Annotated in this window: 94 protein-coding genes and 1 other RNA gene (1 of these 95 running past the window's edge); 47 read left to right on the forward strand and 48 right to left on the reverse strand. The window is 58.8% G+C overall.

Going from position 1 to position 115,343, the window contains the following annotated elements; translation table 11 throughout:
• The 4 genes from ABIQ96_RS12505 to ABIQ96_RS12520 form a co-directional block, all read right to left on the reverse strand.
• A partial coding sequence (locus ABIQ96_RS12505; RefSeq protein ID WP_348214933.1) for an FAD-dependent oxidoreductase occupies positions 1–621 on the reverse strand: 621 nt, incomplete at its 3' end.
• Entirely contained in the window at positions 618–1,529 is a 912-nt protein-coding gene (locus ABIQ96_RS12510) for an ADP-ribosylglycohydrolase family protein (protein WP_348214934.1), read from the reverse strand. The genes ABIQ96_RS12510 and ABIQ96_RS12505, both read right to left, overlap by 4 nt.
• A 243-nt stretch (positions 1,530–1,772) precedes the next feature.
• Positions 1,773–3,164: a glycosyl hydrolase family 28 protein gene (locus ABIQ96_RS12515; RefSeq protein WP_348214935.1), complete on the reverse strand. Its 1,392-nt coding sequence runs from the start codon at positions 3,162–3,164 to the stop codon at positions 1,773–1,775.
• 68 nt (positions 3,165–3,232) lie between these two features.
• Positions 3,233–4,186, reverse strand: coding sequence for a rhamnogalacturonan acetylesterase (locus tag ABIQ96_RS12520; protein WP_348214936.1), 954 nt, complete (start codon positions 4,184–4,186; stop codon positions 3,233–3,235).
• Between the two features lie 77 nt (positions 4,187–4,263).
• Between ABIQ96_RS12520 and ABIQ96_RS12525 the strand changes: the two genes are divergently transcribed.
• The 4 genes from ABIQ96_RS12525 to ABIQ96_RS12540 all read left to right on the forward strand — a co-directional run bounded on the left by ABIQ96_RS12525 (position 4,264) and on the right by ABIQ96_RS12540 (position 10,274).
• Complete coding sequence (locus ABIQ96_RS12525; RefSeq protein WP_348214937.1) at positions 4,264–4,797, forward strand: hypothetical protein; 534 nt, start codon at positions 4,264–4,266, stop codon at positions 4,795–4,797.
• A 778-nt stretch (positions 4,798–5,575) separates the two neighbouring features.
• Positions 5,576–8,227, forward strand: coding sequence for a M1 family metallopeptidase (locus tag ABIQ96_RS12530; RefSeq protein ID WP_348214938.1), 2,652 nt, complete (start codon positions 5,576–5,578; stop codon positions 8,225–8,227).
• 578 nt (positions 8,228–8,805) lie between these two features.
• Complete coding sequence (locus ABIQ96_RS12535; protein ID WP_348214939.1) at positions 8,806–9,435, forward strand: hypothetical protein; 630 nt, start codon at positions 8,806–8,808, stop codon at positions 9,433–9,435.
• Between the two features lie 23 nt (positions 9,436–9,458).
• Positions 9,459–10,274 carry a hypothetical protein gene (locus ABIQ96_RS12540; RefSeq protein WP_348214940.1) on the forward strand — a complete coding sequence of 272 codons (816 nt, stop codon included), beginning with the start codon at positions 9,459–9,461 and terminating at the stop codon, positions 10,272–10,274.
• Between the two features lie 378 nt (positions 10,275–10,652).
• Here the strand turns inward: ABIQ96_RS12540 and ABIQ96_RS12545 are convergent, their stop codons facing one another.
• The 6 genes from ABIQ96_RS12545 to ABIQ96_RS12570 form a co-directional block, all read right to left on the reverse strand.
• On the reverse strand, positions 10,653–10,985 hold the full coding sequence (locus ABIQ96_RS12545; RefSeq protein WP_348214941.1) for a type II toxin-antitoxin system RelE/ParE family toxin: 333 nt from the start codon (positions 10,983–10,985) through the stop codon (positions 10,653–10,655).
• A gap of 7 nt (positions 10,986–10,992) precedes the next feature.
• Entirely contained in the window at positions 10,993–11,274 is a 282-nt protein-coding gene (locus tag ABIQ96_RS12550; RefSeq protein WP_348214942.1) for a type II toxin-antitoxin system Phd/YefM family antitoxin, read from the reverse strand.
• Positions 11,275–11,435: 161 nt separating this feature from the next.
• Positions 11,436–13,526: an elongation factor G gene (gene fusA, locus ABIQ96_RS12555; RefSeq protein WP_348214943.1), complete on the reverse strand. Its 2,091-nt coding sequence runs from the start codon at positions 13,524–13,526 to the stop codon at positions 11,436–11,438.
• 165 nt (positions 13,527–13,691) lie between these two features.
• A complete protein-coding gene (locus ABIQ96_RS12560; protein WP_348214944.1) occupies positions 13,692–14,507 on the reverse strand; it encodes a hypothetical protein in 816 nt (271 codons plus the stop codon).
• A complete protein-coding gene (locus ABIQ96_RS12565; RefSeq protein WP_348214945.1) occupies positions 14,507–16,483 on the reverse strand; it encodes a sigma-70 family RNA polymerase sigma factor in 1,977 nt (658 codons plus the stop codon). Before ABIQ96_RS12565 ends, ABIQ96_RS12560 begins: the two co-directional genes overlap by 1 nt.
• An 85-nt stretch (positions 16,484–16,568) precedes the next feature.
• On the reverse strand, positions 16,569–18,182 hold the full coding sequence (locus ABIQ96_RS12570) for a SpoIIE family protein phosphatase (RefSeq protein WP_348214946.1): 1,614 nt from the start codon (positions 18,180–18,182) through the stop codon (positions 16,569–16,571).
• A 193-nt stretch (positions 18,183–18,375) separates the two neighbouring features.
• Between ABIQ96_RS12570 and pabB the strand changes: the two genes are divergently transcribed.
• The 10 genes from pabB to ABIQ96_RS12620 all read left to right on the forward strand — a co-directional run bounded on the left by pabB (position 18,376) and on the right by ABIQ96_RS12620 (position 27,893).
• Complete coding sequence (gene pabB / locus ABIQ96_RS12575; protein ID WP_348214947.1) at positions 18,376–19,698, forward strand: aminodeoxychorismate synthase component I; 1,323 nt, start codon at positions 18,376–18,378, stop codon at positions 19,696–19,698.
• Positions 19,695–20,948 carry a voltage-gated chloride channel family protein gene (locus ABIQ96_RS12580; RefSeq protein WP_348214948.1) on the forward strand — a complete coding sequence of 418 codons (1,254 nt, stop codon included), beginning with the start codon at positions 19,695–19,697 and terminating at the stop codon, positions 20,946–20,948. The genes pabB and ABIQ96_RS12580 overlap by 4 nt, the downstream gene beginning before the upstream one ends.
• A gap of 64 nt (positions 20,949–21,012) precedes the next feature.
• On the forward strand, positions 21,013–22,092 hold the full coding sequence (locus tag ABIQ96_RS12585) for a M42 family metallopeptidase (protein ID WP_348214949.1): 1,080 nt from the start codon (positions 21,013–21,015) through the stop codon (positions 22,090–22,092).
• Positions 22,093–22,140: 48 nt separating this feature from the next.
• The gene (locus ABIQ96_RS12590) at positions 22,141–22,989 is read left to right on the forward strand and encodes a hypothetical protein (RefSeq protein WP_348214950.1); all 849 of its coding nucleotides are present in this window, start codon (positions 22,141–22,143) and stop codon (positions 22,987–22,989) included.
• A gap of 109 nt (positions 22,990–23,098) precedes the next feature.
• On the forward strand, positions 23,099–24,142 hold the full coding sequence (gene recA, locus ABIQ96_RS12595) for a recombinase RecA (protein ID WP_348214951.1): 1,044 nt from the start codon (positions 23,099–23,101) through the stop codon (positions 24,140–24,142).
• Between the two features lie 366 nt (positions 24,143–24,508).
• Positions 24,509–26,017 (forward strand): cellulose synthase family protein, encoded by a 1,509-nt coding sequence (locus ABIQ96_RS12600; protein ID WP_348214952.1) that lies wholly within the window; start codon positions 24,509–24,511, stop codon positions 26,015–26,017.
• Positions 26,018–26,024: 7 nt separating this feature from the next.
• Positions 26,025–26,660 (forward strand): L,D-transpeptidase, encoded by a 636-nt coding sequence (locus tag ABIQ96_RS12605; RefSeq protein ID WP_348214953.1) that lies wholly within the window; start codon positions 26,025–26,027, stop codon positions 26,658–26,660.
• A 92-nt stretch (positions 26,661–26,752) separates the two neighbouring features.
• A complete protein-coding gene (rpsT, locus tag ABIQ96_RS12610; RefSeq protein WP_348214954.1) occupies positions 26,753–27,016 on the forward strand; it encodes a 30S ribosomal protein S20 in 264 nt (87 codons plus the stop codon).
• Between the two features lie 83 nt (positions 27,017–27,099).
• A complete protein-coding gene (locus ABIQ96_RS12615) occupies positions 27,100–27,330 on the forward strand; it encodes a hypothetical protein (protein WP_348214955.1) in 231 nt (76 codons plus the stop codon).
• Between the two features lie 5 nt (positions 27,331–27,335).
• Positions 27,336–27,893, forward strand: coding sequence for a DUF1802 family protein (locus ABIQ96_RS12620; protein ID WP_348214956.1), 558 nt, complete (start codon positions 27,336–27,338; stop codon positions 27,891–27,893).
• A 30-nt stretch (positions 27,894–27,923) separates the two neighbouring features.
• Here ABIQ96_RS12620 and ABIQ96_RS12625 read toward each other — a convergent pair whose 3' ends face one another.
• The 5 genes from ABIQ96_RS12625 to dnaE all read right to left on the reverse strand — a co-directional run bounded on the left by ABIQ96_RS12625 (position 27,924) and on the right by dnaE (position 36,862).
• Complete coding sequence (locus ABIQ96_RS12625; RefSeq protein ID WP_348214957.1) at positions 27,924–28,655, reverse strand: hypothetical protein; 732 nt, start codon at positions 28,653–28,655, stop codon at positions 27,924–27,926.
• A gap of 36 nt (positions 28,656–28,691) precedes the next feature.
• A complete protein-coding gene (locus ABIQ96_RS12630) occupies positions 28,692–29,483 on the reverse strand; it encodes a hypothetical protein (RefSeq protein WP_348214958.1) in 792 nt (263 codons plus the stop codon).
• A gap of 154 nt (positions 29,484–29,637) precedes the next feature.
• Positions 29,638–30,144 (reverse strand): glutathione peroxidase, encoded by a 507-nt coding sequence (locus ABIQ96_RS12635; protein WP_348215228.1) that lies wholly within the window; start codon positions 30,142–30,144, stop codon positions 29,638–29,640.
• A gap of 116 nt (positions 30,145–30,260) precedes the next feature.
• Entirely contained in the window at positions 30,261–33,341 is a 3,081-nt protein-coding gene (locus ABIQ96_RS12640) for a PVC-type heme-binding CxxCH protein (RefSeq protein WP_348214959.1), read from the reverse strand.
• A gap of 44 nt (positions 33,342–33,385) precedes the next feature.
• Positions 33,386–36,862 carry a DNA polymerase III subunit alpha gene (gene dnaE / locus ABIQ96_RS12645; RefSeq protein ID WP_348214960.1) on the reverse strand — a complete coding sequence of 1,159 codons (3,477 nt, stop codon included), beginning with the start codon at positions 36,860–36,862 and terminating at the stop codon, positions 33,386–33,388.
• 150 nt (positions 36,863–37,012) lie between these two features.
• Here dnaE and ABIQ96_RS12650 point away from each other — a divergent pair, with 150 nt between their 5' ends.
• The 14 genes from ABIQ96_RS12650 (at position 37,013) to ABIQ96_RS12715 (ending at position 65,368) form a co-directional block, all read left to right on the forward strand.
• Positions 37,013–37,624 (forward strand): DUF1080 domain-containing protein, encoded by a 612-nt coding sequence (locus ABIQ96_RS12650; RefSeq protein WP_348214961.1) that lies wholly within the window; start codon positions 37,013–37,015, stop codon positions 37,622–37,624.
• A gap of 101 nt (positions 37,625–37,725) precedes the next feature.
• The gene (gene rlmN, locus ABIQ96_RS12655; RefSeq protein WP_348214962.1) at positions 37,726–38,778 is read left to right on the forward strand and encodes a 23S rRNA (adenine(2503)-C(2))-methyltransferase RlmN; all 1,053 of its coding nucleotides are present in this window, start codon (positions 37,726–37,728) and stop codon (positions 38,776–38,778) included.
• Between the two features lie 85 nt (positions 38,779–38,863).
• Entirely contained in the window at positions 38,864–41,953 is a 3,090-nt protein-coding gene (locus ABIQ96_RS12660; RefSeq protein WP_348214963.1) for a hypothetical protein, read from the forward strand.
• Positions 41,954–42,081: 128 nt separating this feature from the next.
• Positions 42,082–43,686 carry a POTRA domain-containing protein gene (locus tag ABIQ96_RS12665; protein WP_348214964.1) on the forward strand — a complete coding sequence of 535 codons (1,605 nt, stop codon included), beginning with the start codon at positions 42,082–42,084 and terminating at the stop codon, positions 43,684–43,686.
• Between the two features lie 19 nt (positions 43,687–43,705).
• Positions 43,706–45,550: a DUF2341 domain-containing protein gene (locus ABIQ96_RS12670; RefSeq protein WP_348214965.1), complete on the forward strand. Its 1,845-nt coding sequence runs from the start codon at positions 43,706–43,708 to the stop codon at positions 45,548–45,550.
• 43 nt (positions 45,551–45,593) lie between these two features.
• Entirely contained in the window at positions 45,594–45,998 is a 405-nt protein-coding gene (locus ABIQ96_RS12675) for a biopolymer transporter ExbD (protein WP_348214966.1), read from the forward strand.
• A 51-nt stretch (positions 45,999–46,049) separates the two neighbouring features.
• Positions 46,050–46,760 (forward strand): hypothetical protein, encoded by a 711-nt coding sequence (locus tag ABIQ96_RS12680; protein WP_348214967.1) that lies wholly within the window; start codon positions 46,050–46,052, stop codon positions 46,758–46,760.
• A gap of 10 nt (positions 46,761–46,770) precedes the next feature.
• Positions 46,771–48,672 carry a putative porin gene (locus ABIQ96_RS12685; RefSeq protein WP_348214968.1) on the forward strand — a complete coding sequence of 634 codons (1,902 nt, stop codon included), beginning with the start codon at positions 46,771–46,773 and terminating at the stop codon, positions 48,670–48,672.
• Position 48,673: 1 nt separating this feature from the next.
• Positions 48,674–49,360, forward strand: coding sequence for a phage major capsid protein (locus ABIQ96_RS12690; protein ID WP_348214969.1), 687 nt, complete (start codon positions 48,674–48,676; stop codon positions 49,358–49,360).
• 107 nt (positions 49,361–49,467) lie between these two features.
• Positions 49,468–60,798 carry a filamentous haemagglutinin family protein gene (locus ABIQ96_RS12695; protein WP_348214970.1) on the forward strand — a complete coding sequence of 3,777 codons (11,331 nt, stop codon included), beginning with the start codon at positions 49,468–49,470 and terminating at the stop codon, positions 60,796–60,798.
• Positions 60,799–60,988: 190 nt separating this feature from the next.
• Entirely contained in the window at positions 60,989–61,825 is an 837-nt protein-coding gene (locus ABIQ96_RS12700) for a hypothetical protein (RefSeq protein ID WP_348214971.1), read from the forward strand.
• Between the two features lie 55 nt (positions 61,826–61,880).
• A complete protein-coding gene (locus ABIQ96_RS12705; protein WP_348214972.1) occupies positions 61,881–63,095 on the forward strand; it encodes a hypothetical protein in 1,215 nt (404 codons plus the stop codon).
• A gap of 279 nt (positions 63,096–63,374) precedes the next feature.
• Positions 63,375–64,028 carry a hypothetical protein gene (locus tag ABIQ96_RS12710; RefSeq protein WP_348214973.1) on the forward strand — a complete coding sequence of 218 codons (654 nt, stop codon included), beginning with the start codon at positions 63,375–63,377 and terminating at the stop codon, positions 64,026–64,028.
• Between the two features lie 113 nt (positions 64,029–64,141).
• Entirely contained in the window at positions 64,142–65,368 is a 1,227-nt protein-coding gene (locus tag ABIQ96_RS12715) for a hypothetical protein (RefSeq protein WP_348214974.1), read from the forward strand.
• An 81-nt stretch (positions 65,369–65,449) separates the two neighbouring features.
• Here the strand turns inward: ABIQ96_RS12715 and ABIQ96_RS12720 are convergent, their stop codons facing one another.
• The 13 genes from ABIQ96_RS12720 to ABIQ96_RS12780 form a co-directional block, all read right to left on the reverse strand.
• A complete protein-coding gene (locus tag ABIQ96_RS12720; RefSeq protein WP_348214975.1) occupies positions 65,450–66,121 on the reverse strand; it encodes a hypothetical protein in 672 nt (223 codons plus the stop codon).
• 66 nt (positions 66,122–66,187) lie between these two features.
• A complete protein-coding gene (locus tag ABIQ96_RS12725) occupies positions 66,188–66,622 on the reverse strand; it encodes an arsenate reductase ArsC (protein WP_348214976.1) in 435 nt (144 codons plus the stop codon).
• A gap of 192 nt (positions 66,623–66,814) precedes the next feature.
• Positions 66,815–67,489 carry an aquaporin gene (locus tag ABIQ96_RS12730; RefSeq protein ID WP_348214977.1) on the reverse strand — a complete coding sequence of 225 codons (675 nt, stop codon included), beginning with the start codon at positions 67,487–67,489 and terminating at the stop codon, positions 66,815–66,817.
• A 129-nt stretch (positions 67,490–67,618) separates the two neighbouring features.
• Complete coding sequence (locus ABIQ96_RS12735; RefSeq protein WP_348214978.1) at positions 67,619–68,095, reverse strand: DUF6428 family protein; 477 nt, start codon at positions 68,093–68,095, stop codon at positions 67,619–67,621.
• Complete coding sequence (locus tag ABIQ96_RS12740) at positions 68,092–68,472, reverse strand: metalloregulator ArsR/SmtB family transcription factor (protein WP_348214979.1); 381 nt, start codon at positions 68,470–68,472, stop codon at positions 68,092–68,094. Before ABIQ96_RS12740 ends, ABIQ96_RS12735 begins: the two co-directional genes overlap by 4 nt.
• 73 nt (positions 68,473–68,545) lie before the next feature.
• Positions 68,546–69,724 carry an acyltransferase gene (locus ABIQ96_RS12745; protein WP_348214980.1) on the reverse strand — a complete coding sequence of 393 codons (1,179 nt, stop codon included), beginning with the start codon at positions 69,722–69,724 and terminating at the stop codon, positions 68,546–68,548.
• A gap of 176 nt (positions 69,725–69,900) precedes the next feature.
• On the reverse strand, positions 69,901–70,659 hold the full coding sequence (locus ABIQ96_RS12750) for a tetratricopeptide repeat protein (RefSeq protein WP_348214981.1): 759 nt from the start codon (positions 70,657–70,659) through the stop codon (positions 69,901–69,903).
• Position 70,660: 1 nt separating this feature from the next.
• Positions 70,661–72,532, reverse strand: a complete 1,872-nt coding sequence (locus tag ABIQ96_RS12755; RefSeq protein ID WP_348214982.1) for a BatD family protein — start codon at positions 72,530–72,532, stop codon at positions 70,661–70,663.
• Positions 72,526–74,565, reverse strand: a complete 2,040-nt coding sequence (locus ABIQ96_RS12760; protein ID WP_348214983.1) for a VWA domain-containing protein — start codon at positions 74,563–74,565, stop codon at positions 72,526–72,528. Before ABIQ96_RS12760 ends, ABIQ96_RS12755 begins: the two co-directional genes overlap by 7 nt.
• Before the next feature lie 20 nt (positions 74,566–74,585).
• Complete coding sequence (locus tag ABIQ96_RS12765; protein WP_348214984.1) at positions 74,586–75,593, reverse strand: VWA domain-containing protein; 1,008 nt, start codon at positions 75,591–75,593, stop codon at positions 74,586–74,588.
• Entirely contained in the window at positions 75,590–76,162 is a 573-nt protein-coding gene (locus ABIQ96_RS12770) for a DUF4381 family protein (RefSeq protein WP_348214985.1), read from the reverse strand. Before ABIQ96_RS12770 ends, ABIQ96_RS12765 begins: the two co-directional genes overlap by 4 nt.
• A 60-nt stretch (positions 76,163–76,222) precedes the next feature.
• Positions 76,223–77,170 carry a DUF58 domain-containing protein gene (locus ABIQ96_RS12775; protein ID WP_348214986.1) on the reverse strand — a complete coding sequence of 316 codons (948 nt, stop codon included), beginning with the start codon at positions 77,168–77,170 and terminating at the stop codon, positions 76,223–76,225.
• 69 nt (positions 77,171–77,239) lie between these two features.
• Positions 77,240–78,259, reverse strand: coding sequence for a MoxR family ATPase (locus ABIQ96_RS12780; RefSeq protein WP_348214987.1), 1,020 nt, complete (start codon positions 78,257–78,259; stop codon positions 77,240–77,242).
• Between the two features lie 356 nt (positions 78,260–78,615).
• Here ABIQ96_RS12780 and ABIQ96_RS12785 point away from each other — a divergent pair, with 356 nt between their 5' ends.
• From ABIQ96_RS12785 to ABIQ96_RS12795, 3 genes are read left to right on the forward strand one after another with little or no spacing between them, the layout of a single operon-like run.
• A complete protein-coding gene (locus tag ABIQ96_RS12785) occupies positions 78,616–79,917 on the forward strand; it encodes a glycosyltransferase (RefSeq protein WP_348214988.1) in 1,302 nt (433 codons plus the stop codon).
• Between the two features lie 23 nt (positions 79,918–79,940).
• Positions 79,941–81,137: a glycoside hydrolase family 57 protein gene (locus tag ABIQ96_RS12790; RefSeq protein ID WP_348214989.1), complete on the forward strand. Its 1,197-nt coding sequence runs from the start codon at positions 79,941–79,943 to the stop codon at positions 81,135–81,137.
• A 53-nt stretch (positions 81,138–81,190) separates the two neighbouring features.
• Positions 81,191–82,072: a hypothetical protein gene (locus ABIQ96_RS12795; protein ID WP_348214990.1), complete on the forward strand. Its 882-nt coding sequence runs from the start codon at positions 81,191–81,193 to the stop codon at positions 82,070–82,072.
• Between the two features lie 48 nt (positions 82,073–82,120).
• Here ABIQ96_RS12795 and lepA read toward each other — a convergent pair whose 3' ends face one another.
• The 5 genes from lepA to ABIQ96_RS12820 all read right to left on the reverse strand — a co-directional run bounded on the left by lepA (position 82,121) and on the right by ABIQ96_RS12820 (position 86,145).
• Positions 82,121–83,920: a translation elongation factor 4 gene (lepA, locus tag ABIQ96_RS12800; RefSeq protein WP_348214991.1), complete on the reverse strand. Its 1,800-nt coding sequence runs from the start codon at positions 83,918–83,920 to the stop codon at positions 82,121–82,123.
• Positions 83,921–83,992: 72 nt separating this feature from the next.
• Positions 83,993–84,232: a hypothetical protein gene (locus ABIQ96_RS12805; protein ID WP_348214992.1), complete on the reverse strand. Its 240-nt coding sequence runs from the start codon at positions 84,230–84,232 to the stop codon at positions 83,993–83,995.
• On the reverse strand, positions 84,213–85,004 hold the full coding sequence (locus ABIQ96_RS12810; protein WP_348214993.1) for a hypothetical protein: 792 nt from the start codon (positions 85,002–85,004) through the stop codon (positions 84,213–84,215). The genes ABIQ96_RS12805 and ABIQ96_RS12810 overlap by 20 nt, the downstream gene beginning before the upstream one ends.
• Complete coding sequence (locus ABIQ96_RS12815) at positions 85,001–85,450, reverse strand: biopolymer transporter ExbD (protein ID WP_348214994.1); 450 nt, start codon at positions 85,448–85,450, stop codon at positions 85,001–85,003. The genes ABIQ96_RS12810 and ABIQ96_RS12815 overlap by 4 nt, the downstream gene beginning before the upstream one ends.
• Entirely contained in the window at positions 85,447–86,145 is a 699-nt protein-coding gene (locus tag ABIQ96_RS12820; protein ID WP_348214995.1) for a MotA/TolQ/ExbB proton channel family protein, read from the reverse strand. Before ABIQ96_RS12820 ends, ABIQ96_RS12815 begins: the two co-directional genes overlap by 4 nt.
• 168 nt (positions 86,146–86,313) lie before the next feature.
• Here ABIQ96_RS12820 and pyrE point away from each other — a divergent pair, with 168 nt between their 5' ends.
• The 4 genes from pyrE (at position 86,314) to ABIQ96_RS12840 (ending at position 89,797) form a co-directional block, all read left to right on the forward strand.
• Positions 86,314–86,883 carry an orotate phosphoribosyltransferase gene (pyrE, locus tag ABIQ96_RS12825; protein WP_348214996.1) on the forward strand — a complete coding sequence of 190 codons (570 nt, stop codon included), beginning with the start codon at positions 86,314–86,316 and terminating at the stop codon, positions 86,881–86,883.
• Between the two features lie 59 nt (positions 86,884–86,942).
• On the forward strand, positions 86,943–87,920 hold the full coding sequence (locus ABIQ96_RS12830) for a hypothetical protein (RefSeq protein ID WP_348214997.1): 978 nt from the start codon (positions 86,943–86,945) through the stop codon (positions 87,918–87,920).
• A gap of 102 nt (positions 87,921–88,022) precedes the next feature.
• Positions 88,023–88,685 carry a hypothetical protein gene (locus tag ABIQ96_RS12835; RefSeq protein WP_348214998.1) on the forward strand — a complete coding sequence of 221 codons (663 nt, stop codon included), beginning with the start codon at positions 88,023–88,025 and terminating at the stop codon, positions 88,683–88,685.
• Positions 88,682–89,797 carry an SGNH/GDSL hydrolase family protein gene (locus ABIQ96_RS12840; protein ID WP_348214999.1) on the forward strand — a complete coding sequence of 372 codons (1,116 nt, stop codon included), beginning with the start codon at positions 88,682–88,684 and terminating at the stop codon, positions 89,795–89,797. Before ABIQ96_RS12835 ends, ABIQ96_RS12840 begins: the two co-directional genes overlap by 4 nt.
• On the opposite strand, the gene ABIQ96_RS12845 is transcribed toward ABIQ96_RS12840, so the two are convergent.
• Both ABIQ96_RS12845 and ABIQ96_RS12850 read right to left on the reverse strand, forming a co-directional pair.
• Positions 89,743–90,987, reverse strand: coding sequence for an acyltransferase (locus tag ABIQ96_RS12845; RefSeq protein WP_348215000.1), 1,245 nt, complete (start codon positions 90,985–90,987; stop codon positions 89,743–89,745). The genes ABIQ96_RS12840 and ABIQ96_RS12845 overlap by 55 nt on opposite strands.
• The gene (locus ABIQ96_RS12850; RefSeq protein ID WP_348215001.1) at positions 90,984–91,694 is read right to left on the reverse strand and encodes an SGNH/GDSL hydrolase family protein; all 711 of its coding nucleotides are present in this window, start codon (positions 91,692–91,694) and stop codon (positions 90,984–90,986) included. The genes ABIQ96_RS12845 and ABIQ96_RS12850 overlap by 4 nt, the downstream gene beginning before the upstream one ends.
• A gap of 131 nt (positions 91,695–91,825) precedes the next feature.
• Here ABIQ96_RS12850 and ffs point away from each other — a divergent pair.
• Positions 91,826–91,921, forward strand: an RNA gene (gene ffs, locus ABIQ96_RS12855) — signal recognition particle sRNA small type.
• 10 nt (positions 91,922–91,931) lie between these two features.
• On the opposite strand, the gene ABIQ96_RS12860 is transcribed toward ffs, so the two are convergent.
• Complete coding sequence (locus tag ABIQ96_RS12860) at positions 91,932–93,335, reverse strand: phosphatidylserine/phosphatidylglycerophosphate/cardiolipin synthase family protein (RefSeq protein ID WP_348215002.1); 1,404 nt, start codon at positions 93,333–93,335, stop codon at positions 91,932–91,934.
• 154 nt (positions 93,336–93,489) lie between these two features.
• Here ABIQ96_RS12860 and ABIQ96_RS12865 point away from each other — a divergent pair, with 154 nt between their 5' ends.
• Positions 93,490–95,253: an ABC transporter ATP-binding protein/permease gene (locus ABIQ96_RS12865; protein WP_348215003.1), complete on the forward strand. Its 1,764-nt coding sequence runs from the start codon at positions 93,490–93,492 to the stop codon at positions 95,251–95,253.
• Between the two features lie 3 nt (positions 95,254–95,256).
• On the opposite strand, the gene ABIQ96_RS12870 is transcribed toward ABIQ96_RS12865, so the two are convergent.
• Complete coding sequence (locus ABIQ96_RS12870) at positions 95,257–97,164, reverse strand: alpha-amylase family glycosyl hydrolase (protein WP_348215004.1); 1,908 nt, start codon at positions 97,162–97,164, stop codon at positions 95,257–95,259.
• A 188-nt stretch (positions 97,165–97,352) separates the two neighbouring features.
• Between ABIQ96_RS12870 and ABIQ96_RS12875 the strand changes: the two genes are divergently transcribed.
• On the forward strand, positions 97,353–98,069 hold the full coding sequence (locus ABIQ96_RS12875; protein ID WP_348215005.1) for a type II secretion system protein: 717 nt from the start codon (positions 97,353–97,355) through the stop codon (positions 98,067–98,069).
• 25 nt (positions 98,070–98,094) lie between these two features.
• Here the strand turns inward: ABIQ96_RS12875 and ABIQ96_RS12880 are convergent, their stop codons facing one another.
• Complete coding sequence (locus ABIQ96_RS12880) at positions 98,095–99,579, reverse strand: rhamnulokinase family protein (protein ID WP_348215006.1); 1,485 nt, start codon at positions 99,577–99,579, stop codon at positions 98,095–98,097.
• Between the two features lie 116 nt (positions 99,580–99,695).
• Between ABIQ96_RS12880 and ABIQ96_RS12885 the strand changes: the two genes are divergently transcribed.
• Together ABIQ96_RS12885 and ABIQ96_RS12890 are read left to right on the forward strand one after the other, a co-directional pair.
• Positions 99,696–100,976 (forward strand): MFS transporter, encoded by a 1,281-nt coding sequence (locus ABIQ96_RS12885; protein WP_348215007.1) that lies wholly within the window; start codon positions 99,696–99,698, stop codon positions 100,974–100,976.
• Between the two features lie 2 nt (positions 100,977–100,978).
• Positions 100,979–102,055, forward strand: a complete 1,077-nt coding sequence (locus ABIQ96_RS12890) for a Gfo/Idh/MocA family oxidoreductase (protein WP_348215008.1) — start codon at positions 100,979–100,981, stop codon at positions 102,053–102,055.
• A gap of 125 nt (positions 102,056–102,180) precedes the next feature.
• On the opposite strand, the gene ABIQ96_RS12895 is transcribed toward ABIQ96_RS12890, so the two are convergent.
• Positions 102,181–102,303 (reverse strand): hypothetical protein, encoded by a 123-nt coding sequence (locus tag ABIQ96_RS12895; protein WP_348215009.1) that lies wholly within the window; start codon positions 102,301–102,303, stop codon positions 102,181–102,183.
• A 95-nt stretch (positions 102,304–102,398) separates the two neighbouring features.
• On the opposite strand from ABIQ96_RS12895, the gene ABIQ96_RS12900 reads away from it, so the two are divergent.
• Positions 102,399–103,253, forward strand: coding sequence for a hypothetical protein (locus tag ABIQ96_RS12900; protein ID WP_348215010.1), 855 nt, complete (start codon positions 102,399–102,401; stop codon positions 103,251–103,253).
• A gap of 91 nt (positions 103,254–103,344) precedes the next feature.
• Here ABIQ96_RS12900 and ispF read toward each other — a convergent pair whose 3' ends face one another.
• The 5 genes from ispF to ABIQ96_RS12925 form a co-directional block, all read right to left on the reverse strand.
• Positions 103,345–103,815: a 2-C-methyl-D-erythritol 2,4-cyclodiphosphate synthase gene (gene ispF, locus ABIQ96_RS12905; protein WP_348215011.1), complete on the reverse strand. Its 471-nt coding sequence runs from the start codon at positions 103,813–103,815 to the stop codon at positions 103,345–103,347.
• Positions 103,816–103,923: 108 nt separating this feature from the next.
• The gene (locus ABIQ96_RS12910) at positions 103,924–104,673 is read right to left on the reverse strand and encodes an inositol monophosphatase family protein (protein WP_348215012.1); all 750 of its coding nucleotides are present in this window, start codon (positions 104,671–104,673) and stop codon (positions 103,924–103,926) included.
• A 105-nt stretch (positions 104,674–104,778) separates the two neighbouring features.
• Entirely contained in the window at positions 104,779–105,522 is a 744-nt protein-coding gene (coaBC, locus tag ABIQ96_RS12915; protein WP_348215229.1) for a bifunctional phosphopantothenoylcysteine decarboxylase/phosphopantothenate--cysteine ligase CoaBC, read from the reverse strand.
• A 4-nt stretch (positions 105,523–105,526) separates the two neighbouring features.
• Positions 105,527–107,083 (reverse strand): tetratricopeptide repeat protein, encoded by a 1,557-nt coding sequence (locus ABIQ96_RS12920; protein ID WP_348215013.1) that lies wholly within the window; start codon positions 107,081–107,083, stop codon positions 105,527–105,529.
• Between the two features lie 50 nt (positions 107,084–107,133).
• On the reverse strand, positions 107,134–108,285 hold the full coding sequence (locus ABIQ96_RS12925; RefSeq protein ID WP_348215014.1) for a 3-dehydroquinate synthase: 1,152 nt from the start codon (positions 108,283–108,285) through the stop codon (positions 107,134–107,136).
• A gap of 66 nt (positions 108,286–108,351) precedes the next feature.
• On the opposite strand from ABIQ96_RS12925, the gene ABIQ96_RS12930 reads away from it, so the two are divergent.
• Together ABIQ96_RS12930 and ABIQ96_RS12935 are read left to right on the forward strand one after the other, a co-directional pair.
• Positions 108,352–108,876, forward strand: a complete 525-nt coding sequence (locus ABIQ96_RS12930; protein ID WP_348215015.1) for an NUDIX hydrolase — start codon at positions 108,352–108,354, stop codon at positions 108,874–108,876.
• Between the two features lie 60 nt (positions 108,877–108,936).
• Positions 108,937–109,947 carry a metallophosphoesterase gene (locus tag ABIQ96_RS12935; protein WP_348215016.1) on the forward strand — a complete coding sequence of 337 codons (1,011 nt, stop codon included), beginning with the start codon at positions 108,937–108,939 and terminating at the stop codon, positions 109,945–109,947.
• A gap of 145 nt (positions 109,948–110,092) precedes the next feature.
• Here the strand turns inward: ABIQ96_RS12935 and ABIQ96_RS12940 are convergent, their stop codons facing one another.
• Positions 110,093–111,097: a metallophosphoesterase gene (locus tag ABIQ96_RS12940; protein WP_348215017.1), complete on the reverse strand. Its 1,005-nt coding sequence runs from the start codon at positions 111,095–111,097 to the stop codon at positions 110,093–110,095.
• A 246-nt stretch (positions 111,098–111,343) separates the two neighbouring features.
• Between ABIQ96_RS12940 and ABIQ96_RS12945 the strand changes: the two genes are divergently transcribed.
• Complete coding sequence (locus ABIQ96_RS12945) at positions 111,344–112,141, forward strand: tRNA threonylcarbamoyladenosine dehydratase (RefSeq protein ID WP_348215018.1); 798 nt, start codon at positions 111,344–111,346, stop codon at positions 112,139–112,141.
• Positions 112,142–112,194: 53 nt separating this feature from the next.
• Here the strand turns inward: ABIQ96_RS12945 and ykgO are convergent, their stop codons facing one another.
• Positions 112,195–112,356: a type B 50S ribosomal protein L36 gene (ykgO, locus tag ABIQ96_RS12950; RefSeq protein ID WP_348215019.1), complete on the reverse strand. Its 162-nt coding sequence runs from the start codon at positions 112,354–112,356 to the stop codon at positions 112,195–112,197.
• Positions 112,357–112,551: 195 nt separating this feature from the next.
• Here ykgO and ABIQ96_RS12955 point away from each other — a divergent pair, with 195 nt between their 5' ends.
• The 3 genes from ABIQ96_RS12955 to pgsA all read left to right on the forward strand — a co-directional run bounded on the left by ABIQ96_RS12955 (position 112,552) and on the right by pgsA (position 113,983).
• Positions 112,552–113,046 (forward strand): hypothetical protein, encoded by a 495-nt coding sequence (locus tag ABIQ96_RS12955; protein WP_348215020.1) that lies wholly within the window; start codon positions 112,552–112,554, stop codon positions 113,044–113,046.
• 63 nt (positions 113,047–113,109) lie between these two features.
• The gene (locus ABIQ96_RS12960) at positions 113,110–113,271 is read left to right on the forward strand and encodes a hypothetical protein (RefSeq protein ID WP_348215021.1); all 162 of its coding nucleotides are present in this window, start codon (positions 113,110–113,112) and stop codon (positions 113,269–113,271) included.
• Positions 113,272–113,404: 133 nt separating this feature from the next.
• Positions 113,405–113,983: a CDP-diacylglycerol--glycerol-3-phosphate 3-phosphatidyltransferase gene (gene pgsA / locus ABIQ96_RS12965; protein ID WP_348215022.1), complete on the forward strand. Its 579-nt coding sequence runs from the start codon at positions 113,405–113,407 to the stop codon at positions 113,981–113,983.
• A gap of 97 nt (positions 113,984–114,080) precedes the next feature.
• Here the strand turns inward: pgsA and ABIQ96_RS12970 are convergent, their stop codons facing one another.
• Both ABIQ96_RS12970 and ilvN read right to left on the reverse strand, forming a co-directional pair.
• The gene (locus ABIQ96_RS12970; protein ID WP_348215023.1) at positions 114,081–114,890 is read right to left on the reverse strand and encodes a PEP-CTERM sorting domain-containing protein; all 810 of its coding nucleotides are present in this window, start codon (positions 114,888–114,890) and stop codon (positions 114,081–114,083) included.
• 366 nt (positions 114,891–115,256) lie between these two features.
• Positions 115,257–115,343 carry the final stretch of an acetolactate synthase small subunit gene (gene ilvN / locus ABIQ96_RS12975; protein ID WP_348215024.1) on the reverse strand. The gene runs 456 nt beyond the window's last position, so the window shows 87 of its 543 coding nt (coding positions 457–543); its start codon lies beyond the right edge, outside the window; the stop codon is at positions 115,257–115,259.

Below are 115,343 nucleotides of genomic sequence, written 5' to 3' on the forward strand. Positions count from 1 at the left end.
CTGTTTGTCCTCCTTTTTTAGCAGACGATCGCCCCGCACGAATAACGAGGTTTCGACGCCCACCGCAGCGAAAAAGGCTGCCATCTCGCATCCGATGACTCCGCCACCGATGACGATCAGGCTTTTCGGCGGAGTGCTTTCGAGGGGGAAAAGATCATCACTCGTCCACACGGGTAGATGGGCGAACGGGGGAGGAGACGGCCGCGAACCGGTGGCGACGACAATTCTTTCCGCCGTCAGCGTGCGGCCTGACACTTCAATCTGTTTCTGCCCGGTGAAACGGCCCTCGCCGCGTATTAAAGTGACGCCCGCAGCGTTGACGCGGTCTTCGTAGCGCCCGTCCACCCCGCCGACGTATTGGTTCACGCTGTCGAAAATCTTCTGCAAATCCACACCTTGGAAATCCGCGTGGATGAAATGGCGCCCGGCATTGCGCGCATGTCTTGCCGCATCCGCGAAGCCGATGAGCAACTTAGAGGGAACACAACCGCGGTTCGGGCAGGTTCCTCCTAACTGATCTCTTTCGATAAGGACTGTCTTCCAACCCGCCTTGCTGGCAGCGATGGCAAGATTCGCGGCGCGACCACCGCCGAGCACGATGAGATCGTAGGTTTCAGTCATGGGATTTTATCGATCAAGCCATTGATTTCATCACGGGCGTTCAGGTCGCTCAACCACGAGGCGGGCAGGGCTGAAACGGGAAATGCCGCACCGTAAACCATTCCCAGCACCATGCCTCGTGCGGCGGAGTCGCCGCCTGCGTTGATATTTTCGATGAGTGCCGTGGCGGGCGTTTCCGGATGCCTTAGAAGGAGGTGGCAGACGCCGGTGAAGGCGTCTGGAATGTGGCAGGTCAGGCCGTGTCCTTCCAGTGCTTCCCCATCGCTGGCGGATGAAGCGCTGGAGCGTCGCGCGGCCGCGAACCATTCCGTTGGGATCGCTTCCCAATGCAGCAGCGCTGCGGTTTCCTCCAGAGCATCGGAAATTCCGGCACCGCGTTGCACGGCGAGTATGACACGGGTGAAAAATTCCGCAGCTTCGACGACGGGCGGATCGTTGTGGGTAAAAGCGGTTAGGCTGCGGGCTGCGGAGAAAAGCGCTTCGTCGTCCTCCCAATCCAGCAGGAAAAGCGGTGCGGTGCGGACCGTGCCGCCCAGTTCGGAAGATGAGGATGCTGCCGACTCGGGTGGCATGCCCGAGTGCAAATGAGCCAGCGTGGCCTTCGTCGCGCCGTCTCGATAGGAAATCGTCTGTGGATTCTCCCAAAACTCACGCCATTTCGCGGCGTAGTGTTCCAGATCGAAGCGACCGAACTCCGCGATCGAGTGCAGGAGCAGCATGGTTTGGTCGCCATAATGAGTCTGATCGCCAGCGTTTTTTCCGGTATGATAGGCGGTGGCTGGCGCCATGTAACTCATGATGTGCCCGAATCTCTTCTTGAGTTCCTTCTGATGATAGATCCAGTGCGGGCCCAAGGCGAGGGCATCCGCAATGAGGGAAGTGAAAACGATGTCTGATGTTGGAATCACGACTGGAGTCATAGAATGCGGGACCGTTTTCTTCAAGAGGTTCCGTAAGGCCTTGAGGGGTAAATTTAGATTCCCGCCAAGCTAAGGAGCCATGACACTCCTGTCGTGGGCCAATGAGACGAGAAAGTGGGGAGCGAAAGCGCATCCCTTTCGCCGATCATTGGCTTGGCCGACAAGAGTGTCGACCCTCCAGGGCTGGCGCTCGTCCGTCCAGTAGAGTCCCCGCCGCCCATCTTTCCCCGCTCATTTCACCGGCGGATTGGATGTTTCCGTGGCGAAGTTGGCAGGCGTCACATCTTCGACATCCACAAACACTGTGGCCGGGCGGGCATCGGGTTTGAGCAAGGTGGTCCGGATGTTATTGAAATTCACGCCCCGGACGTGCCGTGCGTAGATGCCGTAAGCGGGCAGGGTTTTTCCGAACATGCTGAACTCCGGATAGGCATTTTCCTTTTCGGGTAACTTCACCTTCGCTGCCTCTTCGGTTCCGCCTCCGGGCAGTTCAAGCTGGATGTTCTCCAACGTCAGCGCTTCCACGGGGAAGCCGGGAACTCCGTTGATAAGGATGCCGATCATTTCAATATTCTTGGCGGTGATGTTTTTCACCACCACATCGCGCAATTTGCCGGGGGTCGGTTTCGGTGAGTCGCCCTCGCGGAAGGCCTTGAGACGTGAGCCGAGGCGGATGCTGATAGGAGCGGCCACACCGTCCATCGTCACATCACTGATAGATACATTGCGCAAGTCTCCGCCATCCACGGCATTGAGGGCAATACCGGACAGTTTTGTATCGGTGATCCGGCAGTTGGAGATCGAAATATTTTCAAATCCTCCGATCGCTTCGGTGCCGAGTTTGATCGCGTTGCACCAGGTCGAAAGCTTGCAGCCGGTGGCGATGATGTCGCGGCTTGGCTTTCCCGAGCTGGTGGCCTTGATGCAAAGCGCGTCGTCACCACTGATGATGTCGCAATCGCGGATCCTCACGTTTTCACTGGAATCGAGGTCAATTCCGTCGTTGTTGGACATCCCGAGGTTCCGGCTGCGGATGGTCACGCCTTCGATCACCGCACCTTTGGTTTGATAGAAATTGAGCGTCCACGCGCCCGGATTGGTGAGGTGAACTTCTTTGACGCTGACGTTGGTGCAGCGCACCCAGCGGAGCAGGAACGGCCGTACGGCGTAGGGCTTTTGCTTTGCTTTCAGCGCGGGGCTTTGTCCGTCCACGGTGCCCTTGCCCTCGATGCCCACGTTTTCCGCATCCATGGCGACGATCAGCGCGTGGCCCATCGGGCTTCCGGCGCCATCGATGAATGGATCGAGATTGCGGTAATCGGCCGCCTCCGTGCTGCCAAGCAGAGTGGCGTCCTTCTCAAGCCGCAGGGTGACGTTGCTCTTGATCTGGATGGTTCCAGTTAGGTAACGGCCTGCCGGAAAGGAAATCGTCCCGCCGCCGCCTGCGCTGCAATCGTCGATCGCCTTTTGAATGGTGGTCGTGTTCGACGTGGTGCCGTTGCCGACGATGCCTGCTTTTGTCGCATCAATCACTCCAGCCCCACTGGCCATCACCGGCAGGGCTGCGAAAAAAAGGCAGAACGAGGGTAGAAGTTTGCAAACGGTTGTTTTCCGGTGAGGCATAGGTTGATGCTTACCGCGCGGAGCAGGGGAGTCTTTCTATCGTAATCGAAGTAAAGTCTCATTAGCCCTTATTTTCCGACCTTACTGATGCCGCCAGCCGGAGAAATCATGGCGGCGCGGGGTGAGAGGAACTTTGCCAATGGATCGGCAGGTAAGGCTTTCAATCCGGAAATGACGCACCCGGCGTTCACGACAGCTCCGTCCCAACCGGTGTGCAGGTTTTCCTTGGGCGATGGGACGTAAAGCGTTTCCACTGCTGCCGTGCCGAGTTTCTCATAACGCGTGGCGATGATGTCGTAGAGCGGGATAAAAGGGGGGTTAGTTTCCTTCGCGACCTGCTCGGCCCATGCGGCGTGTTTGCCGTTGTCCCGTTTGAATTTGCCGTCGGTGCTCCAACCTTTGCGCGGCGTGAGGGAGCAAATGATCGGTGTGGCATTCTGCGCGCGGGTCTCAGAGACGAATTGTTTCAAATACCAGCCGAAGGTATGGACGGTTTCATCGTTGTTCATCGCGGTCTCGTCACCGAGTCCGCCCAGCCCACCTTTGCCCTTTGCGCCGCCATTGTCGTTCGCCCCGAATTGCAGGATCACGAAGTCACCTTTCTTGATCCGTGGCTGCAGGTCTTTCCAAAAGAAGCCGTTGTAAAATGTGCGACTGCTCGTGCCGCCGAACGCCCGGTTGACGACGTTGATTTTCTTCAAATCGAAATAGGCCGTAATCGGCGCGCCCCAACCCCATTGGCCGGTCGGGCCGTTATCGCCTGTGGTGCCGTTGCGCACCGTGGAATCTCCGATCAGCCACAGCGTCGGCAGACTGGGGTTCGCGGGCATCGGCGGTGTGTATCGGCCGTTCCCGGGCGCGCCGGCCGGGGCTGGACCTGTGCCAATTTGCGTGGCACGGGGAACATCGCTGATCTTGAGGGACGCGGCGATCGGCTCACCGTTGACCCGGGCGGGGAAAAACAGATTGGCGGCACACACGGCAAGCACGGAGGCTGCGACAAATGATCTGGGGCTGTTCATGACATTTTTCATAAAGGAAACAGGTTGGGTTGAAACATCACAGCGCAGAGCGAAAGGGTCTTTAACGCAATAGGGGTATGCCTGAACTCGCAGAGGCAGATACTTGGGCTCGGATTCTAAACTGGGTAGGAGCAGCGCGGATTGTCGAAGGCGGGTGGGGGAGCGTCTTCGGTTTTTCTGCGATCGGCGGATACTGGCGAAATAAATTTCGCGGTCCGTTTGCGAGAAGTGTGACTCGCTGCCGGACACGAACCCTGGCGTCCATTTATTTGGATTCAACGAACCGGCGTGGGTTCGGCAAAGGGATCCGCTCCTCGTGGGGCAAAGGGATCGCTGTTACTGGATTCGATTTCTCCAACAGGTGGCGTCGTTTCTGGATCTTGCGATGTCGTCAGTTCGATGATGCCGTTCTCCCGGACTTGGTATCTGAGTTTGGTGGAATCGCAGAGATATTTCAGGGCGGCACCCAGCGGGATATTCCGGATTCTCATTTCACCCTTGAACCGCCATTGATTTGCCGGATCCGCACTTCTGACAATCAATCGGAGTCGGTCATGCTCCACCCCGGTTTTTTGGATGAGCTGGTTGATTCGGGCGATCCGTTCTGGTAGAGGCTGGTCGGGAGGGAGATCAAGTATCGGGATGATTGTTGTTCGGGTGAGTTCGATGGTTTCCTCAAGGGTCGGCTTCGGGTGATTGGTCCGGATCCGCGATTTCGTGCGGATAGTTTCACCGAGCCCGGGAGGCACAGAGGTAGATTCGTCTGCCATGGCCGGTCCATGGAGAGCTTCGTGATTCTTTGAATTTCCGGGTGATGCTGTCCGCCACGGTCGAAGAGACAGGATGAGCACGATCCCAAGAAAGGCCGCGGCGATGACGTATCGCTTGGAAATTGTCGTGGGGGCTGACATTGAAAGGCGTTATAACGCAAAAATTTCGTCATGAATACTCGTCGCGAGGGCTGACGGATGCAGACTCTTCGGGCTCATCTTATGGTGGAAACCTGATACGGAAACCGTGGTGAGTCGAGGATTCGGGCGAAATGAATTTCGCGGTCCGGTTGAGCACCAAAAACCCCGCCGCCCATTTTCGGCACGGCGGGTTGGGAAGAGACGGAACGAAGGTTCGCCCTCCGGCCTATCTGCCTGCGCAGAGATGAAAAACAATCGAAAGCATCGAGCCCTCCGTGAAGGGGCCTTGAACCGGGCCATCGGCTTGTCGGAAATAGGGCAAGGGAAGGTGGACGTGCGGAACAGGTGATGTGCGGCGGCCGGTGCGGAGTCCTTTCATGCCTACTGACCTCATTGACGAAAGCGCGGATCCCGCGTTTTATCGTGGCGCAAGGCCGTCCTTGGCCGCGCCGTCTGAACCGTTTCGGAATCTAAACGAATGTCCCTGTCCAAGATGCTTCCCTTACTGCTGGCTGCAGCGCTGCTGGCAATTGCTCCTCCCGCGCTGGCGCAAGCCGTGCCTGCTGGCCCCGCCTCCGGGATCACCACGCAGCTACCGCGCGGCGCGGTGCCCAGCCATTATGCGATTGCGGTTACGCCCGATGCTGCAAATCTGAAATTCACGGGGAAGGTGACGATCGACGTGACGGTCAGTGCGGCGATGCCCACGCTGGTCCTGAACGCGGCGGATCTAACGTTCGGCAATGTCACGCTGACGCCGGCCGCGGGCGGCGAGGTTACGAAGGGCACGGCAAGGGTGGACGCGGCGGCACAGACGGTGGCGCTCGATTTCGGCAAACCGCTGGCACCTGGCAGCTATACGTTGACCATCGGCTATGCCGGTATCATCAACACTCAGGCGAACGGCCTGTTCGCACTTGATTATACCGACAATGCAGGGGCGGCGAAGCGCGCGTTGTTCACCCAGTTCGAGGCGCCCGACGCCCGACGTTTCGTCCCCAGCTTCGACGAGCCGAGCTACAAGGCGACCTTCGACCTGTCCGCCATCATCCCGACGGGTGAGCTGGCGGTCGGCAACATGCCGGTCAAGGCGACCCAGGATCTGGGCGCTGGCAAGACGCAGGTGACATTCGGCACCTGCCCCAAAATGTCGTCCTACCTGTTGTTCTTCGGTCTGGGTGAACTTGACCGCGCCACCAAGATGGCCGGCAATACCGAAGTCGGCGTCATCACCGGTAAGGGCAATACCGGCAAAGCGCAACTGGCGCTCGACGCGTCGGTGGCGATCCTGCCTTGGTATAATGATTATTTCGGAGTGCCCTTCCCGCTGCCAAAGCTGGATAATGTGGCCGGCCCGGGCCAGAGCCAGTTTTTCAGTGCGATGGAGAATTGGGGCGCGATTTTCACCTTCGAGCGCGCGCTGCTGGTCGATCCGCGCTTCACCTCGGAGAGCACGCGGCGGAAGATCTATTCCATCGTGGCGCATGAAATGGCGCACCAGTGGTTCGGCGATCTCGTCACCATGGCCTGGTGGGACGATCTGTGGTTGAACGAAGGCTTTGCCAGTTGGATGGCGACCAAGGTCACCGACAAGTTGCAGCCCGACTGGGAAATGCTGCTGACCCGCGTCGACGGGCGCGAACGGGCGATGAGCCTCGATTCGCTGGGCACCACCCATCCGGTGGTGCAGAAGATCCATACCGTGGACGAGGTGAACCAGGCGTTCGACGCCATCACCTATCAGAAGGGCGAAGCCGTCATCACGATGCTGGAGGGCTATGCCGGGGAGGATGCGTGGCGTAACGGTATCCGCAGCTATATGGGGGCGCATGCCTATGGCAACACCTTGACCGACGACCTGTGGAAGGCGGTCGAGGGCGCTGGCACCAAGGGATCGGTCTCGATCGCACACGACTTCACGTCCAAGCCCGGCATTCCGCTGGTCAAGGTGGACAGCGCCGTATGCCAAGGCGGCAATACCGTGCTGAGCCTGTCGCAGGGCGAGTATAGCCGCGACCGGAAGGGCAAGGCGCCGCTGTCGTGGAGCGTGCCCGTCATCGCCCGGACCATCGGCGGCACGCCGCAGCGACTGATCTTGGCTGGCAACGCAACCGTGACCTTGCCGGGTTGCGGCCCCTATATCGTCAATGCCGGGCAGACAGGCTATTATCGCTCGCTCTATCCCCAGGCCGATGTGCAGGCGCTGGCAAAGGATTTCGGCAAGCTTGCCAGCATCGATCAGGCCGGACTGCTGGCGGATAATTTCCAGCTTGGGCTGGCAGGATACCAGCCGATGGGGCTGGCCCTCGACCTGATCGATGCGGTGCCCGCCAATGGCAGCCCGGCGGTGCTGGCCAAGGTGCCCGCTTGTCTCAAGGACATCTATGACCTGCTGGATGGCGACAAGGCGGCCCAGGCACCGGTCGTGACCTATGCCTCGGGCAAGTTGACCCCGGTCCTGACGGCGATCGGCTATGACGCCAAGGCAGGCGAAGGGCCACAGGTGCCGGTGCTGCGGTCGAGTCTGATTTTGACCCTGGGCAACATCGGCGACAAGGCCGTGGTGGCGGAAGCCAATAGCCGTTTCGCCGCGCGGGCGGCCAATCCGGCGGCGCTCGACGGGCCGCTGCGCGATGACTGGCTGGCGATCATCGCTGAAAATGCCGATGCCGCGACTTGGGAAAAGCTGCGATCCATGGCGAACGGAGCGAAAAGCGACCTCGAAAAGAGCACCCTGTTCGCGCTGCTGGGCAAGGTGAGGGACGAAGGCCTGGCGACCAAGGCGCTTGATCTCGCCATGACCGACGAGCCGGGCAAGACCACCGGCCCGGCCATCATTGCCCAGGTCGGCATCCCGCATCCGATGCTGGCGGTCGACTATGTGCTGGCCCATCGCCAGCAATATGAGGCGCTGATCGGCGTGTCGGCACGAAGCCGGGCGCTGGCGCGGCTTGGCAACCTTTCGGCCGACCCGGCGATGGTGATCAAGCTGGATGCCTATGCGACCCAATATCTGACGCCCGAATCGCGCAAGGTCGTGGATCGCTCGATCGCCGAGATCGAGACGCGGATCGAGACGCAGAACCGGCTGAAGGCACCGCTGGTGGCCTGGTTCGCGGCGAAGAAGTAAGCCGGGAAAGAACGGGAGGCGGCAAAGCCGTTGAGTTCCGAAATCAAAAGATACATGCCCGGCTCCCTCAGGGCGAAGCGAGGCGGTAGCTGCTAGAATTTGGGAAAATACATCGAGGTTGCCTTCGTCAATGGGGACACCGACTAGCAAGCATTTGGGAGGTGGGAGAGATCGTATGGGGTGATTGCCGTCCCTGGGTAATCCACTCCCGCCGCCTCGTATCGCAAGGGCTGGCTATGGAATTGCATTAGACCCTTCGGCGGAATGGGACGCAATACTGGTTAGTCGAGACTGACCACTTCGACGGACCCCTTTGATTGCATCATTGACTCTCGGCGGAATCCTTTAAAACCTTTTGCCCAATGCCTGCCTTTGGATTCTCTACTTTCCGAAATCCAGGGGTGATCATTTTTGCCCTGGTTTCAGGCATCGTGTGCGGACGCCTCCTGCATGCCTCGATACCGGATCGGACGCCCGTCGAGAACCAACACGAAAATGCCCGTGTAAATTCCGCTTCCGGGCAGTGGGTTTCATCCGCTTCCAAGGGAAGGCAACGTCCGCCAGAACGGAATGCCATCTTGCCCCCGGACCCGGCGGATTACTTTATCGTGCCGCCCGCCGCATTGCGCCGCATCCGGGTGGAGCTCATGGATGGGATCTCGCTGAATCCCAAGGAATGCGAGCTTCTCGGTCTGGAGGAAAAACAGATTCAGGAGCTGAAACTCGTGATCGATTCCGCCGTCCTCCGTTGGCAGGAGAGGGAAAAGGCCACGATGAAAATCCTCCCGTCAAGCGGGCCGCATACCCTGCTCCATATCCCTCACGCGGATCCCATCATCGCTGAAAAAGAGTGGCAGGATCTCAAGACCAGCATCCTGCGGATCGCAGGGCCGGAACTTGAGCCCCTGCTCCGCTATCGGCTCACGGATGGCTACAGCCCGTCCTACAAGTCGAACGCAGGAACCGGCCTGTTGAATGTTCTCACCGCCGGTTACGGCACCTTGGATCGACTTGTGAAGATCAGTTCATCAGCCAATGGGACCACGGTTTACGAAACCATCGATTTCCAGCCCACCCGCCTGAAAGGCGCCGCCGTGGATGAAGCATTCTTCAATCAACTGAAGGACTCGGGCTCGCACGAGGGCTCTCAATCGATCAACTCCCATAAGATCCCGGATTCTCTCCTCCATCTCCTTCCCTTGAAATGATGCCCAAGGCTCGAAAACATCCGGTGCGTATCGCCTCGTTCGCTGCCTTCGCCATCGGCCTTGGTTTCGGCCACCTCACGCTCACGCCCTCACTTGCGAGCGCCACCTCTGGCAAGGTGGTCCCGAAATTTCCAGTCAATCCAAGCAACCAAGCTGCCAGTGACACAGCGGGCAGCCCACTTCGGTCCACCCGCCCGCGTGAGAAAAAGATTCCTCTCCGCATCGACGCGGAAGGAAATTATCTGCTGCCCCCCGCCATGGCGGACCGGCTCGACTGCGTCGTGTTGATCGGGACGAAAGTGAATCCCGTCGACCTTCGGATTCTCGGCCTGGACGATACCCAGATCGGTCAGGTCCAAGAGCTCGTCGATGAAGTGTTCCGGCGCTTCTTCGAGAGGAAGAGGGCCGCCATGCGTGAATTCACGATCAATGACGACGAAATGGTTTGGGAAATCCCGGGGGATCGTTCCGGCGCGATCGCCGATGAACAGCGGATCATCGATGCGGTCCATGCGATCTGCGGAGCAAAGGCCGGACTCTTGTCGGACCGCTTGGTTCAACAAATCAAAAGTGGTACCGCCCAACTCGGCATCGAGAGTTACTTCCTCCGGGCCTATCATCCGGGAGGTAAGGGAAGCATGCTGGCTTTTGAAAACATCGTCATTTCACCGGGACTCAACAAGGGATCGCAGCCCGCACCCGGAAGCAGTTTCATGGATTACCAGAAGCAATGGATATTTGGTTCATCGGGTCGCTACGGCGGTGCTGAACCTCCCGATACCCTTATGCCCCTGATCGGGGATAAGGATTGGCAGAAGCTGCTGACGCCGAAGCTCTGAACTTAAGTTTTCACGAGGAAGGAGGAACCATATGGTCTCCCCTTCTTCATCAATCGATCCCGACTAACAAGCATTGAAATTGTCATGCATCGGACGCAAGGCCCGCCTTATGCACAGACTGCTTGCGGCACATGTTAGGTATCGCATGGAATGACGATTGCCATGCAGACACAAAAAAACCGCCGCCCGTTTGCAAGGTGGCGGGTTTGATTTGAAACGATGGATGCTTATTTTCCGGCGCGCAGCGCTCCTTCGCGGGCCTTGGCCTTGGCGATGACGTCGTCGGAGACGTTTTTCGGGCAAGGGGCGTAGTGGCTGAACTCCATGGAGAACTGGCCACGGCGATGGCGTAAGTCATCGCAATTCACATTCCACTCGTCACAGGGCTGATCCAGATTCTTTTCCCGGATCCATGAGATCCTGTGAAGGCCGCCTGATCGCCAGAACCCGCACCTCGTCGTCTTTGATCTGGTAGAGGATCCGGAATGCGGAACGATTCTTCCCGCAGAGCAGGCAGCGGATCTCGACAGGAAACGCGGCGGATTCTCTCGCGAGGGCGTGGCAATCCGGTGCAATTTCCAGCGACCTGATTGCCTCGATGATCCGGATGCGCCATGCTTCCGCGCCTTGGAGGGAACGTTCCGTGATCCAACGAAAATGGCTGCGGAAATTCTCGTCCGCAGGATCGGTGATGATGACGCGGTAGCGCATTTCCCGATCAAAGGGTTTCCCACTCGCGGATGGCTTCTAAGGCTGGCTTCGAACGCCCCGCCTCTGCCGCTTCCAAGCCAATCCTGACGGCTTCGATGCCATCGAGGTATTCGGCGGCATCGATCAGGCGTTCGTATTCCTCTGCAGGCATGACCGCGAGGCTCGGACGACCGTGCTGGGTGAGGATTTCCGCACGGTTCGTTTGGCGGATCCGGGCAGTATGTGCGCTGGCATTCCGGACGAAGTCGGAAATGGGGAAAATTTCGTTCATTCTCAGATCGAGTGGCATGGAGGAATTGGCTCGAGATCATGTAAGCATGAAAAAACCGGATTTAAAGATGAATTCTCGGGCGGGCGGAATTCGTCCATCATGATGGATGGGTTGGTGGGACACAAAAAACCCGCCGCCCATTTTCAGGACGGCGGGTTTTCGATTGAAACGATTCAGGCTTACTTGCGAAGCGCTTCCTCGCGGGCCTTGGCCTTGGCGATGACGTCGTCGGAGACGTTTTTCGGACAAGGGGCGTAGTGGCTGAACTCCATCGAGAACTGGCCACGGCCGGAGGTCATGGTGCGAAGGTCGCCGATGTAGCCGAACATGGCGGACAGCGGAGCCTCTGCCTTGACGCGGATACCGCCCGGAGTTGGCTCCTGGCCTTGGATCATGCCACGGCGGCGGTTGAGATCGCCGATGACGTCACCGACTTTTTCTTCGGGGGCGAAGACGTCGAGTTTCATCATGGGTTCGAGGATCTGCGGGGCAGCCTTCGGCATGGTCTGACGATACGCGGCTTTCGCGGCGATTTCGAAGGCGATGTTGCTGGAGTCCACCGCGTGGAAACCACCTTCGTTGAGCGTGACCTTGAAGTCCAAGCAAGGGTAACCGGCAAGTGGTCCTTTATCGACGCAGGTCTTGAAACCTTTTTCGACGGCGGGGATGAACTCTTTCGGGATGCTGCCGCCGGTGACCTTCGATTCGAAGATGAAGCCGGAGCCTTGTTCGCCTGGCTCGATGGTGTAGTCGATTTTAGCGAACTGGCCGGAACCACCGGACTGCTTCTTGTGGGTGTAGCTGTCGTTGACCATCTTGGTGATGGTTTCGCGATAGGCGACCTGTGGCGGACCGACGGAGACCTCGACCTTGTGGGTGCGCTTGAGGATGTCGATCTTGATGTCGAGGTGGAGTTCGCCCATGCCCTTGAGGATCATTTCGTTCGTTTCATCGTCGGTTTCGACGCGGAACGATGGGTCTTCCTGGATCATCTTGCCGATGGCGTTGGCGAGCTTTTCAGCGTTGGCCTTGTCCTTTGGAGCGACGGCGATGGAGATGACGGGATCCGGGAAAACCATCGGCTCGAGAGTGGCCGGGTTCTTCTCGTCGCAAAGGGTGTGACCGGTCTGGACGTTTTTGAGACCGACGATGGCAACGATGTCACCGGCTTGGGCGGAGTCGATTTCCTTACGGTCGTCGGCGTGCATCTCGACCATGCGGCTGATGCGCTCGGTCTTGCCGGTGAACGAGTTGAGGACGGTGTCGCCTTTCTTGATCGTACCGGAATAGATACGGGTGAAAGTCAGCGCACCGAACTTGTCGTCCATGATCTTGAACGCCAGGCCACGGAATGGAGCCTTGGGATCGATGACCGCGAACTTGCCGGTTGGAGTGCCTTCTTCGTCCACTTCGGGGAGTGGCTTGACGTCGGTCGGGGAAGGCAGGTAATCGACGACGGCGTCGAGCACGAGCTGGAGGCCCTTGTTTTTGAACGAGGAACCGCAGTAGGTCGGGAAGAAAGCGAGGTCGATGGTGCCCTTGCGGATGCACTTCTTGATTTGTTCGATCGTTGGCTCGGTGCCTTCGAGGTAGGCCTCCATGATCGCGTCGTCCTGTTCGACGGCGGTCTCGATGAGCTGGGCGCGGTATTCCTTCGCCTTGTCCACGAGGTCGGCGGGGATTTCCTCGATCTTGAAATTTTCCGGCTGTCCGGATTCGTCCCAAATGTGGGCCTTCATGGTGAGCAGGTCCACGACACCGACGAAATCGGACTCGGTGCCGATTGGCAGGACCATGACGAGCGGGGTCGCTCCGAGGATCTTCTTCACCTGGGCGACGACGCGGTAGAAATCCGCGCCGATCCGGTCGAGCTTGTTGACGTAAATGACACGGGCGACTTCGGAGTCGTTGGCGTAACGCCAGTTCGTTTCCGACTGAGGCTCAACGCCGCCGGAACCGCAGAACACGCCGACACCGCCGTCGAGAACCTTCAGCGAACGGTAAACTTCGATGGTGAAATCAACGTGGCCGGGAGTGTCGATGATGTTGAATTGGTAATCCTTCCAGAAGCAGGTGGTGGCGGCCGATTGAATCGTGATCCCGCGCTCGGCTTCCTGTTCCATGAAGTCCATTGTCGATGCGCCATCGTGAACTTCTCCGATCTTGTGGATCTTGCCGGTGAGCTTGAGAATACGTTCGGTGGTGGTCGTTTTGCCCGCATCAACGTGGGCGAAAATGCCGATGTTGCGGTATTTGCTGAGGTCCTTCATAACGGATGGTTGCTTCTGATTGCCGGGCGACGGTTTCGCGCCGGGGGCAGATTCCTAGTCGAGGATCTCGGTTTGGCAATCCTAGAGTCGAAATGCCGGTTTTTTTCGTCCGATTTGAACTTGGGAAAAGGCCGCGCCTCTTTGGCATCCGCCGGATCGACCGGGTCAGTGCTTCGGTTCAACCAGTTTTTTCAACGCACTATTCAGAGCGTCCTTCTGCCGGCCAGCGAGTAGATTTGCGATGTATTCCCGCATGGAGTTTTCGTCCTTCTGTTTCCACGACTTCACGATTTCCCCGGCGTAGCTATTGTCTGTGAAAACCATGTCTCCGCGGTCCTGCATGTTTCGCAGATAAATAAGGTCGTCGAAATTGCGGGCCGCGGCGGCTGGATCGATCTTCGCCCAGTAGCCGCTGAATCGCAGCGAGAAGTCCTGCTGGGATCCTCCACGCTTCATCATTTTCAACTGGTTCATAACAGCAACGGCATCCGAGTCGCCCCAGGTCTGGAGCAACGCGTCGACGAAAGTGTAGGTGTTCTCCATTCCGTTAACCCGGAGTTCCTGCGCCACAAGGTGGCTGAACGTTCCCTCCGGATCCTCCTTCGCCAGCCTTTGCGCGACCTCCCTGAGCTCAGCCGACGATTGCACGTCTCCATTCATCAGCGCCTGGGTGAGTTGGCCGGTCGTCATCATCTGGATCCGGTTTTTCAAAAACGCGCGGGTCCGCATCGGGCTTTTCCGCTCGGCGAAGAGAACGTCGAGCGCCTTGTTGATGGGGACGCTCTCGTCCATCTCGGCGCTTTCGGTGGAAATCAGCCGGCTGATGCTCACTCCCACCGGCTCCGGCATCCGGGCGGTTTTGCGGCTGCCTGTTGTTTCCGATCCGGTCGAACCGCCTTGAGAGGGAATTGCCGTGCGAACCAGCACTGTTCCTATCAGCCCGCCGAGCAACAGTGCCACCGCGTAAACCGGGATTTTCATCACTTCGCGGCCTCCGTTTTCAGTTCCGCCCGCATCACGTCCGTCTTCGGGCCGGGAGTTTGGCCGGACAGCCAGCTTTCCGCCGACTTCGGATCCATTTCACTCCAACGCCGGATGAAGACTTTAAGTGTCTCTTTCCCCTCAGGCGTGGCGGCAAAGCTGTCAGGCAATTGCTCCGCCGCCTCGGTCACTGCGGCCGGATTGCTCCAACCGGAGCCTTTCACGGCACCTTCGTAAATCAGGATCCGCTGCCCGTCGTCCTTCGCGATCCGGAGCAGATCCGGCAGGTTTTTCGCATAGTTGACCATCGTGGCGAAGGCGAAGGTCCGGATGTTCTCGCTGGTCCAGTCGTCGGGGAAACCACCGGAAATATCGCGGACGGGCTTGGCCTCGCCGGGGATCAGGGAAATGCCGCCCGTCGTGGCCGCCCACCAGTAGATCGCGTCGTTGCGCGCTTCCTGCCGTGCTTTTTCGTCTTCGATGTGGTTGGCGATCGCCAGCCCGTCGAAGCCGCGGATTTTCGCCACGTCCACGGCGATCGATTTCAACAGCTTCCGCTTCGCCTCCTCGTCCGGATAGGAAGCTACCCAGTCACCGGCGGCCAGCGCATCGGTGCGGGACCAGAGTTTCGCCACCAGCTCGAACAACGGCCGGTCCGCCTCGGGCCAATCCCTGGCGACGCGGTCCACCAGCAGCGCGGCTTCCTGGGGTTTCCGCTCGCACTGATAGGTGACAAATTCAGTGAGGAAGCCCCGGTCATCGTTAGATTTGTCCGCCAGCATTACCGCCAGCGCGCCTTCGGGGTCCTGGTTCAGCCAGGTCACCATCACCGCCCGCCTCGCCTGATAGGAAAAATCCTCCGCCTCTTTCGCCCGGGCCAGCGCCGCCGCCGGATCGCGCTCCGCCCAACTGCCAAACAGCGCCGCGACCACCTGCTCGAACCGCCGGTGATCCTTGGTCGCTATCAATACCTGTAACACCTCTTCCAGATAACCCTGAGGGACCACAAACATCAGGCTCCGCAACCGGCTTTCCGCCAGTGCGTCCGGTTTTTCCGCGCCGTCGTATTCGGCCACCGCCTGCTTCACCAGTTCCAGCGTGAATCCCCGGTCACGCTTTTCCCGTAGTGCCGATTCCGTTTCCGATTCCGTGTCCGCCACGGGTCCTGCCCGGCTCGTCGCCGGACGGATTGGATTTTCCCGCGTGACGATTCCCCACCCGTAGGCGAGCAGAACGCCGCTTGTCAGACTGATCGCGATTCCTGTTTTCATGGTGAGTAAAATGGCGGTTTTTCCCAAGGTGCCCGCCGCTTGCTTCGCGCCCTCGTCGAGCGCCCGCCGGGTGATGGTTTCCAAAAACGACGCGGTGACTCCCGCGTCCGCCCGCGCGCTGATGAAAAAGGTGCCCAGCGCCACCGCCGAGACCGTCACGCCGCGGCTTCTCAATTTATCCGCCAGCTTCTCCAGCGCCCGCACGCTGCGCTTTTGCCAAGCTTCGGCCGTCCCGCCCAACCGCTGCTCGATCGACTTGAACGTGTGGCCCTCCAGATAGTGCAGTGTGAGCACTTCCCGATCCTTCTCGCCCATCGCGTTGAGGGACCGGTCCAGTTCCGGCGCTATCTTCGCGGAATAATCCGGCTCTTCCTGCGACCGTTCGTTCATCTGATAGGCCATGGTTTCGCGCACCCTCCGGTTGGTGGATTTCCGCCGGGACTTCTTTGCTTCCAGAATGACGACCCGGTGCAGCCAGGCGCTCAGGCAGCGGACCTCGCCGAGCTCTCCCGCCCGCCTTGCTAGGACGATCAGCGCCTGCTGCAGGATGTCCTGCGCTTCCCCGCGGTCGCCGCAGATCCGATAGGCCGTCGCAAACGCCATTGCCTGATGCCGCCGCGTCAGCTCGGCAAACGCCGGTTCATCGCCCTGACGGACGAAATCGTCCAGCAGCGACTGATCGGTTTTTTCTGAAGCGTTCGGCATTCATGAAACTAGTGCCATCCCCTGCGGGAAAACGGACAAAAAAGTGCTGAGTCGTGATCCGGACATTCCAGAAAATGGACGCCGGTCAGGTCGCGCGCGTGATACCGATTCCCAACAGGCAGACGTCGTCGTCGAAGCGCTGGCCTTCGGAAAAGGCGAGCACGCTGGAGAGAATGCCGTCGAGCAGGGATTCCAGCGGGTCTTGGGATTTCAGGCCGATGATTTCCATCAGACGGTTCTCGAAAAACGGCTCGCCGCTCTGATTCTCGGCTTCCAGAACGCCGTCGGTGAAAAGCACGATCCGGTCGATCTCGGCGAGCGGCAGCTTGTGGGTCGGGTAACAGGCGCCCTTGATCAAGCCAAGTCCGGGGCCTTTTTCGGAGCGCTCGCAGGCGATCTGGCGCACGCCGTCCTTGCCAGCGAGGATCGGTCCGGGATGGCCGGCGCAGGCGTATTCAAAAGTGCCGGCGGCGAGATCGATCACGCCGAAGAAAGCGGTGGCGAACATGGTAGCATGGGCGCGTTCGAGAATCGCGACGAGTCCGTCGTTGAGGCCTTGGAGAAACATCCCGGGTTCGGCGGATTGCGCGCGCTGTTTTTCCAACAGCCCGCGAAGCATCGCCACGATGAGTGCGGAGCGGACGCCGTGGCCCATGACGTCGCAGATCAACATTCCATAGGCATCATCACCGATTTTCATCACTTCGAAAAAATCACCGGCCAGCCCTGAAATCGGAATGTATCGCGCGCCAAAGGTGAGGTGGTTCCGGTTGCCGTCCGTCGCTGCGGGGATCACCTCGTTGGCAAGCGCGTGCTGGATCTCACGAGCCAGCAGTAACTCCTCCTCGTAGGCTTCGTTTTTCATCCGCAGCTGCCGGGCGAGATCGGAGGCCTCCCGCTCGGCGAGAACGAGCCGGGTGACATCGCTGGACACGCCGAAAGTGCCCTTGATCGCGCTGTTCCGGTCGCGCCACGGAAATTTTGAGGTGATGACCCAGGTTTCGGAGGCGCGCTGCCACGTTTCATGTTCCAGCAGGTCGATGACCGGATTGCCGGTTTGGATGATGCGCTGCTCGTCGTCGTAGGCGTTTTTCCAGTGTTCGTATTGGAAAAAATCCCGATCGTGTTTGCCGGTGAGTTCGCTGGAGTCAGCGCAGCCCATGCCTTCGGCGGTGCCTTGGTTGGCCGTCACGAACTTCGATTCCAGATCCTTGAAATAGACCTTCAGCGGCACGTGGTCGATCAACTGCTTGAGCAGATACCGCTCCTCCTCCACCGCCGCCTCGGCCGCCTTGCGACGGCTGATGTCGATCATCGAGCCAGCGATCCGCACCGCCTTGCCATCCCGATTCCGCAGCACCGTGCCACGGATTCTCAACCAGCATAAAAGGTCGCCGCCGGTGCGGATGCGGGCATCCACCGCGAGGGTTTCGGGACCACCGTCCAGCAATGCCAGCGAGACCGCGCGCTCGAACGCCTCCCGGTCTTCCGGCCAGATGTGTTCGTAAGGCGGGAGAAATAAATTCGGAGCACGCTCTTTCCCGCATTCCAAAAATTCGCGGACCCGGCGGGAGTAATAGATCGTCGCCCGGTCCGTCTGCCAGTCCCAGATTCCTTCGTTAGATGCCCGGAGCGCGAGTTCGAGCCGCTCCAATTTCAACTTGTTCCGAACCTCGGTTGTTTCCGGATCTTCACTCATGCCACTAGCAGGATGGCGGGTTGTCGCCCGGATCGCAACCGTCTTCCATCACGAAAACGGATGTGGCTCAGGCGGATGAAGCGCAGCGTCGGATAAATGACTCTGCCTCCCGAGGCGGCTTTTTCCCCAAGATCAAAGACATTGAAAATCCAGCAAGTCGTGTTGAAGCCCCGGCGATTCCGCTTTGAGTATCATGGCTCACGCGTGTTTCCGGCTTGCCACGGGAGAGCGCCGGACATTGTTTCGTCGCGCGATGGCGGAATCCCTGATGCGACCCGTGGCGAGCCCGGTCCGGCTCGATGGCCTGTCTCCCGTCGAAGTCGCCGGGCGCTTGCGGCATCTCGACGGGCTGGTGTTTTTTGATACCGCGGGAAATTTCCCGTCCGGTTGCTCGCGGCCGATTTCGGTGATCGCCGCAAGCCCGCGGCAAGTCCTGCGCGGCAGCATTTACCGCAGCGGGGATCTGGAAATCCTCCGCACCGCACTCCGGCAAGGGCCGAAACCCGCGGGCGACCTCGGTTTCCCCGTCGGCGGACTCTGCGGCTGGGTCGATTACGAGGGCGACTTTGTTTTCGGCGGCTACCCGGAAATGCTCGTCTATAGCCACAGCGACCACACTTGGTGGGAAACCGGCCGGCTTTCCCACCAGCTCCGGGAAACCCGCGGCTCCGCCGAAATTTCCCCGTTCACCCCGCTCGGCTCGCGGGAAAAGTTCACCACCGGCGTCGCCCGCATCAAGGAGTGGATCTCCGCCGGGCACATCTATCAGGCGAATCTTTCCCAAGCCTTCGCCGCCCAGGTTACCGGCGAGCTGTTTTCCCTCTACGAGACCCTTCGCGAAGCCTCGCCCGCGCCGATGGCCGCCTACCTGAATCTCGGCGGCCGCGAAATCCTCAGTTCCTCGCCCGAGACCTTCCTGAAAATCTCCGGCCGCGGCATTGAGACCCGGCCGATCAAAGGTACCCGCCCGCGCTTTTCCGATCCCGACGAGGACCGCCGCTCCGCCTACGAACTCCAAACGTCCGCCAAGGAAATCGCCGAACTCGTCATGATCACCGACCTGCTCCGCAACGACCTCGGCCAAGTCTGCGAATTCGGCAGCGTCGAAGTCGCCGAAATGCTGCGGCTTGAGTCGCTCGCCCAGGTTCACCACCTCGTTTCCACCGTCATCGGCACCCTCCGGCCGGACATCGATGCCATCACCGCCATTGCCGCCTGCTTCCCCGGCGGCAGTATCACCGGCGCGCCGAAGAAGCGCGCCATGGAAATCATCCGCGAACTCGAGCAAACCCCGCGCGGCATCTATTGCGGGGCCATCGGCTGGCTTGGTTACAACGGCGAAAGCTCGCTCAACATCGCCATCCGCACCCTCGTCCGCAGCGGAAACAACCTCTTCTATCAAGTCGGTGCCGGCATCGTCGCCGACTCCGATCCGGAAAAAGAATACGAGGAAACCCTCCACAAGGCCGCGGGGATCCGCCTCGCCATCGAGCGCTGGCAAGCCACCGGACCATGAAGTCTCTAACTGCCAAAACGATCGCCACGCTCCGGTGGTTTTCCATCCTCACGCCGCTGGCGATCGCGGTCGGCTCGGCCTCCGCGTTTTTCCTGTGGGCGCTTGATGCTGTCACACGCGTCCGTTTTGACAAACCCTGGCTACTCTATCTGCTGCCCGCCGCCGGTCTCTGCGTCGGCCTTCTCTATCAACTCTACGGCAAATCCACCGTCGGCGGGAACAACCTGCTCATCGACGAAATTCACCAGCCCGCCGCCGGAGTGCCGCGGCGGATGGCCCCGCTGATTCTGATAGGAACACTCGTCACCCACCTCTTCGGCGGTTCGGCCGGACGCGAGGGCACCGCCGTGCAAATGGGTGGCAGCATCGCCGCCACGCTCGCCCGTTTTCTCAAACTGGATGCCGCGCACGTCCGCATTCTTCTCATGGCGGGCGTCGCCGCCGGGTTCGGCTCGATCTTTGGCACGCCCATCGCCGGAGCCGTTTTTGCGCTGGAGGTTCTTGTCGTCGGACGGATCCAGTATGACGCGCTGATCCCCTGTTTTTTCACCTCCTTGGTGGCTGACTGGGCCTGCCGCGCTTGGCCCATCAACCACACGCTCTATCATGTCGATGTCGCCGCCGGTGCATCCGCCATCAAACTGCTGCTGATGGCCAAAGTCGCACTCGCCGCCGTCGCTTTCGGACTGGCCGGAACGATTTTCTCCATACTTTCCCACCGGCTCGGCGATGCTTTCAAAACCCACATCCCCCGCCCCGAACTGCGGCCCGTGGTCGGTGGACTCATGGTCATCGGCTTGTTTTTTCTAGCAGGAACTCCCGACTACCTCGGCCTCGGCCTCGGCGTGCTCGGCGACCCGCCCGGCGCCATCACTCTTCCCGCGATGTTCACCTCCATGGAAATCCCGGCCGGAGCGTGGGCATGGAAACTCCTTTTCACTGTGATCACCTTGTCCGCAGGATTCAAAGGAGGCGAAGTGACACCGCTGTTCTTCATTGGTGCCGCTTTGGGAAACACCCTCGCACACGCCTTGGGCGCACCGGTCGATCTGTTCGCCGCGCTCGGTTTCGTCGCCATCTTCGCCGGAGCCACCAACACCCCGCTCGCCTCGACGCTGATGGGAATGGAACTCTTCGGCGCGGGCAACGGAGTCTATCTGGCGACCGCCTGCATCATCGCCTATCGCTGCAGCGGATCCAAAGGCATCTACTCCGCACAGCGCAGCGGAGTGACGAAATTTCCCGCATAAAATCACCGCCTGCCGCGAAAGATGATGCTTGGAACAGGCGGTCGTGTTTCGCACGATTCCGCGCATGCGCACCAAGGCGGTTTCATTGTTGCAGGAATTGACGGAAGCCCATTCGGTTTCCGGTCATGAGGATGAGGTGAGGGCGATTTTCGTCGATGAACTGGAAGACTGCGGGGAACTCTCCGCGGACCGCAACGGCTCGGTCTTTTGTGAAACCGGAGACGAGGGGCCACGCGTGATGGTGGCCGGACACATGGACGAGGTCGGCTTCATGGTGCAGAACATCACTGCGGACGGCTACATCCAGTTCCTCGCCATCGGCGGATGGTGGGAGCACAACCTGCTTTCACAACGGGTGGAAATCCTCACCCGCGCCGGCGCGAAAATCCTCGGCGTGGTGTCGTCGCGGCCGCCGCATTTTCTATCAGCCGAGCAGCGGAGACAGGTGATGACGATCGAGCAAATGTTCATCGACGTGGGCGCGGAGTCGCGTCGGGACGTGATGGAGAATTTCGGAATTTCGTTAGGTGACCCGATCGCACCGGTGTCGCAGTTCACGGCGCTCACGCGGGAGGACCATTTCATGGCCAAGGCGTTCGACAACCGCGTGGGGATGGCGGCAACCATCCAGGCGGGGCAGATTCTATCACAATCAGCGCACCCTAACACTCTCATCCTTTGCGGCACGGTCCAGGAGGAGGTCGGCCTGCGCGGTGCGAAGACCGCGGCGAATTTCGCGAAGCCGGACGTGGCGATCGTCCTGGAAGGCCCGCCGGCGGATGACTCGCCGGGCTTTTCACGAACGGACTGCCAGGGGAGGCTGGGCGGCGGAGTGCAGATCCGTTTTTACGATCCGTCGGCGATCACGAATCCACGACTGGCGCGGCTCGTCGTCGAAACAGCGCAGGAGGAAGGCATCGCCCATCAGCTGACGGTTCGCCGCAGCGGAGGCACCGATGCCGGGTCGTTTCATCTGGCGAACGACGGCATCCCGAGCATCGTGTTAGGAGTGCCGGCGCGCTACATTCATTCGCACAACGCGATCATCGATCTGAACGACTACCTGCAAATGGTGGCGCTGACGATAGCCTTAGTTAGAAAACTGGATGAAGAAACGGTGGAGAGTCTGGTGAAGTATCTTTGATCTAACTTTACGCTGGCGGCGAAGGATGGATTGCGCTTGGCTGGAACCATGGGCAGCAGGATCACAAGGACATCGTTGGTGGTTGCGGGATTGATGGGAGTTTCGGGAATCGCTCCGGTTTCCGCGCAGCTTCCGACTCTCAGCGAAAAGGAATGGCTGGGGTATTTTGTCGGAGTTGGAACGAAAACCTTCAGATTCGGCATTACTTCCGAGGGTGACACTTCCATCAGAATTCTCGGAAGAACTGGCGAACCTGTCGCCAAAAGACTAACAATCGTCGTGACTTTCCAAGTGGAGGAAATCCTGCCGGATGGAAAAACCGTGGTTCACCTGATTGACCCGAAAACACTTGAAACCACCCAACCGGCAACTTCCAAACCCGTAAAAACCGTCTTTCGCGGCAAGGTGAAAGGGGACGCGGGATTCGAGGTCACGGTGGACGAAACACGGGGAGGAATTTCACTCGGCGGACGCCTGCTGACCCCGGGAACCTTGACGCAGAATCCGCTGCGTTTCTCCATCGCGGTGAAAATTCCAAGCGCCTATGAAGGCCTCAAACGGGGTGCCGACAAAAAGGAAATCAAGGCCTTCGAGGAGAAAACCAAGAGTGACCGCGTGCAGGTGACCTGGGCGGACAAAAAACGCCCGAGACTTTCCACCACGGAAAGCGTGGATGCCAGTTCCAAGGAAATCAACGGCACGGGGATCGTGGGGGCGGACGTGGAATTCAGCTCCTATCAGGAGAAGAAATTGGGATTTGCCGCCTCCACCAATTCACTGATGACGCTTTCCAACAAACAAGCCGGCCCGCTGCAGGATGGATTCGTCATCACGTGGGTGGCGGATTCCGCCAAGGATCCGGAAGGGATGGCCCGCCTCAATATCGAGATCCGGTGAACCCGGGCCTTCGAATTGCGAAAAAGGCACTTTTTTGTTCGAGCGAACATCTTTTTTCTTGCGATTCCCGAACGACCACGTCACAGCTTTGGCAACACGACACACTGCCATGGCCGCCAAACAAACATCCGAAGAATCCGCAAACGAAAAGCTGAATGAAGCCCGCAAACGCAATCTGGATCTCGCGATCTCGCACATCCAGAAAGAGTTCGGTGAATCCGCCATCATGCGGCTCGGTGATGACCGATGTGTCGATGTCGATGTCATTCCGACGGGAAATCTGCTGATCGACCGCGCTCTGGGCGTCGGTGGCTTCCCCTGCGGCCGGATCGTCGAGGTGTTCGGCCCGGAGTCGTCCGGAAAGACCACTCTCACCCTCACGGTCATCGCCCAAGCCCAGAAACGCGGTGGCTTGGCGGCATTCATCGACGTGGAACACGCGCTCGATCCTCAATATGCCCGCAAGCTGGGCGTGAATATGGACGATCTGCTCGTTTCCCAGCCATCTTCGGGTGAGGAAGCCCTGCAAATTTGCGAAGCGCTGGTCCGCTCGAATGCGATTGCGGTCATCGTCCTCGACTCCGTGGCGGCGCTGGTCACCAAGCAGGAACTCGACGGTGAAATCGGCGATTCCACGGTCGGCGCGCAAGCCCGGCTCATGAGTGCCGCGATGCGCAAACTCACCGCCCTGATTTCCAAGGCCCAGACGTGCTGTATTTTCACCAACCAGATTCGCGAAAAAATCGGCGTGATGTTCGGAAACCCGGAAACCACCCCCGGCGGCCGTGCCCTCAAGTTCTTCTCCTCGGTGCGGGTCGACATCCGCCGCATCGGCGCGATCAAGTCCACCGACGGCACCGTCACCGGCAACCGCACCAAGGTGAAAATTGTCAAAAACAAGGTCGCCGCACCGTTCACCGAGGCCGAATTCGACATCATGTATAATGAAGGCATTTCCTCTACCGGGTCGCTGCTCGATCTCGCTTTGGAAATGGAAATCGTCCAAAAGCGCGGTTCTTGGTTCAGCTACAATGGAACCCAGCTCGCCCAAGGCCGCGATGCGGCGAAGGAACTGCTCAAAGGCGATCCAGTGATCTACGCGGATATCGAGTCCAAGGTCAAAGAAGGCCTCGAAGCCAAAAAGAAGAAATAAGACGAAGCCTTTGGAGTCTCTCGACTCCATCCTGGCTAGCTGGCGGACCTTGTTCTGCCGTGGAAGAAAATCTCCCCCGCTCATGACCCCCCGGCCGTGTCACTGATTAATTTCGGTGGCACGGCTTTCGGTTTTTTAGCCCGCCCAAAACCCATTTCCAGAGCCGATGAATACAGTCAGAAACGACGATTTACTTAAGAAACATTAACCTCCCCTGCCGACTTGAGGCTTGACGGCGGAGGGGTTTACTGCTTGCCTGCGGCGTCTGGCGCTTGAGTATAAGCCAATTGCCTGACGCCGAATCGACAGATCTCTCGATTTCCCAGGGTATGTGATGCCCGCTTCAATTCCGATTTTTTTATCCCCATGGACTGGACCTCGCCTATTTGGTATGCCGCGTATATAGCTGTTCTTCTCGGGCTTGCGGGCTATGGCTCCCACCGGTTGACCATCGTCTACCTCTACCTGAAGCACTCCCGCAATCATCCGAAACCGAAGGAGTTGTTCCAAGATCTGCCGTTGGTGACCATCCAGTTGCCGGTGTTCAATGAGATGCACGTGGTGGACCGGCTGCTGGCCTCGGTTTCCGCCATGGACTATCCGCAGGACAAGATGCAGATCCAGCTTCTGGACGACTCGACGGATGAAACGGTCGAAATCTGCCGCGCCGGAATCGAGGCGCTAAAAGCCCGCGGATTCGATGCCGAGCACATCCACCGCATGGACCGCACCGGCTATAAGGCTGGAGCCTTGGAAAATGGCACCCGCTTCGCCAAAGGCGAATATCTCCTCATTCTCGATGCGGATTTCGTTCCCAACCCGGATCTTCTTCAGAAAACCATCCACTATTTCACGGATGACAAGATCGGCATGATCCAGACGCGTTGGGGCCACCTCAACCGGACTTACAACGTGCTGACCCGCATCCAAGCGATGTTCTTAGACGGTCACCTCGAACTTGAGCAAACCGCCCGCAACCGCTCCGGCCGGTTCTTCACTTTCAATGGCACCGGCGGAATCTGGCGGAAATCCTGCATCGCCGACGCCGGCGGTTGGGAGCACGACACGCTCACCGAGGACATGGACCTCAGCTACCGCGCCCAGCTCAAGGGCTGGCGCTTCATTTTCCTCAACGACGTGGAAACTCCCGCCGAGCTTCCGGTCGATATGGACGGCTTCAAGAGCCAGCAACACCGCTGGACCAAGGGTTCCATCCAAGTTTGCAAAAAAGTTCTTCCGGCCATCTGGCGTGCCGATGTGCCGCTGTTCATCAAGATGGAGGCCACCGCCCATCTTACCTCGAACTTCGCCTATCTGCTCCTGATCATCCTGTGTTTCCTGATCTATCCGAACCAGCACACACCCAAGCTTTTCGGCCAGTTCACCTACTACATCATCAACATCCCGATCTTCTTCTTCTCTTCGGTTTCGGTGATCGTCTTCTACATGGTTTCCCAAAAAGCCTTGCGCCCCGGTTCATGGTGGAAGGAAATTCCTTACCTGCCATTGCTCCTCGCACTCGGCATTGGAATGTCCATCAGCAACGCGAAGGCCGTAATCGAAGCCCTTTGCAATCATCAGTCCGCATTCGTCCGCACTCCCAAATACGGGATCGGCCAAGCAAAGCGCCAAGACTGGAAAAAGAGCAGCTACAAGGCGATGAAGACTCTCACGCCATTTGTGGAGCTACTCTTCGGTTTCTTCTTCCTGTTCATCGTGGTGGAGGCCGCTCTGAAAGCAAATTGGTCTTCCGCGATTCTTCTGCTTCCTTTTCCTGTCGGATTCTTTTATACATCCTTATCTTCTTTGGCCCGCATGCTGCCATCCGGCACCGTGAGCCGGCCTTCGGAAGCAGTGAACCGCAAAGCTCCTTGATTCATTCATGACCGGATTCTCCAAACCGTCTCTGTTTTTGATTTCATTTTTCAGCCTGCTGGTCGCAGCAGGTCTCACCAGTTGCGGCTCGAATTCATTCAGCTTCGGCGGGGACACCCACAACAAGATGATCGTCAGCGTGCAGGATCAGAAAATGCTCCTTGTCCGCGACGGCACTCCGGTCAAATCCTATAAAATCTCCACTTCCAAGTTTGGAGTGGGTGACGGCCCCGGCAGCAACCGCACGCCGCTCGGCCGCCTGCAGGTCGCTAAAAAAATCGGTGATAACGCACCGATCGGCTGCGTTTTCAAAGCCCGCCGCCCTACGGGTGAGGTGATCGTTCCCAACGCTCCCGGCCGGGATCCCGTAGTGACGCGTATCATGTGGCTTTCCGGCACCGAATCCCGCAATCAGAACGCCTTCCGCCGGACCATCTACATTCACGGCACCCCCGAGGAACGCCGGTTGGGCACACCCGCCTCTTACGGTTGCATCCGCATGGGCAGCAAAGATGTGGCGGATCTCTACAACCGCATCGGCACCGGAGCCGACGTCTTCATTATCCGCGGTTCCATCCAGACCAAAAAGGAGGAGGAGTCGACTGCCTCGACCGGAAAATCCAACATCCGTTCGCGCGGTTGAGATTTCTGTTGAAACCCGAGCTTGACACCTGAGCTCAGATTCCTATTTTCCCCCGCCCGCCTCCAAGCGACCGAATTTTTTACTATACGACCATGGCCAACCACAAATCTTCCATCAAGCGCGCCCGTCAAACCGTCGTTCGCACCGAACGCAACCGCGCTGAAAAGAGCCGCATGAAGACGCTTCGCAAGAAGGCTCTTACCGCGATCGCTTCCGGCGACAAAGCCGCCGCCGCTGCCGCGACCTCCGTCCTCTCCTCCGTAGTGGACAAAGCCGCCAAGCGCAACTTGATTCACCCGAACAAAGCTGCTAACTTGAAGAGCAAGACCGCGAAGGCACTCGCTGCCATCGCTTGATTGCCCGGACAGCCCCGTTTCATCAATCTTCAAACGAAACAAGCGGACCGGTTCACCGGTGCCGCTTTTTTCATCTCGCTACCATGGCCGAATCACCACCACCTAACCGCGCCGCAGCAGCCGCGAAAATCGCTGCGAATCCCTCAGGTTACAAGGTCTGTGAGGGTTGTGATTCCATCGTCGGCAGCGGCGCGGCCCTTTGCCCCAACTGTCACAGCTACCGCTTCGATTCCTCTCCGGAACGCGTGATCCTGCAGGCCAGAATCCTCGGCTCGCGGGAACAAACATCGGTCACCGCCGATGACCTCGGTTGATTGAAATGAGTTCCGCGATCTCTTTCAAGGAATGGCAGGTGGTTTGCGATGCGTTGGCCTCGGGCCGACAGTCGATTCTTCTTCGCAAAGGCGGCATCCATGAGGGACGTCAGGGATTCTCCTTCGCCCACGAATCGTTCTTTCTCTTCCCCACCCGCTTCCATGCCCTGGCGGATCAAGTCCGCGAGGGCGACGTGAAGGTCATGCCGGAATGGCAGCCAGGCGACATGATTAGAATCACCCACCATGCCGAAGCCGCATGGGCGGTCACTCTGACGGATTGGGAAAAAGTCTCCGAGCTGGAGCCATTCCATATTTACTCGGAACAGACCGTTAGGGATCGCTTCGATTGGGAGGGAAAAGGCATGGCCTCCGGCAGTATCCATCTCGCTCTCGTTAGAATCCGCGAACTCGCCGCACCTTGGGAATTTCCCTATGAGACGAAATACGGCGGCTGTCGTAGTTGGGTGAACCTTCCCGAACCACCGGCAGGATGGCGCGAAAATGTCCACCCCGTGTTAGACGACGGGACCTTCATGGCTCTGGAAGAGCGGGTAAGGTAAAAGTGAGCGCTTGTGGTTCCCTAATCCGGCTCAAGGATCGGAAAGCACGTCGCATTTTACGAAGACCATGACTTTGCGTGTCATGTCGCAGACGCCCTTGGCATCCTTCGGGGAGAGAACGGCAGCCATCAGGTAACGGCCTTTGGCACAGGAGACCACCGTGTCGAAGCGCAGGGCATAAAAATCCGGCATATCCCGGCTCAAGTTACTCCCTGCCGTGTCTTTGACGTCCAGCCAGCGGGTGTTGCCGGTATGCCAGGTCAAGTCCGGCTGAAGATGCAGATACACCAGCTTCCCGTCGTCGGAGAGAGTGGATTCAATCTCCAGAGTGCTTCCGCAATTACGGGTGTCATATGCGAGCGGAACGAGTGAGAGAGGTCCGGGATTCGGCGTGTAAGCACCACACACCGGCCGCGCGTCATACTCCGTCGGATAAATCACCTCCCCGTTGGATTGGAGGGAGGTCTTCTGCCCACTTTTCCCGGCAATCATCTGGGTCTCGATGACCGTGGCCTCGTTCCTTGCTACCATTTCCTGAACCTGTTTCCGGAGTGCCGTGGCATCGGAGGTCTTGTTCTCGGCGAGGAAGAGGAGATGGGTCAGGATCTCGTGGGACATCTCCACATACTCGACCTGCACTTGGATTACATGGAATTTGGAACTTTGAAAAACCGCTTTGCCGTTGGGCTCGGCGGGTTCCATGGCGCCGCCGCACAACGGCAAGAGGACAAGAAGCGCAGGAATGAGGTGGCGGATTTTCATGAGAGGGAAAGCACCCCGTAATTGGCCCTTGCCGGTTCACTGGTCGGCCAGCACATCACACTTCACGAAGACCATCACCTTGCGCGACATGTCCGGGACGCCTTTCTCATCCTTCGGCGAAAGCACTGCAGCCATCAGGTAGCGACCGTTCACGCACGAAAGCACTGTATTGAATCGCAAGGTGTAAAAGTTCGGCATTTGTACCTTGGAGTCGTTTCCGAGGGAGTCCTTGAGGTCCAGCCAACTGGTATTGCCCGTATGCCAGACCAGCTCGGGCACCAGACGCAGGTTCACGGATTTTTCGTCTGGAGAGAGCGTGGCTTCGGTCTCCAGCGTGCTGCCGCAGTTCCGGGTGTCGAATGCGGTGGGCGTGAGCGTGCTTGGCCCGCTTGGCAAGTTCGTCGCACCCGACGTGACCGGAGCGGAAGATGGCCCGGGAGAACCGAAATTACCGGGCAGTTCAGGCGGTTCGTATTCGGTAGGATAGATGACTTCGGCGACAGACTCGGAAGTGGCTTTCTGCCCGTTCCTTGCCGAAACCAACTGTGTTTCGATGACCTTGGCGTCTTTTCCGGCGACCATCTCCTGGACTTGCTTTCGCAGGGCAGTGGCGTCGGAACTTTTGGGCTCCACGAGGAAGAGCAGCTTGGTTAGAGCCTCGTGCGACATCTCCACAAATTCCACTTGGACCTGGAGAATTCGCGGGTCAACGGCTTCGGCACCGGAATTCGGAGGCGTCTCGGCATGGGAATCCGATGTAGTTTCCATTCCTGAACCGGGTAGGGAAATGGCGAGGAGAATCGTAGATATAATGTGACGGGTTTTCATCGGATGGGGAGGACGAGGTTGGTATTTTTCGATCCCGGTACTGCGGGCAAAGTGCCACCTTGAACGCCAAAACACCGCATCCTATTCAGTCGGATGCGGTGTTTTGCAAAAGTATCAGGACCTGATCCCGGTGGCGAACGGGGTGAGATCGCCCTTATTTCGTCGCAATGGCCTTTTCCACCGCGCTTGTTAGCTCAGGGCTGTCGGGCTTGGTCGTTGGTTCGAAACGTGCGATCGCCTTGCCGTCCTTACCGATGAGAAATTTCCCGAAGTTCCAGCGCACGTCGCCGGGGAACACACCGTCCTTGCCGGTGAGCGCTTCATAGAGCTTGTGCTGCTTCTCGCCCTTCACGCTGATCTTGTCCATGATGGGGAAGGTGACGTCGTACTCCGCTTTGCAAAATTTCTGGATCTCCTCGATCGTTCCGGGCTCCTGGCCACCGAAGTCATTACAGGGAAAACCAAGCACCACGAAACCCTCGTCCTTGTGCTTTTTGTAGAGAGCCTCAAGCGCTTCATATTGCGGAGTAAGTCCGCATTTCGACGCGAGGTTCACGACGAGCACCACCTTGCCCTTGTAATCGTTTAGCGAGGTTTTCTTTCCCCCCGCATCCTCGAAAGGGATTCCAGTAAGATCTGCGGCAAAGGCGCTGGCGGCCATGACAAACGCGGGGACAACGATTCTGAGGAGCATGCGCGCATTTTAGCACGGAAATCGGAAACGGCAAAAAATTCGGTTGGAATCGGATCCGTTGGCAGTGGATGACAATCGCCCCATCATTTTTCAGCGGTGCCGAGGAGGTAGCCCAACAGGTCTTGAAAATCTCTTTCGGGGATCGTTGATTCAAAAGAGGCAGGCATCAGGGAAAGCGTCGAAGTCGTTCGTGATTCGATTTTCGACTTGGAAAGACTGATAGGCTTTCCGGTGGCGTCGTTGAGCAGTAGCAGATCGCCTTCCTCGCGGGCGTTCAGACCGGCATAGGTTTGACCGTCTGTGGAACGAATCACGGTTTGGCGGAAAATCGGATCCACATTGCGGTTCGGATCCAGAATGTCTTCGGCGAGACGGTGAATGCCGCGGCCACCGACACCATCAAGGGCAGGTCCCAGATTTGCCCCGACATTCCGCAGGCGGTGACAAGCGGTGCATTGTTGGGAGAAAATTTGAGCACCGCGGGCGGCATCTGGTTGTGCGTTTTGATAGGCGCCCACCCTGTCGGCGATGAGTTGGTCGAGGCGTACGTTTTCGGCGGGGAGGTCTTGGGTGAGGGCGGCGGCCCGCTCCCGCAGAACTGGGGAGCGTCTTTCCAGCGCCGATGCTACGAGCGTGTTTCGAAGCAGGGAGGGCGCTGCTTTGCCGTGCTCGATGGTGGAAAGCAGCTTGTCGCAAGTGCCGTCATCGCCCGCAAGCGAGGTCGAGATAGTGATCGCAAGCTCGACGGGTGCGGTTGGAAGAGCATCGAGAAACGGGTCGGATGATTTGGAAATTCCACGTTGGCTCAGCAGTTCGGCCGCACGCTTTTGCAAGTGGATGTTAGTGGAGTCATTCATCGCGCGGACAAGGCTATCCGCGCCGCGCTCCAGATTCGCCAGCGCTTCGAGAGCCGCTATGCGAATCTTGTCCGTTCGCTCGCGGTCTTCGGCGACTTTTGCAAGTGGATCGAGTTTTGCTTCGAGCGTGGTTTCCCGAAGACTTTCGATTGCCCGTGCTAACAGCGCTTCGTCACGACTTGCTAGCGCATCAAGCATCGTGCGCTGGGTCCAAGAGGTGATGGCATCGGGCAACGGGATGCCACGCTGGCGGAAACCTTGGGCGAGATTGTCGGCGATCAAGAGCCGCTGCTGAAGGGGAGCGTCGGCATTGTTTTCAATGAGAGGAGTGATGGTTTCCAGTTTCTCCTGCGGCAAATACACCACAGCGTGACGGATGAACTCGCCACTGCGCGAGCTCCGGAGTTTCGTCCGTCCAAGATGCCGAATCAAAAATTCCGCCGCTTCCGGTGTCTTCGCGCCCAGGGAAACCTCGGCGATGCGTTCGTCGTTCTGCGGATTCCCCGCCACCGCCAATTCGGCTGATTGATGGCCGGTTTTAAAAAGCAGGCTGTCGCGCAACGCGATCCGGATCGCATGCACCAGCTCCAGATCATCAGCCGGAGTCGATGCCCACATTTTCAAGAGCGTGCGGATGTTTTCCTCGTCACCACCGGCAAGCAGGCGGATCGCGGAGCGGCGGACGGAGGCATCGGGATCATTTGTTAGATCCAGCAATGCAGGCCGATCCCCTTTTTCCATGAGTTCTAAGAGCTGTGGAAGATGTGCGCGCACCATCGGCGAGGAATCTTTCCCGGCAGCCGACATGAGACGATTGTCGAGTTTGTTGACTCGTCCCAATGCCCACAGCGCGCTTACATGTTGGAAGTCTGGGACGCTTTCGTCTCTCGCGACTTTCAGCAAGGAACCATCCGCGCTTGTTCCGATCCGGTCCGCCAGCTCGTTGGTCGCCAGCGTCCGGACAATCAGATTCGGATCGGCGAGTTTGCCCACCAAGGTATCAGCGGTCAGGCTGGATAGATCAGGCATCTCGCTATCGCCTTTCCAGACGATCCGCCAGATCCGGCCATGTAAGTGGTCGCGGCGCGGATCGAAAAGCGGAACTTCATAGTGACCGATGATCGGGTTGTAGAAATCGGCGATATAGAGCGCTCCGTCCGGGCCTAGCTTGACCTGAACCGGTCGGAACCACGGATCGTCGCATGTTAGGAAGTCCGGCTGACGAATTGCTTTCGGTGTGGAGCCGTGCCATTCGAGTTTGTCGCGATTGATCCGACGAGTCACCGGATTGCCATTGAAGAGATTTCCCCGGTATTCTTCAGGAAACTGATCCGCGGCGTAATAGGCGATCCCGGCGATGGCGGTCGATCCATGATCATCGTCCGTAATCCGTGGTGCGAAGCCTAGTCCGTCGTGTTGCTTGCCGATGCCTTCATAGCAGGCACCGGGAAGAAGCATGTAAACCGGCTTCGAATGTGAATCCGCGGTATAGAAATTTCCAAGCGGATCGACTGTTAGTCCGAAAGGGTTGGTCTGGCCGTGCGTGTAAATTTCAAACGCGGAACCATCCGGCCGAAATCGATAGGTATTGCCGCTGTCCATGACGGTGACCTTGCCGTTCTTGTCGCGAATCTCCGAATGATTGCGGAAGCCGTGCGTGCCGTAGATCCAACCATCGACCCAATAAAGGAAGTTCGATACGCCGCCGTGGGTGTCGAGGAAAGTGGAAGTTCCGTAGAGAACTTCCCGGCGATCCGCGCGGCCATCGCCATCGGTGTCTTCCAGTTGATAGATATTCGGAATCGAATAAACGATCATGGTGTCGCCCTTAGCTCCTGGTTTGCGTGGCAGCGGCTGGACACCGCCGGGAATGTTGAGCCCGTCGGCGAAAGTTTCTATTTTTCGAGCGTGGCCGGTTTCGTCGAAATCACTCAGGACGCGGATCGTGTCGAGGGCTTTCTGCGATGGCGCAGGGGCTTTTCCTTGCGAACCGAACGTATTTGCAATGTCTTCGTAGGATTTTACAAAATCCGGAATCGCCTTACCTTGAGCGTCGGTGCCTGCGGGCCACGGATACATCTCGGATCCGCTGACCCACAAGCGGCCTGCTGAATCGAAGTTAAGGTTGATCGGTTTTTGAATTTCCGGCTCTGCGGCGACGAGCTGGATCTCGAAACCAGGCGGGAGGTGGAACATGTTGCGCTCTTCTTCGGGAGTGGAAGGTTTCGCATCTGGGGAATCTCCGCGCGGGTCGGCCCCGAATGCGGTGACGGAAAACGCGAGAGATAGGGGCAGTAAAAATTTCATACGAGTGACCTCGCACTCCTATACCACCACGATTGAAGTATCTATCACTCTTCCAGCCAGCGGCCCAGCGCCTCTTCCAGATCTTCCGTGCGTTTGACATTGAAGGATTCACCTGCGGCGACCGTGATTCGGCGGCCGGCGCTGTTCTGGAAATGGAGAAGCACCGGGGTCGGGCCCGGATGATCGGCGAGGGCGAGCTTGATGTCGATGAGGTCGCGCTCGCTGTGGCGTGTGGTCCAGAGCATGAGTTCGAGCGGGCCTTTGGTATTGGCGGCGACGCGCTTTTGTTTGAGTTCTCCGACTTCGTTGCCGGTGATGCGCTTGCCTCCGGTGCGGTCGTCTATCTGAACGGCACCCTTGAGTTTTATAATTTTTCCGGGCTCTAGCAGTCCAGCGTCACGTGCGGGAACGAAGGTTTCTCCCCACAGCATGATTTCCGCGCTGCCTGTGAAATCCTCCAGTACCAGAACGCCGAATGGCTTGCCGGTTTTCGTAATCTTCGCATCGAGCGAGCGGACCATCCCGGCGAATGGAAAGCGTTCGCGGGGATTAGATAGATCAAGATCGTCGATGAGGCCGAGTTTGCGATATTTGTTGGAATCGATGACGCTGCGGAATTTGTCGAGCGGATGACCGGTGACGTAGAATCCTAACAATTCCTTCTCATGAGCGAGGCGCTCGTCCTTGGTCCACTCGGGGATGCTGGCTTCCGCGCGCTGGGATTTTGTTTTCGCTGCCGGGGCGGAGAAATCCATGGAGTCAAACATGGAAACCTGGCCGGACGCACGGTCGCGCTGGGCCGAAGATGCGGAAGCGACGACCTGTTCGAGCCGGGCACACATTCCAGCGCGGGTTTCTTCCGTCCAGTCGAGCGCTCCGGCCTTGGAGAGGTTCTCGAGGATGCGCTTGTTGACGACTTTGGAATCGAGTCGTGAGGCGAAATCGTCGAGCGAGGCGAATTTGCCATTCCGTTCGCGGTCTTCGATGGCGATGGCCATCGCGCCCTCGCCGCAGTTCTTGATGGCGGCGAGGCCGTAGCGCACGCCTTTCGATCCGTTAGGGGTGGTTTCCGGAGAAAAGCGGAGTTGCGATTCGTTGAGGTTCGGCGGCAGGATTTCCAATCCCATCCGGTGGCACTCGGAAACGAAGACGCCGATCTTGTCGGTGTTGTGAATTTCGTTAGACAACAGGGCGGCCATGAACTCGACCGGATGGTTCGCCTTGAGATAAGCGGTCCAGTAGGAAATATGGCCGTAGCACGCGGAGTGAGATTTGTTGAATCCGTAACCGGCGAACATGGCGATCTTGTCGAAAATCTGGTCGGCGAGCTTCTTGCCGATGTTGTTGGTCTTCTCGGCGCCTTCGACGAATTTCGCCCGCTGCTTTTCCATTTCCACCGGGTCCTTCTTGCCCATCGCGCGGCGGAGAAGGTCGGCACCGCCAAGCGAGTAACCGGCGAGCACCTTGGCGGCGTTCTGGACCTGCTCCTGATAGATCATGACGCCGAAGGTGTCTCCGGCGACCTGTTCGAGCAGCGGATGCTCATACATCGCTCGGGTGCGGCCTTTTTTAACGTCCAGCATCTGGTCGATGAACTGCATCGCACCCGGTCGATAGACGGCGAGAAGGTCGATAATGTCGTCGATCTTCTCGATGGCATACTTGCGACAGGTCTCGACCATTCCGCCGGATTCAAGCTGGAACACGCCCATCGTCTCGCCGCGGTTGAGGAGTTCAAAGGTTTTCCAGTCCTCCAGAGAAACCGTCTCGATATCGAAATCCGGGATGTGCCTGCGGATGTGCCGCACGGCTTCATGGATGACGGTAAGGTTTTTCAGTCCGAGGAAGTCCATTTTCAGAAGACCGACATCGGTAATGGCCTTCATGTCGTACTGGGTGACGACCTCCCCTTCGTTTCCACGTGTTAGAGGGACGTGTTCGTCGAGCGGTCTGTCACCGATCACGACGCCGGCGGCGTGCACGCCGACGTTCCGGGAAAGGCCTTCGAGCTTGGTGGCGTAACTCCAGAGCTGCTGATAGGTGGTGCTGCTTTCGATGAGTTCCTTCAGCTCGGGCTTCGAATCATACTCGTCCTTGAGTTTGATGTCCGGCTTGGCCTCGATCATTTTCGCGATGCGGTCGCCCTCGCCGTAGGAAATCCCCATGACGCGGCAGACGTCGCGCAGCACGCTCTTCGCGCCGAGTTTGCCGTAGGTGATGATGTGGGAAACGCTGCGCTCGCCATATTTTTTACGAACGTAGGCGATGACCTCGACACGGCGGCTCTGACAAAAATCGATATCGACGTCGGGCGGACTGACACGCTCCGGGTTGAGGAAACGTTCGAACAACAACCCGAAGCGCATCGGGCAGATATTCGTGATGCCCATGGCGTAGGAAACCAGCGAGCCCGCCGCCGATCCCCGGCCGGGGCCGACCGGGATGTCATTGTCGCGCGCCCATTGGATGAAGTCGGCAGTGATAAGGAAGTAAGATGCGAAACCTAACTGGTTGATCGTATCCACCTCGTATTTCAGACGGTCGGCGATTTCGGCCGTATTCGCGCGCTCTTCGCCGTAACGCCGGATGACGCCCTCGCGGCAAACCTTCATCAGGTATTCCTCACGCGGGCTGCCGTCGGGCGTACCAAACTGCGGGTATTTTTCCGAACTCGTCGAATCGAGCTTGAGCGTGACATTGCAACGCTCGGCGATTTCCAGTGTCGTGTCGCAAGCGCCGGGAACATCGGCGAAAATCTCGCGCATCTGCTCGGCGGTCTTGAAGTAAACCTCCGGCGTGTAGTGCATCCGGTTCTCATCGATCAGCAAATGCCCCGTGCCGATGCAGATCATCACGTCGTGCGCCTCATGATCGTATTTATTGAGGAAATGCACGTCGTTCGCGGCGACCACCTTGAGACCGAATTCATCCGCGAACTTGATCAGCGAAGGCGTGACCAACCGCTGCGGTTCGAGACCGTGGTTGTGGAGTTCGACGTAGGTATTTTCCTTGCCGTAAATGTCCACAAGCTCGGCCAGTGTCTCGCGCGCCTTCTCCTCGTCACCGGCGCGGAGCCATTCGTTCACCGGGCCGGAAATACATCCGGTTAGGCAGATGACGCCTTTGGAAAACTCGCGCAACGCGTCGCGGTCCACACGAGGCTTGCCGTAGTAAAGACCTTCCAGATTTCCCTTGGAAACAAGCTTGCTGAGATTGTTCCAGCCCTCGTTGTTTTCCGCGAGCAGCGTCATGTGCGTGGCCCGCTTGCGGCCGACGAGATCCTTCTTGTCCTCGGCTTTTCCCGGAGCGAGATAGATTTCACAACCGAAGATCGGTTTCACCCCGGCCTTTTTGCACTCTTGGTAAAATTTGATCGCGCCGTAGAGGTTGCCGTGGTCGGTCATCGCCACCGCGGGCATGCCGAGTTCCTTGGCTTTTTTAGCGAGATCCTTGATACGGATCATGCCGTCGAGCAGGGAAAATTCGGTATGCAGGTGGAGGTGGACGAAGGAATCTGACATCGGGCGGCCCGAGCCTAGTCATCCGCCGCCGGACGGCAAGCGGCGGGAGTTGAAAATCGGTGAGCACGATCGCATCCACTGGAATTGCGGGCCGATTTCCATCTGTTTGTCTTGAAAGCCTGCGGTGTGGCATGGCGTAGTTTGCCGACGATGAAAAAACTCATTTCGATGTTTGCCGTGATCGCCGCCCTGGTGATCCCCATGTCCGCCGCCGAGTCCGAAAAGGGCTTCGTCTCGTTGTTCGACGGGAAAACCCTCGATGGCTGGAAAGTGAATAATACCCCCGAGGCATTCGCGATCGAAGACGGAGCTATCAAGGCGAATGGCGACTGCACCCACCTTTTCTACGACGGGAAAGTGAATGGCGCGAAGTTCAAGGATTTCGAACTCCGCCTCGACGTCATGGCCCACAAAACCTCGAACGGCGGCGTCTTCATCCACACCGCATTTCAGCCGACAGGCTGGCCGAGCGGCTATGAAATCCAGGTAAACAACACCCAAGGCGACCCGCAAAAATCCGGCGGCCTCTACAACACCGTGAAAAACCTCGTGCCTTTCGAGGACGACACTTGGATGAAATACGTCATCATCGTCAAAGATGGCGTGGTCAAGGTGACGGTGAACGACAAGGAGCTGGTCAACTACAAGACCGAGCCCGGCACCACCAAACTCGTCCCGGACGGCGGTACGATCGCCTTCCAAGCCCACGACAAGGGCAGCACGACCCTTTATAAAAACATCCGGATCAAGGTCCTGAAATAAGCGGTTCGCGCTGAAAATACGGCGCGTCTTCTGAAGATCACGCTTGAATGCCCCACCTTGCGAGGTTGCATTCGGGCGTGATATCCTCGCCCCCACGATCCTTGCACGACCTCGGTTTTTCCGAGCTGGTGGCGACGTTGGCTGCCGACGGGGTAATCCTCCACCACGCCAAGGTCTTGTGGCGGGTCCTGCACCGCGATGGCGAACTCGATCTCGCCGCGCGAAATTTCCTCCCCCCTCTCAAGCGCTGGGTCGTCAATTCCGTCGGCGAAGGCAAAAAGTTTTTCCTCGATGCCCCGGAAGTGGTCGATGAAATCCGCAGCACGGACGGCCTAACGAGAAAATTCCTCCTGCGACTTCGCGACGGGCAGACCATTGAAACGGTCCTCATGGGTTACGACGGCCGGCATACGGTTTGCGTCAGCACCCAGGCCGGTTGCGCGATGGGTTGCGTGTTCTGCGCCACCGGGCAGATGGGATTCGTCCGCCACCTTCGGCCGGGAGAAATCGTTGCCCAGGTCCTGCACGTCCGCCGGGTTTTGAAATCCATCGATCCCACGAAGCGCATCCGCAACATGGTCCTTATGGGCATGGGCGAACCGCTGCACAACTACGACTCCGTCATGCAGGCGCTCGGCTCGATTTCCAACGTCGGCGGTGCCAGCATAGGGCCGACGAAAATTTCCATCAGCACCGTCGGCGTGGTGCCCGCCATCCTGCGGCTTGCTGAGGAGCAGCGCCCCTACCGCTTGGCTGTTAGCCTGCACGGTTCGACGGAAGAGGAACGTTCGGCCCTGGTCCCAGCGAGCAAGAAGTGGTCGCTGGCGATGTTGATCGACGCCTGCCGGAAATACGGCGAAGTCACCGGCAAACGAATCTTCTTCGAGTGGACGCTCATTGCCGGGAAAAACGACTCACCGGAAACCGCCCATCGTCTGGCGAAACTGCTGGAGGGAATCGACGCGCATATCAATTTGATCCCATTGAACCCGACAAACGGCTTCTCGGGAACGGAAAGCCATACCGGTCACGAGTTTCAGAAAATCCTGATCGCCGCCGGATTCCCCTGCACCTTCCGCCAGCGCCGCGGAATCGACGTGGCGGCAGGCTGCGGAATGTTGAAGGCCGAAAAGCGGGTGAAATCCGCTAGATAGCAGGTTCGTCGGACCTATCGCGATTTTTCTTCTAAGAATTCCTCCGGGCGGGTTTCTTATGAGTGTGAAAGCGCTTTTTACCCTCATGCTCGCCACTTCGGCGACCGACGCGGACACCCTCCAACGCACGGACCTCGCCAAGCTGCGCGATCCTGCCCTCCGCGACGCCGAGGTCTCCCGCCTCGCGGAATGCGGCAAGGGCAGCAAGGTCCTGACCGGCTATCGATTGTTGACCGCAAATCAGAAGGACGGAAGTCCGCCGCTCCTGGTGTTGTGCGCTTCTCATGATTACCGGTTTCCAAGAGATCTAACACCATTCGGCGAATACAAGCTGGAGAACCCGGAGGAACTCTTCGGCAACATCGCAAGACCGATTCCCTTCTCGCTGGAGCCGAACTTGGATCTCGTCCGTGACAGCCAGCTCCTGATTTTCGATTCCGAGGGTCAGGAGGTCCGGCCTTTCAAAGGAAACAACCTAACCAGCAAAGGTTACTACTTCGATTTCGATCATGACGGGATTCTTGATCGCGCTGACTCCACGAATTTCGCCCTCGATCAATCTTCGAAAGACACCGCCGAAGTCTTCAAACTCCAGAGCATCGAGCCCAATCCACGTACCCTGCTGGAAGTCATCTTCAACTGGCACCCAAGTTCCGCAGCAGACTCCAACGATTGGACGTTCACTTGCTTTGATGAAAATCAGGACGGCATCCCGGAGATCGGCTTCGGGCCTGATTCCGCGACCAGCGAACCGGAGCAACGCAAATTCATCTTTCGTTGGAACCCGACCACCCGCAGCTTCTCCGCCGGCGAAATCCCCGCCCACTCCCACGTCCGCGTCATGACGGCGGGTGACACCCTCGCCTCCATCGGCACGTCAGGCGGACTCGGCTATCCGCTGCTCAAGGATTCCTCCGCTCCAGAAAAAGACGACGAACCCATTCCACCGTCGCCACAAGGCCCATACGTTTTCCATTCGTTCAAGGATAAGCCCGCCGCCGAACTCGCCGCGTTTTTCCAAGGAAAGCCCCGCCACGATTCATGGTCCGGCCCCGAAGACTCATTCCCTAACCGCCTTCCGGAGAAGTTCTGGGATCTCACCCCCAAGCAGGCGGCCATCGCTCTTGCCGAGGCCAACCGGACGCCCACCCACCGCGCCAAGTGGAAGCTGGCGCTGGATGATCGGGGCGGCATCGCTCCTCCCAAATCCGGTTGGCTGACTCTCGATTGGGGCTCATCGAGCTGTTATAGTTACAGTTCCCATCTTTTCGCGCTGCGTTTCGGCGTGCCGGATCCGGGCCTGACGGTCTTTGAATACAACTCCATCGGCGTGGTCGGCCGCAATCCATGGGCGGACCAACCAGCTCACAACGTGCGCGTTATCCAGCTATCGGAACAGGAATCGCGTTTTCTAGCAGATACTGTTTTCTGGCTGGATCGCATCCGCACCTTCTCGCCTGAAAAAACCGATCCCTTTCAATTTGGCAGAGGCACCACAGCGGATGGGAGGGCTACGGCATGCCTTTTTCCAGACGGAGCAGCCCCAAGTAAACTCGCGAAAGAAACTGTCTGGGCGACTTTCACCATTTCCGGCAGTTGGGATGATGCCTATTCAAAAACTACCTTTGTGAATCTAGCCGAATTTCTCATCGCGGACAATTTCCCAGCGACGCTCGGCGAGCGTTGGAATGTCGCTCCTGAAATCGGCAGGCATAGTCTGATAACGCCAACGAATCAGCGGCTCACGCCACGAGTGGACGATGACAACCGCCAGAAGCTATCAGATGCGTTCGCCGCCGTCCTCAAACAGCACGCCAGGGATCCCATTCCCGCAGCCGCCCTCGGAAGGCTGGTTCAGGCGGCTGGCGATGAAAGACTAACCGATCTCATCGATCCCTTGCGGAAATTGTCCGCCACTCTTCCTCCGGCCAACGCTGAAGACCAGGAATTCGAAACGCTGGAAAAGGCCTACGCAAATGACTACAAGGACAACCCCCGTCTGAATGAACTTAGGGACAAACGCGAATTTCTCCCCGCCGCCATCCTGCGGAATCCCCTAGCAGATACCCTCACCAAGCTCCGGCTCTCGGGAAATGCCGCCGAACTGAAAAGCGCGGTGAACGAGAATGGTCCCCAGTCCCAGTGGGCGCTCAATCAATTCCGCCGGCTCGATCCGAACGCCTGGTCGGAAATCATTGCCGGACAGTTCAAGAAAGCGGACGTGGAAAGCCGTCGCATCATTTTCCAAACCCTCGCCGCAGGCAATCCGACGGCCGCAAAGGAAATGATCGCGGACATCACCCCTGCCGAACACCTCGACCTCATCATCGAGATCGCCCGCTACCATCAGACACAGGATGTCGGCTCCTTACCCAAAGACCTCCCGGTCCTGATGACCTTGGTCCGCGACAGGTCCGCGAACTTCATCCGGCGAGGATCTGCGATGGAATTGCTGTCGGAAATCGCGCTGCCGCCGGACCAGCTCAAGGAATTCACCACCCTTCTCGTGGCGAAAATCCGAACGCCCCAGCAGGGTGAATATGGAATGAACACCCTCGATTCGGCCATCACGGCTATCAGCCGCTTGCCCGAGGCCGCGTCACATCTCGATGTCGTCACGTCCGCCCCCGGTCTGCTGGACCAGTCATTCAGCCCCGGTTTCGCAGCGGTTCTCCGCATGACCCGGAACCACCCGGATCGCAAAAAATTCATGACCGATTTCATTCGTCCCCGATTTCAAAAAGGCAACGGAATGATGAATGACATTTTCGTTACCGCACTCGCTCACGATCTCCGCGAACTCGCTCCCGAAATCGCGACGTTTGCCAGCGAAGGTACGGCAGTCGCAGATGGCGATGGAGCAAACTACTCGGGCGGAGGATTCAAAACTCCCGCAGGCCGGCGCTATCACATCGCCCGTGAAATCACCGCACTCTGGTCGGAAAGCGATCCCGTTACTGTCGGACGCCTGTGGGTCCGCTTCATCGCCGCTCATCCCTATCAGTTCTCGGAAGGGAATCCGGATCAATCGCTCCGCGAGCTGGCAACCCGCCAGGTGAACGGCCTGCCCAAGGAACAACTCCGCAAAGAGATCGATTCGGCAATCGAACTGATCCCGATCTCGAAGAATGATTCGGCTTTGGAAATCTGGCTCAGGAAACTTGCTGAAAATTGAAATCGCTTCATCGGCCGAACACCCGATTGTGACGATTCCGTCATGTGACAGGATGGTCACATGAGAGCCCTTGAGACGGGGTGACCGGCGGGAGAATGCTGCGGCCCTTCCAAATTCCGGGTCGTTTCATGACATTTTACCGCACTTTTCCTACGTTTTCGTGGCAGTTCAACGCTGTTCGGACGGCGATCTCCTGCCTGTGCGTCGGATTTGTCACTCAATTTCTATCAGCTCAGGAAATCACCACTTTCTACGTGCGCGAGTATCGGGTGGAGGGGGCAAAACGGCTCAAGGGTATCGAGGTCGAGGAGGCGGTGTATCCGTTTCTCGGGCCGGGACGGGGAGCGGAAGACGTTGAACAGGCCCGGGTGGCGCTGGAAAAGGTCTATCATGACAAGGGGTTCGAGACGGTGTCGGTGGTGATCCCGCAGCAGGACCCGCGGCGCGGGGTGATCCGGCTGCAGGTGGTGGAGGCGACGGTGGGGCGGCTGCGGGTGAATGGCGCGCGGTTTTTCCTGCCGAGTAAAATCAAGGCGGCGGCGCCGTCGGTAGCGGAGGGGCAGGTGCCGGACATGAACCAGGTGCAGAAGGAGATCGTCGCGCTCAACCGGTTGGGCGACCGCGCGGTGAAGCCGGAATTGCGCGCCGGCGTGGAACCGGGGACGGTGGACATCGATCTGAACGTGGAGGACAAGCGGCCGCTGCACGGGTCGCTGGAATTAAACAACCGTTACAGCGCGGACACGACGGCGCTGCGGCTCAACGGTTCGCTGAGTTATGGAAATCTCTTCCAGCTCGGCCACACGTTGAACGCGAGTTTCCAGATCGCTCCGGAAAACCTCGACGACGCGCAGGTTTACTCCGGCTACTATCAGGCGCGGGTTTCGGAAAAGCTCAGCCTGATGTTGCAGGGGACCAAGCAGAACAGCGACGTCTCGACGCTCGGCGGCGCGGCGGTGGGCGGCCGCGGCGAAATCGTCGGCCTGCGCGGGGTATGGGACCTGCCGGTGACCGACACGTTCTATCAGAGCTTTAGCTTCGGGATGGACTACAAGAATTTCCAGGAGGACATCGTCGTCGGCAAGGACACCGTTTCCTCGCCAATCGAATACTATCCGCTGGTCGCCAACTACAACGCCTCCTGGATCGGCAAGGACGGCTTCACCGAGCTCAACCACTCCCTCAATTTCCACCTCCGCGGCATGGGCAGCAGCGAAACCGACTACGCCAACAAGCGTTACGAGGCGGACGGCGACTACGTCTATCTGCGCAGCGACCTGAGCCACGTCCACGATCTCAAGGGCGGTTCGCAGTTGTTTGGAAAAGTCCAGGGCCAGATCGCCAGCCGGCCGCTGGTCAACGGCGAGCAGATCGCCGGCGGCGGACTGGAAAGTGTTAGAGGCTACCTTGAAGCGACCGCGCTGGGCGACAACGGGGTTTTCGGCACCGTCGAATTCCGCAGCCCGTCCTTCATCGGCACGCCGGATGCCAACGGCAAGCGCGCCAGCGAGTGGCGGCTCCACGCCTTCGCCGACGGCGGGCTGGTCGGCATCTACGACGCGCTGCCCTCGCAGCAGAGCCAGTACGGTTTCGCCAGTGTCGGCGGCGGCACACGTTTCATGCTGCTCAACCATTACAACGGCTCGCTCGACGTCGGCGTGCCGCTCATCAGCCAGACCCACGCCGACAACGGCGACGTCCGCGTCACCTTCCGCGGTTGGGCCGACTTCTAACATTACCTTCTTTCAAAAAATGAACCATCGATCCATCATCACCCCCGTCGGCGTTCTATCAGCCACACTCGTCCTCGCCGGCCACCTGCGCGCCGAGGACGCCTGGTGGAACAAGGAATGGACGCAGCGCCAGCCGCTCGTCATCGACACCGCGGCCGCCGGACTCGGGGAATCCGTGAAGGACGCCACCGTACTCGTCCGCCTGCCGTATGGCTCGTTCCAGTTCGAGGCCGCGAAAGAGGACGGCAGCGACCTGCGCTTCGTCGCCGCCGACGGCAAGACCGTGCTTCCCCATCAGATCGAAAGCTACGACGCGGGCCTCGGCGAGGCCTTCGTCTGGGTGAAACTCCCCGAAGCCGCCGCCAGCAAGGAAACCCTCCGCGTTTACTACGGTAATCCGGCCCCCGAAGCCGCCAAACCTGGCGACGTTTACGACGCCCATACCGTACTCGCCTATCACTTCGCCGGGCGCGGCGCGGCCCCGACGGATTCCACGGCCAACAAAAACAACGCGGAAACCACTGGCGCCACCGCCGAGGGCTCGATCGTCGGCGGCGGACTGCGCCTATCCGGCAGCGCGCCCGTTTCCATCCCGAACAGCCCCACGCTCGAATGGAAGGCCGGCCAGGAGCTGACAATCTCGCTGTGGATCAAACCGCTGTCGCTGCGCGAAAACGCCGTCATCCTCGGTCGCGGCGAGGGCGGGAACTCGTTCCGCCTTTTGCTCGACCAAGGCGTTCCCGTCGTCCAGCTCGGCACCGCCCGCAGCGCCGCCGGAGTCCCGCTCGCCGCCAACGTCTGGACCCACCTCGCCGTCACCGCCGACGGCAAATCCCTCGCTCTGTTAGCCAACGGCGAACCCTACGCCACCCTTGCCGGCGGCCTTCCCGCCCTCGCCACCCCCGTCGTCCTCGGCGGACCGGGAAACAGCGGATTCGCCGGCGACATCGACGAGCTCACCCTCTCCGACACCGCCCGCTCCGCCTCGTGGGTGAAACTCGCCGCCGTCAACCAGGGCTCCACCGACGCCGCCCAGCGCTTCCTCTCGTTAGGTCCCGTCGAGGGCGGCGGCGCGGAGGAACAAAGCAAGCTCATGGAGCACCTTTCCCTCTTCAGCGACATCGCCCACAACATGATGTTCGACGGCTGGATGGCCATCGGCGTCTGCGCTATCATGATCGTCGTCGGCTGGACCGTCGCCATCAAAAAGTTCATCTATCTGAACTCCATCGAGAAAGGCACGAAAGTTTTCCTCAGCCAGTGGAAATCTCTCTCCACCGACCTCACCGCCCTCGACCACGCCGACCAGTCCAGCGTCAGCAGCCTCGGCGGCCAGCTTGATCCCGCCGAACAGGGACTCATCGGCAAATCCCCGCTGTTCCACATCTATCAGATCGGTTCCGAGGAAATCCGCCACCGCCTCGACAAGGACGGGAGCCGCGTCGAAGGCCTCTCCGGCCGCTCCATCCAGGCCATCCGCGCCAGCCTCGACGCTGGTCTCGTCCACGAAAGCCACCGCCTGTCGGACGGCTTGGTTTACCTCACCATCAGCATCGCCGGCGGCCCCTACGTCGGATTGTTAGGAACCGTCGTCGGCGTCATGATCACCTTCGCCATCATCGCGAAATCGGGAGAAGTCAACGTCAACTCCATCGCCCCCGGCATCGCCTCCGCTTTGTTGGCCACCGTCGTCGGCCTCGTCGTCGCCATCCCCGCGCTCTTCATCTACTCATACTTGAACGGCCGCATCAAGAACTCGCTCGCCCTGATGCAGGTCTTCATCGACGAGTTCGTCGCCAAGATGGCCGAGTTCTACCGCCCCGCCCAGCAGGAACCCGACTCCACCGGCGGCGGCTCCCATTGATCTCCTCTTGATTCTTGAATCTGGACTCTAACGTCTCCCACCCATGGCCTCCGCCGACGAAAAAAGCTACGACGACATCAACGTCACCCCGATGGTGGACCTCTATCTGGTGCTGCTGCTCATCTTCATCATCATGACCACCGCCGGCGTGCAGGGCGTGAAGGTCAACCTGCCCAGCGCCAGCAAGGCGAGTTCACCGAAGCTCGACCAGCCCAAGACCCAGGCCATCACCATCGACACCGAGGGAAAAATCCGCCTCAACACCCTGCCCGTCACCCTGGCCGACCTCGAAACCAAACTCGCAGCCCTCAAAGCCGCCACCCCCGAGGTCCCCGTCGTCGTTAGAGGCGACCGCGCCAGCCAGTACCAGGGTGTCATGGACGTCCTCGATGTGTTAGGACGCGTCGGCATCACCCAGATTGGCCTCGCCACCCAGCCCGCCAAGTAGCCCGGCCTCTTCGATCTACCATCCCCGATCCACTATCCCCGATCTCTTCCCATGTCCCCGCGCCCGCCATTCCCGCCTGCCGCGCCCCAGCCCGGCAAACACCGCCTCATCATCAGCATCCTGCTCGCCCTCGTCTTGTTAGGCGGCGGGGTCTCCTACCTCACCTCCGGCGGCACGAGCTCCCGCAAAGCCGCGCCCAAGTCGGAAATCATCACCATCACCCTGCCGCCGCCGATCCTTCCGCCGCCACCGAAGATCGAGCCTCCCAAGCAGGAGCCCCCGCCTGATGACAAAAAAGAGGAAATCGTCGAAGAAAAGCCGGTTGATCTAACACCCCCCGACGACCCCGTCGAAGCCCCGCCCTCCGAAGACCTCGCCACGGGCATCCAGGGCAACGGTCCCGGCATGAATGGCCTCGGCACCAGCGGCAACGGCGGCCCCGGCAGTAACAGGACCGGCGGCCTCGGCGGCAAAAACCCATACGCCCGCTACTCGCTCTCCGCCAAGACCAGCATCGAGAACGCCCTGAAAAACGACCCCGTCACCCGCAAGGCCATCCTCGACGGACTCACCCTCGAGTTCTGGCCAGACTCCGGCGGCACCATCACCCGCGCCCGCATCCTCGGCTCCTCCGCCGGCTCCGTCCTCGACCAGGCCGTCAAGCGCGTCCTGGTCGGCCTCAGCACCCCGCCCGCGCCCACCGCCGCCCAGATGCCCGCCTCCGTAAAAATCCGCATCACCGCCCGCAAGTCCGGCATCTAACACCACTCTCATGTCTCCCATCCGTCCCATCGCCGCCACCCTCCTCCTTGCCGCCTCCAAGTGGCTGGGGCGTCTCGCCCCAGTCCGTGGTGGGAGCGTCTCGCTCCCAGCGCTTCTGCTTCTAGCCGCCACCGGCACGCTCCGCGCCGAAGAGGTTGTCACCGAGACCGCGCCCGTCACCCCGTCCGGCGAAGCCGCTCTATCAGAGACCCCCGATCCCGTCATCGACACCCCGCCCGCCGGCGACCTGCCCGCTCCGGCCCAGACCGCCGCGCCATCGCCCAACGTCACCGTCAACCTCATCAACCGCCTCGTTGAGAAAAAAATCCTCACTCGCGAGGAAGCCAACGTCATGATCCAACAGGCCCAGGCCGATGCCGCCGCCGCCCAACAGCAGCAACAGGCCCAGGCCGACATCGCCGCCCTGCCCCCCGCGCCCGGCCCCGACGACATGCGCGTCACCTACATCCCCGAAGTCGTCAAAAACAACATGCGCGACGAAATCAAACAGGAACTCATGGCCCAGGCCCGCGAGGAAAAATGGAGCGAGAAACACTACCCCGAGTGGACCGATCGATTCCGCCCCTTCGGCGACATCCGCGGCCGTTACGACGGCACCTTCTTCCCCGCCGGCAACGACGCCAGCGGCGCCTTCCCCAACTTCAACGCCATCAACACCGGACAACCCTTCGACACCTCCGGCACCCAGTTCTCCCCCCAATACAACGTGGACCAGGACCGCCAGCGCACCCGCCTGCGCGCCCGCTTCGGCACCGACATCTTGTTAGGCGACGGCTTCAACGCCGGCCTGCGTCTCGGCACCGGCGAGAGCAACTCGCCCACCTCCCCCAACCAGACCCTCGGCGCCAGCGGCGGAAACTTCTCCAAATACGCCATCTGGCTCGACCGCGCCTTCCTCAGCTACGACGCCGGCCCCGGCGACGGCCAGGAACTCACCTTCATGATGGGCCGCTTCGACAATCCCTTCTTCTCCACCGACGTCCAGTGGGACGACGACCTCGGCTTCGACGGCCTCGCCGTCCGCGGCAAGGTCAACCTAACCGACAAGGCCTCCACCTTCTTCACCGCCGGCTACTTCCCCGTTTACAACACCGACTTCAACTTCGCCTCCAACCAGCCCTCCAAATTCGAAAGCACCGACAAATGGCTCACCGGCCTGCAAGCCGGCATCGACTGGAAAATCACCAGCGACCTCAAGGCCAAATTCAGCATCGCCTACTACGACTTCAACGACATTTCCGGAAAACTCTCCGACCCCTTCATCCCCCTCAGCGCCAGTGACGCCGGCAGCACCGACACCACCCGCCCCGGCTTCGCCCAGCGCGGCAACACCTACATGGCCCTGCGCGACATCGACAACAGCACCGCCGCCAACGACTTCGGCAACAAATACCAATACCAATACTACGGCCTCGCCTCCGAGTTCCGGAATCTAACCATCACCGGCAAGCTCGACTACGACCACTACGACCCCGTCCGCCTATCCTTGTTAGGCGAAGTCACCAAAAACATCGCCTTCGACGCCTCCGCCATCAACGCCAAGGCCGTCAACAACCGCGCCGCCGGCAACAGCGGCAGCGTCGGCGCCTTCGACGGCGGCGACACCGCCTGGAACCTCGCCTTCCAGGTCGGCAAACCCTCCATGGAACACTTCGGCGACTGGCAGGCCGGCTTCGGCTACCGCTACGTTGAATCCGACGCCGTCGTCGACGGCTTCACCGACTCCGACTTCGGCGGCGGCGGCACCAACGTCCAAGGCTTCACCCTTGGCGGCAGCATGGCCCTCTCCCCCGCCGTCCGCGCCGGCCTGCGCTGGATGAGCTCCGACGAAATCACCGGCCCGCCCCTCAGCACCGACATCCTCCAGTTCGACATCAACGCCAAGTTCTAACATGATCATCAAATCCCCATCGTGGTTGGGACATCCTGTCCCAACCCTCCTTCTTCTCCTCCTCCTTGCATCAGGCTTCCAACCCCTCCACGCCGCCGAGCCCGCCGACCCATCAGTCAAACTGCGCGAACAACTCCGCGCCGTCATGCTCCAACTCCGCACCGCCCAGACCGAGAGCGCCAACGCCCAGGTCGCCGCCGCCGCCGCCGACCAGAAATCCAAAGACCTCGAAACCACCGTCAAAAACCTCGAAACCAAAAACACCAAACTCCTCAAACAAACCGCCGACGACAAAGCCGCCGCCGAAAAATCCACCACCGCCCTCCAGGCCAGACTCACCGACCGCGACCAGCGCATCCTCCAGCTCAACGACGCCCTCGCCCAGTGGAAAGACGGCTATCAGAAAGCCGTCACCCTCGCCAAAGCCACCGAAGAACAACGCGCCAAACTCGCCGACCAAGCCATCCTCGACCAGCGCGCCATCGCCGACCTCCGACGCAAGAACATCTCCCTCTTCAACACCGCCAACGAAATCCTCGACCGCTACGAAAACTACTCGTTAGGCAAAGCCCTCTCAGCCCGCGAACCCTTCATCGGCACCACCCGCGTCAAAGTCGAAAACCTCGTCCAAGGCTACAAAGACAAAATCCTCGACCAACGTATCGCGGCACCTGCGGCAAAGCCCTGAATGTGACGCAATCGTCACTATCCAATTCCCTCGAAATCGCGGATCAGTGAGACCGGTCGTAGTCCAACGACGCCGGATGATTCAGTACTTCTCCAACTTTCTATTTCATGAAGCCAAACCGTTTCTATTTCCGTACGACTTCGATCTTCAGCACCCAGCTAAAATACGGCGCCCCCGTCTTCATCGGCTTCACCTTCCTCATCAGCGGACTAACAGCCAACGCCGGCGACATCCTCCGCGGCGGCAGCCCCGCCTCCAACAAACCCGGCCGCGCCGGCTCCAACACCCACAGCCCCGCCGCCACCGACGCCGCCCGCGCCAATGCCCGCGACACCCTCGCCCGCACCACCCGCACCCTCGACTCCATCCGGGCCATGCAGACCGCCGCCCGTCAGGCAGCCCTCAAAAACGGCGGCAACCATCTAGGCAAAAACCCTAAGAAACCTACCTTCACCCTGCCCGCCGTCCCCAATGGCCTCGGTGCCGGCGGCCTGCAAATCTCCCCCACCGCCACCACCGACCCCACCCAATGGACCGGAGCCAACCTCCCCGTCCAACAGGTTAAAAAGAACGGCAAAACCCAGGTCACCATCAAACAAACCGCCCAGCAAGCCCTCCTCAACTGGGAGAGCTTCAACGTCGGCAAAAAAACCACTGTCACCTTCGACCAGACAGCAGGCGGAGCCGACGTCGCCAAATGGATCGCCTTCAACAAAATCAACGACCCGTCCGGCAACCCGACCCAGATCCTCGGCAACATCAAGGCCGACGGCCAAGTCTATCTGATCAACACCAACGGCATCATCTTCGGCGGCAGCAGCCAGGTCAACGCAAGAGGACTCACCGCCTCCAGCCTCCCGATCAACACCAACCTCATCACCCGCGGAATCCTCAACAACCCGGATGCGCAGTTCCTTTTCAGCGGTCTCGACATTCCCGCCGGGATTAACGGCACCCCCGCGTTTACTCCGGATCCTTTCACGGGCGAGTATGGCGACATCACAGTGCAAGCCGGCGCGCGACTCACCAGCCCAGACAACGCTGCAAAAACAGGAGGACGCATCACTCTGGTTGGGGCGAACGTCACTAACAACGGTACGATCTCGACTCCTGATGGCCAAACGATCCTCGCCTCCGGCCTGCAAGTCGGCTTCACCGCACACAGCTCCGCCGATCCCAGCCTGCGTGGCTTGGACGTCTATGTTGGCGCAGTTGGCCCCTACGCTGGAACAACAACGAACAACGGCATCATCGAGAGTCCGCGCGGCAGTATCACCATCACTGGAAAAAATGTAAACCAATCCGGTGCTCTCACCAGCACGACCTCGGTCGCTCTGAACGGGCGCATCGATCTGGTGGCAAGCTACGATGCCATCCCCAATACCGCATACGACCAGACGGGAAGCTCGGGCGGCGCCCCGTTTCTTTACCAGAAATCTGGCACGGTGGAAATTGGCGAGGGCTCCCTCATCAGCATACTGCCAGAACTCGACAGCAAAGAAACCACGATCGGCACCGAACTGGCCCTGAAATCCCAGGTGGTGATCTCCGGCAAGGCTGTCCATCTCGGCAAGGACTCGATATTGTTAGCTCCGAACGCCTCGGTTGATTTGACCGCCGGCGAATGGATACTGCAGGGAGGGAATGCTCCGACCAGCACGTTCATCCCGTCATCAGGTCAGGTCTATCTGGACGAAAATGCTCTGGTGGACGTTTCCGGCTCCGTGAATGTGGCGGTGCCCGTCACACAAAACTTCATCTCCGTGGATCTCCGTGGAGCCGAGTTGGCGGATTCCCCGCTCCAACGCGAAGGCATCCTCCGCAACGTCACCGTAACGGTGGACATCCGCGATCAGGCAATCTATCAGAGCGGACTCTGGGTTGGCACTCCTCTCGCAAATCTATCAGGTTTCGCCAACCTGATCCAGAAATCGGTCGGCCAGCTCACCGTCGCCGGAGGTACCGTCAACATCAGCGCCGGCAGTTCGGTGGTGATGCAGAAGGGCTCGAAGATCGATGTTTCCGGCGGCTCCACGGTGTTCAAGCCCGGCATGGTGCACACCACCCGGTTGATCACCAGTGACGGGCGTCTGGTGGACATCAGCCAAGCCACACCGGACGTGATTTACAAAGGCATCTACGACGGGACCTTCACCGAGCAGAACGTCAAGTTCGGTGTCTCCAACATCTATCACGGATCACTGGCGCCGGATGGCAACTACTACGATCCCGGTTCAATCCAAGGTGCCGCCGGCGGGAAGCTATCGATATCCGCTCCCGCCATGGCTCTCGACGGCACCCTGCTGGGCCGGACGACCAACGGAGAAAAGCAACGTTTGACGCCTGCCAAGCCCGCCTCCTTGAGCCTGTCATTCACCGCAACGGATAAAACCTATCCAAAATTGCCGGATTATTCGCCGACTCCTCCGGTGCTGACCATTGGAAATTTCAAAACGCAGTCTCCGGTGGGAGCCTTCACGCTTGATGCCGAGGGCAATCCGCTGGCCCTGGACGCAGCGCGTGTCGAAAATGTCCAACTCTCCCCGGACCTCATGACCAAGTATGGGTTTGGTGTGTTGTCGTTGAACAACCCGGACGGCAAGATCATCCTCCCAACCGGTGTCAAACTGGATGCTTCGAATGGAGGGGAAATTTCATTCAATGCCTCCGTAATCGATATTGAAGGCAAAATCACCGTCCCGGACGGAAAACTTTCCTTCCGGTGCCCGAACATCTCCCTCGGCACGTTGAATTTTCTCAACAATTCCTCCGGCACCAGCCTGCCAGAGGCGGTCAAGGGAGCGGGAGTGTTCACCCTTGGAAAGTCCGCATCTATCAGCACGGCGGGCCTGCTGGTGGATGATCGAATCGACTCGGCGCAATCCGGCCAGTTGCCATTGGCAATCGATGGCGGATCGATTTCCATCAATGCGTTCTCCGCCGAGCTGTCCACGGGCGGAAATCTCGACGTTTCAGGTGGCGCCTCGTTGGATCCCCTCGGTAAAGTGACCTATGGAAAGGGCGGATCGCTCGCGATTTCCACAGGCAGGGACCTCAACATCACGGGCGTACTTGGAGGTCACTTGTCGCTCGGCGCGACGATGAGCGGTTTCTCGGGCAGCACTGCGGGAAGCTTGTCGATTGGAGCGCCAGCAATACAGGTAGGTGGCTCAACGTCCAATCCTGGAGTACTCCTGCTCCAGCCGGATTTCTTCAATGAGGGAGGCTTCGGCACTTTTTCACTAACAGGAACAGGCTTGGCCAGCGATGAGCCGGCGGAGTTTGTCACCGGGATCAAGATCGCCTCCGATGCCCGGATCCATCCGATCGTCAAGGGCTTGAGCGCAGTCATCGATGAAGGAACCTTTTCTTTGCGGAAAATCACCCAGGAGGAAGGGATTCGCGCGCCTGGATCCATTTCCTTCAATGCGCTAGGTGGAGCGGATCAATTGACCGGAGCCTTTCTCGGTCGCGGGGACCTGCTCATGGAACAAGGAGCTGTGATACGCACCGACGCCAAAGGAACCGTCAGCGTGAGCGGAGACACCGTGACCCTGTCCGGTTCCATCATCACCCCTGGCGGCTCCATCAACGTCGCTGGTGCCGGACGTTTCCCAACGGGTGACCCCAACCAGTTTCTGCCTACCGTCCTGATTGGAGGAACCGCGTCATTGTCCGCTGTTGGCAAAACCCTTCTTATACCAAACGCATTGGGTTTGAGACAGGGACAGGTATTGGCCGGCGGCTCGATTTCACTCACAGGCAACATCGTTTCCGAGCGCGGTGCGGTGTTGGATGTTTCCGGAACCCGTGGAATTCTTGATCTGCCTCCATCTGCTTCCACCTTGGATCAAACCACTCTCCCCTCGCCCGGAAGCACGAAAACCGTGCCAGTGGAAATCAGCTCTAACGGCGGACGAATCACGCTGACGGGGGCTAAAATGCTGTATTCGGACGCCACTCTCATCGGGCGCGCCGGAGGCTCCTCGGCCATTGGAGGAACCGTCACAGTTTCATCAGGCCGCTTTGTGGAGGTGGGTGCCGCGTCCAATTCCGCCGAAGCGAATCTCGTGGTCACGCAGAATGGTTTCCTGGTTCCTTCGAATTTCGTTTCCCGCGGACTAGGGACCACACTAACAGACTCATCGGGTGCGCCGAAGCCGGGCATTGGCAATTTCATCGTCTCCTCTATCAAGTCGGGCGGCTTCGATTCGCTCGCGCTCAATGGCAACGTGAAATTCGAAGGTGACGTGAAAATCAGCCTCCCCGGTTCGCTTCGAATCGCCACAGGCGGCGCGGTCTATGGCGAAGGCAGGATGGATCTCACAGCGGCTTACGTGAACATCGGGCAGGCTTTTACCGCGCCAAGGCTTCCGACCGAGCAATTCTTCCTCTTCACCCAGTCAGACACCGCCGGCTTCGTAACCCCTTATGCGTTCAGCCCCACCCACGGAACCGGGGATCTCCACGTGAACGCCGACTTGGTCGATATCGGAAATATCTCCCTGCAGGGAATCGGCACGGCTAACTTTAATGCGAAAAACGGCGACATCCGCGGCAACGGCACACTCGACGCCGCGGGTTCGCTCACATTCAAGGCTGGGCAGATCTACCCCACCACTGCCAGCCGATTCAATATCTTCTCCTATGACTACATCGACGGGGCCGCGACAGTCGGAGGATCAATCTCATTTCTATCAGGATCAGACCGCCAATTGCCGCTTTCCGCGGGCGGAACTTTGGGCGTTTACGCATCCAGAATCTCCCAAGGTGGAACCTTGCGGGCTCCCATCGGAACCATTCAACTCGGTTGGGATGGCACTGGAACCGCGCCGGTGGATCCCATCGCAGGTGGCACCGCAGCCAGACCCGTCACTTCGCTGCTCACCCTCAATGCGGGCGGACTGGTTTCCGTCTCAGCGATCGATCCCGTAACCGGCAAAAATCTAACCATTCCCTACGGCCTCAGTTTGGATGGAAACTCCTGGATAGACCCGGCGGGCAATGACATCACCGTCAAAGGACTCCCCGGGAAAACCGTCGAGCTCTCGGCAACCAAATTGGTTACTGAAAAAGGTTCCACGGTCGATGTCAGTGGTGGTGGCGATCTTTACGCCTACCGCTGGGTTTCCGGAAACGGCGGGACGAAGGACATTCTCGCATCATCCACCGGATTCGCCATCATCCCGGACTACTCCGCGATCTACGCTCCCTACGCCCCTTTCAATCCAGATTCCGAAGCGACCAATCTGGGGGGGCAGTCCGGCTATGTTAATCCGACTCTCAAGGTGGGTGACCGGATCACCCTCGCCGCCAGCTCCGGACTACCCGCAGGTTCCTACACTCTCCTGCCGGCACGCTATGCCCTTTTACCTGGCGCTTTCCTCATCACTCCCCAGTCATCCCCTCCTGCCGCGCAAACGACGAAACGTGCGGACGGTTCGTGGATCGTATCCGGCTATCGCTCCAACGATCTTGATGCTTCTCGTGTCGGCGCCACCGTCATCGGCGCCTTCGAAGTAGCCTCAGCCAAAGTGATACGGCAAAGAGCCGAGTACCAGGATAATCTCGCTAACACCTTTCTCAGGGATGCCGCGCTCAGCCGCGGCTTCGCAGTTCCCAGATTGCCGGTGGATGCGGGACACATCTCGTTCTCATCATCTTCGGTCATGAAGCTCGAAGGCAGCGTGACATCCATCACCCCGGAGAACGGGCGCGGCAGCGCAATCGACATCAACAGCGCCGCAAACATTCTCATCAATGACACCGGACGTGGTGGCAACAGCGGAGACCTGGTCCTATCATCCGGACTTCTCAACAGTTTCGGAGCCGAAAGCCTTCTCGTTGGCGGCCTTCGCAGCTTCAATGAGGACGGCAGCCAGGTAACCGTCAACGCATCGAATCTAACTCTCGACAATCCCGAAACATCTCTAACCGGCTCCGACGTGATTCTTGTGGCCAGTGATGAACTTCACTTGGACGCGGGTGCCGGGATTACCGGTACCGGCAGCGGTGATTTGGACAAGTTATGGATCGGAAATGCCGACGACATCGGCAGCGGTGACGGCACGCTGGTCCGGGTAAGTGGCGGCGCATTCGCCCCCGTTACCCGCAGGGGCGTAAGTCCTTCCGTGGCTCCCAACCTGGTCGTTAGGCGAAACGTAAGACTCGAGGGTGGCGGAATCGTGCTGGATTCCACCGCAGGCACCAGCCTCGCGGAATCCGCCCGCCTGAACGCGGATAAGGTCTCCCTCAACAGCGGCCAAATCAGTATCAGCCTCAACAAACCCGGCGCTCTGAAACACACCACCGGACTGGTGCTGGCGGGAGACGCCCTGTCTTCTTTGCAGAATTCCGCCAAACGGCTGGCCCTTTTGAGTTACACCACCTTGGACATCTATGGCACGGGGACCATCGGGTCGCAGGCAGTTGAAAGCCTTTCCTTGCAAGCCTCAGCCATCCGCAGCTTCCATGCCGGTGGCGGAACGGTTTCTCTAACAGCAGCCAATCTGTCGCTCGGAAACAGTGCCGGCAGCGCGGCTTCCTCTCCCTTGTCCGGGCCACGATCAGGGTCGATCATCTTCAACGCGGACCAGATCACGCTTGGAGCCAATGCCCTCCGGGTCGAGGGCTTTACCCAAACCACCCTCTCCGCCACCAATGCCATTCTGACTTCCGGCGAGGGATCTTTTGAGGCCACCGGCGACCTTGACCTTCGCACGCCGCTCCTCACGGGAGCCAGCGTTTCCAAATATCAGATCGGCTCTCTGGGTTCGCTGCGGTTAGACCGGCTCGCCGAGAGCAGTCCTCCCCCATCATTTATCGGTGGTATTGGTGCGGCTCTCACCCTCCAGGGTGCGAGCGTGGAGGTGAATGGCGATATCACCCTGCCCAGCGGAAATCTCACCCTCCGTGCGACTTCAGGTGATCTCGCGATTGGCGATACTGCGGCTTCATTGCTTGATCTCGGCGGCACCTCCACCACCTTCGTTGATACGGTCCGCTACACCAGCGGCGGCACCGTCAATCTCATTTCAGATACGGGTTCCGTGACGATGGCTGCGGCTGCGAGCATCAATGTTTCAGCGAAGCCAGGCGGGGGCAACGCGGGAGCGATCAACGTGAAAGCTCCTGTTGGAATCTTCGATCTGAAGGGAGTAATCACGGGGACTGCGGGAGCAACCGGAAACCAAGGGGAATTCTCGCTGGACATCGGTTCGGTGGCAGGCGGCCGACTTGCCAGCTTGGATGCGGCCCTCAATGCGGGGAGCTTCACCCAGTCCCGCGATTACCGGATCCGCAACGGCAATGTGAACATCGACGGCCTTGCCACATCCCGTATCTATCGGGTTTCCGCCGACTCCGGAAACATCCGCGTCTCCGATACGATCGACGCCTCGGGCCTAACCGGCGGCATCATTGACCTTATGGCTACAGGCAACCTGACCATAACAGGCCCCGAACTCGATGACAAAGGCCAAGTGATTAAACCTGGCTCGCTGCTCAACGCTTCAGGGGCCCAATTCGATTCCGCCGGCAAGGGCGGGTCCGTCACTCTCGAAGCAGGCAATCAGCGCAACGGTGTTTCCAGCAGCACGGCGGTGCTCGACCTCCAATCAGGATCCACCATCAATCTCTCCGTCGCTGCGGCGAACACCAAAAGCGAATCGCTTGGCAAATTCTCCGGCACCCTCCACTTGCGGGCTCCTCGCAATGCGGAGAATACCGATCTGCAGGTCAACTCCATCGGCAGTTCTATCAAAGGCGCCTCGAGTATTCTGGTAGAAGGCGTGAAACTTTATGATCTCACCGGAGATGGCAACATCACGTCAACGGTGCAGGACACCATTAAATCCGAAGCGGAGGATTTCCTCGGAACTGCAGGCACCACCACCGCGGCTTACTCCGCCATGCTGAACCGTCTCTCGTCGCTCCAACCTTCTCTCGATCTGATCCTCGCCCCCGGCGCGGAGATTTATAACCGCACCGGAGATCTGGTACTCGGCTCGCCCACTTCCACTGCAACGAGCGATTGGAATCTGGAGACGTTCCGTTTCGGACCCAAAGGTGCCGCAGGCGTTCTAACGCTCCGCGCTGCGGGCAATCTTACCTTCAACAACGCCTTGAGCGACGGATTTTCGGGTGACAATCTCTGGCTGGCTCCGCTGATGGCCTATAACCCGCTGCTTCCGGCCAACTCGCAGTCTTGGTCGCTGCGAATGACTGCGGGGGCTGATTTGTCCGCATCAAATTTCCGCGCGGTCAAGCCGCTGGAATCTCTTGGGGTTGACTCCGGCCTGTTCCAACTTGGGAAAAACGCGGGAACAGCCACCGCCACGGGTGGCACCAATGCCCAGACCTCGTCCATCATTGGCGACCTCTATCAGGTGATCCGCACCGGTTCGGGCGACATCGACATCCAAGCCGGAAGAAGCCTTCGTTTGTTAAACCCCTTCGCCTCGATCTATACAGCAGGCACCAGCCTCGCTGATCCCACTACGGTCAACACCTCTAACGACTTCGTGACGCCGATCCTCAACCGCAATATTTCCCAAGGCAATCTCGGGAGGGCCCAACAGACGTATGCCGCCCAATATAGCATGGCGGGCGGCAATGTCGCCATCACCGTCGGCCAGAACATCGAACGGAAAACCCTCAACAATTCCGGCCTCATTGACGATTCATCACGCCAGCTTCCCAATAACTGGCTTTATCGCAGGGGCTTGGTGGGCCCGGACGGGACCTATGGCCAAGTGAGGATCGGATCTGGATTCGGTGCATCCACCGATCTGGCGGCTTCCACCACCTGGTGGGTGGATTTCAGCAACTTTTTCCAAGACGTGGGAGCCCTCGGGGGCGGAAACATCGACCTCGTGGCCGGGAACAACATCACGAACGTGGACGCCGTGATTCCCACCAATGCCCGCGCCGCCCGCGGCATCCCCTCGGCGGACGCGTTCGTCGAGCTCGGTGGTGGCGATCTTCACGTCACCTCGGGCAACGACATCAGCGGAGGGGTTTACTACGTTGAACGCGGTCACGGAACCCTCAATGCCGGTGGAAGCATCACCACCAACGCGACCCGCTCGCCATCCTTCGGCCTTACCACCAATCTCAACGATCCGGACACCGCGCGACTCGATCCCCTCACCTGGATGCCCACCACTTTGTTTATAGGGAAGTCCTCATTCGATCTCACCGCAGCAGGTGATCTCCTGATGGGGCCGGTGGCCAATCCTTTCCTCCTGCCACAAGGTCTGAATAACCGCTTTTGGTATCGATCCTATTTCTCCACGTTATCCGCGGACAGCACGGTCAGCGCACTGTCGCTCGGAGGCGATGTCACCGTTCGTAACGCCGTCACCTTGCCCGTGCAATTCGGTCCCGAGCCCGCACTGAAGGCGTGGTATGAAACCCAACTCCTGCTCACCAACTCCCCGTCCTCGACCGCGTGGTTCCAGCCCTGGCTGCGGCTTGCTGAAACCAATCTGGGGGCATTCTCGCCGGTGTGGTCCCTATCGGCATCCAGCCTCTCGCTCTCGTCGCTTGCCGGAAACGTCAATCTGTCCGGTGACATCACACTCAATCCATCTCCTTCCGGCCAACTTGAAATCGTGGCATCAGGTTCGGTCAATGGCCTGAATCCCACGGGGCTTTCCAGTTTCCTCGTCCCCGGACGGTCAGTCCAGTCGTGGACCTCCGCCACGATCAACCTATCAGATGCAAATCCTGATTCGATTCCATCGGGCCTTTCCCCTCTAACATATTTCAAATACCTCCCAACCGGAGCCAATCCTACGAGCGAATCCACGACCGATTTCATGTCCGGTCTTGCATCGCTGTTCACTGAATCCGGCTCCTATATCGGCACCAATGCCGTGCTGCAGACCCGCCAGGCCCGCCACACTCCCGGCGGGCTCCATTCACAGGACAGCGATCCGCTCAGAATCTATGCACTCGACGGCGACCTGTCCGGACTCTCCGTGTTCTCCGGGAAATTCGCCCGCATCTCGGCGGGCAGGGATCTCACGGATGTCTCTCTCTATCTCCAGAATTCCACGGCATCGGACGTGTCGGTGGTGACGGCGGGAAGGGACATTGTCGCCTCCAATGGCTCAAGCCCTTCAAGGGTTGCCGCCTTGTCGGATGGCAACGCCCTGTCCCTCGGAGAACCTCAACTGGCAGGAGACATCCAGATTTCCGGACCCGGCACCCTGCAGGTTCTCGCCGGCCGCAATCTCGATCTGGGAACCGGCTCCAGCAACACGGACGGCACCGGAACAGGCATCGTTTCCATAGGCAATAACCGCAATCCCTACCTTCCCGCCCAGGGTTCCGATCTGGTCGTGGCAGCCGGTATCGGCCTCGCCGCGTCGCTCTCATCCAGTCAGCTCGCGCTCAATACATTCATCGAGCAATTCGTATCCACCTCCCAAGGCTCGGATTACCTTGAGGAAATCGCTCCCGGCGTGGACTTTTCCAAACAGTCGCGGGAGCAGCAGGCATTGCTTGCACTTGAGGTCTTCTATCGAATCCTGCGCGACACCGGCCGGGACTACAACGATCCTGATAGCCCGGGATACCGGAAATACGATGCAGGCTTCGAGGCGATCAAGGCGCTCTTCCCCGAAAAAACCAAATGGGATGGAACCGTCCTCACCCGGGCCCGCGACATCCGCACGCGAAGCGGCGGTGACATCGGCATCATTGCACCCGGTGGCGGGTTGAAAATGTCGGAAACCACCATCGGAAACCCTCTGACTCCTCCTGGCATCATCACCGAATCAGGTGGCTCAATTTCACTCTTCGCGGATCAGAGTGTGAACATCGGCATCGGACGGATCTTCACGCTCCGCGGCGGCGACGTGGTCATCTGGTCCTCCAAGGGCGATATCGCCGCAGGCTCCTCATCCCGGACCATCCAGTCCGCTCCGCCTACTCGCGTGGTCATCGATCCCCAAAGCGCTTCGGTCGAGACCGATCTTGCCGGTCTGGCCACTGGGGGTGGTATCGGAGTGCTGGCCACCGTAGCGGGAGCCAAACCCGGCGATGTGGACCTTATCGCCCCTACGGGAATCATCGACGCGGGTGACGCCGGCATTCGTGTGAGCGGCAATATCAACCTGGCCGCCCTCACGGTCGTCAACGCCGGAAACATCTCAGCGGGAGGCACCAGTACGGGTACTCCCTCCACCACGGTCAGCGGGCCAAGTATCAGCACGGTAACGAGTGCCTCGAATGCCGCGGCCGCCACCAACAGCACGGCGGCGAATCAGCCGGAGAAACAACCATCCGAAATGCAAACCGCTGCGGATGCAGCACCTTCTATCATCTCCGTGGAAGTCATCGGCTACGGCGACGGAGGTGGCGCTGCCGACGACGAGGAGGATGACGACGGAGAGAAGCGCGGGAAAGCGGCGGAAACGACCGCACCCTAGGACGCGGCCTTTGGAGGACAGGCTTACCGCCGAAAGGGATTTCAAGCTATTTGTCGTTAAAAATCAATGATCTGGAATGTGACGAAGTTGGCATATTTTTGAGATTTGAAAAGCCGGTCTGAAATCAAAATGTGTGCCCAGCCAAGAAGCCACTCTGGTTTTTTCGTCTATCAAAAATCATAAAAACAACATGAAATTAATCCAAAAAGCTTTGCTGCTAGGGTTTGGAATGGCCGCGGCGAGCTCCTCCGCCATGGCGGCGTTCACATTCACTAACGGAGACATGATTCTGGGTTTCCAAGCCAGTGGCGGCACGGGAGCTTCGTCAACGGTGTACTTCAACCTCGGCTCCGGCGTTGGCGCCCGTGATAACCCCTACCAAGGTCTTGTAGGCAATATCAGCTCCGCCCTGTCCAGCGCCTACGGCGCAAACTGGTATTCGCGCACGGATCTCTACTTCGGCGTACTCGGCAACCTTAACTTCGGAAAAGAAACCCCGGGGTTTGGCTACCAAGCCCCTGTTAATGGTGATCCTTCCCGCACCTTCTACGTTTCCACCCCCAACTCGGGCAGTCTCTATACCGTGGGCAGCTACAGCGCTAACTCACTTGGAGTTGCGGGAAATAATTTCAGCGGCATGGAAGGCGTCCTCGGCAGCTCCTCCAATTACACCGCCAACGGCGAAGCGGCCATCATCACGATCGACCTCAACACCTCCCCGGTTGTATCGGGCAACGTCTGGTCTGCTTGGGTATCCAACACTGGCACCGCTCTGAATACCTTCCTTGATGTCCAGCAGAACTTCGGCAAGGGGACCTCCAACACCTATGCGGATATTCAGCGCATCATAGCCACCGACACGGGTGCGAATCCTGCCGGCGTCCTCGGCGGCGGCACTTTTGAGACCACCCTTCAAATCGGCTCCAACGGCGATATCAGCCTGATTCCGGAAGTCTCCTCCACCTTGCTGCTGGGAGCAACAGGTATTGCCGCCGCATTCCGCCGCCGCCGTTACCAACTCGCCTGATCCCGTTAAAATCAAAAACCAAACACAAAACACAAAAAATCTAACATACAATATCATGAAATCAAAATTCGCAATCCTCTTCAGCGCACTCACCATCGCCGGTGGCATGCACGCTTCCGCCGCCGATGTGTTCCTGAACTTCACAGGCTCCTCCGCCTTCCGTTCGGCAGCCCACGCCACTTTCAAGGCCATGCTTGGCGGTGCCACCACCGAGATCGCCTACTATGTCGCCAATGATAACACCCCCGTCTCGCTCGATCTGGCGACCACGTCGATCTTCAAGGGCACCAGCGCCGCATTCCCTGGTGACACGGTGTATGTCCGTTGCTTCTGGCAGGGTTCCGGTGCCGGCATTGTCGCCGTAGCGAACCAAACCAACATCAACTTGCTCACCAAGGCAAACACCTTGACCACCGGTAATGGAACACAGGTATTTGACACCCCCGGCACCCCCACCAGGCTTTTGGAAACCGGCAAGGCGCAGTGGGCGTTTTCCGACGTGGCGAAGACTCTCTCCACCACTCCCAATGCCACCTTTGACGGCCAGAGCGGTCCTATCGGCGTACAGCCGTTCATCTATCTGCTCGGCCAGAACAACTCGCTGGCCGGTGCGACGCTCTATAACAGAATCACCAACATGACCACACAAACGCACAACGCGCTGTGGTCCCTCGGCACGCTCCCAGCTTCGGTATTCTCCGGCGTTGCTACAGATACACAAACCGCCCTTGCCTGCGGTCGCAGTTCCACATCGGGCACCCGCCTCACCTCCCTCTCCGAGACCAAGTACGGCGCATTCACCAACGTCCAGCAGTATTCCGCTGTGGTGACCGGGACCTTCCCAAATGCCACGCTCGGTGCGGTTTCCGGCCCAGTGAACACCGGCCTTTCGGATAACCTCGCCGTGCACAAGCTGCTCGTCGCCGATGGATCCACGATGACCCTCGGTGGCAGCCCTGTCGGTTCCGATGCATTCTTCGTCGGCTATGTGGATGCCACCGAAGGTGTGGCCGCTGTCGCTGAAGGTGCCAAAATGCTGAGCTTCAATGGAGTTCCCTACACCGTGGCCAATGTGAAAAACGGCAGCTACACCTTCTGGGGCTACGAGCAGCTTTATCTCGTGAGTGGTGCCACCGCTGCCCAGAAGTCGTTTGATACGTCTCTCCGCAGCGGCATTGTCGCCAACCTTCCAACCAACGCCATCGCCATCAGCGCCATGGCTGTGACACGCTCGGGCGGTGACGGTGGCCCGGTCCTCCCGCTTCAGTAATCCGCTGGATCGTAAATCAATAATTCAACTCCAGGTGTCCGCTACCAGCGGACACCTGGTTTTTCTCTTTCCATGAAATTCTGGCATCTCATTGCTGCCGCACTGGTTCTTACTTTGGCGGTTCTCCGGTTCACTCCCGGAGCCATTCCGCGTGCCGTCGAAACGAGTCCGGTACCAGCGGCGACAAAAGCTCCCCAACCTGACCGCCCGAGTCCCGGTTCCCTTTCCCCGCAACATGCCATTCCGCCGTCAAATCCGTCCTTGAACAGGACTGGAGACATGGCAGCAAATCAAGGCAGCGAAGCCATTCCCATCGAGGCCACCGCAGCGGTTCCGCACGCCAAACCCACTTCCAATCCCTTTACAAAAAAACCCGGAACCGCTCGTCACACAGGTGACCCGTTGCCATCCGTTCATCACGCAAGCGCTCTGTTGCCAGCCGCCGATCAAGCAAGTAACGTGTTGCCGACCGCCGGACAAGCAGGCGCCCAGTTACCAACCGCCGGTCAAGCAGGTGCCGTGTTGCCAGCCACCGGTCAGGCAGGCACCGTGTTGCCAGCCACCCGCACTGCGGAAGGCCCGGCCACTTCCATAGCGCCCACAGGTTCGGAATTGGCACCAGAGCGGATAATTACGGCCGTTTCCGCAGAAGACCCCGTTCCCCAACCGGCGGCATTGGCGGATCTTGGCAGCGGCTCCACGCTCACTCCTGAACAGGATCACGAGGTCCAGCAAATGGCCGAGAATTGGGCAGGGGAACTCTCAGGTTCAGGTCTTGATCCCGCATCTCCAGAATACCGCCAATTCTGGGACGATGCGGTGCGCCAAAGCGATCTCATTTTCACGCAACTCTACGGCGGAGAGGCGTGGCATGCCCATCATATCGCAGCCTACCATCTCGCACATGCCGCGGAGGAGCAACAACAACAATGACTTCACCGCACTTGCGGGCTCTTTTTCCCTTCCGATGCCCCATCCATTTTCCAATTAATTCCAACAAATCCATCCGCCGAACTAACCACTTTGCTCCGCCAACCATCCTCATCATGAAACAGCCATTTATTATCGCCTCCGCGCTGCTGATCGCCAGCGCGGCCTCGTCTTTCGCCGCCCCCTTTGCCTTCCAGAACGGAGACCTGATTCTCGGTTTTCAGGCCATCGCGGGAACAGGTGCATCGCAAAACGTCTTCGTCGATCTTGGTTCGGCCGTGAGCCTTCGTGACAATGGCAACGCAGGCCAGCTCGCCAACATAGGAACGACGCTTACCACCGTTTTCGGAAGCAACTGGTATTCGCGCACGGATCTCTACTTCGGCGTAATCGGCAACCTCAACTTCGGACGAGAAACCGCAGGGTTTGGTTACCAAGCCCCTGTTAATGGTGATCCTTCCCGCACCATCTACATTTCCCAGCCAGCGGTTTCCGCGGGCAGTGCCCAGATAATCCCCGCGGCAGCCTATTCCACCAACGCCCTTGGAGTGGCTGGTAACAACCTGGCGGGAATGGAAAACATGTTGGTCACCTTGACCGCTCAGGCCAATGGCTCGGCCATCCTCGATCAAACCTCTCAATCGATCGAATGGCAGAATGGCTGGACCACATGGAATCCGTCTTCGGGGGCCGCATTCAATACATTCGATGGTGGAATCCAGCAGAACTTCGGCAAAGCCGGCTCCGCAACCTATGTGGACATCCAGCGGGTGCTCCCCAGCAACACAGGTGCCGTGCCGGCTGGTGTCGCGGGCGGCGGCACTTACGAATCCACGATTTCAATCTCCTCGACCGGTGTCATTACCGCGTCATCCGCCGCACCGGTTTCCGCCTATGATACCTGGATCGCCACCTTCCCCTCGATCACCACACCCGCGAACAAGCTGAGCTCAGCCGATCCCGACGGCGACGGCGCGACCAATCTCCAGGAGTTCGGTTTCGGTGGAGATCCTTCGAACGGCACCGACCGTGGAACATTACTGACACAGACGGTCGATGCCAATAATGACACGTTCAAGGACATCACGTTGACGATTGAAGTGCGCAGCGGTGCCAGCTTCACGTCATCCGGCAACGATCTGGTGGCCGGGCCGACCGACGAATTGAGCTATCGTATCCAAGGCAGCACCAATCTTGTGGACTGGAACAGTCAGGTGAGCGAAGTGACTCCGCATCTCGGCACGGGATCGCCAAGCACCGGCTATCAGTTCAAGACCTTCCGACTGAATGCCGGAAACGGACTGAGCGGCAAGGGCTTCCTCCGCGCCACCGTGGTGAAGTGAGTTAGCGCGTCGGGATGCTCCGGTTAGACGACAGCCCTTCCTGATTCATGCAGGGAGGGCTTTTTTGCATCCTCACCGCTTTCAACCCCGCCGCCGCTCCAACATCACCAGCATCATGAAGGAAAGGAAAAGATTGAGCTCCTCCCGTGCTGTCATTTCGCCGAGCTTCTCGATTTGGAATCGCCCCTCCCAGAACGCCGGTTGCTTGGTCATCCGCATCGCCAGCACTCCGTTAGATCGGGTGGCGGCATACCTCGGGTGAAAGACATAGCCGCTGAACATGCCGAGAATGGGAATGTCGCTGAAAATCGCATCCGCCACCTTGGACCAGGCGTTTTCCTCCTGGATGGAAAAATCCGGAACCTCGTCGCCCGGATTGAAGGTTTCGTAATGCGCCTTCCAAAGCGAGCGCCAGCCACGCCGACCGACGCTGCCGATGGGAGCCCCATGGGCATCGGTGGAAAAGTAGCGGGCGGACCAGTCGATGACTTTGTTCGCCTTGATCTCTGCTAGACGGGTTCCTTGGGATTTGTCCGTCCAGATTTCCACATGCTCGCGGAACTTGAGCAGCTTCTGCTTGGTGTAGAGCACCGTGCGGCCCGTCGCGTCGGTGACGGTCGCCTGGCTGGCCAGCGCCAGAATCTTGAAGGAAAGCGTCAGCGGATACTGGATTCCCTGGAGGTGGCGCGAAATATCATCCGTCGCCGGAATGGAGGGAATCGATGGCGGCGCGTAGGGGTTCGGTTGGTTCATGGGCAGGACGCTAGCCAGCCTGGCCGCGGCGGGCAAGTTGGATACGAAGTCATTAGCCGTATCCCCTTATTTTCCCGCATCCAACAGCCCGGCAGCATAAGCTCGGAAAACTTTCGCGATCTCGTCGCGTACGCGGCGGAAAACCACCATCTGCTCCTCCTCGCTGCCGGTGGCGTGGGCGGGATCATCGAAACCCCAGTGGTGGCGGTTCATCTGGCCGGGGAACATCGGGCAGGCTTGGTCCGCGTTTCCACAGACGGTGATGACGGTTTTCACTTCATCGGATAGAAATTCATCCATGTGCTTCGAATGATGGCCGGAAATGTCGGTGCCGATTTCCGCCATCGCCTTGATGGCGAGTGGATGGACGTAGCCGGCGGGTTTCGAGCCGGCGCTTTCGACGCGGAAATTTTCATCGAGCGCGGCGCGCAGGATGCCTTCGGCGAGGTGGGAGCGGCAACTGTTGCCGGTGCAGAGGATGAGGATGGCGGGTGGTTTCATGGGAAGAAGTTGATGGTTGGGAGTTGATGGTTGATGGGAAAAAATGAATGAATGAAAGCCGGAATGAATTGCCTAAGGGCCAGCCGATCAGGGCTTCGCCCCTTGGATGAAAGTCTGTGATCACAGCCTCTGGATTCCGCGGTTCGTTGGATGTGCTTCTTGATCTTTCCATCAACAATCAACCATCCACTATCAACTCTCTCCCCGGCATTTTCCTCCGCAGCAGCCGGACTCGCGGGTGCCGATACAGAGCGGGATGGCGATGAGGGCGCCGAGAACAGTGGCAAGCGGATAGAGCCAGAGATGTTGGAAATTTCCGCTGACGATGGCGGGAGCGAGAGAACGGGCGGGGTTCATCGAGGCACCGCTGATGGGGCCGGCGACCATGGCTTCCAGGGCGATCACCGCGCCGATGGCGATGCCGGCGGTGATGCCTTTTTCCTTCGCGCCGGTGGAGACGCTCAGAATCACTAACATCAGGATGGCGGTGAGCACGATTTCGAGGATGAAGCTCTGCATGACGCTCCCCGCAGGCATTGTGGCTCCGAGTGAATGGATGTCAGGAAATAGAATTTTCACCAATCCGCTGGCGGCGAAGGCTCCGCCTAACTGAGCGGTTGCGTAGCCGGGAACATCCTGCCACGGGAACCTTCCGGCGGAGGCGAAACCGATCGTCACGGCGGGATTGAGATGCGCGCCGCTGACGTCGCCGAAGGTGTGGATCATCGCCAGCACGACGAGTCCGAAGACCAGAGCGATCCCGGCATGGCCGATGGCGCCACCGGTGGATTGATCGACGACGATGGCTCCGGTGCCCGCGAAGACTAGGGTGAAGGTGCCGAGAAATTCCGCGAGCAGGCGTTTCATAAGGAAGGATTGGGGATAAGAGATTTTGGATAGGAGATGGGAAGAAATGAATGAATGAAGGCCGGAATCAAATCCGCGCACCGCTTTTTTCTTTCTCTATCAACCATCAACTTTCAACTCTCAACTTCTTCAGCAGCAGCCGCTTGGTCCGCAGCAGGGGGCCTTGCCGCCGATGGCGGGGAGGCGGAGATCGGGCAGGCCGCAGAGTTCGGGGGCGAGGCACTCGGTGTGCTTGTGGGCGAGATTGAGGATGACGGCTTCGCCGGTGAGCTCGTGGCCGGAGATGGTGTATTGGGAAATAACCCGGTCCTCGTATTCGACTTCCACGGGAATGGTTTCGTCGGTCAGATAGGCTTTCGCCTTTTCGAGGATCTTCGCCATTTTTCCGGTCTCGATGCGATGGTCGTAGTCCTCGCCGACCCAGATTTGGAGCTGGCAGGTGATGGATTCGCGGAGTTTCCCGCCGCAATCGAGAAAGGTCTTGTGGACGCGGCCGACTTCGGTGACGTGGAAGGAAACGGGCACCGCATTCCCATCCGGCAGCGCGATGCGGAAAAAGCGGTCGGAATGCTCGGTGAGCAAGGATTTAAGTTCGGAGAGTTTCATGGTTTCACCCGCTTTCTGACAGACAAGGTTTTCGGGCCGGGGCAGCAGCTGTTCTCGCGTTTGGCGAGACGCTGGATCGATCGCTTGGCGTCGGTTTTGAGAATCGCCCCGTCGGATTCGGCGAAAAACTTCGAGAGCGATTGGATGAGCTTCCGGTAGTCGCGATGGATCTGGAAATAGGTCCACTTCTCGCACTTCTCGCCCTCCAGCAATCCGGCCTTGCGGATGATCTGGACGTGGCTGGAAACGGAGGACTGCGGCATTTCCAGAATGTCCGCGAGTTCGCAAACACAGAGCGCGTCATCCAGCACCAGCCGGACGATCCGCCATCGGGTGGAATCCGCCAAGGCCCGCGAAAAGGAAATGATTTTCTCCATGACGGGATCTTTCGTAACGACTTTCTTCGTTATGACAAGTGAAATTCCCGAAGATCTAAAATCCCTGCCGGATCTATGCGTCCGGTGCCACATCGCCGGACGCAAGCTGGCGGGCTTCTTTCGCCGCGACTTGATGCCGGATCACCTTCTTGCCCAGCGCGATACTCGGCATTTCGAAAATTCGATAGAAGACCCACGAAGCCGCAAGAACCGGAATCCATGTCGCGACGCAGGCCAGCATCATCACCAGCGGATGAAAATGCTGACCGTGGAAAAACTTCTCCATCACACGCGGAACCAAGGTAAGGACCGGGAAATGAAGCAGATAGATGCTGTAACTGACCAGTCCCGCGAAACGCAGATGATCCGCGATCCATTTCGGCACCATCGACGTCCATTTCATTTCCCCCTTCAGCAGGCGGTCCATGATGCAGATCGTCGCGAGGGCCGCGAAAATGAATGCGAAAAACGATAGTGGCCGGATATTGGCGGTGATCACCATGAGGATCAGGAAAACCGACGGCGGCACCTTGGCGAAGGGAAGCTCGCGACGCAGGAGGAATGCATCCGCCGCCGCAGCACCGATCGACCAACTGAACCAATAGTATAGCGGCGAACCGATGATCCAGTAGCTGCCGCGGGTGCCATAAACCTCATAGAAGATCGCATCGTAGCTCCGCATGGCTATTTCCACGACTCCCAAAATCAAAAGCGTCCTTGTCCATGATAGTTTCCGAACGAACCAAATCAAAATCGGATAGATCAGATAAAGTTGGAACTCGATGGCGACGCTCCAGAAGGTGGTGCAGATTCCGGAAAACAGCTTTGCATCGAAGTTGTGAACGAGAAACATGTGGCTGCCAAACATTACCAGGCTGTCCAACGTGTTGAACGGAATGTAATGCCACGGCGGAAGGCAACTGAAGATCAGCAGCGCGACGAGGTAGGGCGGATAGATCCGAAAGAAGCGCCTGAGAAAAAACACCGCGTTGCTCTTGTCGCGCGAACGCTCGTAGCTGAGATGGATGCAGAATCCGCTGACCACGAAAAAGATCGCCACACCCACCCACCCAAAGGTCAGCGGCAGGAGTGCGAGGAACGTGGGGTCGGCGTTGAAATCATAAAACCAACCGTTCCATTTGAGACTGTCATAGCCATAGCCGATTCCCAAACAGTGGAACAGGAAAACGATCAGCACCGCGATGCCGCGGATGTGATCCAGAAACGGAATATGGGTGTCGTTGCGTGTCATTGGGGGGACCGTTTTTCTTGGGCAGCTAGACTGCTTTGAAATCTCCTTTGCCGGCAAATCGATAGACGGCCATGGCACCGGGTTATAAGAATCCTCACTTCAAGGCAACTTCAAAAAAGCAGCCGTGGACTTCAGTCCGCTCTTCTTACTTCCGTATGGCGGACTGAAGTCCCGCACTACTTTTGTAAATCCGCAGGCGAGATGGCCGCGACATCGGCACTGGCCAGCCAACCGTGAAGATTGGTGCCAGGGACCTCGACATAGAGGAAATCACCGTTGCGTTCTCCAAGGCGAACGATGCGCCCCGCTCCGGCAGTGCCGAGGGATTCCGCCTTTTCAAATGGAGAAAGCCGGACCGCCGCCTGATCTGATAGAACCACGCCGCGGACCGCATCCGCGCGGCGCAAATAAAGGGCGGTGGATCCCGTGGCGATGGCGACGCCGGCGCAAATTCCGAATCCCACCGCGAGATGACGCATCCGGCGGGCGTTCAAATCCACCGTGCCGCACAGTATGGATAGAGCGCAAAGGACCAACGCGCTTCCTGCCACCAGCCACGACCATTCGTTGCGGCTGAGGTGGTTGATCACAGTCTCCAGACGAGGGTTGATCCCGGATTCCTCGAATGCCGTGACCGCCTTGCGAGCGAGAGCGAGATTCGCCAGCAAATCCGGATCGCGCGGAGTGAGAAGGCGGGCACGCTCGTAGGCGAGGATGGCCGGACCGTATTGTTTCAGACTCTGATAGCTGTTGCCGAGGTTGTAATAAACGGCGGGATCGGGTCCCTGGTCGGCGATGATTTTCTGATAGGATGCGGCGGCGGCGGCGAAATCACCCGCCGAAAACTGCTGGTTCGCTTGTTCGAACGGGGTCGAGAATGCGGATGACACACCGACAAACAACGCCATCAGGCCGAGAAGAAATTTCCTATTCATGTCAACGTGCGGAAGGTGTGAGTGATGCCATGGCTTCATCCAGCAAAGTCCGCCACCCGGGCAGGATCTCGCCCGTGGACTGACGGCTGTATTCATGGCGGTCAGCCTCTGAGAAGAAACGTGCGACCGGTGAATCGGCAGGAACACGGGATTGCACTTCCGCCGAAGTGATGGCTTGTGCGGGCTGGTTCCACAACGCGCCGAGGCGGTGCTGGATCGCAAGCCGGGAGGCGGCGAAAAATCCGGTGACATCCTTGGAGGCGGCGCATTTTCCGGCGGCTTCAAGCGCCTCGCGGGTCGCCTTTTCCATCGCCATGCGGGCGATTCGCTGCGGATCACTGCGACGAACGCGGAACCACCCGAGCAATCTCCCAAAAATCGCCAGCACCACAGCGAATCCTAACAATTTCATGAATGCCGGACGCTCAACCAATGGAACAAGTGTGGCACCGGGTGCCTGTTTCGTGTGTTGTCCGACAAGTCCTACCGCTTTCTTTTCAATCTTTTTTTCGGGAGCCGGAGGAGCAACCGCCACATCTTCGGCGATGTCCTTGCCAGTCACCTGGATCTTCTTCGGTGCCGTTGTCAGCGTTTTGTAGGCGGCGGCATCGGGATCGAAATAACTGAAGGCCAGCGCCGCCTCCTGTTCCCCGCCCTTCCGCGGCACGGCGCTGAAGCGGAAGCTCTTCGTCCCGGAAAACGAGGCTTCGTCACTCGGGGTGAAATCGCTCTTTCCCGGATAACTCTTCCACGCGCCGGAGGGAGTTAGATCCGGTGCGTTCACCAGGGAAAAATTCCCGGAGCCGTTGATCTGCGCAGTGATCTGCTGCGGTTCGCCGGTTTTCCATTCGGCAGGGATCTCGTAGGCATCCAGCTTGAATTTGCCGACCGCCCCGGTGAATCCCGCGGGCCGGCCTTCCGTCGGAAGCGGCAGTACTTCGATTTCCTGGTCTTCGGATTTCAACGTGACGTCCTTCTGGATCATCGGGACGTTGATGTTGTCGAACATGCTGTTAAAAAAAGGATCGTCGAAAGGACCGCCCATCTGTCTGCGAGGCTTCGGTGCGGAGGTGTCACGCACGGCCACAGTTGCATCCAAGGACAGCGATGCCGGGTATTTACCGGCCTTGGTGGCTGAGATGCCGCCGTACCAGGTGACGACCAGATAACGTTTGCCATCCTTGATTTCCTCAGTCTGCTGCGGTTGCCCGCTGACATTGTGAAGGGTGAATGCCTTGCCTTCCGGCTGGATTCCGCTGCGAAGCCGCGCGCGGGAATCCGCCGGCAGCCAGGCGCGGATGCGGACCGGGGCGATCTCGCCGACATAGGCATGCTTGCGGGCGTTGTCCGCAAGCTCCACCGTTAGAAACCCGAACCGCTTCTCGCCGGTTTCCTCCTGCGGAGGTTCCGCCTGCTGGGCATTGGGATTGGCAGGCGGCATTCCCGGTGGCGGTTGTGCGGCTCCCGAATCGAGGACCTTGAGCTTCAGCGGTTGGGTGGAATATTCTTTCCCGTCCACCGTGACACTCAAGGCCGGGATGACATAGTCGCCGGGTGTGTTAGATCCCACGACGTAGTTGTAAGTCACGGAAACCGTCGTAGTCCCGTTGAACATCCGCATTTGCTGGCTCTGACCGCGAGGTTGCACGATCAGTTTGTCCACGGCCGGGATCACCGGTTGACCGGCACGACCTCCGGAAATGGTGAGGGTCAGCACGGCACCGTTGCCGGCCGGCACCGATTCGCGATCAAGAGCCGCCTCGACCTCTGCCGCAGCGGCAAACGATGCGGAGAACAATATCGTTAGAAAACACGTCGCGATGGCTTTCGCAATGCCGGGTAAACCGTTTCCTCGATGGAGTGAAGTCACCATGTCTTGCCTTTCGTTGAATTGTCCGGAGTGGCGAACCGGGTGCGCCGCTGCTGTGGAATCGGGATCACCGTGCGCTCATCCTGGCGTAAAGCTTCGAGAAGTTGCTTGGCTTCCTCGGGAGTCATTTCCTGCTTCTGGGCGCGCTCGTTGTTCATCGTTCCCTCCTTCTCTTCGCCGGGCTTCTTGTCGCCTTCTTTTTGTTCCGCGGAGTCCTGCGGCTTTCCATCCTCGGGCTTTTTCCCGTCCTTGTCCTTGGATTCCTGGCCGTCCTTCTGGTCTTTGGCATCCTTCGGGTCCTTACCGTCTTTAGAGTCTTTTTTGTCCCCGGGCTTTTCTCCATCCTTGGGGTCTTTTCCATCTTTGGGATCCTTGCCGTCCTTTGAATCTTTTCCGTCCTCGGATTTTTTGTCGTCTTTGGAATCTTTACCATCCTTGGAATCCTTTTGGTCCTTGGAGTCTTTACCGTCTTTGGAATCCTTGTTGTCCTTCTGCTCCTTATCGTCTTTTTGATCTTTATCGTCCTTCTTGTCCTTGTCGTCCTTTTTTTTCTGATCGTCCTTCTTGTCGTCTTTTTTCTGCTGCTTCTTCAGTTCCTCGAGTTTCTTCTCCACGAGCGCCTTGTTATACTTCGCATCTTCGTCAGCGGCATTGAGCGAAAGCGAATCCTGATAGGCCTTGATCGACTCTTCCCAAGTCCTGATGGTTGCCTCCGGATCCTTTTCCAACGTTCCCTGGCCGGTTCGATAAAGCGTGTTCCCCAAATTGTAATAGGAACGCTGTTGGAGCGCCAAATCGGATGTGCGCAATGAGGACTTCAAGGACTCGGAGGCTTTCGAGAAATCCCCTTTTGAATAGGCCTCGGTGCCCTGATTATAGATCTTGCGCGGGTCCTGAGCCGCTTCAGCAGCTCGGCTAACCGACATCCCGGAAATCATGAATCCGAGAATCCATGCCGTGACCGCCCGCGGGGAAACCTTCGCGCGGCGGGCTACGGAAGGAAGCGCCCGCGCCTTCTTCGGACGACGACGGTCTCCAATGAAAAATTCCAGCAGCAGCAAAATGATCGCAGCTCCCAAAGGCCACTCGAAGCGTTCCAGCGGAATGCGCTCCATCCGTTGGTTCAACTCGCTTTTCGGAACTAGCCTCAGCTTTTCCTGATAGATCGTCGTCAATCCCTCCGCGCCACGACCGAGCGGCACATAGAGGCCGCCGGTTGCCTCCGCGATTTGTTTCAAAGTGGATTCATCGAGTTTCGTGTGAACGACCTGTCCGTTCTCATCCCGCACAACGTCCATGCGTCCGTATTGCGCTTGGACGGGAATGGTCGCGCCTTCCGGACTGCCAACCCCCACGGTGTAAATGGCCATGCCTTTTTTCGCCGCGGCCTTGGCGGCATCGATCACCGAGCCTTGCAGATCCTCGCCATCCGTCATCAGGACAAGCACGCGATGGTTGTTTCCATTTTCGTCGAAAAGCCTTTCCGCTTCCTTGATGGCGCTCGCCAGATCGGTTCCCTGCCGCGGAATCAGATCGGTATCGAGCGCGTTCAACGATTCCCTGAACGCATCGTAGTCAAGGGTCAGCGGACAAAGCGCGAAAGCACTTCCGGCAAACGGGATCAAGCCGACGCGATCCCCTTCCAGCTTGGCCACGAAATCCAGGATGCCGAGCCTCGCGCGTTCAAGCCGATTTGGTGTTAGATCCTCCGCCAGCATGCTCCGGGACGTATCCACGGCGAAGAGAATATCGATCCCCTTGCGCTTCACCTCATGCCACTCGTATCCCTTTTGCGGACGGGCAACCGCGACGAAAGCGGCGAATACGGCGAGCAACCAGAGCGCGCGTTTCAAATTCCGCAGACGCGGGGAAAACCCTTCGGTCAGCCGTTGACGGAAACGCGGGTGGATCAGTTTCGCAAGGTCCGCGTCGCGCCGGCGGTCGAAACGCACATAGAGCGCGATGATGCCAGCGCAGGCCACCAGGCCGGCGATCATCCAGAGCGGCTGGGCAAAATGCAGTGAATTGTCGTCCATGGTCATCGGAAATCGAACAGTTAGGGCAAGCGCCGGTAGCGGGTTTGGCTGAGAACCAGCTCCAGCAACATCAGACAAAGTCCGGGTGCGAGGAACCACAGATAGAGTTCATCATACTGCTGGTATTTCTTCAGCTTGCGGGTGGTTTTTTCAAGTTGGTTGATCGAGTCGTAGATTTTTTCCAACGAATCCGTGTCGGTGGCGCGGAAGCTCTGTCCGCCGGTGGCTTCGGAGACTTTCCGCAGCATTTCCTCGTCGATCTCCACCTTCACCATTTGCATGTGGGTGCGGCCGAATGCGTCCTGGGCCGGCATCGGCGCCTCGCCCCGGGTTCCCGTGCCGATGGTGTAAACCTTGATGCCAAGAGCCTTTGCGGCTTCGGCGGCGGTCAGTGGATTGACCGATCCGGCGTTGTTCACGCCGTCGGTTAGAAGAATGATGATGCGAGATTTCGCGGTCGAATCCCGGAGATGGCCCACCGAAGAGGCAATGGCCGAACCAATCGCCGTTCCATCCTCGACCTGGCCCATGTTCACGCTCTTCAACCGCTTGCCAAGATACTCATGGTCGAGCGTCATCGGACTAACAAGATAGGGCCGTCCCGCGAATGCCAACATGCCGATTTTATCGTTAGGCCTTTGGGCGACGAACTTCCCGACGACATCCTTCACCACCTCCAGGCGATTGACCTCCTTTCCTTCGAGCTTGAAATCCATCGCTTCCATCGAGCCGGAAACATCCAGCGTGAGGATGATGTCGATTCCGCTGGCCTCAACTTCCGTGGAACCTTTTCCGTGACGAGGCCGGGCGAATGCCACGATGAGAAACGCGAACGCCAGCAAACCGAGAAACGTCATGAACCCGCCAAATCTGGAGCGCGGCCTGGCACCGGCACCGAGGGCGTCATCCGTGGACGGCATCTTCACCGCGACAGGACTGCCCCAGCGGCCCTTCCAAATCGCCATCAGCGGCAGGAGCAGCAGCAGGAAGAGAAATTCCGGATGAACAAATTGGAAACTCTCAGTCATGGCGTGAGGGCTGTGGACGTGGAGTTAGAGACCGCGGTCGAGGTGACAAACGATCGTGCCGCCTGGACCAGCTCGCCACGCTGTTGGGTGTCGAGATTCGAGCCGGCGAATTTCGCGAGATCGCAGGATTTCAAAAACACGCGCAAGTGATCACTCTCTCCTGCGAGTGATTGGGATTCGTCCTTCGCCAGATCCCGCAGGAATTCCTCGGTCGTCCGGCGCGGGGCAGCGATGCCGAAACGATCCGCAATGTATTGCCTAACCGTCTGGGCGGCGCGGTTGGCGAAGGCTTCGGCTTCGAGTGATTCGCGATTCGCCTCGAGTTCCGCAAGTGATGCAAGTGCGATCTCCGGCGGGCTTTTCCGACGTTGTTTACCGCGGTAGCTGCGCCAGATGAACCAGGCCACGAGCACTAACAAAACTCCGCCGCCCACACCGAGCCAGAACTCGAAATGAGGTTTCTCCGGCACGGGAATTTCCACCAGCGGCTTGGGTCCTCGAATGTCTTCGGCCGCCGCCGGATTCTGCGCTGCCAGATGACCCGCGGCGCCAAGGAGCGATGCGGCCACGGCTGAACCTACGAAATGAAATCGGGAAATGGATCTGAATGCTAACATCTCAAAATAAGATCAGCCTGAACGTTGGCGGCGGCTTTGGAAAAAACCCATCAGCGCGGGCATCCAGTTTTCCCCGTTGGTGAACTGAAGGAGATCGACTCCAAGCGAACGAATCCGCATGGCGGTTCGCTCGCGGCGTTCACGGGACTGTTTTTCGAACGCCGTGCGGACCTTCGCGTTGCCGGTGTCGATCTCGACGACCTGACCGCTTTCCGCATCCTCGATGCAGATCCGACCGACATCCGGCAGCGATTCCTCGCGCGGGTCGGTTACGGAAACCGCGATGACGTCGTGACGGCGGTTAGTAACTTGGAGTTTGTTGCGCAAGTGGTTGAGACGCTCTTCGAACGGAGCACCGAGACAGAAATCCGATACAAGGAAGATGACTGATTTCCGATGGATGACCTGATTCGCGAAATCCAATGCTTTCGCGATGTCAGTGCCACCGCGCTCGGGTTGGAAATACAAGGTCTCGCGGATCAGGCGCATGATGTGCATCCGGCCTTTTCCCGGCGGAATGTATAACTCCACCTCGTCGCTGAAAAGAATCAGCCCGACCTTGTCGCGGTTGCGAATGGCCGAGGCGGCGAGAACGCCCGCGGCTTCGGCAGCGAGTTCGCGTTTCGAATCCACGACGGACCCGAAATCCGATGACGCGCTGACATCGATCATCAACAAAATTGTTAGCTCCCGCTCCTCCGTGAAAAGCTTCACATGAGGATCACCGGTGCGCGCCGTGACGTTCCAGTCGATGGTCCGCACATCGTCGCCGGGCACGTAATTTCTTACCCGGTCGAAGTCCATTCCGCGCCCCTTGAAAACGCTGGCATAGCGGCCTGCCAGCGAATCATCGACGAGCCGGTTCGTGCGAACTTCCATCCGCCGGACACGCCCGAGAATCTCCGCCGCGCGGGCCTCGTCCTCAACGCTAACAGGCGTGCTGGCTTTGCGCTTGATCATGATGTTAGGCTATTGGAATAGGGGGCATGGACGTCTCGTCCATGCGAAGGGACGAGACGTCCCTTCCCCTTAAGGTACCGGCAACTCATCGAGAATGCGCGTGACGATTTGCTCGCTGTTAAGACCTTCCGCCTCCGCCTCATAAGTGACGGTCACGCGGTGGCGCAGCACGTCCATCGCGACGTTTTTCACATCGTGCGGCGTGACGTAGGCACGGCCGTTGAGGAAGGCATGGGCCCGGCTGGCGAGCGCGAGATTGATGGTGGCCCGCGGCGAGGCTCCGACACGGATCAGCGGTGCGATGTGGACGCCATATTCATCCGGGCGACGGGTCGCGTGGACCAGCTTGACGATGTAGCGCTTCACCTTTTCATCGAGGTAAAGACCGTTCACCACCTTGCGGGCCTGCTCGATGGCCTCAAGACTAACAATCGGCTGCGGCACCGGCATTTCCTCAGTGGTGCCTGCCAGATCGAGCACGCGCATTTCCTCGTCCTCGGTCGGATAGTCCATCACGACTTTCATCATGAAACGGTCGAGCTGGGCTTCGGGCAGCGGATAGGTCCCTTCCTGCTCCAGCGGATTCTGCGTCGCCAGAACAAAGAACGGAGAAGGCAACGGAAACGTCTGCTCGCCGATGGTCACCTGCTTTTCCTGCATCGCCTCCAACAGCGCGCTCTGCACTTTGGCGGGAGCCCGGTTGATTTCGTCAGCGAGGATGAAATTCGCGAAAACCGGCCCGTGCTTCACCCGGAAGCGCGCCTCGCGCGGATCGTAAATTTCGGTTCCTACGATGTCCGCCGGCAGCATGTCCGGAGTGAACTGGATGCGGTTGAATTTCGCATTCACCAGCGAAGCCAGGGTCTTGAGCGCCAGGGTTTTCGCGAGACCCGGAACGCCCTCTAACAAAATATGTCCCTTCACCAGCAGGGAAATCAACAGCCGGTCCACCAAATCGCTCTGACCGATCAAATAGCGGCCGATTTCTCCGCGCAAAGGATGGATCCAGTGGGATGCCTCGCTGACCTGGCGCTCCGCATCCGTCTGGCTCGCAGCGGCTGGCGGGTGATTTTCCGTTTCAAATGTCATGTTTCGATATCGTTGAATCTGCAATGTTTCATGGCGTTTTCGCGCCACTCCCTTGTAGCGACAAAGTGTCCCGGACTCGTCTAAAATCCATCGATTCGCGCCGCCACGGGCGGCAATTTGCCCGGCACGAGGCCCGCATCCAAGCGCCAACTGCTATTTCGCCAATCGGCCGCGGTCGCACGCCATTTTCCCAGCCGAAATTTCCACCCGTCGGCCCTCCGGCAAAGGACTTGTGACTGTCACATGCCACTGGCGGATCGTTCACTGACATTGGCCCGGCACTTGCTTAGAATGTGAACAACAGGACTGCTACGCCAAGGTGACACACGCAACAGTCCAAATGCAGATCATTCCAAATGAAACGGTTACGTGTCCTGAAACTCGGCTGGGAATTTCCGCCATTGATCAATGGCGGCCTCGGAATCGCCTGCCTCGGACTGTCGCGGGCACTGGCAAAAACCGTCGATCTAACTGTAGTCGTTCCCAAGTCGTCGCCCGATGCGGATTTCAAAGATTTCGATCTACGGGGGGTGAACCAGATCACGCTGGAGAAATTGAAAACCGTCGAAGGCCGCTACCGTTACGAGAGTTTCGCCCAAGTCCGAAACATTCCCGTTTTCCTCGATCCCTATGAGGAAGGCGAAACTGGCGCGGATCCCCTAGCAGATCTCGAATCGGCACCGTGGGCTGAGCAGATCTTTTCGGAAACCACCCTCCAGCAGCTCGAATCCTTCAAAGTCGGCGACCTCTACGGTCCGGATCTCGGCAGCAAGGTCATCGAGTTTTCGAAAATTGCCGCAAAACTCGCCCTGCTCGAGTCATTCGACGTCATCCACGCACACGACTGGATGACCTTCCTCGCCGGGGTCGAAATCAAGAAAGCCACCGGCAAACCTCTGGTTGTCCATGTCCATGCCCTGCAATACGACCGCGCCGGAATCGAAGCCCGCGGCTGGATTTACGACATCGAAAAATACGGCATGGAGCAGGCCGACCGGGTGATCCCTGTTAGCCAATACACAGGAGAGATCATCGCGCTTCATTACGGGATTCCATCGAGAAAAATACGCCCGGTCCACAATGGCGCCGACCCGGTGGACGCGTTCGCCACGAAGAAGAAATTTCCCGAAAAGCTCGTCCTTTTCCTCGGCCGTCTGACGTCCCAGAAGGGGCCGGAATTTTTCCTCGAAACCGCATCCCGGGTGATTGCGAAAAATCCCCATGTCCGCTTCGTCGTCGCGGGAACGGGCGAAAAGCTGCGTCCGCTCATCGAGTCCGGAGCGTTCCGCGGCCTTGGCGATCATTTCCATTTCACCGGCTTCCTCGACAAGGAAAAGGTCCACGACCTGCTCTCGATGACCGACGTTTACTGCATGCCGTCGGTCTCGGAGCCTTTTGGCCTATCAGCGCTGGAGGCCGCCCAATTCGGCATCCCTGCGGTGATTTCCAAGCAATCCGGAGTCGCCGAAGTGCTCAAGGGCGCTCTCAAGGCGGACTTCTGGGATGTGGAACTGATGGCGAAACATATCAACGATCTCCTAACTGACGACGCGCTCCGCGAACAGGTGGTCGAACAGGCGAAGCTCGACATCGCCGCCTCCACCTGGGACGCCGCGGCGGCCAAGGTGGTGAAAATCTATGAGGAATTGGTTAGCTAGTTCCCGTAAACCTATCCAAACCCATGCCCGACGTCTGTCTCTATTTCCAGGTTCATCAACCGAACCGGCTGCTGCCTTACGATTTTTTCCGAATCGGCGAGAACGCCGTGCACGAGGACGAGGCGATGAATATCGAGATCCTCAACAAGGTTTCGGAAAAATGCTACCTGCCGACGAACCGCATGTTCCAGCGGCTCATCGAGGAAAACGACGGACGCTTCCGGTTGGCTCTGTCCATCAGCGGCACCCTCATCGAGCAATTGGAACGCTACCGGCCGGACGTGCTGCAGTCGTTTCAGGATCTTGTCGCTTCGGGCGGAGTCGAGCTGTTGGCAGAAACCTACTATCACTCGCTGGCATTCGTCCACTCCAACAAGGAATTCGAACGCCAGGTCGATCTCCACTTGGAAAAGCTCGAGGAAGTCTTCTCCGTCCGTCCCAGGGTATTTCGCAACACGGAGCTCATTTACAACGACGCCATCGCGGCCAAGGCCGAAACCATGGGCTTCGACGGCATCATCGCTGAGGGCGTGGAGGAGAATCTCGACGGCCAATCGCCGAATTTCCTCTACCGCGCTCCGACCACCGCCCGAATCAAGACGCTGCTCAGAAACATCCCGCTTTCCGATGACCTCGGCTTCCGGTTTTCCGACAAGGCCTGGCCGGAGTATCCCCTAACTGCCGAGAAATTCGCCGCCTGGCTCGCCGATTGCGACGGCGACGTGGTGAATCTTTTCATGGACTACGAAAACATCGGCGAACACCAGTGGGAGGACACCGGGATCTTCGAATTCTGGGAATCCATGCCCGAAGCTGTTAGCGAGGCCGGCCTGCAATGGGTGACGCCGTCTGAAGCCGTCGAACTCTATCGGGCGTCCCGCGAATACAGCAGCCATATGCTGACATCTTGGGCGGATGCCGAACGCGATCTATCTGCCTGGATGGGCAACGTGATGCAACAGGAAGCCATCGCCAAGGTGCATCGCCTGGAGCAGGAAATCCTCGCGGTCAACGACCCCGCCCTCACCGACATGTGGGCGAAAATGCAGACGTCGGACCACTTTTACTGGATGTCCACCAAGGGCGGCACCGACGGCAGCGTGCATACTTATTTCACGCCCTACCCGAGCCCCTACGACGCCTACATCTATTTCATGAACGTCCTCGCCGACCTCCAAATCCGCCTGCGCCGCGCTCAGGAACAGACCGCTCTTGCCTAATCAGGCATCCTTTCCCGCTTGAATCTCCTGCGTCCTGCACCACGCTCCGCGATATGAAAATCCATTGGCTTTCCGCATGCCTGGCACTCGGATTTGTGGCCGAATCCAAAGCCGCCGGGTTCCAGCTAACGGATCAAAAGGCCGCGATCCAATCCTCCGCCGTCACCGAAGCCAGCGGCCTCGCCGTCTCTGCCAAGGACGACCACTTCCTCTGGACCCTCAACGACAGCGGCGGCACGCCCGATCTCCATCTCCTCAATCCCGACGGAGCGGACCGCGGGAAGGTCACGGTCACCAACGCAAAGAACATCGACTGGGAGGACATCGCCTCCTTCACCCTCGACGGAAAACCCTATCTGCTCATCGCCGACACGGGCGATAACAAGTCCGTGCGGAAATCCTGCACCATCCACATCGTGCGCGAGCCCAAGCTCCCGGCGGATGGCCAGAAAATCGAAGGCACCGTCGCCGCCGATTGGCACATCGACTTCACTTACGAAGGCGGCCCGCGTGATTGCGAGGCCGTGGCGGTGGATTCTATCAACCAGAAGATCATCCTCATCAGCAAGCGCACCACCCCTCCGGAAGTTTACGAACTTCCTTTGCGCGCGCTGGAAAAGAAGGGCTTGCTCATCGTCAAAGAAATCGGTCAGACCGCCGTGGAATCTCCGGTCACCCTCCCCTTTTACAGCCAACCCGTGGGCCTGGACATCACCAGGGACGATTCACTCGCCGCCGTGGTCACCTACTACGGCGTCTTCCTTTTCCCGCGCAAATCCGACGAGACCTGGGCCGATGCGTTTTCCCACAAGCCGGATTTGCTCGCACCGCACGGACTCCACCAAGCCGAATCCGTGGCATTCTCAAACGACGGAAAAACGATCTACGTCGTTTCCGAAGGGAGGAACTCGCCGATCAAGATCTATCAGCGTTAAAAATTACCGATCTTCGGTCGACCCGGGTTGACCGGAAATCAATCCGCCTTAATCCCCGCTTTTCAGCACCTTGATGAAGGCGTCTTGCGGGATGTTCACCTTGCCGAACATCTTCATCTTTTTCTTACCTTCCTTCTGCTTTTCCAACAGCTTGCGCTTCCGCGAAATGTCGCCGCCGTAGCACTTGGCGGTGACGTTTTTGCGCATGGCGGAGATGGATTCGCGGGCGACGATTTTCCCGCCGACGGCGGCCTGGATGGCGACGACGAAGAGGTGGGACGGGATGACGTCCTTGAGCTTGCCTGCCAGAACCCGGCCGTAGGATTCGGCCTTGTCGCGGTGGACGATGGTGGAGAACGCCTCGACCGGATCGCCGGCGATGAGCATGTCCATCTTGACCATTTTCGCGGGGCGGTAGCCGGAGTGTTCGTAGTCCATCGAGCCGTAACCGCGGGTCATGGACTTGAGGCGGTCGTTGAAATCGACGAGAATTTCCGATAGAGGAAGGACGCAGGAAAGCATGACGCGCATGTCGTCGATGGTCTCGGTGTTGGTGACGTCACCGCGTTTTTCGAGGACGAGCTGCATCATGTCGCCGATGTATTCGCCGGGGACCATGATGTAGACGTTCACGATCGGCTCGCGGATTTCCTGGATGACCTGGGCTTCAGGGAAAAGCGTCGGGTTATCGACGATCACCTCAGTGCCATCGGTGAGGGTGACCTGATAGATGACGGACGGATAGGTCGAGATCACGTCCATGTTGAACTCACGGCGGAGGCGCTCCTGGATGATTTCCATGTGAAGCAGGCCGAGGAATCCGCAGCGAAAACCGAAGCCTAGCGCGGTCGAGCTCTCCGAGGAAAACGTGAAGGCGGCGTCGTTGATCTGGAGCTTGCCCATGCCCGCCTTGAGTGCCTCGTAGTCGGAGGACTCGACCGGATAGATGCCGGAGAAGACCATCGGCTGGATTTCCTTATAGCCGGGAAGCGGCTCGGGGCACGGGTGGGTGTTGTCGGTGATGGTATCGCCGATCTTCGCCTCGTCGGCGGATTTCATGTTGGCGATGACGTAGCCAACATCGCCGGCAACGAGCTTTTCGCGGGCACTCATCTTGGGAGTGAAGACGCCGACTTCCTTGACCTCGTAGGTCTTGTTAGTATGCATCAGCTTCACCCGCTGGCCCTTTTTCACCGTGCCGGAAAAAACGCGGACGTAGGAAACGACGCCGCGGTAGGTGTCGTAGATCGAGTCAAAGACGGAGCAACGCAGGAGCTTGTCCGGATTTTCCACCGGAGCGGGAACGCGGGCAACGATGGCTTCGAGAATGTCCACAATGCCGATGCCGGCCTTGGCGGAAGCGGGAATCGCGTCCTCGCCGGGGATGGCGAGAATGTCTTCTAACTGCTTACGGCATTTTTCCACATCGGCGGCCGGGAGGTCGATCTTGTTGAGGACCGGGATGATGACAAGATTCTGCTCGTGGGCGAGATGGAGGTTGGCCACGGTTTGGGCTTCGACGCCTTGAGCTGCGTCCACCATCAGGATCGCGCCTTCGCAAGCGGCGAGAGAACGGGCGACTTCGTAGGAGAAATCGACGTGACCGGGCGTGTCTAGCAGGTTGAGCTTGTAGGTTTTTCCATCCTTCGCCTTGTATTCCATCGCGACCGGGTGGGACTTGATGGTGATGCCCTTTTCCCGCTCAAGATCCATGGAATCGAGCAACTGAGCCTTTTCATCGCGGACGGCCACGGTGTTGGTGGCACCCATCAGGCGGTCGGAGAGCGTGGTTTTCCCGTGGTCGATGTGGGCGATGATGGAGAAATTGCGTGTCAGCTTGGTGGACATGGGCGGAAAAAAACGTGGGCGGGGCGAGGGAAAGCAGGAAACCCGGGACAAGGCACGAAAAAACAAAGCCGCTCACCCCAGCTTGCGGCTGCGGCCCTTTTCATTGGTCGCCCCGCAAACCGGACAATCGACCGTGCGGACATGGCTGGTGTCCTCGAAAGCATGCAGGCAGAGGCGGCAAATGACGCGGTTCGCCAGCGAGCGTTTTTCCACCCGATTGTGCAGCGTCCGCGAGATCACCGCGAAAAACGGCACCAGCGCGAACGAGCCGAGCACCACGAAAAGCACGAAATCAGCGAGCGTCAGGTCCATCGACAGGTTGGTTGATAAATCCGACACTCAGCGCAATCCAGCGGACCGGCACTCCGGCTTCCGGCTTGAATGCCACCCGATGCAGCCACGCCTCCAAAGTATCGGCGGCCACTTCGCCACCTTTCCCCAGCGAAACGCACTCCGTCACTCCGCCTGCGGCATTCAGGCAAACGAGAAACCGCCACGAAGGCGACGACAGCTTGCCGTCCACCGCACCGTCGAATGCCGGCAAATTTTCCGGCAGGGCCTTCACTGCCATCGCCGACAACGGATAAAGCACGGGAGCCAGCTTGACCTTCGGAAGCTCCGGCGTGCCATCCGCGGCTGGCTTCCGTTTCGGGAAAAATGCTTCGCCGCGAGGAGCGAGGACGAGTGGCTGGACGAGGTTTTCATCCGGCAAATCCCGGATCTCCGGCACATAAGCCGGTGGTTGATAACGCGCCGCATCCATCGCCTTGCGCTCCACTTCCGCCAATCCTTCCCAACTCGAAAGCTCGAACCGCGACGGAAATGGCCCGCCCTCGCGAGCCCGCAACGTCAACGCCCGGCTCTGGGCGTCATCCCCGAGGTAAATCAGCGATGCCTTCTGCAGTGACGATTTTTCCGGCAAAACCAACCGGATTCGCACCGTCGTGACGAGCAAGGTGAACGCCGTTCCCGCGACGACCAAGGCGATGATTTTTGGAATCAGCGGACTCCCGCGCGTCCGCCAGTTGAACACCCACTCCGGGGAGTTCGCCAGTTTCCGGAGCCTGGTCGGGCTGTCCGTCATTTTTCGACCGGAGGTTTCGCCGGTGCGGTGGCAGGCGGAGTTTTGCCGACGATGGCCAGCCGGAATCCCTTGGCCAGCACCAGTTCCGTGATTTCACGTTCGATGCCCACCGGGGTTCCCGCGTCTGTTTGAAGCAGGACGATCGCCTTGGTCGTCGAGCCACCCGCCCGCAGCTTGTCGAGGCGTTCGGCCAGTTCCGCCTGCGTCACAGACTCCCTACCAAAATGAATGAACGGCGCGGGTTCGTGGGGGCTCAACGTCACCACCAGCGACTCCTGATAGCGCTCCATTTGAAACTTCGAAGGCGGCAAATCCACCGCCACGCCCGATTGCAAAACCAGCGACGGACCCAGCAGGAAAAACAGCTGCATCAGCGCGAAAATATTCAGGATCGGCACTGCGTGCAGGAACCCCGGGCGCTCCGGCAACGTCATTTCCAGCTTCATTTCACCGGTTCCTGCTTCGATTTCACCGGCTTCTTGTGACCCGTCAACTCGCCGCGGAAAGGCGCGAATTCCTCCTCCTCACGCGCATCCGCGATGAGATGAACCATCTCGATCCCCGCCCGCTCGATGCGATGCACCAGCCGTTTGGCCCGGCCGAGGAAATAGAGGTAAAACAAATAAAGCGGCACCGCCACCGTCAGCCCGATCACCGAGGTGATCAGCGCCATGAAAACCCCCGCCGAGAGTTCCGCCGCGCCGGTGAATCCGCCTTGATCGCTGACTTTTTGAAACGTGTCCAGCATCCCGACCATCGTCCCCAGCATGCCGACCAACGGAGCGAGCAAGGCAGCGCCAAGGATCGCCCGGATGTTTTTCTCGATCCGCGGGACCTCCATTTGCCCCGCCTCCTGCACCACATCCCGCAAATCCGCACGGCTCAGATAATAACGCAGCAACGCCGCGTGAGCCACCCGCGCCACCGGTCCCGGAGCGCGAGCCGCCTCATGCAGCGCCTCAGCGAATGCCCGCCGCCGGATATGATGCGACAGCCCAACCAGCAGATTTCCCACATTGATCCGCGCCCGGTGAAAGAAAAACATCCGCTCCACCACGCAAACCGACCCAATAAACCCCAATCCCAGCAGCACCCACACCAGCGGGCCGCCCTGCTCGATCAGGCCGGAAGGTTCAATCAATCCCAAAATCATCTGGGCAAAACTAAGCCCCGGATCAACTCGCTGGCGAGCAACAAAAGCAGTCGTCAAAATAGGCAGGACAAGTCTGATAAGACCTGTTTCTCCAAAACTTCCCCACCCCGTTTTTCAGCTTTTCAGGATTTCCGCTTTGCCCCCATCATCCCGGCCATGCTTCACATCACGTCCGCTCTCAAAAAACTCCTGCTCCAGAAATCCGTCCGCACCGGCACCTTCACCCTCGCATCGGGCAAAGAGAGCGACCTTTACATCGACTGCCGTATGACCGCGCTCGACCCGTTCGGAGCCAACCTCATCGGCGACCTCGGCTGGCACGCCGTCCGCTCCAAGATCCATTCCGAGCACCTCAAGATCGACGCCATCGGCGGCATGACGCTCGGTGCCGATCCGATTTCACTCGCCGTCGGCATGACCTCCGTCATCCGCCACCCTGCAGAAGCACTTCAGGTTTTCACCGTCCGCAAGGAGCCCAAGGGCCACGGTGCTGGCAAGCAGATCGAAGGAAATTTCAAATCCGGCGACAACGTCATCGTCGTCGATGACGTCATCACCACCGGCGGCTCCACCCTCAAGGCCATCGACGCCATCGAGCGCGAAGGCGGAAAAGTCGCCTTCGCCCTCGTCCTCGTCGATCGCGAGGAAGGCGGCCGCCAAGCCATCGAAGCCCGCGGCATCCACGTCATCTCGCTGTTCACGCGGAGCACGCTGCTGGACGAGTGATCCAACTAACTGGAGCGCGGAATTTATTCCGCGCAAATCTCCAAATCCCCATCCCCAAGATGATCGTTCCGCAATATTGGGCAGAAGGCCGTGTGCAGCATCGCAAGGCGGGCAAGCAGGTTACTGTCCGCCGTTTCGGCTGGTCGGATGCAAGTCAGGCAGAGGCTCAGACGAATGCGGACCAAAGAACGGAAGAAGCGCTCCAAAATTTGCTCTCAGGTGCCAAGCTTCCACGAAGGGAGCCGAAGATTCCCTATAACGGAGCTGATGGAGTTCCCATTCGCGAGGAAATTCTCGATCAACGTGGCGAAACGATCATCACCCGAAATTCCTACGGCGCCCAGTGCCTGAACACGCCGAACGTGTTTTTCGCCGACATCGATTTCGACAAGCGATCTGAAGAAAGTTGGACGATCGTTATCGCGCTGGCTCTGCTAGGCATTGCGGTGACAGCAGGAATATTCACCCGCAGCATCGCCACCGGCATCATAATGGCTGTAATTGCCATCTTCCTTTGCGAGAAAATCGGCAGATTCATTCATCGCTTCAAAGAAAAAAATCCTGAAGAGGACTTGCGGATTTCTCGTGATCGAATTCAAAAACTCATCGACAAGAACCCTGCTTGGAATCTTCGAATCTACCGCACTCCCGCCGGCTTGCGCGTGCTCGTCACCCATCAGCTTTTTGATCCAGGTGATCCCGCAGTGTCAGAATGCTTCAAGGAACTCCGCACCGATCCGGTCTATCGCCAGATGTGCCTCAGGCAGAAATGCTTCAGGGCCCGTGTCAGCCCCAAACCCTGGCGCATCGGCATCGGCGACCACATGCGCCCCCGTCCGGGAACATGGCCGGTCAAGGAACAGCACATGCCGGTTAGAAATGCATGGCTCGCGAGATACGAAGCGGCGGCAGGTTCATTCGCTTCCTGTACTTTGATCGAGAGTCTGGGCAGCGGAGTGATTCATCCCGAGGTTCTCCCCGTTCAGGTGTGGCACGATGAACTGAGCCGCGCCACCAGCCAGCTTCCCATCGCATGAAAACACCTTTGGCAGTTTTCCCGGCGGGACTGCACGAATCGCATCACTTACAACGGTTCCGGTTTGCAAGGAACCGTCTCATCCGGCAGCCTTTACATGGTTATGAAGCAACTTCCCGTCTTCCTCCTCTGCATCGCCAGCCTCCACGCCGCGCCGATTTGTGAGCTCGCATTCACCAAGGAGGAAACAGCCCTGCCGGTGGCTAACAAAATCATCGTCTCCCCGGATGGCCGTGGGAAAATCCAATTGTTGCCGATCGAGAACATCCGGAAGGACATCGACGTTTTCGAACCGCATCGCGCGCTGCTTTTCACCAGTGGAATGCTGACTCCTTACGTGGCTTACGCATCCGAGTCCGGAAATCTGGGAAACCTCGGTGCGTGGTCGGGGTCGTCCCGCTACGCAGTGATGTTCACTGGCCAGCACAATCAGCAGTATATGGCGGTCATCTATCCGAAAGATGGTGCGTTGCTTGGCAAGGAAATCGACATGGCGCCCTTGTGGGCCTACGGCGAGAAGGAATTGAAGTGGGACATGAAGGCCATGGCTCACGATGCCATTCTGGAGATGATGCCGGGAGAGAACGATACCGTGACCTGCCTCTACTGGCGCACGGCTAACGGAAAATCCTTCGCTGTCCCGGTTTTCATCAAGCTCGGCGAAAAGGACGGGGACATCCACGTGGAATTCGTATTTGGCAAACCCACCTGGGTGGACAGGGATGAAAAGCCCGCTCCAACACTTGCGGAACTTGGGTATAAATGATCCGCACCGCCCTGGTTCTATCAGTTATCCTGTGTGTTGGCTGCGGAAAGAAAGATTCCCATGCGAAGGGCGAACGTTTCGTTCCTGCATCGGATCCGGCGTTGCTCTATTCGGGCCGCTGGGATCGGACGGATCCCGCGCGGCCGAGGGCGTCGTGGCCGGGATTTTCCGTGAGCACGGATTTCCAAGGACAGGCGATCCAAGTGCGGATGAATGATTCCGGGAATTATTACAACGTCGAGGTGGATGGAAAATTCCAGCAGGTGGTCGGCGGGCAGCGTGGCTCTCATCTCACCTACCTGCTGGCGGACAATCTCGGTGAAGGCATTCATCGCGTGCGCTTGCAGCGGAGGAACATCAATTTCAACGAACCGACGGAGATCGAAGGTTTCGTGGTGGACGAAGGCGCGCGGCTCACCCTGCCGGAAAAATCACGGCGCAAGCGCATCGAATTCATCGGCGATTCCTACACGGTGGCGGAGGGTAACGAAGCCGTGGCGGCGACGCTGCCTTGGGAGAAAAAATACCCGGTGACAAATTTCGCCAAGGGGTATGCCTCATTGTTAGGCGATGCGATGGACGCGGATGTCATCGCCGTTTGTCGATCCGGATCCGGCGCGCTCTGCACCTGGAAGGGCGAACGCGAACATCCGATGGGCGAACGCTACGGTTGGACCCAGATGGAAAGCCCGACGCCAGCATGGACCTTTGACGAACCCGCCCCCGACCTCGTGGTGATCAGCCTGGGATTGAATGATCGCAACGGGCTAAAGGGGCCTGACGGAACAGTAAGTCCGGAGGCTTCCGCGGAATTTCGCGAAGCCTACCGACGGCTCATCGCTCAAGTTCGCCAGCGCCACCCGAAAGTGCGGATCGTCGAGCTCAGCCCGTTTCCGCCGTGGGCGCGGGAAAACATTTCCGCCGTGGTGGCGGCTGAGAAGGCGGCCGGGAACACCGACGTTTTTTACGCGCAGTTCGACGAATTCCCCGGCGGTTATGTTTCCGACGGCCATCCCACGGTGGAAACCCATCGGAAAATGGCGGCGCAGATCCTCGATCAGCTCAAGCTGCTAGGTGTGGCATCTGATTCAGGTGCCTTGCGCGAGCCGTAGGAAAATCGCGATTTCAACGAAAGGATCGGTCCTTCGAAACAGGTCCAACTGAGCCACGCGAGAATCAAGGAAGCCGTGGTGGCGGAGGCGGTGTAACACAAGGTCGCGGGCCATCCGGTGCCGAACACGCGGGTGATCCAGCCGTCCCACAGGAAATATTGCCAGACTGGTTTCAGCGCGTGGTGATAGACGTAGATTCCGTAACTGTATTTCCCCAGCCAACGCAGCACGGGAGTCGCGAAGATGTCGCTGCGCAACGGGCCGCTGGCACCGCCGGCGGCGAGTCCGACACACGCGGTTCCCAACACCAGCGCCAGGCTCGGCTCCATGAACGACAGGTCCAGAAACGAACCGTCTGCCAGAAAAGTACGCTCCAGCAGCAGGAGCGCTCCCGACACCACCGCGCAGGGAATCAGCAGATGATTGAACTTCGGCCACGCGCCGGGCATCCGCCAAATGATCGCCAGCCAGCCGCCCGCGGCGAGCACGCCGAGGCGTCCCAGCGTGGAAACATAGGTGGCACGGTTTCCTGCGGCAAAGGCTTCGGGGTATTTTGGATCGCCGCCACCAAACAAGTAGGGAAGCACCATATAAACAAACGGACTGGCAACCACCAACACCACACAAAGCCGCTTCAGATATTTCACCGGCGTCAGATAGACCAACAGAGGCCAGACCAGATAGAACTGCTCCTCCACGGCAAGCGACCAGAAATGGCCGAGCCCGACCCACGTCGGCGAGGCCAGCCAATCGCCTTTCACCGCCATGCCGATATTGGACGCGTAAAGCCAATACCACGCCATGGAATCATTTCCTGTTAGCAAAGGACGATCCTCCGGTGTGATGAAAATCACGGTCAGCGAGGAGACGGCGAGCAGACCGTAGTAGAGAGGGAAAATCCGCAGAGCGCGGCGCAAATAGAAGACGCGGAAGTAGGCGGGGCTGGTTTTCGAATCGATCAGAATTCCGGTGATCAGGAAGCCGCTGAGAACGAAGAACAGATCCACGCCGAGGTAACCGCTGTGGAGAAACCGGGAGGTCGGAGTGTTGGTTCCCAGATTGTTGCCAACCACGATGAAGTGGCTGAGCATGACCAGCAGGATGGCAAGCCCGCGGATGCCGTCGAGGCCCGGAAGATGGCGGCGGCTTTCGCCGGGACTCGGATGGCGGGTGATATCGAGGGCCGTCATAGGGCGGCGGTGGCGCTTTCCGATGGCGGGGAGAATCCGATTTTTCTCAACAGATACGGCAGGATCACCTCGCGGCACGCCTTTTCGTTAGGGTGAATGCCGTCCGGAGCATACGTCTGCCAACGCGCGGGCTGATGGGCAATGATGTCCCGCCAGACCGCGGTGAAACTGATCAGACGGCAGGAGGCTTCCTTCGCCACCACCCGGTAGCCTTTCTGATAGTCTTCAATGCGGGAACGCTTGGTGAACGCGGTGCCGGTGGGTGGATTCATGACCATCACGATGACATCGCAATAAGGCCTCTCGCGGCGGATCGTGAAAATCATTTCCCGCAGATTCTCCATCGACTCGCGGACGCTGAATTTCGACTCGACGAGGGCATCGTTCATCGAGAACTCGATAAAGACCGTATCGGGTCGTTGGCTGAGGACGCGTTTGGATAGATTGGCAACTCCCCAGCGCGAATCCTTGCCACCACCGGCCGCATTGATGATCCGCAGTTTGTTGCCATAGGAGGCGCGCAACGTGCTTTGAAGTTCGGCCGGCCACGCGGCATTCGCGGTGAGACTGGTGCCGTAAACCACGATTTTCTGGCTGTGTCCCTGCTCCAAAGCGGTGAGAAAATAGGCATCCGACACCTCGGCCGAAAGCAGGCCCGGGATGAGTGCGATCGCCAGAGCGGCGAGAATTTTCGGAATGGAAGCCATGGGCGGCGGGTGGCGGCAGGTTATGCACGGATCGCGCCGTGGCAAGCAAATGGAAGCGGCGGTGGCCTGCCGAACAGACGTCCGATAAAATGATTTGCGAAATCCGGCAGGCTGGTCTTGTCTCTCGGCGCTGTCAGGGGCCGTGGAGGTTCGGCAAGCGAACCCCGCCAGGCCTTGATCGGAGCAACGGTAGTTTGTCCGGACTTGCCGCGGATTCCCTGGCGGCACTTTTTTGGCCTAGAGCTGGTCGACGAGAGTTTCGGCAATGCCGGCGGCGGCGGATTCCGTTTCCGCGAGCTCCACTCTCCGTGACCGGCGGAAGTCGGGTGTGAAGACGACTTTTTCCAATTCGCGAACGGCGGCCGGCTGTGAAAACGCCAAGTCAAGCTCGCGGTTGATGCGCATGCTCAGGGTGTCGAGATTCGCCGATCCGGCACAAGCCCAACCGTCGCAGATCATGACTTTCATGTGAGTCATTTTCGGATAGCGGAAAACTTTCGCTCCCGCGCGGATAAGCGTGTTTGCGGTGGCGAGATTTCCCGCATCCATGATGGGCGAATCACCTGAGGCGGGAAGAATCACCCGCACGTCCACTCCGCGTCCTGCGGCAGCGGCGCAGGCGGAAACGATGTCGTCATGGCCGAAATACGGGGTTTCAATCCAGATCCGTTTGCGGGCTCCGCGAATGGCTAACAGTGTGGCGTCGAGGATGTCATAGCGACTCTCCGCCGGATCCGTTCGCAGAATCCGCAGCGGGATGCCCTCGGTCACCGGCTTATGACGACGGAAAATCCTTGGTTTGCGGAACAAGGCGAAATCCCCGGACGGCCCCGCTTTACGCCACGCGCGGTTGAACTCGCGGGCCAGCGAGCCGACCACGGGACCTTCGACGCGGACCATGAGATCATGCCACTCCGAGTAATACTCTCTGCCGATGTTCATGCCACCGAGGATCGCGGTGCGCCGATCGAAAACGAAGAGCTTGGTGTGATCGCAAGCCAACCAGGGATTGAGCGTGCGGCGCACTTTCACCTTCGAATGATTCGTTAGATAATCCTCCATATCGGAAGGCGGAACAAACCCCGGTTCCCCGAGCGTCGCGGGCGAGGCGGTCCACGAAAACGTGCTGCCGAAGTCATCGAAAAGCACGCGCACCCGAACTTGCGCCGCTCGGTTTTTCAGAGCATCGGCATAGCGGACGCCGATGTCGTCGTTGTCGAAAATGAAAACCTGGGCGTCGATGGAGCGCGTTGCCGACGCGAGTTGCCGATCCACTTCAGGGAAAAATCCCGGACCGTCCACCAGCCATTTCAACGATCCCGACTCGGCGGCGGGGAAGTGCTTGCGATCCAACAGTTTTTCGAACTGCCATGTTCCGGGCACATCGGGAAGGGCGGCTTGGGATGGCCAATCAAAGGGAAGATTTCCAACAATGATTTCCCGCGGACGCTGCCAGAGCGTCACGAGGCCAAGCTTGAAGGTGGTGACCGGTTGACGAACGGCCGCGACCGCTGTCGCTCGAAATACCGCCCTCGCGATGTTTCCACTGCTGCTGATCACGTCCGTGGCTTGGGCGGCCCGCTCCGACGTCTGTTTGCCATTGGATGGGACGTTGGCGCAGGACGACGAGAGGAGCACCATTCCCCAGAGACTCCACTGAAGGCGATTTGAAATACTGCCCGTTAGCATCAATCTGAACTATGCACCCATGCCATGTCGTGGCAAGGAAACCTTCGGCAACAGGCATCCGCATATTTTAAGGTGCAATGGCGGGGCCCGTGGCTATGTTCAGGACATGGCGGAAAATCCCCGGCCCGAAAACACTCCTCCGGACGAACCGATCGAAAATCGGCAGACCCTGAAAACCACCCGCCGCCAATTTTGGCTGATTTCGAAGGCTTTTTTCGCATCGGAACGACGGCGCAAGGCGCGGGGTTTCCTGATCTCCTTGCTGTTGCTGGCGCTTGCCACGGTCGCCGTCCAAGTGCTGATGAGTTATGCGGGGGCCGCGTTCATGACAGCGCTCACCAAAAAAGATCCGGTCGCGTTCTGGCACACGCTTTTGAAATACGTCGGCACCATCGTCCTCGCGATTCCCATCGGCGTTTACTACCGCTGGGTCGAGGAACGGCTCGCTTTGCTATGGCGGGAATGGATGGCGCAGCACCTAATCAAACGCTATTTCAACAACCGTGCCTACTTCCGGCTGCGAGGATCGGAAAGCGTGGACAACCCCGACCAACGGATCAGTGAGGACGTTAGAAATTTCACCACGAGCTCGCTTTCATTCCTCCTGATCGGCTTGAACTCGCTGATGACGCTTATCGGATTCATCGGCGTGCTGTGGCTGATTTCCGGAAAGCTCGTCGCCATCATGGTCGTATACGCCATCGCCGGCACGGCCATCAGCATCATGATCGGCCGCAAGTTGGTTAGACTGCATTACCATCAATACGAGAAGGAGGCGGATTTCCGCTACGCCCTCGTCAGAGTCCGCGACAATGCGGAGTCGATCGCGTTCTACCGCGGAGAAAAGCGCGAACATCTGGATTTGTTCAACCGGCTGACCGCGGCGGTGGCCAACATGCGCCTCATCATCATCCGGAACCGGAACCTCGGATTTTTCACTAACAGCTACAACTACCTTGCGCTGGTTCTTCCGGTGGCGGTCGTCGCGCCGATGTTCATGCGTGGCGAGATCGAGTTTGGTGCCGTCACCCAGGCGGCAGGAGCGTTCGGAACGGTGCTGACCGCGCTCTCGCTGATCATCACGCAGTTCGGTGGATTGAGCGCCTATCTGGCCGGCGTACAACGGTTGGGAAGCCTTTGGGATCAACTTGACGAGCACGACGCGGAGGAAGAGCGGATCGCCTACGAAAAAACCAACAAGCCCGAGGAAAACAGCCGGATCGTGAGGCTCGAGGGCCTGACCATTTGCACTCCGGTGGTCATGAGAACCCTCGTGGAGAAACTATCATTCGAACTCCACTCAAACCAAAGCCTCATCATCATGGGGGCGAGCGGCACCGGAAAAAGCTCTGTCCTCCGCACCATCGCCGGACTATGGCCCGGTGCCTGCGGATTGCTCGAACGCCCCGCCGCCGACCAACTGATGTTCCTTCCCCAGCGTCCCTACATGGTGGAAGGCTGCCTGCACGATCAATTGCTCTATCCCTATCCGGACCGGGGAGCCACCGACGAGGAGATCCTCGCGGTGGTGGAGAAGGTGAATCTATCTGATATTCTCGAACGCGTGGAGGGCGATCTGGGTCGTGTGGTGGACTGGAACAACATGCTGTCGCTCGGCGAGCAACAGCGGGTGGCCTTCGCCAGATTGTTCCTGCGCAAGCCCAAGTTCGCATTCCTCGACGAAGCCACCAGCGCGCTCGATGAGGAGAACCAGGAGCAATTATACCGAATGATCCGGGAATCCGGTATTGGCTTCATCAGCGTGGGGCACCGCGAGACGTTGATTCCGTTTCATGACAGGCTCTTAACATTGGATCGCTCCGGATCGTGGAAAATCGAGGACGTTGCGGATCATCCCGCCGAATCCTGAATGTCATTTCGCGCGGATGGCTTCATAAACCACCATGCCGGAAGCCGGGACAGAAAGTGAAAGCGGGCCGTCCGCGGCGATGTCAGGCGCGCGCGGTTGTTTTTCCGCACCCGTCGTTAGAACCGGATGCAGCAACTTTCCCGCGCTCTTCAACGTTGCGGGAAGTTTGATTTGATTCGTTCCATCCGACGTCACCCGATCCTCGCCGGACGCGTTCAACACCACCACGGCAAAGGATTCGCCGTCTTCCGAAGCTCGCGCGAAGGCGAAGACCCCATCGTCGTTAGAACTCGATCCGCTGTCCACCCACAGCGGGATCAGCTTGCCAGTTCTCAACAGCGGCAGCTTGGCTCGCAACGAGGCCAGCTTGGAAATTTCCTTGAAGCCCGCCGAGGACGCCACGTCGGCCATCGTCGGCCCGCCTTTTTGTCGATAGAACATCATCCGGCCCGTTTCACCGTCCTCACCGGGTTTTCCCCTACCGTCCAGCAGATCAAACTCCGTGCCGTAATAAAGGCAGGGAATACCCGGCAATGTCATCAACAGGCCTTGGGCAAGGCGGTTACGCTCGGCCGTGATTCCGTGGACCCGGAAACGGTTAAGCCCGTCATGATTCTCGATGAACGTGACGGCTTTCTGTTGGGCGTTCAGCCCGTCCGGGCCGGGGTTGGGATTATAATAGGGCCTCGCCTTGGCCCCTGTTCCGGTTCGGGTTGCAAGAGATTTCTCCAGCTTGGCGGCAGAACCATACTCCGCGCCGGGATGCCGCAGGTAATTACGGGCATTGAAACAGAAATTGAAATCCAACACGGAATCCAATCCCGGCTCGTTGCTTCGAGGCCAGTCGCTGCGCCACGTGTATTGCCCGAGACGCTCGGGGTCTCCGTCATAAACTTCTCCGAACAGGATTTTTCCCGCAGCAGCAGGCCCGAGACGTTTCCTTAGGCGGCTCGTGAACGCATCCCAGAATTCCGGATGCACGTGCTTGACCGTATCGATCCGCAAGCCGTCCACGCCCACGGTGGTCAGGTAGAATTGATAGATCTCCACGAATTCATCAACGAGGGCATCGAAATTTCCGCCTTTCGGATCGGTCCAGATGTCGCGCAGGGAAAAAAAATCGCAAGTCACCTCTTCCCCATCGCTTTTGCCGAGGCTGTCGGGTGAAAATCCTTTGCGACCGTAACTATCGAGTCGCGCGAGCGTTCCTTTGGTGGCGATCGGAACGCCTAACAAATTCCTCGGTCCATCCGGCTGGGCCTTTTCAATGTTCCATTTCGGTACGTCCGCCCACGCGGAATTCGCGTAAAATCCGTTCTTTTTGAAAGGCTGCACCCACTCGTCCTTTTGCTCCATGTTGAAGGTGCCGTCACCATTGGCATCGTAGTAGAACACCGGACCCGCATGATTCATGACGACGTCCTGGATCACCTTGATGCCCTTCGAATGCGCCAGTTTCACGAAATCCCGGTAGTGCTCCATCCGGCCCTCCGCGTCATCCGAATAGGACTCTCCCGTCAGGCCTGTCCTGCTGACAAGGTGCGGATCGATATCCAGCCAATCCTGAGTCCAATATCCGTGATACCCGGCCTTCCAGCCGCCCAAGTCATACCCCGACCGCCAGACGTTCCGCACCACCGGCGTCAGCCACAGCGCGGTGATTCCGAGCTTGTTGAAATAGCCCGACTGAATCGCCTTTTCCAATCCCCTCAGGTCTCCGCCCATGTAATGGGAAATATCTTCCTGAGCGGCATCGTAGAGCGCCGGATCGCTTCCGGCGGGAACATTGTTCGCCGGATCTCCATCGGAAAAGCGGTCGGCCATCGCGAAGTAAATCACATCGTCACTCCACGGACGGCCATGGACCGACACCACCAACAGCAGCGACACGCAAAGGGCTCTAATACACACGATTCCATATGTTTGTGCGGGTCCGACGGTTGGTCAATTTCCAAGCGAAACCGGACGATCCGGGGCCGTCTCGATGGGGATATTTCCATTATCATATGATAACAACTTGATTAGAACCCAATCAATTGCAACATTGCTTTTGCACTCGACGGATTCGGGCCCCATGTTGCTACATCACCGCCATGAACATGATGAATAAGCCCAAAAACGACGGATTTACCCTGGTAGAATTGTTAGTAGTCATCGTGATCATCGCCTCGTTGGCCGCATTGGCGCTGACGATCGGACCACGGATGCTGGCCCGCGGGAAAGCGACCGTATCCATGGAAAACATGCGGCAGATCAGCCCATTGCTGACGATGTATGCGACGGATCATTCGATGAAGCTTCCTCCGATCCTCGGGCCGGAGACCAAGCCTGACGGAACGGTTCAAAACGTCCAATGGAACGAAGTCTGCCTCGCCTTGCTCTACCCGACCACCGACCCGGCCGATTTCAAAAACAAGGCGTGGTGGGACAAAAACAAGGCCATCCTCAGAAACCCGCTTCTCGAAGAAGGAAAAGGGTGGGCGCCTCTCAACCCCGGCTATGCGATGAATGAGATGATCGCTGAAAACATCGCGGCAGCCAACCCCGATATCGGTGCCCCCGGGGATACACTGGCGATGAGTGTTCCCATGTCGATGATCACCGATCCGAGCCACACTCCGTTGATCGCTCCGTTCAACGACTATCACTACCGCTTCGACGATGGCCAGATCAGCAGTTTCAGCGGTCCTCTGAAAGTTTTGCTGTCAGAAGGAAAGTTCCCGATCTTGTTCGTAGACGGTCACATTGATGTGATGACACCTACCGAATACAAGGATCGCCAGCTTGCGAAAATGCCTTTGGACCCTTCGAAGTAATCTCGGAGTCCGGTCGCCGGGGTTGTCACGGCGACGTCAGGACCGTTGTGAACTTCTGATAGGCTGCTTCCCATTCGGCGGAATTTTCAGGCGCGTAGGTTTTAAAATCGAAGGACCGCCTGATCAATTCCCGGCCCGCTTTGTAATCCGGCAAAAGGCCCATCCCGATCATCTGGGTGATCACGTTTCCGCAGGAGGTCGCTTCGACCGGACCGGCAATCACCTCGATGCCCAGCGCATTCGCCGTGGCTTGGCTGAGCAGTTCGTTTTGAATACCGCCACCGCCGGCGTTCAAGCGCTTGAAATCGCGTCCTGTTAGCTTCCGGATGCGATCAAAGACCATGCGGTATTTCAATGCCAGTGACTCGGTCGCCACCCGGAGAACCTCGCCTTTTTCGACCGGCACCGGCTGCCCGGTTCTCTCGCAATAAGCGCGGATCTTGTCCGGCATTTGCCCAGGACTCGCGAACGAAGCATCATCCGGATCGATGAATGCGGTGAATGCCGTCGCCTCTGAGGCGAGACTCGCCATCTCGGCATAGCCCAGTTTTTCCCCATCCAGATCCCACTGACGTTTGCACTCCTGGATCAGCCAGAGTCCGCCGATGTTTTTCAGAAAACGGACACTTTCATCAACTCCCAGCTCATTGCAAAAACCAAACTCCAGGGCCTCGGGAGAAGTAATCGCCTCGTTGGATTCGACTCCCATGATCGACCACGTTCCCGACGACAGCCACAGGTTTTCATTCCCGGTCATGGGAATGCCAGCGACAGCGGCGGCGGTGTCATGACATGCGGTGGCAACCACCGGAATTCCTTTTCGCCCGACGACATTGGCGACCTCGTCGCGGATCGGGCCCAACACCGTGCCCGGAGCAATCACCTCGCCGAAAATGGCGCGCGGCAGGCCCAGGGCATCGATCACTTCCCAGGCCCAGTCGCCCGAACGGGCGTCCAGCAATTGCGAGGTCGAGGCGATGGTCCGCTCGACCGCCTGTCGGCCGGTCAGCCAGTAGGCCAGCAGGTCCGGAACGAAAAGAAGCCGCTTTCCATTCCGCAGTGCCGCACTGTTCTTCCTCACTTCCGCGAGCAGATGAAGCGAGCTGTTATAGAAATTCGTTTTGATTCCGGTCTTCGCGTAAACCTCCGTCTCCGGCATGATGCCATGCATGATTTCGGCCATCCCTTCGAATCGGGGATCACGGTACTGATGCGGCATTCCTAACAACTCACCATTTTCATCGATCAATCCGAAATCACATCCCCAGGTATCGATGCCGATGGAAACTATCGCATCACCATGCCGCTCCACCGCGCGGCGGATGCCTTCCAGGATTTCCCGATAGAGTCCGACGATGTTCCAGAACGATCCTCCGGGAAGATCGGTTCCCGGATTGTCGAAGCGATGGACGTCCTCAAGTTCCAGTGTTTTGAAATCAGTCCGGGCGGCGATGACGCGGCCGCTGCCCGCACCCAAGTCCACTGCGATGAATACTTTTTCGGAAGTCATGTTTCGAATCACATCGTTTTTCATCGCCTATCCGGATGCAACCCGAAATCCACGGGCGATTTCATTCCTTGCCAGCGGGGCGCGCTTGGTTTGGGCTGCATCAGGTTATTCCCGCCATGTCCTCCACCACTACGATCAAGGTCCGACTCTCGGTAATGATGTTCCTGCAGTTCTTCATCTGGGGCGCGTTCTTCGTCCCGATGGGTGGCTATCTCAGCGAGCTTTTCAAAGGCCGCCAAGGGTTGAACACGATCATCGGACAAAGTTACGCGACCCACAACTGGGCGGGATTGATCGCTCCGTTGTTTGTCGGGCTTGTCGCCGATCGTTTTTTCAATGCCGAGCGCGTGAACGGCGTGCTCCATCTGGTGGGAGCCGTCCTGCTCTATCACTGCTCGACCGTCGCCGAGCCCGGGACATTATTCTGGTCGCTGTTGGCCTATTTCCTCTGCTACATGCCGACACTTGCCTTGGTGAACACGATCACTTTCCAGCATGTCGAAAGCAGCGAACGGGATTTCCCCCGCATCCGGCTGTGGGGAACCATCGGCTGGATCGTCGGCTGCCTGGTGATTGCGGAATCGTTCTTCGGACTGCTGCCATTTCCGATCCTGCCGGGTATCGACCACGCCGGTGCCACGTCGTTTCCCATGAAACTGGCGGCGGCGGTGAGCCTGATTTATGGCGTTTACAGTTTCACGCTTCCCCCATGTCCTCCGGGCGGCAAGGGCACGCCTGTCAGCATCGGGAAATTGCTCGGATTGGACGCCTTGAAATTGTTCAAGGACCCGGCGTTCGCGGCGTTTGCATTCTGCTCGTTCCTCATCTGCATCCCGCTGGCGTTTTATTATGCGAGCGCCTTCGATTACATCGGCAAAGTCGCCTTCGGGGAAAAAGCCGGCGGCGTGATGGCGCTCGGCCAAGTCAGTGAAATCGTCTTCATGGCATTGGTGCCGTTTTTCTTCCGCAGGTTGGGAGTGAAATGGATGCTTCTCACCGGCATGCTGGCGTGGACGCTGCGATATTCCCTCTTCGGCGAAATGCTCTCCGTGCCCTCAATGCTCGTTCTCGGCATCATGTTGCACGGGATTTGTTACGACTTCTTTTTCGTCACCGGCCAACTCTATACCGACCGCAAGGCCCCTGCGGAAATCCGTGCATCCGCCCAAGGGTTGATCGGCCTGCTAACTTACGGAGCGGGAATGCTCGCAGGCAATTACATCCTAGGTTGGTGGGGCGATCACATCGCCCTCGATCCCTCTACCAGCGAAGGCTGGCGGGTGGGAGCCAAAGCATTCTGGCTGATGCCAGCCGGGATTGCCCTCATCGTTGCCGTGATTTTCGCGGTCTCCTTTCGCGATCACAGTGCGGACAGCAAAAATCCAAAAAACCCCTGAAAATGCACACTCCCATTCGAGTTCTTTGCGTCGGGGCCGGTCACATGGGCCGGTCACATGCTCTGGCCTATCAGCAGATTCCCGGTTTTGAAATCTGCGGGATTGTCACCCGCTCACCGGAAAGCCGCGCCGCTTTGAATGTCGAGCTGGGCGGAAATTACCCGGAGTTTTCTGATTTTCACGAAGCGCTCTGTTTTTCAAAACCGGATGCCGTCGCGATTTCCACCTATCCGGACACCCACGCCGAATATGCCGAAGCCGCTTTGGAGGCTGGCTGCCACGTATTCATCGAAAAGCCCTTGGCGGAATCCGTCAAGGCGGCGGAACGGATCGTCGCCAAAGCGACAGCAAGCGGACGCAAACTGGTGATCGGCTACATCCTCCGACATCACCCGAGTTGGATTAAATTTATCGAAGTCGCGCGAACCCTCGGCAAGCCGCTCGTCATGCGGATGAACCTCAACCAACAATCGTCCGGCGCGAATTGGGAAACCCACAAGAACCTGATGTCGTCCATTTCACCGATCGTCGACTGTGGTGTTCATTACGTCGACGTGATGTGCCAGATGACTCAAGCCAAACCCATCCGCGTCTCCGGAATCGGTGCCCGGCTGAGCAGTGAACTTCCCGCAGGAAAAATCAATTATGGACAACTCCAAGTCACCTTCGACGACGGATCCATCGGCTGGTACGAAGCCGGCTGGGGACCGATGATGAGCGAAGTCGCATTCTTCGTCAAAGACGTCGTCGGACCTGAAGGCTGTGTCTCCATCGTCGCCGACAACGCAAGCCAGGACGGCCAAAGCTCGAACGTCAACGCACACACACAAACCCAGGCGCTCCGGCTTCACCACGCAAAACTGGCAACTGATGGCACGTTCTCCCGAGCCGACGAAATCCTCCAACTCGCCGACGAACCTGATCATGACGAGCTCTGCCACCGCGAACAGGTGTTCTTCCTCAATGCCATTCACAACGACCTCGATCTCAGCCAACACATGGCCGACGCCGTCACCTCGATGAAGATCGTCGCCGCCGCGGACGAAAGCTTTCGCACCGGCCAAACGATTTCGCTATAGCCCGCTTGCCCATTGGCGTCATTCAAGGTGAGCCACTAACCGCTTCGGATTCGTCGCGAAAATTGAGCATTAGCGACCGTTTAAAAAACGGTAAGGACCCAACGGTTCCGCTGAATTTGTAAGATCTACTCCACCTGCGCGACCGCGAGGGCGGCTCCGATGTTGACGCGCATGGCGTCGCCGTGGGGAAGGACTCTCGGGGCCTCGGCGATGAGGGTGGAATCGACATTGATAATTTTCAGGCCCACGGAATTCCGCGGAAAGTGAACCTTGCAACCGGTTCCCGGCGGATCATTTTAACAAGAGTCCTCCGCTTGTCTCATCCACCCATCCTCAAACCCTCATGAAAATCCTCCGCCTTTTGCTTTTGGCCGCCTGCGTCACATCGATGGCTCCGGGCGCCTCGCTGGAACTGGATGGCGATCTGAGTTGGGGAATCACCGAACCCCAATGCACCTTCACCTTGCAGGGTGACCTCCGCAACATCACGCCGACCGGCGAGTCCAACACCCTGAAACTGGTGCTTTGGGCGACGCCCGAGGCCTATCCGTCCCCAGGCCGCGCCGTAGCCGAATACTTCGTGGGCCGTCTCAAGGCGGGAGCGGCATTCTCCGATTTCAAGATCCGGACGCGGGCTATCATCCCGGATCTTACCGGCGATTTTCATTTCACGCTCACCGTGCGGGAGGAGACGACCGAAAACGATTCGGGCTGGGCGGACCGGCTGATCCTGCCGGGTCCCGTCATGAATCTCACCCACGGCGATTTCACCGACCAGCGGAAGTGGCAACCCCGTGAACGGAAAGTCTCGGCTCCGCCGAAAGATCTCGTGGATGGCCAGGAGTTCGTTTTCACCCCCAAGGCTACCCTCCTGCTGAATCTCCTGCCGGTGGAAGGACGGATACCGACGCGAGTCCGTGTCGGTGTTAGAAACCGGGTGCGGGTGACATTCGACGGCCTAACTGATCCAGCCACCTACACCTACGGGAAAAAACCGGGCAGTCTCAACGACGAGGTGGCGCCAAGCGCCCGTTTCAAGTTGGATCAAAAGATCTCCGGCAGCGACAGCGACACGACCGGGTCCGACTACATCCTCTACTTTCAGGGAAAGGCGTCCGGCACCTACAAAAGCACGCAGCAGGATACTTATGGGAAAATCGTGACTTGGGGAACCTTCACGTTCGCCAAACAGCCGTAAATTCGACCTGACCGCACGGCACCCTGCCGGTGGCTGAAAAGCGATCCTCCGGCGGATTCGAAGCTTTCCGGGAGAGAGACGGCGCTACATTTCAACACGGGTCCACCTGCGCGACCGCGAGTGCGGCGATGCCTTCCTTGCGCCCGATGAAACCCATCGTCTCATTGGTGGTGGCCTTGATGCCGACGCGTTCGGGCGGGATGCCGAGGGCGGCTCCGATGTTGGCGCGCATGGCGTCGCGGTGGGGCAGAACCTTCGGAGCCTCGGCGATGAGGGTGGAATCGACGTTGATGATTTTCAGCCCGGCCTCGGCGGCGAGGTCGCGGCATTTTTCGAGGATCCTGAGCGAGCAGATGTCCTTGCACGCGGGATCGCCGGGCGGGAAATAGAACCCGATGTCCGGCTGGCCCATCGCACCTAACACCGCATCGGCGATGGCGTGGCAGAGGACGTCCGCATCGGAATGGCCGGCGAGGCCGTGGGTGTGCGGAATGGTCACACCGCCTAACACGAGCGGGCGGTTTTCCGCGAATTGATGAACGTCGTAGCCGATGCCGGTCATGGAAGAGGTTGATGGTTGGGAGTTGATAGTTGATAGCGAAGAGGAAGCGATGGGCGACGAGGGATCTTCCTCTTTCCATCAACTATCAACTATCCACCATCAACTTCTTCAAAGAATTTCCTCCACCGGGATCAGGCCGTTGGTGGCGACGATGGAATAGGCGTCGTCGTATCCGGCGATGGGTGTTAGATCAACTTTGCCGCCTGCGGTTTCGACGAGCAGTTGGCCGGCGGCGATGTCCCAGAGGGAAATGCGGGACTCGATGTAACCGTCGAGGCGGCCGCTGGCGATGTAGGCCATGCCGAGTGCGGCGGAACCCATCATGCGCATTTTGCGGGCGCGGAGCGATGCCCGGTGGAAACGATCGACGCCGGTACGGAGCGAGTTTTCGTCCTTACCGCTGCCGACGTAGAGGATGGATTCGGCGAGGGTCTCGCGCTTGCTGGCTTGGATCGTTTTGCCGTTGAGCATGGACGGGCCGCCTTTTTCGACGCTCCAGGTTTCGCCGACCATCGGGTCGTGGATGACTCCAACGACGATTTCCCCGCCGACACGGAGGGCAATGGAGACGCAGAAATGCGGAATGCCGTAGTAGTAATTCACGGTGCCGTCGATGGGATCGACGATCCACTGGCGATCGGAGGCCTGATTGCCGGCGATGCCTTCCTCGCCGTAAAGCGCGTCGCCATCGCGGGCTCCTAGCAGAATGGCGGTGATGAGTTCCTGGGACTCCTTGTCGAGCGCGAGCTTGATGTCGTGATCGGAAGCTTCATCGACGACGGTATCGGTGCCGAAGTGTTTGCGCAGGAGCTTGCCCGCTTCAAGGGCGGCGTGGATGGCGAGTTCGAGGTCGGTCATGAGAAGAAAGTTGATAGTGGATGGTTGATTGTTGATGGAAAGAGGAAGAGTTGGAGAGTTGAAGAAAAGAGCGGAAAACGAGGTTCTGGTCTTCGCTATCAACCATCAACTCTCAACCATCAACTTCTTCAGCGCCACAATGGCATCGACGAGTTGGAGGGAGAGTTCGTGTTTCGAGGCGAGGGGGAGGGACTCGGTGCGGTCGGGATAGACGAGGAGGACTTGATTGTGATCCGAGTCGAAGCCGATGCCGGGTTGGGAAACGTCGTTGGCGATGACGAGGTCGCAGTGCTTGCGAACGAGTTTCTCGCGGGCGTTGGCTTCGAGGTTTTCGGTTTCCGCGGCGAAGCCAACGAGGGTGCCGGTGAAGCCGAATTTCTCCCGCGCGGACCCAAGAATGTCGGCGGTGCGGACGAGGTGAAGGGTGAGGGTGTCGCCGGATTTCTTGATTTTCTGCGGCTCGATGGTGGCGGGCGTGTAATCGGCGACAGCGGCGGCGAAAACGGCGATGTCCATTTTTCCGATGTAGCGGGAAACCACGTCGTGCATCTCGGCGGCGGTCTCGACAGGGATGTAATCGACGTTTTCCGGCACATCGAGATCGGTCGGGCCGGAAACGAGCATCACCGAATGCCCTTCATGCACGAAGGCACCAGCGAGGGTGTAGCCCATTTTCCCGGACGAGCGGTTCGTCAGGAAACGCACCGGGTCAATCGGTTCGCGGGTCGGGCCAGCGGTGACGAGGACTTTCACGCCGCGAGTTTGGGCGGCGGGCTGGAAGTGGCAAGCGGGAATGCCCCAACAAAAAGCCCGCCGCGGAATGAACCGGGGCGGGCCTTGTGAATGGATCTCCTTATTTGGCTTTCTTAGGTACCGGAGCCGGGGCGGCTTTCGGGTCTGGCTTGGCGGCGGACTTGTCGTCGGTTTTGCCGGACTTCATGTCTTCGAGTTGCTTTTTGGCTTCGGTCTTTTGCTTGTCATCAAGCTTGTCGGTGATTTCGGTGACGAGCTTGTCGGCGTCCTCGGCCTTGCGCTCTTGGGCAAGAGTGGCAAGTGCCCATGCCTTGACCGGATCGGACTTGGTGCCGATGCCTTGGTAAACCAATCGCGCCAACGCGAGCGTCGCGCCGCCATGCCCTTGATTAGCGGCCAGCGCGTAGAGCTGACCGGCGTTTTCCATGTTCTGGGTCACTCCGGCGGCACCGCGTTCGTAGAGGGTTGCGAGGTTGTTCTGGGCTTGGGCATAGCCGCCTTGGGCGGCACGGGTCAGCCAGGCAACACCTGCGGCGGAATCCGCGACGGCGAGTTTCCCGGAGAGATAGAGCAGGCCGAGTTCGTTCTGCGCTTCGACGAGGTTTCCGTTAGCAGCGGCGACGAGATGCTTGTAACCGACGAGCAGGTCGGGCTTCTCGACGGAAAGTGCCTGGACGGCGAGGCGGAAATTCGCGGCCGCGCTGCCGGCTTCGGCGGCTTTCTCCAGCAACGCGAGGCCACGTGCGGAGTCTTTTTCCACGCCTTTTCCTTCGAGGTAGAAATCGGCGGTGCGGAGAATGCAATCGATTTGCCCGGCGTCCTTGCCCCGTTCGTATTCGGCGAGGGCGGCCTTGAGATCTTTTTTGACGTTTTCCTCGTAGTCACCGAGGGCAAGGTAGGCGCTGTATTCCTTGGCCTCGACCGCTTTCTTGAGCCACTCGCGGCCCTTTTTCTCATCGCGGATTTTTTCGTCACCACTGAGGAGGCGTGAACCGAGAGCGGCCATGGCACCGGCATCGCCGAGACCAGCGGCCTTGGCGTAGGTGGCGAGAGCTTCCTTGGTATCCTTCAGTTCGGGAAATCCGAATTGGCCTTCGTAGAAACGGGCCATCAGCAGCATGGACGGGACATCGCCAGCATCGGCCGCGCGCTTCCACCAGAAAATCGCCTTGTCGGGATCAGGTGCCGGAGTGAGACGGCCGCGCAGGTAGGCTTCGCCGAGGATTCGTCCGGCCACGGCAGGATCGTCCTTGGCCGCGGTTTCGAGAGCTTCGCGGGCTTGGTCGCGCTCTTCTTCTTTTTCGGAGGCGAGAAGGATGAACGAGAGCCGGTAGGCGGCGTCCTTGTGTTTCGCGGCAGCGGCCTTGCGGTAGTATTCGAGCGCCTTTTCCTTCGAGGCTTCAACTCCTCGGCCGGTTTCGTGGGCGAATCCCATGAGGTAGAGCGCCTCGGCATTTCCTTGGTCGGCAAGGGGTTTCGCCAACTCGACGGCCTTGGCATGGCGGCCATCCTGAAAGGCTTTCATCGCCTCTTTGGCCGGACCGTCAACCACGGCGGGAACCGCGGCGGAGCTATCCGATGGCAATGAAACCGCGGCGTGGACGGAGGCGGTCAGTGCTGAAAACAGCAACAATTGGGTAATCGAGCGGAGGCGCATGGCGCAAGCTAGTCGCGGTCATCCGCAGATTGCAAGCGTGATGAAACCGTTCAACCGCGGCTTTCCCAGCGCGTCCGGAGCTCGTTGATGCACTCGCCGAGCAGGACTTCGTCGATCTCGTGAACGTCCACACCCTCACCCAGATCCTTGAGTAAAAGCACGGTCAACTCGCCGCCGAGGTGTTCGCGAAACTCGTCCAGGCCATCGAATACCCGCCGCCGACCGCTGTCGTCCAGCCAGTCGAGCGCGGGGTGATAGATGCTGATTCCGAGGCCGTCCAGGACCTGTAGCACTTGAGTGGCAATGGAAAAACTCAACAAGCCGGCCCGCGCGGAATACAGGGTGTCCAGCGCGAGGCCGACGCCAACCGCCGGAGCATGGAAAAGCTGATAGTGAGTCATCGCCTCCAGCTTGTGCGCGGCCCAGTGGCCGAAATCGAGCGGCCGGCTGGATCCCGTTTCGAAAGCATCGCCGCCGGTGGCGATGTGCCGGGCGTGGAGCAGGGCGGATTTCTCCACGCATGCTTCGAGTGCTTCCGGTTCGAGCGCCGCGAGCAATTCCAGGTTTTCCTCGATCCACGTAAAAAACTCCCGATCCCTAACAAGCGCCACCTTGACTGCCTCGATCAACCCACCGCGCCGCGTTTCCTCGTCCTGGCTGTGGAGAAAACTGAAATCATTGATCACCGCATACGGCACCGCAAACGAGCCGACCCAGTTCTTTTTCCCGAAGGAATTGATAGCGCATTTCACGCCGACGCCGCTGTCGTCCTGAGAGAGCGTGGTCGTCGGAAATCTAACCAACCGCACGCCGCGGTGCGCCGTCGCCGCGGCATAGCCGACGGCATCGAGAAACGCCCCGCCGCCGATGACGAGCGCATACGAATGGCGATCAAGATGCGCGGCGTCGATGGCCGCCCAGACCTCTTTCACCAGAGTGTCGTCCGCTTTTGCCGCCTCACCGCCGGGAAACACGGAGGTCCCGCGAAAGTCCAAGTCCAGTTCGGAGAAATACGTCAGAATGTCATCCAACAGATCGGGCCACACCGCGGCCACGGTTTCTTCGACAAAAACCATCGCCCGGCGGCCACCGCCTTCGCTCAGCAACTCGGCGAGTGCTGGATTTCCTGCTGAAAATGCATCGCGCGTGAAAACAATACGGTGCTTGAAGGTGACGGGAATTTGGAAATCGTAGCGTGACATCAGGGCGCGGAAGCAGTAGCGCCCTTTACGCCGATACGCCACCGTTTCTTGCCCTCATTTCACCCCATGCCTACCCCCGAAACACTTTTCGAAACCCGCTGGCTCGGCCTTTACCGCATCGGTCATTGGGACTTTGTGCGGCGGCCGAATTCGGATGCGGCGGTCGGGATTCTCGCGATCACGCCGGAGCAGGAAATCATCCTGGTGGAGCAATTCCGGATCCCGATGCAACGCCATGTCATCGAAGTGCCCGCCGGTCTCGTCGGCGATGAAGTGGAATTCGCCGGCGAGTCGCTGGCGGACTCGGCACGGCGCGAACTGCTGGAGGAAACCGGCTACCGCGCCGGAACCATGGTCCCGCTCATCGCCAGCCCAACTTCGGCAGGCATGACATCGGAGTCCACCCATCTGTTCCACGCCAAGGACCTCGTCCGGGAAAACGGCGGTGGCGGAGTTGCGGGCGAGGACATCATCGTTCATCATGTGCCGCTTTCCGGACTGCGCCAGTGGTTCGCCGATCAAGAGGCCGCAGGCAAACTCATTGATTTCAAAATCCATGCCGCCCTTTGGTTGGCTGGAATTAACGTTTGATCTCTCTCCCCGGTGGAAAATTCTGATTAAAATCCGCTTTATCACCCGTTGATCACTCCCATGTCACTAGGCCCTGATATTTCCCGCCGCCGCCTGCTCAAAACGCTGTTCTGTTCCAGCGCCGCGATGGGCCTGAATCTCCGCGCTCAGGACATTTCCGCCGTAGAGCCCACCCAGGCGAGAACTCTCGATCTGCTCGCCCTCGGCGATTTCGGCACCTCGGACAAAGCCCAAAAAGACCTCGCGCTTGTCTTGGGCAACTATGCCACCGCGATGAAAAACAAGGCGCAGGGCATGCTGCTCCTTGGCGACAATTTCTATCACCCGATGCCCGGCGGCTACGAAGCGCCGCGCTGGAAGACGGACTTCTCGGACATGTATCCCGCGAGCGTTTTCTCCTTCCCTTGCTGGGCGATTTTAGGAAACCACGACTACCACGACACTCCCAGCAACGAACACGTCCAGCTCGGCTACGCGGCCTACCGCGGCCATAAGACGCGCTGGACCATGCCGGGGAAATTCTACCGCCTCGATCTGCCTGCGGAGAATCCGATGGTCACCTTTCTCATGATCGACACCGATTGGGAATCGATCAACCGCCGCATCCATGGCGACCATCCGCCTTGCTGGATGAGCGCCGATGAAAAGACCGCGCAAATGGCGTGGCTCGAAACCCAGCTTACTTCGAAACGCGCTCCCTTCACTGTCGTCGTCGGCCACCATCCGGTTTACTCGGACGGTTCCCACGGCGACACTCCCGAACTCGTTCAGGAACTCGGGCCCATTTTGGAAAAACATGCCGTCCACCTCTACCTCGGCGGCCACGACCACGATCTCCAACACCTCGAGCTCGAAGGGCTGAAAACCTCCTTCGTCATCTCCGGCGGCGGCGGTGCGCCTCTCTGCCCTAACACTCAGGCCCGCAAAAATTCCGCCATCAAGGCCACCCACGGCTTCAGCCATCTTTTCATCGCGGAAAACCGTCTGAATGTCCGTCACATCGATTCTAACGGACAAATCTGCCACGCCTTCAGCAAGGGCGTGAACCATGATTGGAAAATCGAGGCCTGAGTCTTCCATGGACTGCGGTGGGAAGCGAAGCGCCACACCGCTTTGGATGAACCGGCGTCCACCGTCTTCATCCCTCCCGCAGCGCGAAAGAATCCAAAGCGGTGTCGCCGCTGCGCTCTGCCACCGCACTCAATGAGGCCCGGCCTCAGGCCCTGCCCAGCGGAATCACCCGGGAAACCTCACGGCCGTTGCCTTCGATTTGCAGTCGATCCGCGTAAACATGAATGGCGGAGAACGAGTTCACACCCGGCTCGTGGAGGACGGACTTGAAGGTGATGTAAGGAACGCCATTTCTAACAACCTCCGCTCCCGCGTGATTGTGGCCGTTGAAATAAGCCTTCACGCACGGATGCCGGTCGATCACGGCGAGCACCTCGTTCCCGTCCCAAGCCTGCATGGCGTCGGCGGGAAGCAGCGGATGGTGGCCGCACAGGATCACCCGCTCTTTTGAAGTATCAGCATCTGCTAGCTCCTTTTCCAACCAGGCGAGCTGGGTCGCGGAAACTCCGCCATTCCACGGCTTTGCGGCAAGCACCTTGTCTGCCGCCATCTTCTTGAACACCGCCTCGCATTCCAGATCATGCTCGCTGCCATCGGGGTATTTGTAAACCGACCTGTCGTTCGTATCCAACATCACAAAGCGCACTCCCGAATCGCTGAAGCGGTAGTAATCATGCGGCATGGCCAAGGTAGTGACGATTTTTCCCTTCTCGGATTCCGCCACCGTGTAGTCGTGGTTTCCCATCAGGTGCCGGACCGGATGCCCAAGTCCATCGAGCAGCGGCAGCACCGTCGCGAAGGCCTTGAAATCACGGTCGATGAAATCCCCGAGATGCAGCGTGAACGGCAGGTTCTTCGTCGCCAGCCACTCGACCGCGAGTTTCAGCTTCCCCGGCGATTCCCGGTAGTGGCGCTCCCCTTCCGGATCCACATCGGCGTATTGCACGTCCGTGATCAGGCCGAAGGTGAGGATCGGCTTTTCCGCAGGTGCATCCGCCGCGCGACTGTATGCTGAAATGGAAACCGCCGCAGCGGAAAGCCCGATGAATTTTCGCCGTTTCATAGAGGACAGCAGATACCAGCCGGCGATTCCAAAAGCGATGGGAAAATTGCCGTTCCGCCAAGCGTCGGCACCGTCGCAGCTGAGCATTCAAAACGGAACGTGCCACCCGGATACAAGTGAGCCGGGCGATTCTTTCAAGTCTTCGCTGATCCTCTCAGGATGGGCGATCTTCCTCCTACTGCTCTTCGGATTTGTGACCTGAGCTCGTCCGGCTCTGAGGTACAGGTTGCATGGGATCGGTGGGTTGCAAGGGGTTTTTCAGGAGGAAATTTCAATTCCGCGCCGCGTGATTCAGGTCGTGACTCGCGCCGCAGCCACTTGCATGTTCCGCGCGTGTCCGACACTGATTCACTCAACCACCGCTTCGGCGGCATCGCCCGGCTCTATGGCCAGGCGGCGCTGGATCGTTTCCTCGTTTCGCGAGTCGCGGTGATCGGCGTCGGCGGCGTGGGATCGTGGGCGGTGGAATCCCTGGCGCGGTCCGGCATCGGCCATCTAACACTCGTCGATCTGGATGAAATCTGCATCACCAACGTGAACCGCCAGCTCCACGCGATGGACGGGCAGATCGGCCGCCAGAAAACCGAAGCGATGGCAGACCGGGCGCTGGCGATTCATCCGGGTTGCGAGGTCCACATCGTCCCGAAATTTTTCAACGAGAAATCCGCCGCGGAGATCCTCGATGCCGGATTCGATGCGGTGATCGATGCGATCGACTTCGCCCGCCACAAGTCGCTGTTAGTTGCCGAGTGCCACAAGCGGAAAATCTACGCCGTCACCTGCGGCGGGGCGGGCGGGCGGCGTGATCCGACGCGCATCCGCGTGACCGATCTCGCCTACAGCGGCATGGATCCGCTGCTGCTCCAGCTCCGCCGTGGACTGAGAAATGACTATGGTTTCCCGAAAACCCCGCGCAATCAGGATCCCGTCCTGTTCGGCATCGACGCGGTGTATTCGGATGAAGCGCCATATTACTCACACTGCGATGGCACGGTTTCCAAGGAAGCGCCGGAGGAGATCGCGATGCGGTTGAATTGCGCGTCGGGTTTCGGCTCGGCCACTCACATCATCGCCAGCTTCGGCCTGATCGCGGCGGGGCGGGTGCTGGAGAACATCGCCGCCAAGGCATGAAAAAAGCGGCCCGCAGGCCGCTTTTCAAAAATGATTTCGGAATTGAATCCGGATTACAGACCCTTCTTCGAAAGGCGGGTGCCGGCGGTCGCGCCTTGGCGGGCCTTGAACTTCGGGTTCGATTTGCAGATCACGTAAACCGTGCCTTTGCGTTTCACCACTTGGCAATCAGCGTGACGACGTTTTGCGGAGGCGAGGGATGAGAGAACTTTCATGGCGTGAGATGGTTGAAATTGACCGATGGCACCAACCGTCGGGGCGCGGAAATTAGCCAGCCGCCTCCGCTTGTAAAGCCATTTCTTGCCCGGACGGTGCAAACCCGCCTGAATCCGCCCCGGTTTCTCCCAAACACGAGCCGCTAACAATCCGGAGTTGACGCATCGTCTCCGCGGCAAGGAGGATGACGGGTCATGAAACAACTCTTCGCCCTCGGTCTGCTTCCCTGCGTTTTTCTCGGCAGTTGCGCCAGTATCGTCAGCAAAAGCAAATACCCGGTCGCCATCACCAGCAGCCCTTCCGGGGCGAAATTCACGGTGAAAAATGGCGAAGGCACCGTCGTCCAGCAGGGAACCACTCCTTCCACTGTCACGCTTCCCGCTTCCTCGGGCTATTTCAAGGCGGCCAGCTACACGGTCGAATTCACGAAAAAGGGCTCGGCCAAGCAATCCATCGAGGTCAACGCCAGGATCGATGGCTGGTACTACGGCAACATCTTGATCGGTGGAGTCATCGGCATGGTCGTTGTCGATCCGCTGACCGGGGCCATGTGGCGTCTGGATGACAAAGTGGACGTCATTTTGCCGAGCCTGACCGCGCTCAAGACCGACCATGGCGGCAACCTGCGGATCGTGGACCGCGCCTCGGTGCCTGGTGAAATGGAAAAGCATCTGATGGCCCTCCGCTGAAACTATTTAAGAAATCCGTAATTTTCGCTTTATGGAATTCCGGCATTTCGCTAAATCAGGGCCATGAAATTCCTCATCCTGATCGTGGCGGCCCTCGCATTGAATTCCTGCAACACCTGCATCGGAATCGGACGCGACACCAAGCAAGGCTACGAATGGACCAAGAGCAAATTCCAGGGAAGCGGCGGGACGACGGTGGATCCGTCGGGCGCTCCGGTATATTGATGGGATGTTGGGCGAGGCTCTCTGTTTTTCCGGAGAAGAGCTTCTTTCCACAATGGCTGGAGCGAAGCGCCTGACGCTCATGAAGATGAAGTTTCAGGTTTCGCAAGGTGCATGGCTCTGCTTCTATTGAGTTGTGACCTTCGCCAGTAAAATCACGATCACCCGGATCTGCCTGGTACCCGTTTTCGCGGCGCTGGCGATTTGGTATGGCATCACGGTTGCGCGAGATCAGCCCGACGAATCGCTGCGCTGGTGGGCGCTCGGCGTTTTCGTGCTCGCCGCGTCGACGGACGGCGTCGATGGCTGGGTCGCCCGGCGTTTCAACCAATGCTCGAAATTCGGCGCCTTTATCGATCCGATCGCGGACAAGGCGTTGTTGCTCACCGGGGTTGTCACGCTTTCGTTCATCGATTGGGGTGCGCCGGGCTGGAGATTGCCGATCTGGTTCGCCGCCATCGTCGTGCTGCGGGACTGCATCATCCTCGGCGGCATCCGGATTCTCTGGAATCACCACCGAGATGTTAGATTCGCGCCGCACTGGACGGGCAAGGTTTGCACGATCACGCAGATGTTCGCACTCGGCTGGGTGATGCTCCGGGTGGATTACCTCAGACCGGCAATCCCCTGCTTCATTGCGGCGGTTTTCACGATTTGGTCGAGCATCGCCTACATCCGCCAAGGCCAGCGGATCCTGCGGGGACAGGCAGCGTGAGAGCATGAAAAAGCCCGGAAGCCCCTGAAGGCTACCGAGCTTTTCCAGATCTGGGGGGAGATTCGGGAGGAGGAGTGTTGGTGGAGGGGAGAATGTTTTAGCGACGGCGGCGGAAGATGCCGAGGAGGCCGACGACACCGAGAAGGGCGGCAGCTTGGGGCTCGGGGACGGCGGCGGTGACGAAGGTCAAAGAAAGATCATCGACGGCGAGTGCCGCATCGTTTCCGGCGTCATTCACGTCCTGCCAGCGCAGGTAAAAGCTTTCACCTGCTAAAATAGTCAATCCGCTGATCGTGAGGGATCTGGCGACTTGATTGATGGCCAAATTACCGTCAATTAGCCCGTTGCTCGCCACAACCGCAGGTCCTACAAGACTCAAAGCGCTGGCTGCTGTGAAACCAGTGGCAGCCGATAGGAAACTTGTCGAGCCAGCCGCACCTACTGCGTAGGAGGAAGCGAACGTATTCACAGTTGTTGTTGAAGTCCTCCAATTTTCCTGTGTCAGGCTGATGGTGATTTCAGTAATAGTATCGCTGCCGCCGTTCACCACTTCGAAACCAAAACCCATGATATTCGTGCCTGAGGCAGTCGCGCCCACAGCACGCTCGGCCACAGTGGCCGCACCATAAGAATACAGACCACCGCTATTTCCGCTTCCATTGTCCGCGGTAAGAGCGATGGCAGTGGTCGTGTTGGTGCCCGAAAGTTTGGTTCCTACAAAACCAGTACCACTGATTGCGGCTTGGACACCGTTCGTAGCGGAAAACACACCCGCTACGGTGCTCGTCGGCATGGTATTGAAGTTTTCCGTGATACTTAATCCACTAAAAGTATAGGCTGCATGAGCGGCAGGGGTGATAACGGCCAACACCGATGCGGCCATGATGTAGGGAACTTTGATTTTCATGTATGATTCGGGTAGCAGCTGATGAATTTACCAGCCGAAATTGAGCACCGTTCGTGCCAGTTAGAATTTGTAACAATTCCTCCACAGCACCACCCCCCGCCCCCGCAGCCCCTTCTGCATCAATCCGCCTCATCCGTCCTTCTCCGCAAGCGTGGACCGGGTAAAATCCGAACCTGCAATTTCCCGCAACATTCTTAAGATCAGAAGGCGAACATGCTGTTGAATCACGCCTTCATCCGCAGAACTCTCCTTTCTCCGACGGCAAAGCCATGACCTTCCGACCAAGGAGGAACGTCAATAAATTAGAAAGCCGTGCCGGAAAATGCTCCGGCACGGCTTCAAAAAGATCTTCAAACGATCCCGAAATTACGTCGGTTGCTCGCCTCTCGCCATCACGACCTTACCGGTGCGGACGGTTTCGATGATCTCGAATTGCGAGAACATGGAAATGGC

Source organism: Luteolibacter sp. (assembly GCF_039920825.1).
In the GTDB taxonomy this organism is placed as follows: domain Bacteria; phylum Verrucomicrobiota; class Verrucomicrobiia; order Verrucomicrobiales; family Akkermansiaceae; genus Luteolibacter.

Excerpts from the sequence above, each read along its gene's own strand:
- ABIQ96_RS12515 (WP_348214935.1), bottom strand. The coding sequence starts at position 3,164 with ATGCCTCACCGGAAAACAACCGTTTGCAAACTTCTACCCTCGTTCTGC.
- ABIQ96_RS12520 (WP_348214936.1), bottom strand. The coding sequence starts at position 4,186 with ATGAACAGCCCCAGATCATTTGTCGCAGCCTCCGTGCTTGCCGTGTGT.
- ABIQ96_RS12525 (WP_348214937.1), top strand. The coding sequence starts at position 4,264 with ATGCCTGAACTCGCAGAGGCAGATACTTGGGCTCGGATTCTAAACTGG.
- ABIQ96_RS12530 (WP_348214938.1), top strand. The coding sequence starts at position 5,576 with ATGTCCCTGTCCAAGATGCTTCCCTTACTGCTGGCTGCAGCGCTGCTG.
- ABIQ96_RS12545 (WP_348214941.1), bottom strand. The coding sequence starts at position 10,985 with ATGCGCTACCGCGTCATCATCACCGATCCTGCGGACGAGAATTTCCGC.
- ABIQ96_RS12550 (WP_348214942.1), bottom strand. The coding sequence starts at position 11,274 with ATGCCACTCGATCTGAGAATGAACGAAATTTTCCCCATTTCCGACTTC.
- fusA (WP_348214943.1), bottom strand. The coding sequence starts at position 13,526 with ATGAAGGACCTCAGCAAATACCGCAACATCGGCATTTTCGCCCACGTT.
- ABIQ96_RS12560 (WP_348214944.1), bottom strand. The coding sequence starts at position 14,507 with ATGAAAATCCCGGTTTACGCGGTGGCACTGTTGCTCGGCGGGCTGATA.
- ABIQ96_RS12565 (WP_348214945.1), bottom strand. The coding sequence starts at position 16,483 with ATGCCGAACGCTTCAGAAAAAACCGATCAGTCGCTGCTGGACGATTTC.
- ABIQ96_RS12570 (WP_348214946.1), bottom strand. The coding sequence starts at position 18,182 with ATGAGTGAAGATCCGGAAACAACCGAGGTTCGGAACAAGTTGAAATTG.
- pabB (WP_348214947.1), top strand. The coding sequence starts at position 18,376 with ATGGCTCACGCGTGTTTCCGGCTTGCCACGGGAGAGCGCCGGACATTG.
- ABIQ96_RS12580 (WP_348214948.1), top strand. The coding sequence starts at position 19,695 with ATGAAGTCTCTAACTGCCAAAACGATCGCCACGCTCCGGTGGTTTTCC.
- ABIQ96_RS12585 (WP_348214949.1), top strand. The coding sequence starts at position 21,013 with ATGCGCACCAAGGCGGTTTCATTGTTGCAGGAATTGACGGAAGCCCAT.
- ABIQ96_RS12590 (WP_348214950.1), top strand. The coding sequence starts at position 22,141 with ATGGGCAGCAGGATCACAAGGACATCGTTGGTGGTTGCGGGATTGATG.
- recA (WP_348214951.1), top strand. The coding sequence starts at position 23,099 with ATGGCCGCCAAACAAACATCCGAAGAATCCGCAAACGAAAAGCTGAAT.
- ABIQ96_RS12600 (WP_348214952.1), top strand. The coding sequence starts at position 24,509 with ATGGACTGGACCTCGCCTATTTGGTATGCCGCGTATATAGCTGTTCTT.
- ABIQ96_RS12605 (WP_348214953.1), top strand. The coding sequence starts at position 26,025 with ATGACCGGATTCTCCAAACCGTCTCTGTTTTTGATTTCATTTTTCAGC.
- rpsT (WP_348214954.1), top strand. The coding sequence starts at position 26,753 with ATGGCCAACCACAAATCTTCCATCAAGCGCGCCCGTCAAACCGTCGTT.
- ABIQ96_RS12615 (WP_348214955.1), top strand. The coding sequence starts at position 27,100 with ATGGCCGAATCACCACCACCTAACCGCGCCGCAGCAGCCGCGAAAATC.
- ABIQ96_RS12620 (WP_348214956.1), top strand. The coding sequence starts at position 27,336 with ATGAGTTCCGCGATCTCTTTCAAGGAATGGCAGGTGGTTTGCGATGCG.
- ABIQ96_RS12625 (WP_348214957.1), bottom strand. The coding sequence starts at position 28,655 with ATGAAAATCCGCCACCTCATTCCTGCGCTTCTTGTCCTCTTGCCGTTG.
- ABIQ96_RS12630 (WP_348214958.1), bottom strand. The coding sequence starts at position 29,483 with ATGAAAACCCGTCACATTATATCTACGATTCTCCTCGCCATTTCCCTA.
- ABIQ96_RS12635 (WP_348215228.1), bottom strand. The coding sequence starts at position 30,144 with ATGGCCGCCAGCGCCTTTGCCGCAGATCTTACTGGAATCCCTTTCGAG.
- ABIQ96_RS12640 (WP_348214959.1), bottom strand. The coding sequence starts at position 33,341 with ATGAAATTTTTACTGCCCCTATCTCTCGCGTTTTCCGTCACCGCATTC.
- dnaE (WP_348214960.1), bottom strand. The coding sequence starts at position 36,862 with ATGTCAGATTCCTTCGTCCACCTCCACCTGCATACCGAATTTTCCCTG.
- ABIQ96_RS12650 (WP_348214961.1), top strand. The coding sequence starts at position 37,013 with ATGAAAAAACTCATTTCGATGTTTGCCGTGATCGCCGCCCTGGTGATC.
- ABIQ96_RS12660 (WP_348214963.1), top strand. The coding sequence starts at position 38,864 with ATGCTCGCCACTTCGGCGACCGACGCGGACACCCTCCAACGCACGGAC.
- ABIQ96_RS12665 (WP_348214964.1), top strand. The coding sequence starts at position 42,082 with ATGACATTTTACCGCACTTTTCCTACGTTTTCGTGGCAGTTCAACGCT.
- ABIQ96_RS12670 (WP_348214965.1), top strand. The coding sequence starts at position 43,706 with ATGAACCATCGATCCATCATCACCCCCGTCGGCGTTCTATCAGCCACA.
- ABIQ96_RS12675 (WP_348214966.1), top strand. The coding sequence starts at position 45,594 with ATGGCCTCCGCCGACGAAAAAAGCTACGACGACATCAACGTCACCCCG.
- ABIQ96_RS12680 (WP_348214967.1), top strand. The coding sequence starts at position 46,050 with ATGTCCCCGCGCCCGCCATTCCCGCCTGCCGCGCCCCAGCCCGGCAAA.
- ABIQ96_RS12685 (WP_348214968.1), top strand. The coding sequence starts at position 46,771 with ATGTCTCCCATCCGTCCCATCGCCGCCACCCTCCTCCTTGCCGCCTCC.
- ABIQ96_RS12690 (WP_348214969.1), top strand. The coding sequence starts at position 48,674 with ATGATCATCAAATCCCCATCGTGGTTGGGACATCCTGTCCCAACCCTC.
- ABIQ96_RS12695 (WP_348214970.1), top strand. The coding sequence starts at position 49,468 with ATGAAGCCAAACCGTTTCTATTTCCGTACGACTTCGATCTTCAGCACC.
- ABIQ96_RS12700 (WP_348214971.1), top strand. The coding sequence starts at position 60,989 with ATGAAATTAATCCAAAAAGCTTTGCTGCTAGGGTTTGGAATGGCCGCG.
- ABIQ96_RS12705 (WP_348214972.1), top strand. The coding sequence starts at position 61,881 with ATGAAATCAAAATTCGCAATCCTCTTCAGCGCACTCACCATCGCCGGT.
- ABIQ96_RS12710 (WP_348214973.1), top strand. The coding sequence starts at position 63,375 with ATGGCAGCAAATCAAGGCAGCGAAGCCATTCCCATCGAGGCCACCGCA.
- ABIQ96_RS12715 (WP_348214974.1), top strand. The coding sequence starts at position 64,142 with ATGAAACAGCCATTTATTATCGCCTCCGCGCTGCTGATCGCCAGCGCG.
- ABIQ96_RS12720 (WP_348214975.1), bottom strand. The coding sequence starts at position 66,121 with ATGAACCAACCGAACCCCTACGCGCCGCCATCGATTCCCTCCATTCCG.
- ABIQ96_RS12725 (WP_348214976.1), bottom strand. The coding sequence starts at position 66,622 with ATGAAACCACCCGCCATCCTCATCCTCTGCACCGGCAACAGTTGCCGC.
- ABIQ96_RS12730 (WP_348214977.1), bottom strand. The coding sequence starts at position 67,489 with ATGAAACGCCTGCTCGCGGAATTTCTCGGCACCTTCACCCTAGTCTTC.
- ABIQ96_RS12735 (WP_348214978.1), bottom strand. The coding sequence starts at position 68,095 with ATGAAACTCTCCGAACTTAAATCCTTGCTCACCGAGCATTCCGACCGC.
- ABIQ96_RS12740 (WP_348214979.1), bottom strand. The coding sequence starts at position 68,472 with ATGGAGAAAATCATTTCCTTTTCGCGGGCCTTGGCGGATTCCACCCGA.
- ABIQ96_RS12745 (WP_348214980.1), bottom strand. The coding sequence starts at position 69,724 with ATGACACGCAACGACACCCATATTCCGTTTCTGGATCACATCCGCGGC.
- ABIQ96_RS12750 (WP_348214981.1), bottom strand. The coding sequence starts at position 70,659 with ATGAATAGGAAATTTCTTCTCGGCCTGATGGCGTTGTTTGTCGGTGTG.
- ABIQ96_RS12755 (WP_348214982.1), bottom strand. The coding sequence starts at position 72,532 with ATGGTGACTTCACTCCATCGAGGAAACGGTTTACCCGGCATTGCGAAA.
- ABIQ96_RS12760 (WP_348214983.1), bottom strand. The coding sequence starts at position 74,565 with ATGGACGACAATTCACTGCATTTTGCCCAGCCGCTCTGGATGATCGCC.
- ABIQ96_RS12765 (WP_348214984.1), bottom strand. The coding sequence starts at position 75,593 with ATGACTGAGAGTTTCCAATTTGTTCATCCGGAATTTCTCTTCCTGCTG.
- ABIQ96_RS12775 (WP_348214986.1), bottom strand. The coding sequence starts at position 77,170 with ATGATCAAGCGCAAAGCCAGCACGCCTGTTAGCGTTGAGGACGAGGCC.
- ABIQ96_RS12780 (WP_348214987.1), bottom strand. The coding sequence starts at position 78,259 with ATGACATTTGAAACGGAAAATCACCCGCCAGCCGCTGCGAGCCAGACG.
- ABIQ96_RS12785 (WP_348214988.1), top strand. The coding sequence starts at position 78,616 with ATGAAACGGTTACGTGTCCTGAAACTCGGCTGGGAATTTCCGCCATTG.
- ABIQ96_RS12790 (WP_348214989.1), top strand. The coding sequence starts at position 79,941 with ATGCCCGACGTCTGTCTCTATTTCCAGGTTCATCAACCGAACCGGCTG.
- ABIQ96_RS12795 (WP_348214990.1), top strand. The coding sequence starts at position 81,191 with ATGAAAATCCATTGGCTTTCCGCATGCCTGGCACTCGGATTTGTGGCC.
- lepA (WP_348214991.1), bottom strand. The coding sequence starts at position 83,920 with ATGTCCACCAAGCTGACACGCAATTTCTCCATCATCGCCCACATCGAC.
- ABIQ96_RS12805 (WP_348214992.1), bottom strand. The coding sequence starts at position 84,232 with ATGGACCTGACGCTCGCTGATTTCGTGCTTTTCGTGGTGCTCGGCTCG.
- ABIQ96_RS12810 (WP_348214993.1), bottom strand. The coding sequence starts at position 85,004 with ATGACGGACAGCCCGACCAGGCTCCGGAAACTGGCGAACTCCCCGGAG.
- ABIQ96_RS12815 (WP_348214994.1), bottom strand. The coding sequence starts at position 85,450 with ATGAAGCTGGAAATGACGTTGCCGGAGCGCCCGGGGTTCCTGCACGCA.
- pyrE (WP_348214996.1), top strand. The coding sequence starts at position 86,314 with ATGCTTCACATCACGTCCGCTCTCAAAAAACTCCTGCTCCAGAAATCC.
- ABIQ96_RS12830 (WP_348214997.1), top strand. The coding sequence starts at position 86,943 with ATGATCGTTCCGCAATATTGGGCAGAAGGCCGTGTGCAGCATCGCAAG.
- ABIQ96_RS12835 (WP_348214998.1), top strand. The coding sequence starts at position 88,023 with ATGAAGCAACTTCCCGTCTTCCTCCTCTGCATCGCCAGCCTCCACGCC.
- ABIQ96_RS12840 (WP_348214999.1), top strand. The coding sequence starts at position 88,682 with ATGATCCGCACCGCCCTGGTTCTATCAGTTATCCTGTGTGTTGGCTGC.
- ABIQ96_RS12845 (WP_348215000.1), bottom strand. The coding sequence starts at position 90,987 with ATGACGGCCCTCGATATCACCCGCCATCCGAGTCCCGGCGAAAGCCGC.
- ABIQ96_RS12850 (WP_348215001.1), bottom strand. The coding sequence starts at position 91,694 with ATGGCTTCCATTCCGAAAATTCTCGCCGCTCTGGCGATCGCACTCATC.
- ABIQ96_RS12860 (WP_348215002.1), bottom strand. The coding sequence starts at position 93,335 with ATGGTGCTCCTCTCGTCGTCCTGCGCCAACGTCCCATCCAATGGCAAA.
- ABIQ96_RS12865 (WP_348215003.1), top strand. The coding sequence starts at position 93,490 with ATGGCGGAAAATCCCCGGCCCGAAAACACTCCTCCGGACGAACCGATC.
- ABIQ96_RS12875 (WP_348215005.1), top strand. The coding sequence starts at position 97,353 with ATGATGAATAAGCCCAAAAACGACGGATTTACCCTGGTAGAATTGTTA.
- ABIQ96_RS12880 (WP_348215006.1), bottom strand. The coding sequence starts at position 99,579 with ATGACTTCCGAAAAAGTATTCATCGCAGTGGACTTGGGTGCGGGCAGC.
- ABIQ96_RS12885 (WP_348215007.1), top strand. The coding sequence starts at position 99,696 with ATGTCCTCCACCACTACGATCAAGGTCCGACTCTCGGTAATGATGTTC.
- ABIQ96_RS12890 (WP_348215008.1), top strand. The coding sequence starts at position 100,979 with ATGCACACTCCCATTCGAGTTCTTTGCGTCGGGGCCGGTCACATGGGC.
- ABIQ96_RS12900 (WP_348215010.1), top strand. The coding sequence starts at position 102,399 with ATGAAAATCCTCCGCCTTTTGCTTTTGGCCGCCTGCGTCACATCGATG.
- ispF (WP_348215011.1), bottom strand. The coding sequence starts at position 103,815 with ATGACCGGCATCGGCTACGACGTTCATCAATTCGCGGAAAACCGCCCG.
- ABIQ96_RS12910 (WP_348215012.1), bottom strand. The coding sequence starts at position 104,673 with ATGACCGACCTCGAACTCGCCATCCACGCCGCCCTTGAAGCGGGCAAG.
- ABIQ96_RS12920 (WP_348215013.1), bottom strand. The coding sequence starts at position 107,083 with ATGCGCCTCCGCTCGATTACCCAATTGTTGCTGTTTTCAGCACTGACC.
- ABIQ96_RS12925 (WP_348215014.1), bottom strand. The coding sequence starts at position 108,285 with ATGTCACGCTACGATTTCCAAATTCCCGTCACCTTCAAGCACCGTATT.
- ABIQ96_RS12930 (WP_348215015.1), top strand. The coding sequence starts at position 108,352 with ATGCCTACCCCCGAAACACTTTTCGAAACCCGCTGGCTCGGCCTTTAC.
- ABIQ96_RS12935 (WP_348215016.1), top strand. The coding sequence starts at position 108,937 with ATGTCACTAGGCCCTGATATTTCCCGCCGCCGCCTGCTCAAAACGCTG.
- ABIQ96_RS12940 (WP_348215017.1), bottom strand. The coding sequence starts at position 111,097 with ATGCTCAGCTGCGACGGTGCCGACGCTTGGCGGAACGGCAATTTTCCC.
- ykgO (WP_348215019.1), bottom strand. The coding sequence starts at position 112,356 with ATGAAAGTTCTCTCATCCCTCGCCTCCGCAAAACGTCGTCACGCTGAT.
- ABIQ96_RS12955 (WP_348215020.1), top strand. The coding sequence starts at position 112,552 with ATGAAACAACTCTTCGCCCTCGGTCTGCTTCCCTGCGTTTTTCTCGGC.
- ABIQ96_RS12960 (WP_348215021.1), top strand. The coding sequence starts at position 113,110 with ATGAAATTCCTCATCCTGATCGTGGCGGCCCTCGCATTGAATTCCTGC.
- ABIQ96_RS12970 (WP_348215023.1), bottom strand. The coding sequence starts at position 114,890 with ATGAAAATCAAAGTTCCCTACATCATGGCCGCATCGGTGTTGGCCGTT.